Origin of the sequence: Saccharothrix sp. (assembly GCF_031180885.1) — a bacterium.
Lineage (GTDB): Bacteria > Actinomycetota > Actinomycetes > Mycobacteriales > Pseudonocardiaceae > Actinosynnema.
Genome location: NZ_JAPSLK010000009.1, coordinates 10115 through 125457, shown reverse-complemented (window position 1 = coordinate 125457; position 115343 = coordinate 10115). Strand labels below are relative to the sequence as shown.

General features: G+C 72.2%; 108 protein-coding genes and 1 pseudogene (1 of these 109 cut by a window edge). 64 read left to right on the top strand and 45 right to left on the bottom strand.

Annotated features, from left to right (window positions below; all coding sequences use genetic code 11):
* The 8 genes from RIN75_RS14670 to RIN75_RS14635 all read left to right on the top strand — a co-directional run.
* Positions 1-620, top strand: partial view of a methylmalonyl-CoA mutase family protein gene (locus RIN75_RS14670; protein WP_309112518.1) — the 3' end only. 1150 nt of this gene lie to the left of the window's left edge; 620 of the gene's 1770 nt are visible here — the last part of the coding sequence; its start codon lies off the left edge, out of view; it ends in the stop codon at positions 618-620.
* Positions 617-2788: a methylmalonyl-CoA mutase gene (gene scpA, locus RIN75_RS14665; RefSeq protein ID WP_309112450.1), complete on the top strand. Its 2172-nt coding sequence runs from the start codon at positions 617-619 to the stop codon at positions 2786-2788. The genes RIN75_RS14670 and scpA overlap by 4 nt, the downstream gene beginning before the upstream one ends.
* Complete coding sequence (gene meaB, locus RIN75_RS14660) at positions 2781-3794, top strand: methylmalonyl Co-A mutase-associated GTPase MeaB (protein WP_309112449.1); 1014 nt, start codon at positions 2781-2783, stop codon at positions 3792-3794. The genes scpA and meaB overlap by 8 nt, the downstream gene beginning before the upstream one ends.
* A gap of 31 nt (positions 3795-3825) precedes the next feature.
* Positions 3826-4110 carry a hypothetical protein gene (locus RIN75_RS14655; RefSeq protein ID WP_309112448.1) on the top strand — a complete coding sequence of 95 codons (285 nt, stop codon included), beginning with the start codon at positions 3826-3828 and terminating at the stop codon, positions 4108-4110.
* 267 nt (positions 4111-4377) lie between these two features.
* Positions 4378-5544 carry a M20 family metallopeptidase gene (locus RIN75_RS14650; protein WP_309112447.1) on the top strand — a complete coding sequence of 389 codons (1167 nt, stop codon included), beginning with the start codon at positions 4378-4380 and terminating at the stop codon, positions 5542-5544.
* Positions 5541-6809 (top strand): amidohydrolase, encoded by a 1269-nt coding sequence (locus RIN75_RS14645; RefSeq protein ID WP_309112446.1) that lies wholly within the window; start codon positions 5541-5543, stop codon positions 6807-6809. The genes RIN75_RS14650 and RIN75_RS14645 overlap by 4 nt, the downstream gene beginning before the upstream one ends.
* Before the next feature lie 254 nt (positions 6810-7063).
* The gene (locus RIN75_RS14640) at positions 7064-7735 is read left to right on the top strand and encodes a response regulator transcription factor (RefSeq protein WP_309112445.1); all 672 of its coding nucleotides are present in this window, start codon (positions 7064-7066) and stop codon (positions 7733-7735) included.
* Entirely contained in the window at positions 7735-9009 is a 1275-nt protein-coding gene (locus RIN75_RS14635) for an ATP-binding protein (RefSeq protein ID WP_309112444.1), read from the top strand. Before RIN75_RS14640 ends, RIN75_RS14635 begins: the two co-directional genes overlap by 1 nt.
* A gap of 151 nt (positions 9010-9160) precedes the next feature.
* Here the strand turns inward: RIN75_RS14635 and RIN75_RS14630 are convergent.
* The 8 genes and pseudogenes from RIN75_RS14630 to RIN75_RS14595 all read right to left on the bottom strand — a co-directional run.
* Positions 9161-9409 (bottom strand): annotated as a pseudogene (locus RIN75_RS14630) (hypothetical protein); the annotation flags it as partial.
* Positions 9406-12099 (bottom strand): TNT domain-containing protein, encoded by a 2694-nt coding sequence (locus RIN75_RS14625; protein ID WP_309112443.1) that lies wholly within the window; start codon positions 12097-12099, stop codon positions 9406-9408. The gene RIN75_RS14625 and the pseudogene RIN75_RS14630, both read right to left, overlap by 4 nt.
* Before the next feature lie 11 nt (positions 12100-12110).
* Complete coding sequence (locus RIN75_RS14620) at positions 12111-12419, bottom strand: hypothetical protein (RefSeq protein ID WP_309112442.1); 309 nt, start codon at positions 12417-12419, stop codon at positions 12111-12113.
* Entirely contained in the window at positions 12416-12871 is a 456-nt protein-coding gene (locus RIN75_RS14615; protein ID WP_309112441.1) for a YbaB/EbfC family nucleoid-associated protein, read from the bottom strand. Before RIN75_RS14615 ends, RIN75_RS14620 begins: the two co-directional genes overlap by 4 nt.
* A 96-nt stretch (positions 12872-12967) precedes the next feature.
* The gene (locus RIN75_RS14610; protein ID WP_309112440.1) at positions 12968-13516 is read right to left on the bottom strand and encodes a GNAT family N-acetyltransferase; all 549 of its coding nucleotides are present in this window, start codon (positions 13514-13516) and stop codon (positions 12968-12970) included.
* Positions 13513-14442, bottom strand: coding sequence for a hydroxymethylglutaryl-CoA lyase (locus tag RIN75_RS14605; RefSeq protein ID WP_309112439.1), 930 nt, complete (start codon positions 14440-14442; stop codon positions 13513-13515). Before RIN75_RS14605 ends, RIN75_RS14610 begins: the two co-directional genes overlap by 4 nt.
* Positions 14429-14950, bottom strand: a complete 522-nt coding sequence (locus tag RIN75_RS14600) for a PH domain-containing protein (RefSeq protein WP_309112438.1) — start codon at positions 14948-14950, stop codon at positions 14429-14431. The genes RIN75_RS14605 and RIN75_RS14600 overlap by 14 nt, the downstream gene beginning before the upstream one ends.
* Positions 14951-14981: 31 nt before the next feature.
* Entirely contained in the window at positions 14982-15767 is a 786-nt protein-coding gene (locus tag RIN75_RS14595; RefSeq protein WP_309112437.1) for a biotin--[acetyl-CoA-carboxylase] ligase, read from the bottom strand.
* A 467-nt stretch (positions 15768-16234) separates the two neighbouring features.
* Between RIN75_RS14595 and RIN75_RS14590 the strand changes: the two genes are divergently transcribed.
* Together RIN75_RS14590 and RIN75_RS14585 are read left to right on the top strand one after the other, a co-directional pair.
* Positions 16235-17866: an acyl-CoA carboxylase subunit beta gene (locus RIN75_RS14590; protein ID WP_309112436.1), complete on the top strand. Its 1632-nt coding sequence runs from the start codon at positions 16235-16237 to the stop codon at positions 17864-17866.
* A complete protein-coding gene (locus RIN75_RS14585; protein WP_375295955.1) occupies positions 17863-18120 on the top strand; it encodes an acyl-CoA carboxylase subunit epsilon in 258 nt (85 codons plus the stop codon). The genes RIN75_RS14590 and RIN75_RS14585 overlap by 4 nt, the downstream gene beginning before the upstream one ends.
* A gap of 533 nt (positions 18121-18653) precedes the next feature.
* Here RIN75_RS14585 and RIN75_RS14580 read toward each other — a convergent pair.
* Together RIN75_RS14580 and RIN75_RS14575 are read right to left on the bottom strand one after the other, a co-directional pair.
* Complete coding sequence (locus tag RIN75_RS14580) at positions 18654-19094, bottom strand: hypothetical protein (RefSeq protein ID WP_309112435.1); 441 nt, start codon at positions 19092-19094, stop codon at positions 18654-18656.
* Between the two features lie 8 nt (positions 19095-19102).
* A complete protein-coding gene (locus RIN75_RS14575; protein ID WP_375295954.1) occupies positions 19103-21256 on the bottom strand; it encodes an NACHT domain-containing protein in 2154 nt (717 codons plus the stop codon).
* 325 nt (positions 21257-21581) lie between these two features.
* Between RIN75_RS14575 and RIN75_RS14570 the strand changes: the two genes are divergently transcribed.
* Positions 21582-22187, top strand: coding sequence for a nucleoside triphosphate pyrophosphatase (locus RIN75_RS14570; protein WP_309112433.1), 606 nt, complete (start codon positions 21582-21584; stop codon positions 22185-22187).
* A gap of 174 nt (positions 22188-22361) precedes the next feature.
* Positions 22362-23681: a dicarboxylate/amino acid:cation symporter gene (locus RIN75_RS14565; protein ID WP_309112432.1), complete on the top strand. Its 1320-nt coding sequence runs from the start codon at positions 22362-22364 to the stop codon at positions 23679-23681.
* Between the two features lie 931 nt (positions 23682-24612).
* On the opposite strand, the gene RIN75_RS14560 is transcribed toward RIN75_RS14565, so the two are convergent.
* On the bottom strand, positions 24613-25218 hold the full coding sequence (locus RIN75_RS14560; protein WP_309112431.1) for a hypothetical protein: 606 nt from the start codon (positions 25216-25218) through the stop codon (positions 24613-24615).
* Positions 25219-25397: 179 nt separating this feature from the next.
* On the opposite strand from RIN75_RS14560, the gene RIN75_RS14555 reads away from it, so the two are divergent.
* From RIN75_RS14555 to RIN75_RS14515, 9 genes are all read left to right on the top strand, one after another.
* Positions 25398-27164, top strand: a complete 1767-nt coding sequence (locus RIN75_RS14555; RefSeq protein WP_309112430.1) for an acetyl/propionyl/methylcrotonyl-CoA carboxylase subunit alpha — start codon at positions 25398-25400, stop codon at positions 27162-27164.
* Positions 27165-27192: 28 nt separating this feature from the next.
* The gene (locus RIN75_RS14550; RefSeq protein WP_309112429.1) at positions 27193-27570 is read left to right on the top strand and encodes a DUF1707 domain-containing protein; all 378 of its coding nucleotides are present in this window, start codon (positions 27193-27195) and stop codon (positions 27568-27570) included.
* 53 nt (positions 27571-27623) lie between these two features.
* On the top strand, positions 27624-27869 hold the full coding sequence (locus RIN75_RS14545; protein WP_309112428.1) for a hypothetical protein: 246 nt from the start codon (positions 27624-27626) through the stop codon (positions 27867-27869).
* Between the two features lie 36 nt (positions 27870-27905).
* Complete coding sequence (locus RIN75_RS14540; RefSeq protein WP_309112427.1) at positions 27906-28436, top strand: GNAT family protein; 531 nt, start codon at positions 27906-27908, stop codon at positions 28434-28436.
* A 10-nt stretch (positions 28437-28446) separates the two neighbouring features.
* Positions 28447-28884 (top strand): GNAT family N-acetyltransferase, encoded by a 438-nt coding sequence (locus RIN75_RS14535; RefSeq protein ID WP_309112426.1) that lies wholly within the window; start codon positions 28447-28449, stop codon positions 28882-28884.
* A gap of 6 nt (positions 28885-28890) precedes the next feature.
* A complete protein-coding gene (locus RIN75_RS14530) occupies positions 28891-29475 on the top strand; it encodes a DUF3558 domain-containing protein (protein ID WP_309112425.1) in 585 nt (194 codons plus the stop codon).
* A 99-nt stretch (positions 29476-29574) separates the two neighbouring features.
* Positions 29575-29967 carry a transcriptional regulator gene (locus RIN75_RS14525; protein ID WP_309112424.1) on the top strand — a complete coding sequence of 131 codons (393 nt, stop codon included), beginning with the start codon at positions 29575-29577 and terminating at the stop codon, positions 29965-29967.
* A 26-nt stretch (positions 29968-29993) separates the two neighbouring features.
* Positions 29994-31244, top strand: coding sequence for a PPE domain-containing protein (locus RIN75_RS14520; protein ID WP_309112423.1), 1251 nt, complete (start codon positions 29994-29996; stop codon positions 31242-31244).
* Positions 31244-32041: an ESX secretion-associated protein EspG gene (locus RIN75_RS14515; RefSeq protein ID WP_309112422.1), complete on the top strand. Its 798-nt coding sequence runs from the start codon at positions 31244-31246 to the stop codon at positions 32039-32041. Before RIN75_RS14520 ends, RIN75_RS14515 begins: the two co-directional genes overlap by 1 nt.
* A 702-nt stretch (positions 32042-32743) precedes the next feature.
* On the opposite strand, the gene RIN75_RS14510 is transcribed toward RIN75_RS14515, so the two are convergent.
* On the bottom strand, positions 32744-33193 hold the full coding sequence (locus tag RIN75_RS14510) for a gamma-glutamylcyclotransferase family protein (RefSeq protein ID WP_309112421.1): 450 nt from the start codon (positions 33191-33193) through the stop codon (positions 32744-32746).
* A gap of 117 nt (positions 33194-33310) precedes the next feature.
* Here RIN75_RS14510 and RIN75_RS14505 point away from each other — a divergent pair, with 117 nt between their 5' ends.
* On the top strand, positions 33311-34714 hold the full coding sequence (locus RIN75_RS14505; RefSeq protein ID WP_309112420.1) for an NAD(P)H-quinone dehydrogenase: 1404 nt from the start codon (positions 33311-33313) through the stop codon (positions 34712-34714).
* Here RIN75_RS14505 and RIN75_RS14500 read toward each other — a convergent pair.
* Positions 34689-35534 (bottom strand): carboxylesterase family protein, encoded by an 846-nt coding sequence (locus tag RIN75_RS14500; protein WP_309112419.1) that lies wholly within the window; start codon positions 35532-35534, stop codon positions 34689-34691. The two genes, RIN75_RS14505 and RIN75_RS14500, sit on opposite strands and share 26 nt — an antisense overlap.
* Between RIN75_RS14500 and RIN75_RS14495 the strand changes: the two genes are divergently transcribed.
* On the top strand, positions 35497-36027 hold the full coding sequence (locus RIN75_RS14495) for a class F sortase (protein WP_309112418.1): 531 nt from the start codon (positions 35497-35499) through the stop codon (positions 36025-36027). The genes RIN75_RS14500 and RIN75_RS14495 overlap by 38 nt on opposite strands.
* A 10-nt stretch (positions 36028-36037) precedes the next feature.
* Positions 36038-36748 carry a hypothetical protein gene (locus tag RIN75_RS14490; RefSeq protein ID WP_309112417.1) on the top strand — a complete coding sequence of 237 codons (711 nt, stop codon included), beginning with the start codon at positions 36038-36040 and terminating at the stop codon, positions 36746-36748.
* 64 nt (positions 36749-36812) lie between these two features.
* Here the strand turns inward: RIN75_RS14490 and glpK are convergent, their stop codons facing one another.
* Both glpK and RIN75_RS14480 read right to left on the bottom strand, forming a co-directional pair.
* Positions 36813-38318, bottom strand: coding sequence for a glycerol kinase GlpK (gene glpK, locus RIN75_RS14485; RefSeq protein WP_309112416.1), 1506 nt, complete (start codon positions 38316-38318; stop codon positions 36813-36815).
* Positions 38319-38343: 25 nt separating this feature from the next.
* Entirely contained in the window at positions 38344-39084 is a 741-nt protein-coding gene (locus tag RIN75_RS14480) for an MIP/aquaporin family protein (RefSeq protein WP_309112415.1), read from the bottom strand.
* A 189-nt stretch (positions 39085-39273) separates the two neighbouring features.
* Between RIN75_RS14480 and RIN75_RS14475 the strand changes: the two genes are divergently transcribed.
* The gene (locus RIN75_RS14475) at positions 39274-41010 is read left to right on the top strand and encodes a glycerol-3-phosphate dehydrogenase/oxidase (RefSeq protein ID WP_309112414.1); all 1737 of its coding nucleotides are present in this window, start codon (positions 39274-39276) and stop codon (positions 41008-41010) included.
* A gap of 67 nt (positions 41011-41077) precedes the next feature.
* Positions 41078-41851 (top strand): histidinol-phosphatase, encoded by a 774-nt coding sequence (gene hisN, locus RIN75_RS14470; RefSeq protein ID WP_309112413.1) that lies wholly within the window; start codon positions 41078-41080, stop codon positions 41849-41851.
* Here the strand turns inward: hisN and RIN75_RS14465 are convergent.
* From RIN75_RS14465 to RIN75_RS14455, 3 genes are read right to left on the bottom strand one after another with little or no spacing between them, the layout of a single operon-like run.
* Positions 41837-42385, bottom strand: coding sequence for a GtrA family protein (locus RIN75_RS14465; protein ID WP_309112412.1), 549 nt, complete (start codon positions 42383-42385; stop codon positions 41837-41839). The two genes, hisN and RIN75_RS14465, sit on opposite strands and share 15 nt — an antisense overlap.
* A 60-nt stretch (positions 42386-42445) precedes the next feature.
* Complete coding sequence (locus RIN75_RS14460; protein WP_309112516.1) at positions 42446-42964, bottom strand: GtrA family protein; 519 nt, start codon at positions 42962-42964, stop codon at positions 42446-42448.
* Positions 42965-43000: 36 nt separating this feature from the next.
* Entirely contained in the window at positions 43001-45322 is a 2322-nt protein-coding gene (locus RIN75_RS14455) for a sigma-70 family RNA polymerase sigma factor (RefSeq protein ID WP_309112411.1), read from the bottom strand.
* Positions 45323-45577: 255 nt separating this feature from the next.
* Between RIN75_RS14455 and RIN75_RS14450 the strand changes: the two genes are divergently transcribed.
* The 7 genes from RIN75_RS14450 to RIN75_RS14420 all read left to right on the top strand — a co-directional run bounded on the left by RIN75_RS14450 (position 45578) and on the right by RIN75_RS14420 (position 52109).
* Positions 45578-46303, top strand: a complete 726-nt coding sequence (locus RIN75_RS14450; RefSeq protein WP_309112410.1) for a GGDEF domain-containing protein — start codon at positions 45578-45580, stop codon at positions 46301-46303.
* Between the two features lie 230 nt (positions 46304-46533).
* Positions 46534-46923, top strand: a complete 390-nt coding sequence (locus RIN75_RS14445; RefSeq protein ID WP_309112409.1) for a GntR family transcriptional regulator — start codon at positions 46534-46536, stop codon at positions 46921-46923.
* Positions 46920-47792, top strand: coding sequence for an ABC transporter ATP-binding protein (locus RIN75_RS14440; RefSeq protein ID WP_309112408.1), 873 nt, complete (start codon positions 46920-46922; stop codon positions 47790-47792). The genes RIN75_RS14445 and RIN75_RS14440 overlap by 4 nt, the downstream gene beginning before the upstream one ends.
* Complete coding sequence (locus RIN75_RS14435; RefSeq protein WP_309112407.1) at positions 47789-48778, top strand: hypothetical protein; 990 nt, start codon at positions 47789-47791, stop codon at positions 48776-48778. The genes RIN75_RS14440 and RIN75_RS14435 overlap by 4 nt, the downstream gene beginning before the upstream one ends.
* Positions 48779-49003: 225 nt before the next feature.
* Positions 49004-50197, top strand: a complete 1194-nt coding sequence (locus tag RIN75_RS14430) for a 5-(carboxyamino)imidazole ribonucleotide synthase (protein ID WP_309112406.1) — start codon at positions 49004-49006, stop codon at positions 50195-50197.
* A 17-nt stretch (positions 50198-50214) separates the two neighbouring features.
* A complete protein-coding gene (gene purE / locus RIN75_RS14425) occupies positions 50215-50682 on the top strand; it encodes a 5-(carboxyamino)imidazole ribonucleotide mutase (RefSeq protein WP_309112515.1) in 468 nt (155 codons plus the stop codon).
* Positions 50683-50945: 263 nt separating this feature from the next.
* Complete coding sequence (locus RIN75_RS14420) at positions 50946-52109, top strand: acyl-CoA dehydrogenase (protein WP_309112405.1); 1164 nt, start codon at positions 50946-50948, stop codon at positions 52107-52109.
* Positions 52110-52164: 55 nt separating this feature from the next.
* On the opposite strand, the gene RIN75_RS14415 is transcribed toward RIN75_RS14420, so the two are convergent.
* Positions 52165-52665, bottom strand: a complete 501-nt coding sequence (locus RIN75_RS14415; protein WP_309112404.1) for a type II toxin-antitoxin system antitoxin SocA domain-containing protein — start codon at positions 52663-52665, stop codon at positions 52165-52167.
* A gap of 240 nt (positions 52666-52905) precedes the next feature.
* On the opposite strand from RIN75_RS14415, the gene RIN75_RS14410 reads away from it, so the two are divergent.
* Entirely contained in the window at positions 52906-53448 is a 543-nt protein-coding gene (locus RIN75_RS14410; RefSeq protein WP_309112403.1) for a dihydrofolate reductase family protein, read from the top strand.
* Here RIN75_RS14410 and RIN75_RS14405 read toward each other — a convergent pair.
* A complete protein-coding gene (locus tag RIN75_RS14405; RefSeq protein WP_309112402.1) occupies positions 53430-53903 on the bottom strand; it encodes an SRPBCC family protein in 474 nt (157 codons plus the stop codon). The two genes, RIN75_RS14410 and RIN75_RS14405, sit on opposite strands and share 19 nt — an antisense overlap.
* Positions 53893-54231, bottom strand: a complete 339-nt coding sequence (locus RIN75_RS14400) for a metalloregulator ArsR/SmtB family transcription factor (RefSeq protein ID WP_309112401.1) — start codon at positions 54229-54231, stop codon at positions 53893-53895. Before RIN75_RS14400 ends, RIN75_RS14405 begins: the two co-directional genes overlap by 11 nt.
* A 145-nt stretch (positions 54232-54376) precedes the next feature.
* Here RIN75_RS14400 and RIN75_RS14395 point away from each other — a divergent pair, with 145 nt between their 5' ends.
* Positions 54377-54790 carry a DoxX family protein gene (locus RIN75_RS14395; RefSeq protein WP_309112400.1) on the top strand — a complete coding sequence of 138 codons (414 nt, stop codon included), beginning with the start codon at positions 54377-54379 and terminating at the stop codon, positions 54788-54790.
* Positions 54791-54825: 35 nt separating this feature from the next.
* Here RIN75_RS14395 and RIN75_RS14390 read toward each other — a convergent pair whose 3' ends face one another.
* From RIN75_RS14390 to RIN75_RS14380, 3 genes are all read right to left on the bottom strand, one after another.
* On the bottom strand, positions 54826-55521 hold the full coding sequence (locus RIN75_RS14390) for a TIGR03089 family protein (protein ID WP_309112399.1): 696 nt from the start codon (positions 55519-55521) through the stop codon (positions 54826-54828).
* A 44-nt stretch (positions 55522-55565) separates the two neighbouring features.
* The gene (locus tag RIN75_RS14385; RefSeq protein ID WP_309112398.1) at positions 55566-56723 is read right to left on the bottom strand and encodes an LCP family protein; all 1158 of its coding nucleotides are present in this window, start codon (positions 56721-56723) and stop codon (positions 55566-55568) included.
* Between the two features lie 90 nt (positions 56724-56813).
* On the bottom strand, positions 56814-58253 hold the full coding sequence (locus RIN75_RS14380) for an LCP family protein (protein ID WP_309112397.1): 1440 nt from the start codon (positions 58251-58253) through the stop codon (positions 56814-56816).
* A gap of 253 nt (positions 58254-58506) precedes the next feature.
* On the opposite strand from RIN75_RS14380, the gene rfbB reads away from it, so the two are divergent.
* From rfbB to RIN75_RS14365, 3 genes are all read left to right on the top strand, one after another.
* Positions 58507-59496, top strand: a complete 990-nt coding sequence (gene rfbB / locus RIN75_RS14375; protein ID WP_309112514.1) for a dTDP-glucose 4,6-dehydratase — start codon at positions 58507-58509, stop codon at positions 59494-59496.
* A gap of 5 nt (positions 59497-59501) precedes the next feature.
* Positions 59502-60392 (top strand): dTDP-4-dehydrorhamnose reductase, encoded by an 891-nt coding sequence (rfbD, locus tag RIN75_RS14370; protein ID WP_309112396.1) that lies wholly within the window; start codon positions 59502-59504, stop codon positions 60390-60392.
* 65 nt (positions 60393-60457) lie between these two features.
* The gene (locus tag RIN75_RS14365) at positions 60458-61597 is read left to right on the top strand and encodes a histidinol-phosphate transaminase (RefSeq protein WP_309112395.1); all 1140 of its coding nucleotides are present in this window, start codon (positions 60458-60460) and stop codon (positions 61595-61597) included.
* Between the two features lie 2 nt (positions 61598-61599).
* Here RIN75_RS14365 and RIN75_RS14360 read toward each other — a convergent pair whose 3' ends face one another.
* Positions 61600-62040, bottom strand: coding sequence for an Imm1 family immunity protein (locus RIN75_RS14360; protein ID WP_309112394.1), 441 nt, complete (start codon positions 62038-62040; stop codon positions 61600-61602).
* Positions 62041-62158: 118 nt separating this feature from the next.
* Between RIN75_RS14360 and RIN75_RS14355 the strand changes: the two genes are divergently transcribed.
* Positions 62159-62302 carry a hypothetical protein gene (locus RIN75_RS14355; protein WP_309112393.1) on the top strand — a complete coding sequence of 48 codons (144 nt, stop codon included), beginning with the start codon at positions 62159-62161 and terminating at the stop codon, positions 62300-62302.
* On the opposite strand, the gene RIN75_RS14350 is transcribed toward RIN75_RS14355, so the two are convergent.
* The 6 genes from RIN75_RS14350 to RIN75_RS14325 form a co-directional block, all read right to left on the bottom strand.
* On the bottom strand, positions 62299-62835 hold the full coding sequence (locus tag RIN75_RS14350) for a sugar O-acetyltransferase (protein ID WP_375295960.1): 537 nt from the start codon (positions 62833-62835) through the stop codon (positions 62299-62301). The genes RIN75_RS14355 and RIN75_RS14350 overlap by 4 nt on opposite strands.
* A gap of 31 nt (positions 62836-62866) precedes the next feature.
* Positions 62867-63958, bottom strand: a complete 1092-nt coding sequence (locus tag RIN75_RS14345; RefSeq protein ID WP_309112391.1) for a glycosyltransferase family 1 protein — start codon at positions 63956-63958, stop codon at positions 62867-62869.
* Entirely contained in the window at positions 63951-66443 is a 2493-nt protein-coding gene (locus RIN75_RS14340; RefSeq protein WP_309112390.1) for a glycosyltransferase, read from the bottom strand. The genes RIN75_RS14345 and RIN75_RS14340 overlap by 8 nt, the downstream gene beginning before the upstream one ends.
* A 47-nt stretch (positions 66444-66490) precedes the next feature.
* Entirely contained in the window at positions 66491-66886 is a 396-nt protein-coding gene (locus tag RIN75_RS14335; protein WP_309112389.1) for a CU044_2847 family protein, read from the bottom strand.
* Between the two features lie 120 nt (positions 66887-67006).
* Positions 67007-69358 carry a trypsin-like peptidase domain-containing protein gene (locus RIN75_RS14330; RefSeq protein WP_309112388.1) on the bottom strand — a complete coding sequence of 784 codons (2352 nt, stop codon included), beginning with the start codon at positions 69356-69358 and terminating at the stop codon, positions 67007-67009.
* 9 nt (positions 69359-69367) lie between these two features.
* Positions 69368-70285 carry a glycosyltransferase family 2 protein gene (locus tag RIN75_RS14325; RefSeq protein ID WP_309112387.1) on the bottom strand — a complete coding sequence of 306 codons (918 nt, stop codon included), beginning with the start codon at positions 70283-70285 and terminating at the stop codon, positions 69368-69370.
* A 20-nt stretch (positions 70286-70305) separates the two neighbouring features.
* Between RIN75_RS14325 and RIN75_RS14320 the strand changes: the two genes are divergently transcribed.
* The 3 genes from RIN75_RS14320 to RIN75_RS14310 all read left to right on the top strand — a co-directional run bounded on the left by RIN75_RS14320 (position 70306) and on the right by RIN75_RS14310 (position 73418).
* Positions 70306-71352: a glycosyltransferase family 1 protein gene (locus RIN75_RS14320; RefSeq protein ID WP_309112386.1), complete on the top strand. Its 1047-nt coding sequence runs from the start codon at positions 70306-70308 to the stop codon at positions 71350-71352.
* A gap of 67 nt (positions 71353-71419) precedes the next feature.
* Positions 71420-72544 (top strand): glycosyltransferase family 1 protein, encoded by a 1125-nt coding sequence (locus tag RIN75_RS14315; RefSeq protein WP_309112513.1) that lies wholly within the window; start codon positions 71420-71422, stop codon positions 72542-72544.
* A gap of 19 nt (positions 72545-72563) precedes the next feature.
* Positions 72564-73418: a glycosyltransferase family 2 protein gene (locus RIN75_RS14310; RefSeq protein WP_309112385.1), complete on the top strand. Its 855-nt coding sequence runs from the start codon at positions 72564-72566 to the stop codon at positions 73416-73418.
* 751 nt (positions 73419-74169) lie between these two features.
* Here RIN75_RS14310 and RIN75_RS14305 read toward each other — a convergent pair.
* Positions 74170-74715, bottom strand: coding sequence for a hypothetical protein (locus tag RIN75_RS14305; RefSeq protein ID WP_309112384.1), 546 nt, complete (start codon positions 74713-74715; stop codon positions 74170-74172).
* A gap of 159 nt (positions 74716-74874) precedes the next feature.
* On the opposite strand from RIN75_RS14305, the gene RIN75_RS14300 reads away from it, so the two are divergent.
* A complete protein-coding gene (locus RIN75_RS14300) occupies positions 74875-75954 on the top strand; it encodes an NDP-sugar synthase (protein WP_309112383.1) in 1080 nt (359 codons plus the stop codon).
* Positions 75947-76834 carry a DNA-3-methyladenine glycosylase 2 family protein gene (locus tag RIN75_RS14295; protein WP_309112382.1) on the top strand — a complete coding sequence of 296 codons (888 nt, stop codon included), beginning with the start codon at positions 75947-75949 and terminating at the stop codon, positions 76832-76834. Before RIN75_RS14300 ends, RIN75_RS14295 begins: the two co-directional genes overlap by 8 nt.
* 42 nt (positions 76835-76876) lie before the next feature.
* On the opposite strand, the gene RIN75_RS14290 is transcribed toward RIN75_RS14295, so the two are convergent.
* From RIN75_RS14290 to RIN75_RS14275, 4 genes are all read right to left on the bottom strand, one after another.
* Positions 76877-77488 (bottom strand): NUDIX hydrolase, encoded by a 612-nt coding sequence (locus RIN75_RS14290; RefSeq protein ID WP_309112381.1) that lies wholly within the window; start codon positions 77486-77488, stop codon positions 76877-76879.
* Entirely contained in the window at positions 77485-78819 is a 1335-nt protein-coding gene (locus RIN75_RS14285) for a coenzyme F420-0:L-glutamate ligase (protein ID WP_309112380.1), read from the bottom strand. Before RIN75_RS14285 ends, RIN75_RS14290 begins: the two co-directional genes overlap by 4 nt.
* Positions 78812-79777, bottom strand: coding sequence for a 2-phospho-L-lactate transferase (cofD, locus tag RIN75_RS14280; RefSeq protein WP_309112379.1), 966 nt, complete (start codon positions 79775-79777; stop codon positions 78812-78814). The genes RIN75_RS14285 and cofD overlap by 8 nt, the downstream gene beginning before the upstream one ends.
* Before the next feature lie 63 nt (positions 79778-79840).
* Positions 79841-80608 carry a site-2 protease family protein gene (locus RIN75_RS14275; RefSeq protein ID WP_309112378.1) on the bottom strand — a complete coding sequence of 256 codons (768 nt, stop codon included), beginning with the start codon at positions 80606-80608 and terminating at the stop codon, positions 79841-79843.
* A 274-nt stretch (positions 80609-80882) separates the two neighbouring features.
* Between RIN75_RS14275 and RIN75_RS14270 the strand changes: the two genes are divergently transcribed.
* Both RIN75_RS14270 and RIN75_RS14265 read left to right on the top strand, forming a co-directional pair.
* Entirely contained in the window at positions 80883-81191 is a 309-nt protein-coding gene (locus RIN75_RS14270) for a WhiB family transcriptional regulator (protein WP_309112377.1), read from the top strand.
* 65 nt (positions 81192-81256) lie between these two features.
* The gene (locus RIN75_RS14265) at positions 81257-84523 is read left to right on the top strand and encodes a glycosyltransferase (protein WP_309112376.1); all 3267 of its coding nucleotides are present in this window, start codon (positions 81257-81259) and stop codon (positions 84521-84523) included.
* A 7-nt stretch (positions 84524-84530) separates the two neighbouring features.
* On the opposite strand, the gene RIN75_RS14260 is transcribed toward RIN75_RS14265, so the two are convergent.
* On the bottom strand, positions 84531-84977 hold the full coding sequence (locus RIN75_RS14260; RefSeq protein WP_309112375.1) for a metallopeptidase family protein: 447 nt from the start codon (positions 84975-84977) through the stop codon (positions 84531-84533).
* 250 nt (positions 84978-85227) lie between these two features.
* On the opposite strand from RIN75_RS14260, the gene RIN75_RS14255 reads away from it, so the two are divergent.
* The 6 genes from RIN75_RS14255 to RIN75_RS14230 all read left to right on the top strand — a co-directional run bounded on the left by RIN75_RS14255 (position 85228) and on the right by RIN75_RS14230 (position 90502).
* Positions 85228-85587: a DUF3499 domain-containing protein gene (locus tag RIN75_RS14255; RefSeq protein WP_121225427.1), complete on the top strand. Its 360-nt coding sequence runs from the start codon at positions 85228-85230 to the stop codon at positions 85585-85587.
* Between the two features lie 79 nt (positions 85588-85666).
* A complete protein-coding gene (locus tag RIN75_RS14250; RefSeq protein ID WP_309112374.1) occupies positions 85667-87019 on the top strand; it encodes a phosphomannomutase/phosphoglucomutase in 1353 nt (450 codons plus the stop codon).
* A gap of 5 nt (positions 87020-87024) precedes the next feature.
* A complete protein-coding gene (locus RIN75_RS14245) occupies positions 87025-87222 on the top strand; it encodes a Trm112 family protein (protein WP_309112512.1) in 198 nt (65 codons plus the stop codon).
* A gap of 4 nt (positions 87223-87226) precedes the next feature.
* Entirely contained in the window at positions 87227-88303 is a 1077-nt protein-coding gene (locus RIN75_RS14240) for an SIS domain-containing protein (RefSeq protein ID WP_309112373.1), read from the top strand.
* 12 nt (positions 88304-88315) lie between these two features.
* Positions 88316-89524, top strand: coding sequence for a mannose-6-phosphate isomerase, class I (gene manA / locus RIN75_RS14235; protein WP_309112372.1), 1209 nt, complete (start codon positions 88316-88318; stop codon positions 89522-89524).
* 57 nt (positions 89525-89581) lie between these two features.
* Complete coding sequence (locus tag RIN75_RS14230) at positions 89582-90502, top strand: cation diffusion facilitator family transporter (RefSeq protein WP_309112371.1); 921 nt, start codon at positions 89582-89584, stop codon at positions 90500-90502.
* Here RIN75_RS14230 and RIN75_RS14225 read toward each other — a convergent pair.
* The 3 genes from RIN75_RS14225 to RIN75_RS14215 form a co-directional block, all read right to left on the bottom strand.
* Positions 90460-91029: a hypothetical protein gene (locus tag RIN75_RS14225; protein ID WP_309112370.1), complete on the bottom strand. Its 570-nt coding sequence runs from the start codon at positions 91027-91029 to the stop codon at positions 90460-90462. The two genes, RIN75_RS14230 and RIN75_RS14225, sit on opposite strands and share 43 nt — an antisense overlap.
* 150 nt (positions 91030-91179) lie before the next feature.
* The gene (locus RIN75_RS14220; RefSeq protein WP_309112369.1) at positions 91180-91602 is read right to left on the bottom strand and encodes a hypothetical protein; all 423 of its coding nucleotides are present in this window, start codon (positions 91600-91602) and stop codon (positions 91180-91182) included.
* 11 nt (positions 91603-91613) lie between these two features.
* A complete protein-coding gene (locus tag RIN75_RS14215) occupies positions 91614-93137 on the bottom strand; it encodes an amino acid permease (protein ID WP_309112368.1) in 1524 nt (507 codons plus the stop codon).
* Positions 93138-93217: 80 nt separating this feature from the next.
* On the opposite strand from RIN75_RS14215, the gene RIN75_RS14210 reads away from it, so the two are divergent.
* Positions 93218-94480, top strand: a complete 1263-nt coding sequence (locus RIN75_RS14210; protein ID WP_309112367.1) for a glutamate mutase L — start codon at positions 93218-93220, stop codon at positions 94478-94480.
* Positions 94481-94536: 56 nt separating this feature from the next.
* Here the strand turns inward: RIN75_RS14210 and RIN75_RS14205 are convergent, their stop codons facing one another.
* Both RIN75_RS14205 and RIN75_RS14200 read right to left on the bottom strand, forming a co-directional pair.
* Entirely contained in the window at positions 94537-95220 is a 684-nt protein-coding gene (locus RIN75_RS14205) for a Crp/Fnr family transcriptional regulator (protein WP_309112366.1), read from the bottom strand.
* A 90-nt stretch (positions 95221-95310) separates the two neighbouring features.
* Positions 95311-97707 carry a hypothetical protein gene (locus RIN75_RS14200; protein WP_309112365.1) on the bottom strand — a complete coding sequence of 799 codons (2397 nt, stop codon included), beginning with the start codon at positions 97705-97707 and terminating at the stop codon, positions 95311-95313.
* A gap of 131 nt (positions 97708-97838) precedes the next feature.
* On the opposite strand from RIN75_RS14200, the gene ahcY reads away from it, so the two are divergent.
* From ahcY to RIN75_RS14185, 3 genes are all read left to right on the top strand, one after another.
* The gene (gene ahcY, locus RIN75_RS14195; RefSeq protein ID WP_309112364.1) at positions 97839-99302 is read left to right on the top strand and encodes an adenosylhomocysteinase; all 1464 of its coding nucleotides are present in this window, start codon (positions 97839-97841) and stop codon (positions 99300-99302) included.
* A gap of 259 nt (positions 99303-99561) precedes the next feature.
* Complete coding sequence (locus RIN75_RS14190) at positions 99562-100911, top strand: DUF4041 domain-containing protein (RefSeq protein WP_309112363.1); 1350 nt, start codon at positions 99562-99564, stop codon at positions 100909-100911.
* Positions 100911-101465, top strand: coding sequence for a DUF2510 domain-containing protein (locus RIN75_RS14185; protein WP_309112362.1), 555 nt, complete (start codon positions 100911-100913; stop codon positions 101463-101465). The genes RIN75_RS14190 and RIN75_RS14185 overlap by 1 nt, the downstream gene beginning before the upstream one ends.
* On the opposite strand, the gene RIN75_RS14180 is transcribed toward RIN75_RS14185, so the two are convergent.
* Positions 101462-102400: a hypothetical protein gene (locus RIN75_RS14180; RefSeq protein WP_309112361.1), complete on the bottom strand. Its 939-nt coding sequence runs from the start codon at positions 102398-102400 to the stop codon at positions 101462-101464. The two genes, RIN75_RS14185 and RIN75_RS14180, sit on opposite strands and share 4 nt — an antisense overlap.
* A gap of 143 nt (positions 102401-102543) precedes the next feature.
* Here RIN75_RS14180 and RIN75_RS14175 point away from each other — a divergent pair, with 143 nt between their 5' ends.
* The 6 genes from RIN75_RS14175 (at position 102544) to hpf (ending at position 109432) form a co-directional block, all read left to right on the top strand.
* On the top strand, positions 102544-103185 hold the full coding sequence (locus RIN75_RS14175; protein ID WP_309112360.1) for a dTMP kinase: 642 nt from the start codon (positions 102544-102546) through the stop codon (positions 103183-103185).
* A 185-nt stretch (positions 103186-103370) separates the two neighbouring features.
* Positions 103371-104048 (top strand): MtrAB system response regulator MtrA, encoded by a 678-nt coding sequence (gene mtrA, locus RIN75_RS14170; protein WP_121009184.1) that lies wholly within the window; start codon positions 103371-103373, stop codon positions 104046-104048.
* 10 nt (positions 104049-104058) lie between these two features.
* Entirely contained in the window at positions 104059-105786 is a 1728-nt protein-coding gene (mtrB, locus tag RIN75_RS14165) for an MtrAB system histidine kinase MtrB (RefSeq protein ID WP_309112359.1), read from the top strand.
* Complete coding sequence (locus tag RIN75_RS14160; RefSeq protein WP_309112358.1) at positions 105783-107567, top strand: LpqB family beta-propeller domain-containing protein; 1785 nt, start codon at positions 105783-105785, stop codon at positions 107565-107567. Before mtrB ends, RIN75_RS14160 begins: the two co-directional genes overlap by 4 nt.
* A 232-nt stretch (positions 107568-107799) precedes the next feature.
* On the top strand, positions 107800-108309 hold the full coding sequence (locus RIN75_RS14155) for a phosphoribosyltransferase (RefSeq protein WP_309112357.1): 510 nt from the start codon (positions 107800-107802) through the stop codon (positions 108307-108309).
* 430 nt (positions 108310-108739) lie between these two features.
* Positions 108740-109432, top strand: coding sequence for a ribosome hibernation-promoting factor, HPF/YfiA family (gene hpf, locus RIN75_RS14150; protein ID WP_309112356.1), 693 nt, complete (start codon positions 108740-108742; stop codon positions 109430-109432).
* 707 nt (positions 109433-110139) lie between these two features.
* Here the strand turns inward: hpf and RIN75_RS14145 are convergent.
* On the bottom strand, positions 110140-110277 hold the full coding sequence (locus tag RIN75_RS14145) for a hypothetical protein (protein ID WP_309112355.1): 138 nt from the start codon (positions 110275-110277) through the stop codon (positions 110140-110142).
* 198 nt (positions 110278-110475) lie between these two features.
* Here RIN75_RS14145 and secA point away from each other — a divergent pair, with 198 nt between their 5' ends.
* Positions 110476-113349: a preprotein translocase subunit SecA gene (gene secA, locus RIN75_RS14140; protein WP_309112354.1), complete on the top strand. Its 2874-nt coding sequence runs from the start codon at positions 110476-110478 to the stop codon at positions 113347-113349.
* 922 nt (positions 113350-114271) lie between these two features.
* On the opposite strand, the gene RIN75_RS14135 is transcribed toward secA, so the two are convergent.
* Positions 114272-114616, bottom strand: a complete 345-nt coding sequence (locus tag RIN75_RS14135) for an Rv3235 family protein (RefSeq protein ID WP_309112353.1) — start codon at positions 114614-114616, stop codon at positions 114272-114274.
* On the opposite strand from RIN75_RS14135, the gene RIN75_RS14130 reads away from it, so the two are divergent.
* Positions 114615-115085 carry an HAD-IA family hydrolase gene (locus RIN75_RS14130; RefSeq protein ID WP_309112352.1) on the top strand — a complete coding sequence of 157 codons (471 nt, stop codon included), beginning with the start codon at positions 114615-114617 and terminating at the stop codon, positions 115083-115085. The genes RIN75_RS14135 and RIN75_RS14130 overlap by 2 nt on opposite strands.
* Positions 115086-115343 lie beyond the last annotated feature (258 nt).

Here is a 115343-nt window from a genome sequence, read left to right as displayed (position 1 = left end):
AGATCGAGGCCGCGGGCGGCCTGCCGAACGCGTTCCCGCTGGTGGCCGGCAAGATCGCCGAGACCTGGGCGAAGCGGTCCGAGAACCTGGCCGACCGCACCGACGCCATCACCGGCGTCAGCGAGTTCCCGAACCTCACCGAGCAGCCCGTCAAGCGCGAGAAAGCCCCGGAGGAGCCGTCCGGCGGCCTCCCGCGCATCCGGTACGCGCAAGCCTACGAAGCGCTGCGGGACGCCGCCGACGCCGCGCCGGAACGCCCGAAGGTCTTCCTGGCCACGCTGGGCCCGGTCGCCGCGCACACCGCGCGCGCCACGTTCGCCGCGAACCTGTTCCAGGCCGGCGGCATCGAGACCCCGGCCGCGGGCGCGACCAAGACCGTCGAGGACGTGGTCGAGGCCTTCCGGAAGTCGGGTGCCCGGATCGCCTGCCTGGCGGGCAGCGAGACCAGCTACGCCGAACTGGCCGCCCCGGTCGCCGACGCCCTGCGCGAAGCGGGTGCCGAACGGGTACTCCTGGCGGGCAAGAAGTCCGACGCCACCATCGACGAGTACGTCTACACCGGTTGTCCGGCGCTGCGGGTGCTGGAGCACACCTTCGAGTTCCTCGGAGTACAGCGATGATCCCGAACTTCGCCGACGTCGAGCTGGGCGAGCCGACCGCGGCCACCGCCGAGCAGTGGCAGGAGGCGCTGCACCAGACCACCGGCAAGGGCCCGGACGCGCTGGTGTGGGAGACGCCCGAGGGCATCGGCGTCAAGCCCGTCTACACCGCCGCCGACACCGAGGGCCTGGACTTCCTCGCCACCTACCCGGGCATCGCGCCGTTCCTGCGCGGCCCGTACCCGACGATGTACGTCAACCAGCCGTGGACCATCCGCCAGTACGCGGGCTTCTCCACGGCCGAGGAGTCCAACGCCTTCTACCGCCGCAACCTCGCGGCCGGCCAGAAGGGCCTGTCGGTCGCGTTCGACCTGGCCACCCACCGCGGCTACGACTCCGACCACCCGCGCGTGGCCGGCGACGTCGGCATGGCGGGCGTGGCGATCGACTCGATCTACGACATGCGCCAGCTCTTCGACGGCATCCCGCTGGACAAGATGTCGGTGTCCATGACGATGAACGGCGCGGTGCTGCCGGTGCTCGCGCTCTACGTCGTGGCGGCGGAGGAGCAGGGGGTGACGCCGGACCAGCTCGCGGGGACCATCCAGAACGACATCCTCAAGGAGTTCATGGTCCGCAACACCTACATCTACCCGCCGCAGCCGTCGATGCGGATCATCTCGGACATCTTCGCGTTCACCTCGCGGAACATGCCGAAGTTCAACTCCATCTCCATCTCCGGCTACCACATGCAGGAGGCCGGCGCGACGGCCGACCTGGAGCTGGCCTACACGCTCGCGGACGGTGTCGAGTACCTGCGGGCGGGCCGGGACGCGGGTCTGGACATCGACGCGTTCGCCCCGCGCCTGTCGTTCTTCTGGGCCATCGGCATGAACTTCTTCATGGAAGTGGCCAAGATGCGGGCCGCCCGCCTGCTGTGGGCGAAGCTGGTCAAGGGTTTCGACCCGAAGTCGCCGAAGTCGCTGAGCCTGCGCACGCACTGCCAGACCTCGGGCTGGTCGCTGACCGCGCAGGACGTGTTCAACAACGTGGCCCGCACGTGCGTGGAGGCGATGGCCGCCACCCAGGGCCACACCCAGTCCCTGCACACCAACGCGCTGGACGAGGCGCTGGCCCTGCCGACGGACTTCTCCGCGCGCATCGCCCGCAACACCCAGCTGCTGCTCCAGCAGGAGTCCGGCACCACCCGGGTGATCGACCCGTGGGGCGGCAGCGCGTTCGTCGAGCGCCTGACCCACGACCTCGCGCACCGCGCGTGGGCGCACATCACCGAGGTCGAGGCCGCGGGCGGCATGGCGCAGGCGATCGACGCGGGCATCCCGAAGCTGCGCATCGAGGAGGCCGCGGCCCGCACCCAGGCCCGCATCGACTCCGGCCGCCAGCCGGTGATCGGCGTGAACAAGTACCAGGTGGAGTTCGACGAGCAGATCGAGGTGCTCAAGGTCGACAACGCCGGCGTGCGCGCCCAGCAGCTGGCGAAGCTCCAGCGCCTGCGGGAAGAACGCGACCAGTCCGCTGTGGACAGTGCGCTCGACGCCCTGACCTACGCGGCTTCGGGTGACGGCAACCTGCTGGAGCTGGCCGTCGACGCGGCCCGCGCCAAGGCCACCGTCGGCGAGATCTCCGAGGCCCTGGGCAAGGTGTGGGGCCGGCACTCGGCGCAGATCCGCACGATCACCGGCGTCTACCGGGAGGAGGTCGGTTCGGTGTCCAACGTCGACGCGACCCGGCGGGTGGTCGACGAGTTCGCGGAGGCCGAAGGCCGCCGCCCGCGCATCCTGGTCGCCAAGATGGGCCAGGACGGCCACGACCGGGGCCAGAAGGTGATCGCGACCGCGTTCGCCGACCTCGGCTTCGACGTGGACGTCGGCCCGCTGTTCCAGACGCCGGACGAGGTCGCCCGCCAGGCCGTCGAGGCGGACGTCCACATCGTCGGCGTGTCCTCGCTGGCCGCCGGGCACCTCACGCTGGTGCCCGCGCTGCGCTCGGCGCTGGCCGAGCTGGGCCGCGAGGACATCATGATCGTGGTCGGCGGCGTCATCCCGCCGCAGGACTTCGACGACCTGCGCGCGGCGGGCGCGGCGGCGATCTTCCCGCCCGGCACGGTCATCGCCGACGCGGCCGGTGACCTGCTGAAGAAGCTGTCCGCGCAGCTCGGGCATGCCTAGGACGCCCGACGTCGGCGAGTACGCGAAGGGCGTGCTCGCAGGCGACCGGAGCACGCTCGCGCGGGCCATCACGCTGGTCGAGTCGACCCGCGCGGACCACCGGCGGCTCGCGCAGGAGCTGCTGGTGGAGCTGCTGCCGCACTCCGGCGGCGCGCACCGGATCGGCATCACGGGCGTGCCTGGCGTGGGCAAGTCGACGTTCATCGACGCGTTCGGGTCGATGCTGACCGAGCAGGGCCACCGGGTCGCGGTGCTGGCGGTGGACCCGTCGTCCACCCGGACCGGCGGGTCGATCCTGGGCGACAAGACCCGCATGGCGCGGCTGGCGGTGGACCCGGCGGCGTTCATCCGGCCGTCCCCGACCTCCGGGACGCTCGGCGGCGTCGCCAAGGCGACCCGCGAGACGATCGTGCTGGTCGAGGCGGCCGGGTTCGACGTGGTCCTGGTGGAGACGGTCGGCGTGGGCCAGTCCGAGGTGGCCGTGGCCAACATGACCGACTGCTCGCTGTTCCTGACCCTCGCGCGCACCGGCGACCAGCTCCAGGGCATCAAGAAGGGCGTGCTGGAGCTGGCCGACGTGATCGCGGTGAACAAGGCGGACGGGCCGTTCGAGCAGGACGCCCGCAAGGCGGCCCGGGAGCTGGCGGGCGCGCTGCGGTTGCTGCGCGCGCCGGACGCGGTGTGGAACCCGCCGGTGCTGACGTGCAGCGGGCTCACCGGGGCGGGGCTGGACACGGTCTGGCAGCAGATCGTCAAGCACCAGGCCGCGCTGCGGGACGCCGGAGAGCTGGCCGAGCGGCGCCGGCGCCAGCAGGTCGAGTGGACGTGGGCCATGGTCAACGACCAGCTGCTGACCGGTCTGCGCACGAACCCGGCGGTGAAGGCGCTGGTGCCGGAGCTGGAGCGGCAGGTGCGCGACGGGGAGCTGACGGCCACCCTGGCCGCGGAACGCATCCTTGCCGCGTTCACCGGGCGTGAGACAGGCACCGGTTTGGACGACCGCTGACCGAGGTAACCATCGGCTAGTCTTGGTGACCATGTGGCGATCTGTGCTCGCGGTGTGCCTCCTCGTGCTGGCCGGCGCCTTCACCGTGACGGGAGTGGCGAACGCCACAGACCACGTGCACGTCGCCGCCGTCCAGCCGACCGACACGGTCTCACCTGGGCCGGACATCAACGCGCCGCAGCAGCCGGACACCGGCGTGAACCCCGAGACGCGCAGGAAGTTGTGGATCGGTGGTATCGCGCTGGTCCTGTTCGCCCTCGTTTATTGGCGTAACAAGAAGCGGTGGGACAAGTGGCGGAAGGCCAAGAAGGGCTGACCGCTCGTCGTCCGGCCGCCGAACGGCGCGGGACCTGACTGCCTGGGGGTCGGGTCGCGGTCCGGTCGCAGGCTGCCGGCGTGGGGCTGTATCCCATTAGATGGGACGCGGCGGTCGTTATATGGTCTCCTGCCGTAGGAGCGCCTGCGCGGACTTGATCGGTCTGACCGAAACTCGCGCACCGCTTGGCGCAGCCGCGCGACCGGCCGGCGTTGATCAACGTCGTCGGCGCACGGCGTGTCGAACCGTGATGCAGGATGGACGCAAATGGGTACCGACTTCGAGGTGAGAACGCGCTCGGCCGTCGAGCGGTACTCGAATGCGCTGGTAGGACTGTCGCGCAGCATCCACGCCGAGCCCGAGTTGGCCTTCGCCGAGCACCGCAGCGCGGCCAAGGTGGCCGACCTGCTGGCCGCCGAGGGCTTCGAGGTCGAGCGCGGCGTGGCCGATCTGGAGACCGCGTTCACCGCCTCGTTCGGCTCCGGCGACCTCGTCCTGGGCCTGTGCGCGGAGTACGACGCGCTGCCCGAGGTCGGACATGCTTGCGGACACAACGTCATCGCCGCCGCGTCCGCCGGGGCCGCCCTCGCGCTGCGGGACGTGGCCGACGAACTGGGCCTCACCGTCCGGGTGATCGGAACGCCCGCCGAGGAGGTCGGCGGCGGCAAGGTCCTCATGCTGGAACGCGGCGTCTTCGACGACGTGTCCCTGTCGATGATGGTCCACCCCGCGCCCTACGAGGCCATCGCCGCCCGGTCGCTGGCCATCACCGACGTCGAGGTCCACTACTCGGGCAAGCCGTCGCACGCCGCCGCCGCGCCCCACCTGGGCGTGAACGCCGCCGACGCGATCACCGTCGCCCAGGTCGCCATCGGCCTGGCCCGCCAGCACCTGGAGCCCGGCCAGATGGTCAGCGGCATCGTCACGCGCGGCGGCACCGTCCCCAACGTCATCCCCGACCGCACGTCGGCCATGTTCGACCTGCGCGCGGAGGACATCGAGTCCCTGCACCGCCTGGAGCAGCGCATCAACCGCTGCTTCGAGGCGGGCGCCCTGGCCACCGGCTGCACCCACGAGGTCGTCAAGGTCTCGCCGGTCTACGCCGAACTCACCCCGGACCCCTGGCTGGCCGACGCCTACCGGCGCGCGGTCACCTCCCTCGGCCGCTCGCCGCTCAGCGCGGAGGAAGAGCGCGGCCGCAAGATCGGCAGCACCGACATGGGCAACATCACCAGGGCGCTGCCGGCCATCCACCCCACCATCGCCATCGACTGCGGAGACGCGGTGAACCACCAAATCGAGTTCGAGACCGCCTGTGCCTCGGCTTCGGCCGACCGAGCCGTGCTCGACGGAGCACTCGCCCTGGCCTGGACAACCATCGCCGCCGCGTCCGACGACGCGCAGCGTGCCCGGCTCGTGGGTGGTGCGGCATGACGGTCCTCGACTCGCGCCTGCCGTCGGGTGAGGAGGGCTCCGAGGTGCTGTTGACGGAACGCGGGGTGAGCATTGCCCCTGTGGAAGATCCGGGAGCGGGGCGCGGCCCCTCGTGGCTGGACGACTGGCTGACCGCCAACGCGTCCGAGGTGGTGGCCTGGCGCCGCCACATCCACGCCCACCCGGAACTGTCCCGCAAGGAGTTCGCCACCACCGAGCTGATCTCGGACGTCCTCCGGTCGGCCGGCCTCAAGCCCCGCGTCCTGCCCGGCGGCACCGGCCTGGTGTGCGACGTCGGCAGCGGTCCGCGGTGCGTGGCCCTGCGCGCCGACATCGACGCCCTCCCGGTCACCGAGAACACCGGCGCCCCGTACTCGTCCACAGTGGACGGAGTCGCGCACGCGTGTGGGCACGACGCCCACACGACGATTTTGTTGGGTGCCGCTTTGGCGCTGGCTTCGGCGACGGAACTCCCCGGTCGGGTGCGCTTGGTCTTCCAGCCGGCCGAGGAGGTCATGCCCGGTGGGGCGCTGGACGTGCTGGCGGCCGGTGGTCTCGATGGTGTGGAGCGCATCTTCGGCCTGCACTGCGACCCGAGGTTGCCGGTCGGCCGCATCGGCACCCGGATCGGCGCCATCACCTCCGCCAGCGACCTGCTCGAACTGCGCCTGACCTCGCCCGGCGGCCACACCTCCCGCCCGCACCTGACGGCGGACCTGGTGCACGCGCTGGGCACGGTGATCACCGGCCTGCCGACCCTCCTGTCCCGTCGTGTCGACCCTCGTTCGGGGACTGTGCTGGTCTGGGGCGCGGTGCACGCCGGCGAGGCCGCGAACGCGGTGCCGCAGGACGGGGTGCTGCGGGGGACGCTGCGGACCGGTGACCGGGACATCTGGGCCGAGCTGGAGCCGTTGATCAAGGAGTTGACCGGGGCTCTGCTGGCCCCGACGGGTGTCGGGTTCGACTTGCACCACAGGCGGGGCGTTCCCCCGGTGGTGAACGACCGCGAGTCGACCATGCTGCTCCGGGCCGGCATCGAGGCGGCACTGGGCGAGGACGCGCTGGCCGGCACCGAGCAGTCGTCGGGCGGTGAGGACTTCGGCTGGTACCTGGAGCACGTGCCGGGGTCTTTTGCTCGGCTCGGCGTGTGGAACGGCGTGGAGAAGCAGCGGGACCTGCACCAGCCCGGCTTCGACCTCGACGAGCGCGCCCTGCTCGTCGGCGTCCGCGTCATGGTCCACGCCGCCCTCGCCGCCCTGGCCTGACCGCGCTTCGCTCCCAAATGGAACGCGCTTCGCGCTCTGGAGCCGAACGCGCTTCGCGCTCTGGAGCCGAACGCGCTTCGCGCTCTCAAGATCAAAAGCCGGCTTGGAGGCCTCCGGGCCTGGACACAAGCGAAGAAGCCCGGGTGGCGCTGTGGCCTCGGCGGCCCGCTCCCGGCGCTGCGCGCCGAAAAACGTCGTGCGGGGCTGGTGGCCGGGGTGGGTTCCGGTCGGCCGGGTGCGCCTACGCTGGGTGCGTGAGCGTGGTCTTGTTGGCGGAGGACGATCCGGCTATCGCGGATCCGTTGTCGCGGGCCCTCCAGCGGGAGGGGTACCAGGTGCAGGTCGTGGGGGACGGGCCTGGGGCGTTGGAGGCGACCGCGCACGGTGGGGTCGACCTGCTCGTGCTCGACCTCGGGTTGCCGGGGATGGACGGGCTCGAGGTGTGCCGCCGGTTGCGGGCCGGGGGGCGCGGGGTGCCCGTGCTGATGCTCACCGCGCGGTCCGACGAGGTCGACTTCGTCGTCGGGCTGGACGCGGGCGCGGACGACTACGTGGCCAAGCCGTTCCGGTTGGCCGAGTTGATGGCTCGGATCCGGGCACTCCTGCGCCGCCGTGCGCCCGGGACGTTGGAGGTCAACGGGGTGCGGATGGACCTCGCGGCGCGCCGGGTCACGGTGGACGGGCAGGAGGTGCAGTTGGCGAACAAGGAGTTCGAACTGCTGCGCGTGCTGATCCAACGCGCCGGGCAGGTCGTGCACCGGGACGAGATCCTCTCCGAGGTCTGGAACGACCCGGAACTCAAGAGCAGCAAAACCCTCGACATGCACATGTCGTGGCTGCGGCGGAAGCTCGGGGACGTGCGGTCCGTCGAGCGGCGGATCGCGACCGTGCGCGGTGTCGGGTTCCGGTTCAACACCGCTGACTGATGCGCCGCCGCATACTGCGGGCCATCCTGCTCGCCGTCGCCGTCACCGGGTTCGCGCTCGGCATCCCCCTCGGCTACACCGCCCTGCGGCTGGTGGAGGACGGCGCGCGCGGTGACCTGTCGGTGCGGGCGCAGCGGATCGCCGCGACCATCGACGACCAAATCGCCACCGGCCTGCCGATCGACCTGGGGCCCGTCGAGGTGGGTGTGCCCGAGGGCGGTCACCTGGTGGTGACGTCGTCGAGCGGGCGCAAGGAGTTGGGGGCCTCGCCGGGGGCGGACCCGTTGTCGGTGGAGATCCCGATCGCCCAGCAGGGGACCGTGCGGCTGGAGATCCCGTCGGGGCCGATGCACACCTCCCAGTACCAGGTCGCGGCGCTGGTCGTGCTGCTCGTGGTGCTGTCGGTGGGCACCGGGACGGTCGTCGCCACGGTCACCGCGCGCAAGCTCGCCGCGCCCCTGCGGCACGTGGCGGTGCGGGCCGCCCGGCTGGGCGCGGGTGACTTCCGGCGCGACGACCGGCGCCACGGGGTGGAGGAGCTGGACCTGGTGGCCGAGGCGCTGGACCGGTCCGCCGGGGCGTTGGCGCTGCTGGTGCAGCGGGAGCGGGAGCTGGTCGGCGACGTGTCGCACCAGCTCCGCAGCCGGCTGACGGCGTTGCAGCTGCGGTTGGAGGGGTTGGCGGAGCACCCGGAGCCGGACACCGCGTCGGAGGCGCGGGCCGCCCTGGAGCAGGCGGAGCGGCTGGCCGAGGTGCTCAACGAGCTGCTGGCGGCGGCACGCGCGGCGCGGGCCGTGGGCGCGGAGCCGCTGGACCTGCGGGCCGCGTTGACCGAGATCGCCGAGGAGTGGCGGGAGCCGTTGCGGGGCAAGGGCCGTGCTCTGCGGGTCCGGGTGCCGGAGGGGTTGTTGGCGCGGGCGACCCCGGCCCGGTTGCGGGAGGCGATCGGGGTGTTGTTGGACAACGCCCTGCGGCACGGCGAGGGCCAGGTCGTCGTGTCCGCGCGCCGGGACGAGGGGACCGTGGTGGTCGAGGTCGCCGACGGCGGCGTGGGCGTGCCGGACGAGCTGGCCGGGCACATCTTCGAGCGCGGTGTCTCGGGCGGCGGGTCGACCGGCGTGGGCCTGGCGCTGGCGCGGGCGCTCGTGGACGCGGACGGCGGGCGGCTCGAACTGTCCACCGCCCGGCCCGCGACGTTCGCCGTCTACCTGCCGGTGCCCAAGGCCGACGACGTGGTGAGCGTGACCTGGCGGTCGGATCCCACGCCCCGGTAGCGGCCCCGTTGGCGGACCGACCTCACGACCCGGTGGCGGGTTCGCCGGCCGGTGGGTCGGTGGGGGTGCCGGAGGCGGTGGCGGCCGGGACCGGTTGGGTCTGGTCGGCTGCCTGTTCCGCGTTCTCCGGCTGCTGCGGTTGCTCGGGTTGGGGGAGGAGGCCGACCGCGCCGCGCACGACCTGCGCCCACACCAGGCGGCCGAACAGGTAGTGGCAGGCCACGTCCTCGCTGGTGAAGCGGGCCCAGTCGTAGCGGTTGCCCTGCTCGCGCCAGAAGACCTCGAAGCCCTCGTCGTCGCGGACCAGGCACCACGTGTTGTCCGCCTCGGCCCCGATCGACACGACCTCCGCGGGCACGCCCACGGCCAGCAGCCAGCCCTGGATGGACTCGGCGTTCATCGAACCTCCTCCAGGTACCCGAGGGCGACCAGTTCGGCCACCGGGTAGGTCGTCCGGTACCGCACCCCGCCGCCGGGCTGCCCGAACCACTCGGCGGACAGCGTGAACCACACCGGCAGCTCGCGGACCACCCGGTAGCGGTGGTAGCCGGCGTCCAGCGCGGCGGGCGGCAGGGACCGCTCGGCGAACGGCGTGCCCAGCTCGGACAGCACCCGGCCCTCGGGCGTGCCGAACCGGTCCAGCTCGACGCCCTCCGCCAGCACGCCGGGCTGACCCGCCTCGTACCCGCCCTCGGGGAACAGCTCGCCGGGCGGCCACGCGTACTCCGGCGGGTCGGCGCGGACGAGGAACCGCCGGTCCCAGTCGCGTTCGTGCATGCCGGCCTGGGGGTCGTGGCCGTCGAGGAGCGCCGGGTCGGGCTCGCCGGCCGGACCGTGGACGAACCTCGGCAGCGGCCGCGCGGACGCGTCGACCAGGTCGCCGTCGGGGTGCCCCTGCGGCTCGAACCGCAGGCCCGAGGCGAACTCCTGCTCCTCGGACGGGGTCGGCAACTGGCGCGCGGGGGTGCGCCGGGCGGGCGGCAGGGTGCCGCCGGGGAACATGTGCAGCAGGAACAGCGCGACCGACTCGTCGCTGGGCTCGGCGGTCTGCGCGGGCTTCTGCGGTGCGCCGGGCAGTTCCATCGACACCGCCGGACCCGTCCCCAGCACGCCGGACATCGAGCCGAACCCGCCGGCCGGGTAGCCCTGGCCGGTGCCGACGTACCCCTGGGCGGGGGCGCCGGTCGCCGCCTGGCCGGGCACCCAGCCCGGCAGGAAGCCCTGCGCCTGGCCGCCGCGCACCAGGACGTCGCGGGCCAGGGGGAGGACGGCGAGCCCGTAGGCGGCCTGTTCGGCGGCCTTCGCGGCGTCCTTGACCGGGTCCTTGGCGGCGGCAGCGTCCTTCGCCTGTCCCGACTGCCCCGACTGGTTCTGCCCGGACTGGTTCTGGCTCTGGTTGCCCTGCGGGCTCTGGTTCTGGTTCTGCGGTGTGGTCTGGCCCTGGTTGGCGCTCTGCCCCGCCTGGGCCGAACCCCCTTGAGCGGCACCGGACGCCGAACCCGAAGCGGAACCTGAAGCCGCACCGGGAGCGGAACCTGAAGCCGCACCGGCCTGGCCGGCCGTGGCCGCCGGCTGGCCGGTGACCTGGCCCGCGCGTGCCGCCTGCTGCGCCGCCGCGCCCTGCGCCTGCCCCTGGGCAGCCGCCGTGGACTGGGCCGCGGCCGCCGCACCACTCGCCGCCGCACCAGCCGCCGGCGCGGACGCACCGCCACCGCTCACGCCACCAAGGCCAGGGCCGCCAAGACCACCGCTCGGGCCGCCAAGACCGCCGCCGAGGCCACCACCGGGACCACCGACACCGGGTCCCTGGGGCGTGCCGGGTGCCTGGGCCGCGGGCTGGGCAGGTCCGTGCGGGGTGTCCGTGGGCAGCAAGGGCCGGTCCATGACCACCGCCGCCGACTGCGTCACGGTGTCCGCCGCGCGGCCGACCGTTTCCACGACCGGCTGGGCCGGGCCGTTGCCGAGCACCGGCGAGACGATCTGCTCCACCAGGCCGGGAGCCGCCTGCGGGCGTCCCGGGGCGTCGGTGCGGCCGTGCGGACCGCCGTGCCGGCCGTCGTTGCCGTGGGGACCGTCCTGGCCGGGAGGACCGCCGGGCAGCACGTCCGCCACGCCCTGCACGGTCCGGCCGACCGTGTCCGTCGCGCCCTGGGCGGTGTCGCCGACGACCTCCACCGCGCCCTGCACGACCTGGCCGGTCGTGTCGAGCACCGGGTTCACGACCCCCGCCACGGGCGCCGCGACCGTCTCGACCACCCGGCCGAGGAGCCCACCGCCCTGACCGCCCTGACCCGGCTGGCCGTGGCCACCCGGTTGACCGGCCGGAGCCTGGCTCTGGCCGCCGTCGAGGACGCCGCCCAGCAGACCACCCTGGCCGGGCTGTCCGCCGAGCAGTCCACCGCCGCCCAGCGGACCACCGCCGCCCAGCAAGCCACCGGGCTGGCCGCCGGCACCCGGTTGAGCGCCGGGCTGAGCGCCGGGAGCGCCCGTGCCGCGACCGTCGGAAGGGCCACCGGGACCGGCCGGTGCGTCACCGGAAGGGCCGTGCACGCCGGGGTTCACGTCCAGCAGCGGCCGACCACCGATCTGGACCCCGCTGTCCAGCCGCACCGCGTTGGTCAGCGTGTCCGTCAGGTGCGCCACGTTGGCCGCCGCACCCCGCACCGCCGTGTCCAGCCCCAGCAACGCGGTCGGGTGACCCGCGGCGGCGGCCTGGTTGGCGGCGTCGTTGTTCTTGGCCAGGTTGACCAGTTCCCGCACCAGTTCGACCTTGGCCGCGCCGACCTGCTGGGCCGCGTGGTCCAACCGGTCGGCGGCGGCGTTGCAGCCCCGGACGGCCTGGTCGAGCTTGCCGTCCGGGCCGGTGAACGCCGTCCAGTGGCGGCGGGCCGCGTCGCCGGCTTCGCCGGTCAGGCCGGTCAGCGCCCGGGACGCCGCGCCGTCGGACTCGCCGGCCAGCGCGGAGAGCCTGGTGCCGGCCTCCCGCCACGCGGTCGCGGAGGAGCGCAGCGCGTCCTCGTCGGCCTGCGGCCAGGTCACGCCCGCCTTGGCGGCGACCTCGGCCAGTTCGGCCGGCAGCTCGATGCCCATGCCCTGCCCCTTTAGATCGCGCCGAAGGAGGTGCTGGTGCCGTCTTCCGCCGCGCGGTAGGTGCGGGCGGTCTCGGTGAGGCGTTCGCCGATGCCCGTGAACTCGCGCCCGAGGTCGCCGAGGCGGCTCAGGGCGTCGCCGGCCGGCTGGACGTGCGAGGAGGCGAAGCTCTGCCCGATGGCGTCGGCGCCCCAGCAGGCGCCGAACGAGTCGAGCAGGCCGCCCAGGTCGCCGAAGATCGTGCCGGCCCGCTCGGCGAACGCGCCGAAGTCGCCGGCGCCGGCGGTCAGCTTGGCGAGGTCGGTCTCGAAACCGCTCATCTCGGTCCCCCGGTGTGCTCGACGTTCAGCCAGTCGCGCTGCTCGAAGTCCTCGTCGTCCTCGACGACCCGGGGCCGCTTGGGCGCGGGCGGCGCGATCTCCTCCGGGCGGAGGTCGGCGGTGCCGCGCAGGAGGGCTTCGGGGTCGGTCCCGGCGGGCAGCACCGGGGCCATCGCCCGGTAGGCCCGCTCGGCGGCCTGGGCGGCGGCGTCCTGGGTCGTCCGCACGATCACCTGGGCGAGCTGGGCGGGCCGCATCCGGTAGGCGGCGTCGGTCAGCTCCAGGTCGGTCAGCGTGCCCTGGGCGCCGACGATCGCGGTGACCGAGCCGTCCGGGCTGGTCGCGGACGCGCTCACCTTCGCGAGGTCGCGCTGCACGGACGCGAGCTGGTCCCGGCTGCGGCGGTAGTCCGCCAGCAGTTCGTCCACCTGGGCTCGGTGATCGGTCGTCACGGCCACCTCCGGTCTGCGCCGTCGCCGGGCATGGTCGTCGGTCGCGCGTTGGACGTTACGACCCCTACCGCGGTTCCCGCCCCGATCGGAGGAATTTCAGACCGCTCGGCGGGCCAGCGCCCGGTTCGCGCCTTTCCGCTCCACCAGACCGAATCCGGCGTCGGTGAACATGCTCAACGTGCCGTGGTAGAGGTCGCCGGACCCCTTCTTCGCGCCGCCGGTGTCCACCGGGTAGCCCTCGACGTGCGTCGCGCCCCGCCGGGCGGCGAACGCGACCGCTTCCTCCAGCAGGAACGTCCCCACCCCGCGCCTGCGGGCGGTGCGGTGGATGAAGAAGCACGTCACCGACCACGTGTCGGGCGGGAACTCGCCGGCCGCCGCCTTCGTCGTCGCCAGGCGCGGGTAGTAGGACCGGGGCGCGACGGCGACCCAGCCCAACGCGGCCTCGTCCTCCACCGCGAGCAACCCGAGCGGGTCGCCGAGCCGGGACTTCAGGAAGTCGCGGTTGCCGTCGCCCTTGCCGGCTCGCCACCCGGCGCTGTCGCGCAGGAAGAACGTGCACCAGCAGCCGGTCACCGCGCCGTTGGGGCCGAACAGCTCGACCAGCAGCGGCCACGTCTCCTCGGTCAGCTCGACGGCCTTCACCCGCGCAGCGCCCGCACCACTCGCGACGGGCTGGGACGACCCAGCTTCCCGGCCATCCACGCGCTCGTGTCGCACAGCTTGTCGAGGTCGACGCCGTGGGCGATGCCCAGGCCGTCGAGCATCCACACCAGGTCCTCGGTGGCCAGGTTGCCGGTCGCGGACTCCGCGTACGGGCACCCGCCCAGGCCGCCCGCCGACGAGTCCACCGTCCGCACGCCCGCCAGCAGCGCCGCGTAGGTGTTGGACAGGGCTTGGCCGTAGGTGTCGTGGAAGTGCACGGCGAGCTGGTCCACCCGGTCGAAGCCGCGGATCAGCGCGGTGACCTGGCCGGGCGTGGCCACGCCGATCGTGTCGCCCAGGGAGAGCTGGTCGCAGCCGATGTCCAGCAACCGCTTGCCCACGCCCACGACCTGCTCGCGCGGCACGGCCCCTTCCCACGGGTCGCCGAAGCACATCGACACGTACCCGCGAACCTTCAGGCCCTCGGCCCGCGCCCGCGCCACGACCGGGTCGAACATCGCGAACTGCTCGTCCAGCGACGAGTTGAGGTTCTTGCGGGCGAACGTCTCGGTCGCCGACGCGAAGATCGCGATGTGCTCGACGCCGGCCTTCAGCGCCCGGTCCAGGCCGCGCTCGTTGGGCACCAGCACGGGGTAGCTCACGCCGTCCCGCTTGTTCAGGCCGGCGAGCAGTTCCTCGGCGTCGGCCAACTGCGGCACCCACTTGGGGTGCACGAAACTGGTGGCCTCCAAGACCTTCCCGCCCGCGTCCGCGAGCCGGTCCAGGAACTCCAGCTTCACCTCCACCGGCACCACGGCGCTCTCGTTCTGGAGGCCGTCGCGGGGACCGACCTCCCAGATCGTCACGCTCTCCGGCAGCCCTTCGCCGCCGACCCGGTCCGGCAGACCGACCTCACGCGCGCCCATCGCCGACCCTCTCCCCCGGCTGGTGATCGTCGTCCGGGTTGTCGTTGATCTCGCGGTACAGCAGGGAGTGCACCTTCTCCACGCCCGGGATGTCGTCGAACTCCAGCGGCTCGTCGGACGAGGACTCCACGACCAGCGTGCCGCACCCGAGCACCCGGTCCGGCAGGGCCTGCGCGAACCGGACGCTGCTGATGCGGGTGAGCGGGATGTCCAGCCCGGTGCGCTTGAGGACGCCCTCCCGGTACATCACCCGGTCGCTGGTGACGATGAAGTGCGTGGTACGCCACCGGACCACGGGCACCAGCGTCAGCCAGACCACGAGGACCAGCGCGAGCACACCGACCACGAGCCAGGCGATCGGGCCCCAGTCGGTCAGGACGGCCAGGGTGATCGCCGCCGCGGCCACCAGGACCAGGACGAGGACCGGCAGGACCAGGGACTTCCAGTGCGGGTGCTTGTGGAGCACGACGTGCTCGCCGGGGCTGAGCAGGTCGTCCGGGTAGGCCACGGCGGTCCTTTCGCGTCAGCGCTGGTGGCCCTCACCGTACCCGGAGGTGCACCACGTCCCCGGCGGAAACCGGGTGGTCGACGCCGTCGTCGTCGCGGACCAGCAGCGTGCCGTCCACCTCCAGGTCCTGCGCGGTGCCGGAGAGCTGCCCGCCGGACAGGTCCACCCGGACCCGGCGGCCCAGCGTGGAGCACTCGCGGACGTACTCGTCGTACAGGCCGGAGGCGTGCGGGTCGCCCTGGGCGGCGCGCCAGGCCCGTTCGAGGTGGGCGAGTTCGTCCAGCAGGGTGGTGGCGACCTCGGTGCGGTCCAGGGGCCGGTCGGTGTGGTCGGCGAGACTGGTCGGCTCCAGCCCGCCCGCGCCGGGCTCGATGCCCTCGGGCAGCTTGCCCACGTTCAGCCCGATGCCCACCACGACGGAGTGGTCCGCGGTGATCTCGGCCAGCACGCCCGCGGCCTTGCGGTCGCCGATGAGCAGGTCGTTCGGCCACTTCAGGGTCGCTTGGACCCCCACCGACGCGGCCGTGCGCACCAGCGCGACCCCGGCGATCAGCGTCAGCCACGGCAACCGCTGAGGCGGAACCCCTTCGGGCCGGAACAGCGCACTCAGGTAGAGCCCACCCCCGGGCGATGTCCACGACCGCCCCCGCCGCCCCTGCCCAGCGGTCTGCTCCTCGGCGATGAGAACGGACCTGTCCTGGGTTTCGCGCCGCAGGTCGGCATTTGTGGACCCCGTCGAGGCGACCACGTCGAGCTTGGCGTAGTGCGTGCCGACGAGCCGTTCGCGGAGGACATCGGCGTCTAGTGGCGTGCTCACGTCATGCAGCCTAGGAGCGACTGTGTTGGATCGCATCGCCTGCGGCGATGCGGCGGGTCGCCCGGAAGTCGGCCGTCCGGCGCTGATCCCGCGGCAACCGAAAAGCGTGGTTGCCGCGGGATGAGCCCCGGACGACCGACGGCGACCCGCCCCGCGCGCTGTCGGAGCGGTGTGGAGGCGGGGCGGGCCGCTCGTGTTCAAGCCTGCAACCTCCAGCGCGGTAGAGGTCAAGCCCAACCCGCCACACGCTGACGCCGAAGGCGAAGCCGGCGCTCTTCCCCGCGAGGCCGCCGTCGGCTCGTCGCGTCGCCTTTTCCGACGATCACGCTTTTCGATCGGCGGGAAACGCGGCGCGACGAGCCGACTTTCGGGCGGCCGAGCCGCGCGACGGAGTCGCGCCAATGCACACAGTGAGCTGGGCTACTCACCGGTACCTCACGTCCGTGGTCTGGTTAAGCTGCCCGTTCATGAGCAGTGCGACCGCCCCCATCGGCGAGGAGCCGGACGTCCACACCACGGCCGGCAAGCTGGCCGACCTGTACCGCCGCAACGACGAGGCCGTGCACGCAGGGTCCGCGCGGGCGGTGGAGAAGCAGCACGCCAAGGGCAAGAAGACCGCGCGCGAACGCATCGAGCTGCTGCTCGACCCGGGCTCGTTCGTCGAGCTGGACGAGCTGGCGCGGCACCGCTCGACCAACTTCGGCCAGGAGCGCAACCGCCCGTACGGCGACGGCGTCGTGACCGGCTACGGCACCGTCGACGGCCGCCCGGTGTGCGTGTTCAGCCAGGACGTGACCGTCTTCGGCGGCTCGCTCGGCGAGGTCTACGGCGAGAAGATCGTCAAGGTGATGGACCTGGCCATCAAGACCGGTCGCCCGATCGTGGGAATCAACGAGGGCGGTGGCGCGCGCATCCAGGAGGGCGTCGTCTCGCTCGGCCTCTACGGCGAGATCTTCCGCCGCAACGTGGCCGCGTCCGGCGTCGTCCCGCAGATCTCGCTGATCATGGGCGCGAACGCGGGCGGGCACGTGTACTCGCCGGCGCTGACCGACTTCGTGGTGATGGTCGACCAGACCTCGCACATGTTCATCACCGGCCCGGACGTGATCAAGACCGTCACCGGCGAGGACGTGGGCTTCGAGGAGCTGGGCGGCGGGCGCACCCACAACACCAAGTCCGGCAACGCGCACTACCTCGGCTCGGACGAGGAGGACGCCATCTCCTACGTCAAGGAGCTGCTGTCCTTCCTGCCCGCGAACAACATGTCCGAGCCGCCGGTGTTCGAGGCGCCCGACGACGTGGTCCACGGGTCGGTCGAGGACTCGATCACCGACGAGGACCGCGAGCTGGACACGCTGATCCCGGACTCGGCGAACCAGCCCTACGACATGCACGAGGTCATCACCCGGGTGCTCGACGAGGGCGAGTTCCTGGAGGTCCAGCCGCTGTTCGCGCCGAACATCCTGGTCGGCTTCGGCCGGGTGGACGGCCACTCGGTCGGCGTGGTGGCCAACCAGCCGACCCAGTACGCGGGCTGCCTGGACATCGACGCCTCGGAGAAGGCGGCGCGGTTCGTGCGGACCTGCGACGCGTTCAACATCCCGGTGCTCACCTTCGTGGACGTGCCCGGCTTCCTGCCCGGCACCGACCAGGAGTGGAACGGCATCATCCGGCGCGGCGCGAAGCTGATCTACGCCTACGCGGAGGCCACCGTCCCGCTGGTCACCGTGATCACCCGCAAGGCGTACGGCGGCGCGTACGACGTGATGGGCTCCAAGCACCTGGGCGCGGACATCAACCTGGCGTGGCCGACGGCGCAGATCGCGGTCATGGGCGCGCAGGGCGCGGCGAACATCGTGCACCGCAAGACGCTCGCCACCGCCGCGGCCGAGGGCCAGGACGTCGAGGCGCTGCGGGCGCAGTTGCAGCAGGAGTACGAAGACACCCTCTGCAACCCCTACGTGGCCGCGGAACGTGGTTACATCGACAGCGTGATCCCACCGTCGTACACGCGCTCCTACGTGGCCCGTGCGTTGTCGATGCTGCGGGACAAGCGCGAAACCCTGCCGCCCAAGAAGCACGGGAACATCCCGCTGTGATCGAGCCGGAGGTCGCTGTGGAGTCCGAGGCCGCTGTCGAGTCCCAGGTCGCCGTGCCCCACCTGCGGGTGGTGCGCGGCACCCCGACGGACGAGGAACTCGCGGCCCTGGCGGCCGTGGTCGCCACCCTGGGCAGCGGCCCGGTCGAGGAACCGACCACACGCCGCTCGGCGTGGTCCGACCCAACCCGCATGGTCCGCCGCCCGCTACCGCACGGCCCGGGCGCCTGGCGCACCTCCGCCCTCCCCAGCTGACCCGAGCGCCGCAGGCGCTGCTTTCGCGCCGCAGGCGCGCCGATGGGCTATGAGCCACAGGAAGGGCCTCGGTTCGTCCCCGTACGGCCTGGGCGCAGCCCAACCGCGCTTCGCTCCTCTTCGCAACCACGCTTCACCGGTTGCGAAGAGGAGCGAAGGGTGGTTGCCTCCGGCAGGCCGTACGGGGGACGAACCGACGCCCTTCCACCCCCGGGGGCCTGCCGCGCGGCGAGCGCCGCTTTTGCGCTTTCAGCTTTTGATCTTGAGAGCGCGCCGGCGCGTTCATCTTGAGAGCGCGAAGCGCGTTGCCCGCGCCGGACCTCAAGACCGGTGAGATCAGCAACCTGCGAGCAGCGCGGTCAGCCGGGGAACCGCGCGGTCAGCCGGGGAACCGCGAACTCGACGAACGGCCGCACCGCCCTCCACGTGGCCGAGGCTGGAGCAACGAGTGCACCACCAGGGTCGAGCCCTCTTCGACGCCGAGGTGTCGCCAAGCCGCCACGAGTTCGTCCGAACGCATGACACCCATCGTGTCAGCAGTCCACCCGCCGACTGGTGACCTGCACGCGGTCGCCCAACACCATCACTTCCCGACAGCGCACGCCGTCGTGCACCCGGTAGCGGACGCGCATCCACACCGCCCCGTTCGGCGGGTGCAGGTGGGATTCGAGGACCTCGACGCCGTCGGCCGCGACCGCCAACGGCACCCGCGCGGGATCGCGCTCGGCCCGCGCGACGCCGGTCACCGACTCCATGACCCGCAGGTCGTCCCGGTCATCCCGGCTCAGGAACGGCCAGAACGGCACCCCGTACCCGACCGGGTCGGTCGACACCACCCCCGCCGCCACCGCGACCACCAGGGCCGCGGGCACGACCAGCCACCACCGCCGACCGCGAGCCCGGTCGATCCGGCGGACCACCAGAGCCCAGCGCTGCACGTCTTCGAGGTTGCCCAACCCCGGCCGCCCTCGCATCGGTAGTTCTACGCAGCGCCGGCCGGACGCGACCAGCGCGCCGGCCACCCGTGACCACCACGCGGCCGCCGGACCCGTCCGCCGCGCCGCCGCCCGACCCGTCCGCCACGCCGGGCCACCCGACCGTCCGCCACGCCGGCCGGCCCGTCCACCTGCGCTAAGCGGCCACCTCCACGGCCACCCGACCGGCCAGCCCGGTCAACTCCACGGCTGATTCCGGCTGCCGGATCACCAGCCGCTCCAACGCCGGCAACTCCGCCAGCTCCGCCAGTTCCGCCGGGTGCGGTATCCCGTAGCACTCGACCACCCGCAGACCCGGCCACCGCGACACGCCCAGCAGCGACCGCCCCGGCGGCCGGTTGTCCACGGCCGGCACGCGCAGCGGCAGGTCCGCCGGGATCGCGGCCAGCCCCGTCTCCAACGCCGAGTGCCGCACGCGCAGCGTGTGCAGGCGAGCCCCCTTCAAAGTGCGCAAATCCGCAGGCGTGAAGTGCAAGGACAGCTCCTCCACACCAGTACGAGCCAACGGCGACAGGTCCCGCACACCCGGGCACTGCGTGAGGTGCAGCGACCGAAGAGAACCGTGTCCCGCCAACGGTTCCAGCGACTTGAGCACCTCGTTCTGCATCAGCTCCAACCGGCAGGTAGTCGCGGAACGTGCGGTGCACGAACTGGACGTCCCCGTGCAGGGACTCGCGCAGCAGCCCGGTGCGTTCCAGGAACCGTTGCAGCACTTGGGAAGGCTCGGCGTCGTGCGGGCGCAGGCCGCGCATCGCGCTGCCGATCCACTGGTGCGCCTCGGACTTCGCGACCAACTGCCGGCTGTTGCGCACCAGCGAGTACGCGAACCGTTGCAGCACAACCAGTTGCTCCTCCTTCGAGAAGCCGAACCGGTCCCGGTCCACGTGGACGCCGCGTTGTTCGTGCCAGCGGACCAGCAGCAGGTCGAGGGCGGCGTCGTAGAGGGACTTGCGGTCGCGGGGCAGGTGCATGCCGCCGTCCTGGTGCAGCGCGCACAACAGTCCGCACAACAGCGGGCTGGACGCGAGCTTGCGCAGGTCCGCCCGGGTGGCCAGGGTTTCGGCCAGGCTGTGCTCGCACTCGTCGAGCCACGCGGTGAAGTCGGGCTGCTCGGCGCGGGCGGCGTCGTGCCAGGCGGTGAGGAAGTCGCGGACGCCCTCGGCGGACATCGGCAGCAGGTCGTAGGTGGTGAACCTGGCTCCACCCAGCCAGTTCTCGTCCACCGCGGACGGGCGCGTGGACACCACGTAGCGGGCGTCGGGGTAGGCGGCGACGAGGTCTTCCAGCCACTGCGCGGCTTCCGCGCGGCGCTCCGACCCGAGTTCGTCGATGCCGTCCACCAGCAGCAACGCCCGCCCGTCGCGGAACCGCCCGACCACCCACCGGTCGGGTTTCTCCTCGGCCAGCACGGGGGCGGTGGTGTCGAGGATCCGTTCCGGCGTGGGCAGCGGGCCGTCCGCGAACTGCCGCAACGGCACGAAGAACGGCACAAGCCCGTCCCGCGCGGCGGTCAGCGCGAGCCACCGCAGGAACGTCGTCTTGCCCGCACCCGCCGACCCGCGCAGCAGGACCCGGCGGGCGTCCTCGAACGCTGTTGCCGCACTGACCCCCGCGCCGGTCAACGCGTCATCGTCCTGCCCGGTCCGCCGCGCGACCGCGAGGCTCACGTAGGACCGGTCGAACGAGTGCCGCCCCGGCCCGCGCCCGCGCGCCACCCCGAACAGCTCGAACGAACTGGTGGTCCGGATGACGTAGTCGGCGTACCGCAGCTCGAAGTCGTCGGCCCGCTGCGCGTCGCGCTCCAGCAACTCGGTGACCCCGTCGCTGACCCCGACCTGGAGGTCCCGCATGATCCGGTCCACCGACCGCGCCAACTCGGCCAGCCCCGCACAACACCCGGCCAGCAGCAGTTCGTAGGCGGCCCGCCCACCCGCGCTCAACTCTTGATCCGCGGCCGGCACCCTCTTCGCCAGCCTCTCGGCGTTGACCAGATCGGCGGGATCCTTGGCCAGCCGCTCCCACGGCACCGCGTTCAGCACGTCCCGAACCGCCTCGACCGCCCGCTGCCACTCCTGGTCGGAGACCCCGGGCAGTTCGGTGCGCCGCAACCCGACCAGCTCCTCGGCCACCCGCCGAACCACCCGGTCCGGCTTTGGCCAACGCCTTGATCCGCCGCCGGTCGTCCACCCGGTGCGCGAGCCCGCCCACACCGTGCTGGAGCAACCCGTCGAACGCGGTCCCGAGCACCGCGCCCAAGGCACCCGAGATCGGGTCGAGCACCATTCGCGCCTCCCCACGCCACTGGTGACAAGCCCAGCGTGAGCCGATCACCGCCCCGTGACGGCCCCCGCGTCACCGCTGGCGCACAGGGCCGCTCCCCACAGCGCTGACCGGCCCACCCCCTGTGTCCAACCGGCCGCTTGGTTCTTGTTCGGTCGCCGGTCGCTCGGGCGTTAGGGTGCCGCCGTGCGCTTCGTCCTAGCCTCCGCGTCTCCCGCCCGCCTGAACGTCCTCCGCAACGCCGGCATCGAGCCCGTCGTCCGCGTGTCCGGCGTCGACGAGGACGCCGTCGCCGCCGCGCTCACCGACCCCACCCCCGGCGAACTCGTCACCGCCCTCGCCCGCGCCAAGGCCGAGGTGATCGCGGCGGACGAGGAGGACGCCCTGGTCGTCGGCTGCGACTCGATGCTGCTCACCGCCGACGGCGAGGTCCAGGGCAAGCCCGGCACCGTCGAGAACGCCCGCGCCCGCTGGCGGAAGATGGCCGGCACCACCGGCACCCTGCTCACCGGTCACGCGATCCTCAAGGTCGAGAACGGCGAGATCACCGACAGCGTCGCCGACCACGAAGCCACCCAAGTCCGCTTCGGCACCCCCACCGAGGACGAACTCGAGGCCTACCTGGCGACCGGCGAACCGCTCCAGGTCGCGGGCGCGTTCACCCTCGACGGGCTCGGCGGCTGGTTCGTCGACGGCATCGACGGCGACCCGTCCAGCGTCATCGGCATCAGCCTGCCCCTGACCAGGCGGTTGCTGCGCCGGTTGGACGTCGTGGTGTCCGACATCTGGTAGCCGTTGTCACATTTCCGGTGATCCGGGAAGCTCCACCCAGGGACATCGCGTTGGGGGAGCCGATGAACGCATTTTTGACGCGCCGTCGCCACATCGACTTCGGCCGCAGGCAGAACACGGGCTGTCACGCGCAGTAGCCGCCCGCCGAGCCCTGCGCACCCGAAAGAAGTCGACATGTCGTTCATCCGCACTTACACCAAGCCGAAGGTCTTCGGCGTCACCGTCCTCGCGGCCCTCGTCCTGGGTGCGCTGGCGGGCTGGGTGGCCAAGTCCACCGGCCAGACGTGGCTGACCACCACCCTGGAGAAGCTCGGCGACGTCTTCACGAGCCTCCTCCAACTCACCGTCATCCCGCTCGTGTTCACCGCGATCGTCGTGGGCATCACGAGCCTGCGCCGCCTGGGTGGCCAGCGGGCCGCGCGCCTGGGTGGCAAGACGCTGCTCTGGTTCGCGATCACGTCCCTGATCGCGGTCCTGATCGGCCTCGCGATCGCGCTGGTCTTCAAGCCCGGCACCGGCGTCCAGGTCGAACCGACGGAGGCCGCGCTCAAGCGGCTGGCGAGCCGCGAGGGCGGGTCGTGGTCGACGTTGCTGGACACGCTGGTGCCGTCGAACCTGTTCTCCGCGTTCACGGAGGGCGAGGTGCTCCAGGTCGTGTTCATCGCGATCCTGGTCGGGTTCGCCGCGTACGCGCTGGGTGAGAAGGCGGCGCCGTTCGTCAACCTGACGAGGTCGGCGTTCGACCTGATCCAGAAGATCGTCGGCTGGATCGTGCTGCTGGCGCCGATCGGCGTGTTCGGCCTGATCGGCACCGCCTTCGCGACCTACGGCAACAACTTCGTCCGCCCCCTGTTCAGCCTGATCACGACTGTTTACGGCGGCACCCTGCTGGTCCTGTTCGTGGTCTACCCGGTCCTGCTCCGCTTCGTCGGCCGCGTGAGCCCGGTGACGTTCTTCTCGAAGGCCTGGACCGCGATCCAGTTCGCTTTCGTCTCCCGCTCCTCCGGCGCGACCCTCCCGTTGAGCCGCCAGACCGCCGCGAACCTGGGCGTGGACAACGACTACGCCTCCTTCGCCGTGCCGCTGGGCACGACCACGAAGATGGACGGTTGCGCGGCGGTGTACCCGGCGATCGCGACGGTGTTCATCGCGAACCTGTTCGGGATCGAGCTGGGGGTGTGGCAGTACGTGGCGATCGTGGCCGTGGCGGTGTTCGGCGCTCTGGCGACGGCCGGCACAACGGGTTGGTTCACGATGCTGACCCTGACCCTGGGCGCGGTGAACCTGCCGCCGGAGGTCATCGCCACCGGCGTCGCGGTCGTCTACGCGATCGACCCGATCCTCGACATGATCCGCACGGCGACGAACGTGGCCGGCCAGATCACCGTCCCGGTCCTGGTCGCCCGCTCCGAGAACCTCCTCGACGACGAGGTCCTCAACGCCCCCAGCACCCCTCCGCTGTTGAGCGGGCCGCGGGAGGCTGTGCCGGCATAACGCCTGGAAAAGGGGTATGGTGGGGTCGGTTTGATCTTGGTGGACAAGATCACTCGATCGGGCGACATGCAGGATCTGCGACCAACCAGCGACTCGCGCGTCCCGTGAACGAGGAGCGCGGGACAACGGCAGGCAACGCAGACCCAAGGCACGCCCACACCCGACCCCGCCCACCCCGACCCCGAACCGCGCCGGCCCAGGCGCCGGATCGGGGTCGGGTCGTGTCGGGCGCCGGGTCGGGCGACGCCGGGTCGGGTGAGGCCGGGCCGGCTTGGGTGAGGCCGGCCGGGTCGGGCCGGGCTGGGTCGGGCTGGGTCGGGCCGGGCTGGGTCGGGCCGGGCTGGGCTGGGTCGGGCTGGGCTGGGTCGGGTCGGGCTGGGCTGGGTCGGGCTGGGCTGGGTCGGGCTGGGCTGGGTCGGGCTGGGCTGGGTCGGGCTGGGCTGGGTCGGGCTGGGCTGGGTCGGGTCGGGTGAGGCCGGGCCGGGTCGCGTTGAGCGGGGCCGGGTCGGGTCGGTCGGGTGGAGCTGGGTTCGGTCGGGCGACGCCGAGCCGGGCGGTGCCGGGTCGGGCGACGCCGGGTCGAGTCGGGTGGAGCCGGGCGAGGTTGCGGCAGGCGGGGTCCAGCCAGGCCGCGCTGGGCGGGTGGGGCGGCCGGGCTGGACCGCCGAGCCGGGCGGGTGGGTGCCGCCGAGCCGAGCGGGCTGTGGGAACCGAGCGGGCGGCGTGAGCTGGGCGGGCGGCGTGAGCTGGGCGGGCGGCGTGAGCTGGGCGGGCGGCGTGAACCGAGCGGGCGGCGTGAGCTGGGCGGGCGGCGTGAGCTGGGCGGGCGGCGTGAACCGAGCGGGCGGTACGAGCTGGGCGGGCGGTGCGAGCTGAGCACGTGGCGTCAGGTCGGCGGCGGGGCAGCGCGTCGGGGCAGCGCGTCGGGTGGTTACTCGCCGCAGGGGCGGAGTTGGGTCGGGGTGGGTTGGACTGTGGGCCAGCCGGGGAGTTGGGTCTGGTCGGCGACCACCTGGGTGCAGCCCAGTTCCGGCTTCGGACCCACCAGGGAGAAGACCTGGGCGAAGCGGCGGGTGCAGTCGACGCCGGGGGCGCAGGCGCGTTGGACCGCCACCACGTCCGCCACCCCGTCGGCGTCCACGTCGTGCAACCCCAGGTAGCCGCCGCCCGCCACGTACGGGACCTGCGCCCGTGACCACGCCCCCGACCTCCGGACCAGCACCTCGCCCAGGACCTCCGCCGGCCCCGGCCCCCGGACCAGGCACACCGCGACCTCCGCGTCCACGCACTCCAGCGAGCCGTCCGTGATCGTGGCGCCCTGCTCGGCGATGGTCAGTTCGAAGATGTTGCGGCCGGACGCGCCGTTGGTGCTGATCCGGCCCGAGCCCTGGCCGACGAGCACCGCCACCGTGTCGCGGCCCACATCCGTCGTCACCGCCACCTGGCACGCGGTGGTGCCGCAGCGCAACTCGTCCTGCGTCGGCGAAACCCCCCGTTCGGCGGTGTCGTCCGGCCGCAACGACCAGGCGAAGACCATCCCGGCCGCCGTGACGGCGACAGCAAAGCAAGCTGTGAGCAGCGCTGGGAGGTTCGGCCGTGACACGATCGCCAATTGTCCCACCCCGACGTGAGCTGTCTCTCCATCCCGTATTACTGGCCAGTCACTAAACTCCCGAGCCATCACTCCACATCAGCGTTGCCAGGAGGTAGGACGTCGTGTCGCTGCGCAAGGTCCTCGTCGCCAACCGCGGTGAGATCGCCGTCCGGGTGATCCGCGCCTGCAAGGACGCCGGTCTGGCCAGCGTCGCCGTCTACGCGGATCCCGACCGCGACGCACCGTTCGTCCGGCTCGCCGACGAGGCGTTCGCCCTGGGCGGCAGCACGCCCGGCGACAGCTACCTCTCGGTCGACAAGCTGCTGGACGTCGCCAAGCGCTCCGGCGCGGACTCGGTGCACCCCGGTTACGGGTTCCTGTCCGAGAACGCCGACTTCGCGCAGGCCGTCCTCGACGCGGGTCTGATCTGGATCGGACCCACCCCGCACGCCATCCGCGCCCTGGGCGACAAGGTCACCGCCCGGCACATCGCGATGCGCGCCGGCGCGCCGCTGGTGCCCGGCACCAAGGACCCGGTGTCCGGCCCGGACGAGGTCGTCGAGTTCGCGAAGGAGCACGGGCTCCCGGTCGCGATCAAGGCGGCGTTCGGCGGCGGCGGGCGCGGGCTCAAGGTCGCGCGGACGTTGGAGGAGATCCCCGAGCTGTTCGACAGCGCCGTGCGCGAGGCGGTCACCGCGTTCGGGCGCGGCGAGTGCTTCGTCGAGCGCTACCTGGACAAGCCGCGGCACGTCGAGGCCCAGGTGCTGGCCGACCAGCACGGCAACGTCATCGTCGTCGGCACCCGCGACTGCTCGTTGCAGCGCCGCCACCAGAAGCTGGTCGAGGAGGCGCCCGCGCCGTTCCTGACCGACGAGCAGCGCGCCCGCATCCACACGTCGGCGCGCGCCATCTGCAAGGAGGCCGGCTACCACGGCGCGGGCACCGTCGAGTACCTCGTCGCGCTGGACGGCACGATCTCGTTCCTCGAGGTCAACACCCGGCTCCAGGTCGAGCACCCGGTGTCGGAGGAGACCGCGGGCATCGACCTGGTGCGCGAGCAGTTCCGGATCGCCGCCGGCGAGAAGTTGCGGTTCACCGAGGACCCGACGCCGCGCGGCCACTCCATCGAGTTCCGCATCAACGGCGAGGACGCGGGCCGCAACTTCCTGCCCGCGCCGGGCGCGGTGACGACGTTCGTCGCGCCGTCCGGCCCCGGCGTGCGGGTGGACGCGGGTGTGGAGAGCGGCACGGTCATCGGCGGCCAGTTCGACTCCCTGCTGGCGAAGCTGATCGTCACCGGCGAGGACCGGACGCAGGCGCTGGAGCGTGCGCGGCGGGCGCTGGACGAGATGGTCGTCGAGGGCATGGCGACCGTGCTGCCGTTCCACCGGCTGATCGTGCGCGACCCGGCGTACGTGGGCAGCGAGGACGGGTTCACCGTCCACACGCGGTGGATCGAGACCGAGTTCGACAACACCATCCCGCCGTTCACCGACGGCGCGGAGGTCGAGGAGGACGAGCCGCGCCAGACCCTCGTGGTCGAGGTCGGCGGTCGGCGGCTGGAGGTGTCGCTGCCCGGCGGGCTCGCCGCGGCCGCGCCGGCGGTCAAGGGCGGCGGGGCGAAGGCCAAGCCGCGCAAGCGCGCCGGTGGCAAGGGCGGTGCGGCGGCGTCCGGTGACGCGGTGGCGGCGCCGATGCAGGGCACCATCGTCAAGGTCGCGGTCGAGGACGGGCAGCAGGTCGAGGCGGGTGACCTGATCGTGGTGCTGGAGGCCATGAAGATGGAGAACCCGGTGACCGCGCACAAAGCCGGCGTGGTGGCGGGGCTCGCGGCGGAGCCGGGTGCGACCGTGACACAGGGCACCGTCATCTGCGAGATCAAGGAATAAGCCGAGATCAAGGAATAAGCTCTGGGGTGTGGGCGAGCGGGACATCCGGATCGGTGACGCCGAGCGGCAGCAGGCGATGGAGCTGCTCGGCGAGCACCTGTCCGAGGGCAGGCTGGACGTCGACGAGTACGGCGACCGGACCGCCCGGGTGACCGCGGCCAAGACCCGGGGCGACGTGCTGGCGTTGTTCGGCGACCTGCCCGAGCCGCACCCCCGGTTCGCGCAGGTCGCCCCGCTGCCGTCGGCGGCGCCGGTGCGGCCTGCTGTCGACCGGCGGTGGTTGCAGGTCGCGGTGCCGGCGGTCGGGTTGCTGTGCGTGGCGTTGTTCTTCGTGGTGAAGAACCCGTTGGTGTTCTTGCTCGTGCCGGCCGTGGCGCTGATCGTCGGCCGGATGGGCAACCGTTGAGGCTGCCGGACCTGGACGGCTTGGTGCGGCACCGCTGGAACGGGGACTGGTAGTTGACCGACTATCTACTGGTCGTGCTGCACGACCGGGACGAGGCGGAAACGCTGGCGAGCGCGCTGTCGGCGGCCGGCTGGACGCCGTGCACGGTGCACAAGGACCTCTTGGCGGGCGAGGACGACGTCGAAGACGCCGACTGGGTGATCGAGCTGTCGACGGCTCCGGACGGCACCCCGGCGAACGCGCACCGGGCAACCCTGGAGTCCTTGGCCGAACACCACGACGCCTTCATCACCGACTGACTCCCGCTCCTCCAGGACCCCGGCTACCGTCGGACCATGGAGCCGGTCGACCTCAAAGCGGACGGGTTCGTGTTGGACCAGTTCACCGCCGCCGACGCGCCCGCCCTCCTCGCCGCCCTCGACGACGACGCCATCGGCCAGTGGCTCTCCGGCTACCGCCTCCCCGACGAGCGCGCCGCCCTCGCCTTCATCGGGTACCGGGCCTGGCAGTGGGCGGCCGACCAGCGGTGTTCGTGGGTGGTGCGGGACGAGGACGGCAGGATCGCCGGGGAGGTGTGCCTGCGGGACCTCGACCACCACGATCGGAGTGCGCTCGCCGTCTGCTGGACCGCGAGCACCCAGCGGGGGCGAGGGGTGGCGGTCTCGGCGCTCAAAGCCGCGCTCCAGTTCGGGTTCGAGGTGGTCGGGCTGCACCGGGTCGGCTACCGGCACTCGGTGGCCAACCACGCCTCCCGCCGGGTCGCGGAGAAGTGCGGCTTCACGCTCGAAGGCACCCTGCGCGGGGCGGAGCTGGTGCACGGGGTCCACCACGACCTCCTCCAGTGGTCCCGGCTGGCCACGGATTAGTCTCGCCGCCATGGAGCCGGTCGAGATCAACGCTGGTGAGCACTACCTGCGGCAGTTGCGGGTGGACGACCGGATCGACGACCGGCACGCCCTCGCCGACCGGTTCGCCACCCTCGACGACGCCGGCGAGCACATCGCGCGCCGGGCGAACGAGTGGGAAACCGACGCCGGCTGCTCGTGGGCGGTGTGTGAACAGTTGTCGAACATCGCGGTGGCCGAGGTGGGCGTCTCCGCCAAGGGAGAACTGTTCTGCTGGGTCTCTCCGCAACATCGCGGAAAGGGCATCGCCACCGCGAGCCTCGAAGCGGTCGCCGGGTTCGCGTTCGGATTTCTCGACCTCGAAACCCTCACCCTCGCCCCCTGCGACAAAGCGGGGGAACGGGTCGCGCAAAAATGCGGTTTCACACCAGACCACGGTTCACACGGCGTGTGGACACGGCTACGGTAGGTGCGCATGAGGGCTGCTCGCATGATCACCGCGCTGGTCGCGCTGGTCACCACCGCGTGCACGCCCCTGCCCCAGAAGAAGGCCGACGGGCGCGTCGACGAACCGCTCCCGGCCACCACGACCACGGTCCCGCAACTGCCACCGCGACCTCGGGACCTGCCGCTGGACCAGGTGGACCCCTGCGCCGTCCTCAGCGAGGAGCAACGCCTCCAGCTCAGCATCGACCACGCGCCCAGCCCCTACGTGGAGACCAGCTTCGGCAACGCGAAGGCGTGCACCATGCGCAGCGGCATCAGCGGGAACGTGGTGCGGTTCGCGCTGGTCACGGTCGAGGGGCTCGGCGTCTGGCTGTCGGAGAACGCGCAAGTGGACGCCCGACCCACCACCGTCGGGGGATTTCCCGGGCTGACCGTCCGCACCCCCGGCCTGGACGAGGTGTGCAACGTCGAGGTGGACGTCGCGCAAGGTCAGTTCCTCGACGTCATGTTCCGCGACGGCGGTAACAAAACGAAGGTGTCCCAAGACATTCTCTGCCAAGGAGCACAACGGGTGGCAGAAGCCGCTGTCGCCGGTTTGCTGCAACGCGGCTGACCCACGCGGGGGAAGTGCGCTCCGCCCACTCCCCGCTGTCGGACCGTGTGGCTAGAGTGACCATGCTGACGCGCGATTCGGAAGACGGGGAGGTCGTCCATGCCGTCGGAAGACCACGGCCACGGAAACGGCCACGGCGCGGACACGGGCACGCCACCACCGGCCCTGTCGCACACGCTCAGCGTCGAGCCCGGCGCGATCCCCAGCCTGCGCAACGCGTTCGCGGGCGCGCTGACGAAGCTCGACAAGCAGATCGAGCTGGCCATCACCGAGGTCCGGGTCCGCCCCTGGGCCGGCGACCCGGTCAGCCAGGACGCGGCGGAGAAGTTCAACGAGCGCTCGCTGGAGTCCGGCGACTCGGCGCTCACCGCGTTGCAGAACTACCAGCAGCAGCTCAAGGGCGCGATGGACGCCCTGACTCTGGTGGAACGGCAGTACCAGACGATCGAAGACGACAACACCGGGTTGATGGGGCAGCAGGGCGGCTGCTGAGCCCGCCGCAGGCGAGGGGAATCTTCATGCCCGAGGGCCACCGCTGGAGCGGGTACAGCCACGAAGAGCTCTACCAGAAGATCAACGCCGGGCCCGGCCCGAAGGCCTCGCACGCCTCGATGGAGCGCTGGGAGGGCGTCTCGGCCGCGTTAGCCGAGATCAACTCCGAGCTGCACGCGGGCGTCCTGGGCTCCGGCGCGAAGTGGGAGGGTTCGGCGGCCGACCAGGCGCGCAACGGGATGAACCCGTTGGCGGCGTGGGCGGACGAGGCGCGCGGCGGGGCGGAGGTCATGCGCCTGTCCGCGGAGCTGCAGGCCGACTACATCGCCAAGGCCCGCGCGGACATGCCGCCGCCGGTGAAGGTGACCGCCGAGGACCCGGGCGTCGTGGTGAGCGCCCTGACCCACCTCGTCGGCCAGCAGACCGACCACGAGATCCAGGAGAAGGTGCGCAACGCCGCCGAGCAGCGCGCCCGCGAGGTGATGACCACCTACGCGTCCTCCACCACCTCGAACGTGACCACCCTGGGCCAGTTCAACCGGCCGCCGCAGCTGGTGATCACCGCCTCCGACGTGGTCCGCAACGACGCGCCCGGCGTGGCCCCGGGTCACGGGTTCCACAGCGGGGTGCGCGGCGGCGGTCGCGGTTACGGCGGGCGTGGCGGCCGTGGCTGGAACCGCGGTGGCGGCGCGCCGCAGGCCCGCCCGGCGGCGCCCCAGCCGACCGGCGCGAGCACGACGGTCTCCGGCACCACCCAGGCCAGTTCGACCACGCGCCCGGCCAACACCCCGCTCGGCGCCTCGGCCCAGCCCGGCACGACCACGTTCGGCCCGGGCGGCGTGATCGGGGCCGGCGGCTCGGACAACCGGCGGCAGGACCGCCGCGAGCACACCGACACCACCACCGAGCAGCACACCCAGTCCACGACCGAGCAGGTCACCGGCAACCGGCCGAGCGGCACCACGGTGGTCAGCTCCGCGGAGTTCGGCGCGCTCGCCACCACGGCCAACGCCCAGCACGTCGCGGCGGGCTCCGGCACGGCCAGCGGCGTCCTCGGCGCGGCGCAGCAGGGCGGCGGGGACACGGTGCACAAGCGGGCCACCCCGGTGCCGGTGCAGCAGGCGTTCGACCCGTTCGGCGGTCTCGGCGCGGGCCGGGCGGACGACGAAGAGGATGCCGAGCACGACGGCGCGGACTACCTTCGGGAAACTGACGACATCTACGGCCTCGGCGGGCACATCTCGCCGCCGGTGATCGGGGAGAGCACGACCCGCTGATGACGACGTTCGGTCTGGACCTGGGCATGCACGACGTGCGCGAGCCCGTCACCATCTCGGCGCTGGAGTTCGACGTGCTCTGGGAGCACCTGCGGCTGGAAACCATGCCGCTGGTGCTCAAGGTGCCCTCACCGGGCAAGACGCACGCGGAGCGGGCCGACCTGGAGCGGCGGGCGTGGGCGGGTCTGGAGAGCCGCGGCCTGGGCCGTCCGGTGTCGCTGGACCCCATGCTGGAGGACCTGCTGCACCTGCTGAACCGGCCGCAGCGCGAGGTCGACGGCCGGTTGTGGCTGGGCCGCAGCGTGCGGGTGCTGGCGGCGGCCAAGGGCCAGTCCGCGGTGCTCGCCGTGCTCGACGGCGAGCGGCTCACCCTGCGCCCGGCCTCCGCCGAGGGCCTGCCCCGCGAGGCGCTGTCCGTGCTGCCGCCCGCCCCGCCCGGTCCGGGCCACTCGGTGACGCTGCCCAGCGCGGACCTCGACGCCGCCGCGGCGGCCGCCGGCACCCCGGACAAGCTGGAGGCGGCGCTGCGCGAGCGGGGCGTCCGGCAGGACGACGCGAAGGTGCTCGCGGACATGTTCAAGGACGCCGGCAACCGCGGCCAGTTCGGCGGGGCGGTGCGGGACAAGTGGGGCAAGCGGGTGCGGCCGGAGCACGTCGTGGCGTTCTTCGACAACCCCAACGGCCGCTACGTGCAGCTCCGCCGGGCCACCGCGGGCCAGGAGCCGTGGAGCACGATCTCGCCGACCGACCCGCGCCGCCTGGTCCAGCACGTCACGGACCTGCTCCCACCGCCCTGATCGGGTGAACCCGGTACGAGGACCGGCCAGTCGGCCCTCGGTTCCGGCATGACCCATGGCGCCCACCTGCGCACCGACCTGGTCCCGTTCGGCCGGAAGGTGCTGGTCGAACGACACCGCGTGCTCGACCCCCGGACCCGCTGCGCGGCCGTCCTGCTGCACGCCGGCCCGGCGGCCGTGCTGTCCGGGGAAACCGCCCTGTTCCTCCACGGCGTCACGGCCGCGCGCACCGGAACCGTGCACGTCCACGTGCCGGACGGCGTCCGGGTGGAGCCGCTGGCCGGGATGACCGTCCACCACGGACCACCCGGTGACAGCTCGGAGGTCGACGGCCTGCGCTGCCGTCCGATCGGCCAGGCCCTGGCCGAAGTGCTCCGCCACGCACCCCGCCACACCGCCCTGACCTGCGCCGATGAGGTGCTGAGCCGTCAGCCCGAGTTGCGGTCGGTGCTCAAAGGGAACCTGGTCGACCTCGCGCCCGGCGTCGGCTCACCGGCCGCGTGCGCGCTGCTGCTGGCCCTGGTCGACGCGGGCCTGCCCGCACCGCACGTCGAAGCACGGGATCAAGCGGTGCACCTCACCTGGCCCACCCACAAAATCGCGGTGGTCTACGGCGGCGCGACGACCCCGGCGCACGGCTGGATCGTCGTCCCTGCGGACGACGCGGACGTCCGGAACCCGCTTCGGCTCATCTCACGGCTGTCACGGCCCGATGCCCTGGCACGGGCGGGTGCGCAGGTCGGCCACGTAGTCGTCCGGCGCGCCGGCGGCCTCGGCCGCGTCCGCCACCACGCCGATGTAGCGGGCCGACGGCAGGCCGCCCTCGTAGGCGTCCAGGACGTACAGCCACGCGGTGACCGAGCCTTCGAGGGTCTGCACCCGCAGGCGGATCTTCTTGTACAGGCCGAGCGCGCCCTCCCACCGGTCCAGCCGGGACTCGTCGCGGGGGCTCACGTCGTAGAGCACGCAGAAGACCTGGGACTCCGGGTCCTCCACGATGGTGGCCAGCGCGCCTTCCCAGCCGAGGTCCTCCCCACCGAAGGAAAGGCGCCAGCCGACGAGCCATCCGGTCCCCGCCATCGGCGAGTACGGGGCTCGCTCCATCATCTGGTTCGGATCCATGTTGGACCCGTACGCGGCATAGAGCGGCACGACGACAGCCTAGCGACCTATCGATCACCCGGAAGCACCAGAAGACCGGACGACACGCTCCGGCACCCGACCGCGTACGGTAAACGCGCCGGAGGAGAACCTGAGGAAGGACGTGTCGTGACCCGCATCGTCATCATGGGCGGTGGGCCCGCAGGTTACGAGGCGGCGCTGGTCGCGGCGCAGCACGGGGCCGACGTCACCATCGTGGAGCGCGAGGGCCTGGGCGGCGCGTGCGTGCTGTACGACTGCGTGCCGTCCAAGACGTTCATCGCCTCGGCCGGTGGCCGCAGCGCCTTCCGCAACGCCGGTGAGCTGGGCATCCGCACGTCGGACACGACCGCCGCGGTCGACCTGCCGGTGGTGCACGGGCGGGTCAAGGGCCTCGCGCTGGCCCAGTCGTCCGACGTCCGGGCGCGGTTGCAGCGCGAGGGCGTGCGGATCGTCAACGGCACCGCCAAGTTCTGCGACAACGCGCCCGGCCTGGCCCAGCACGAGGTGGTCGCCGAGCTGAAGGACGGCGGCACCGAGGTCCTGCCCGCCGACGTGGTGTTGATCGCCACCGGCGCGACCCCGCGCGTGCTGCCCGGCGCCGAGCCGGACGGCAAGCGCGTCCTGACCTGGCGGCAGATCTACGACCTGCCCGAACTGCCCGAGCACCTGGCGGTCGTCGGCTCCGGTGTGACCGGCGTTGAGTTCGCCTCCGCCTACACCGAGCTGGGCGTCAAGGTGACCATGGTCTCCAGCCGGGATCGCGTGCTGCCGCACGAGGACGCGGACGCGGCCGTCGTGCTGGAGGACGTGTTCGCCGAGCGCGGCACGGCCGTGGTCAAGCACGCCCGCGCGGACCGGGTCGAGAATGTCGGCGACCAGGTCCTGATTCACCTGGAAGACGGTCGCACGATCGAGGCCAGTCACGCTCTGATGACCGTCGGCTCGGTGCCGAACACGACGGACATCGGCCTGGACAAGATCGGCATCGAACTGGGCCGCGGCGGCTACATCCCGGTCGACCGCGTGTCCCGCACGAACGTCCCCGGCGTGTACGCGGCGGGCGACTGCACCGGTGTGCTGCTGCTCGCGTCGGTGGCCGCGATGCAGGGCCGGATCGCGATGTGGCACGCGCTGGGCGAGGGCGTGAGCCCGATCAAGCTCAAGACGGTCGCGGCGAACGTCTTCACCAACCCGGAGATCGCGTCGGTCGGCATCAGCCAGCAGGCGATCGACTCGGGCGAGGTCCCGGCCCGGACGATCATGCTGCCGCTGGCCACCAACCCGCGCGCCAAGATGGAGGGCCTGCGGCGCGGTTTCGTGAAGCTGTTCTGCCGCCCGGCGACCGGCGTGGTGATCGGCGGCGTGGTCGTGGCGCCGAACGCGAGCGAGCTGATCCTGCCCATCGCGCTGGCCGTGCAGAACCAGCTGACGGTGGAAGACCTGGCGACGACCTTCTCGGTGTACCCGTCCCTGACGGGCTCGATCACCGAGGCCGGCCGCCAGCTCATGCGCCACGACGACCTGGACTGACGACCGGCGGGCGGCGGAGCCTCGGCGCCGCCGCCCCGTCCGAGATCCGGTACTCGTCCCGCGTGATCCCGTGCAGCACCGGCACCCGGGCCACCCACCCCGCGACCGCCGGGTCCACCGGCAGCACGGCCGTGCCGTGGGTCGGCGCGAACCACTCCGGGGTCCCGAGCAGTTCCGCCGGCGTCTTGCCCCGCAGGCACGCCACGTCCGCGCACCCCAACGCCTCCGCGTACCGCACACCCTGCCGCTCGGCGACCGCGCGCGACCGCGGGAACCCCGGCGGCTCGGCCTCGGGCGTGCCGTCGGTGGCCGGCCAGTCGACCATGGTGCACGGCTCGCTCTGCACGACCGCCCGGTGGAACAGCCCCTGCGACGCGGGCGCGACCAGGTGGGCGCACACGCTCCGGGCACCGGACGACTCGCCCGCGATGGTCACGTTGCCCGGGTCGCCGCCGAACGCGGCCGCGTTGCGCCGCACCCACCGCAGCGCCGCCTGCTGGTCGGCCAGGCCGTAGTTGCCCGACCCCGCCAGCTCGGGGTGCGCCAGGAACCCGAAGGCCCCCAGCCGGTAGTTGACCGTCACCACGACGACGTCCCCGAGCGCGGCCATCCGCCCGGCGCCGTAGTCCGAACCGGCCCCGAACTGGAACGCGCCACCGTGCAGCCACACCACCACCGGCTTGCCGCGACCGGGACGCCGGGGCGTGGTGACGTTCAGGTACAGGCAGTCCTCGTGCTCACTGCCCGGCTGCTCGACCACCACGGAGCCGCCGCCACCACCCGTGACCACCCCGGCGCCGATCACCACCACGTCGGCCACGACGAACCCGTCGGCCACGACGAACCCGCCGGCCGCGCCGGGAGGACGGGTCGAGCCGACCGAGGTCGTCATCCCGAAGATCGGCGCGCGCTCCACGCTCGTCCCGCTGGGCCTCAACCCCGACGAGACGATCGAGGTGCCGCCGGTCGAGCAGCCGATGCGGGCCGGGTGGTACACCCACGCGCGGGCACCGGGCGAGCCCGGCCCCGCGATCATCCTGGGCCACGTCGACGGCAACTCCCAGCCGGGCATCTTCCACCGGCTCAAGGAGTTGGCGCCCGGCGACACGGTCGACGTGGCCCGCGCCGACGGCACCAGCGCCCGGTTCGCGGTCGTGCGCGTCGACCAGGTCCCCAAGGAGCGCTTCCCGACGGACGCGGTCTACGGGGACACCCCGGACCCGGTGCTGCGCCTGATCACGTGCGGGGGCGTGTTCGACCGGTCCGCGCGCAGCTACCAGGACAACGTGATCGTCTACGCCGAAATGATCTGAGGGGGATCGCATGAGACCTGTGACGGCCTTGCCGGCCGCGCTCCTCTTGACGACCATCACCACCGCACCCGCCGCCGGCCAGGGCTTTCCCGGCGCCTCGTTCACCCTGTCGCCGCTGGAGGTCCAGCCCGGCGGCGTGATCACCGCGACCGCCCCGGCCCCCGCGTGCGGCGGCAGGGGGTTCGGCCCGGTGACCTCACCCGGCTTCGTCGCCCCGATCGAGTGGGGCAAGTTCCCCGGCGGCCCGACCGCCCAGGGCCAGGTGAGCGGCAACACGCACGTCATCAAGACCCCCGGCACCTACACGGCGACCGTGAAGTGCAACAGCAGCCCGGACTTCGCCGAGGTCACCTTCACCATCCTCCAACCGCCGCCGCTGCGCGCGTTCAGCCTCTTCCCGCTGGAGGTCGAGCCCGGCGGGGAGATCAACGGCAAGATGCCGGTCACCAACGACTGCGCCGGCCGGACCATCACCTCGTCCGGCTTCGTCGCGCCGCTGGAACTCCAGACCGAGGCCGGCAACTTCCCCGAACTGGCCGGCAAGACCACGGTCGTGTCGACGCCCGGCACCTACCAGGCCGTGATGACCTGCCGCGACGAGCCGTACGCGATCACCTTCAAGGTGCTCGGCACCCCGCCGGCGGACCCGCCGCAGCAGCCCCAGCAGCCGATCAAGAAGCCCAAGGGCGCACCGGAGACCGGTGGGGGCGGGACAGCATAGGACTGTTGGACGCTCGCGCAGTTTTGGAGGGGGAAACCACGCGAGCGTCCAACAAGGACAACTGCTACTCCACCCAGTCGAAGGTCCGGGTCACCGCCTTCTTCCAGAAGTGGTACTGGCGCTCGCGGGTCTCCTCGTCCAGCGCCGGGTCCCACTGCTTGTCCTGCGCCCAGTTCTGGCGGATGTCGTCCTCGGACTCCCAGAACCCGACCGCGAGCCCGGCCGCGTAGGCCGCGCCCAGCGCCGTGGTCTCCGCGACCACCGGCCGGATCACCGGCACGCCCAGGATGTCGGCCTGGAACTGCATGAGCAGCTCGTTGACCACCATGCCGCCGTCGACCTTCAGCGACGTCAGGGCCACGCCGGAGTCGGCGTTCATCGCGTCGATCACCTCGCGGGTCTGGAACGCGGTCGCCTCCAGCACCGCCCGCGCCAGGTGGCCCTTGTTCACGAACCGGGTCAGGCCGACGATCGCGCCGCGCGCGTCGGACCGCCAGTACGGGGCGAACAGGCCGGAGAACGCCGGCACGAAGTACGCGCCGCCGTTGTCCTCCACGGTCTTGGCGTGCTCCTCGATCTCGGCGGCGGTGCCGATCATGCCGAGGTTGTCGCGCAGCCACTGCACCAGCGACCCGGTCACCGCGATGGAGCCCTCCAGCGCGTAGACCGGGGCGGCGTCGCCGATCTTGTAGCAGACCGTGGTGAGCAGGCCGTTCTCGCTCATCACCTTGTCGGTGCCGGTGTTGAGCAGCACGAAGTTGCCGGTGCCGTAGGTGTTCTTGGCCTCGCCGGGGGACAGGCACGCCTGCCCGAACGTCGCCGCCTGCTGGTCGCCGAGGATGCCGGAGATCGGCACGCCGGCCAGCGCGCCGCGCTCCCGGACCTGGCCGTAGGTCTCCGACGACGACCGGATCTCCGGCAGCATGGACAGCGGGATGCCCATGTCGGCGGCGATGCCCTCGTCCCAGCTCAGCGTGTCCAGGTCCATGAGCAGGGTGCGGGAGGCGTTGGTGGGGTCGGTGACGTGCACGCCGCCGTCCACCCCGCCGGTCATGTTCCACAGCACCCAGGTGTCCATGTTGCCGAACAGCAGGTCGCCGGCCTCGGCCTTCGCCCGCGCACCCTCGACGTTGTCCAGGATCCAGCGGACCTTCGGGCCGGAGAAGTAGGTCGCCAGCGGCAGGCCGGTCTTGGGGCGGTAGCGCTCCTGACCGCCGCCCAGGGCGGCCAGGTCCTGGCAGATCTTGTCGGTGCGGGTGTCCTGCCAGACGATCGCGTTGTAGACCGGCTTGCCGGTGGTGCGGTCCCACACGACCGCCGTCTCGCGCTGGTTGGTGATGCCGACGGCGGCGATGTCGCCCGCGGTCAGGTCGGCCTTGGCCAGCGCGCCGGCGGCCACCTGCCGGGTGTTGGTCCACACCTCCTCGGGGTTGTGCTCGACCCACCCGGCCTTGGGGAAGATCTGCTCGTGCTCCTTCTGGTCGACCGAGACGACCCGTCCGGAGTGGTCGAAGACCATGCACCGGGTCGACGTCGTGCCCTGGTCGATCGCTGCCACGTACTTCGTCATGCGTCAGGGTCCTTTCGGGGCGGGGTCAGACCGGCAGGGCCAGGTACAGCAGCGCCGCGAGGGCGCCGCCGACCAGCGGACCGACGACGGGGATCCAGGAGTAGCCCCACTCGGCGCTGCCCTTGTCGCGGATGGGCAGGACCGCGTAGGCGATGCGGGGACCGAGGTCGCGGGCGGGGTTGATGGCGTACCCGGTCGGGCCGCCGAGCGAGTTGCCGATGCCGACGACGAGGAACGCCACCGCCGCGTAGCCCAGCGCGGAGTTGCCGAACTGCGGGATGCCGCCTTCCGCCGCCTTGGCGCCGGGGCTCAGCAGGATCCAGATGACCAGCACGAACGTGCCGATGATCTCGGTGACCAGGTTCCACGGCACGCTCGGCACGGTCGGGCCGGTGCAGAAGATGCCGCGCGTGTTGGGCAGGTCGTCGTGCGTGTCGAACTGCGCCTTGTACGCCGCCCAGGCGAGCACGGCGCCGAGGAACGCGCCGACCATCTGCCCGGCGAAGTAGACGGGCACCTGCGCCCACTCGACTTTGTCCGAGATGGCGAGTCCGAGGGTGACCGCCGGGTTGATGTGCGCACCGCTGGGCGCGGCCACGCTGGCGCCCGCGAAGACCGCGAAACCCCAGCCGAAGTTGATCAGGAGCCAGCCACCGCCGTTGCCCAGGGTGTTCTTGAGGACAACGTTGGCGACGACACCCGCGCCGAGCAGGATCAGGATCGCGGTGCCGAGGGTCTCCCAGACGAAGATCGAGCCATTGCTCATCCGCCGACCTCCTTGCGTTGGCAGGGGACAGCGCTCGTGCCCGGGGTCCGGCGGCGCTGCCCACCCACGATGTGCGTTGACGCTAGTTCGCTTGCTGATCAGTTGTCTACGGTGGCGTACCGGCGGGTAACGTGGTCAAGTCAAGTCCTTGGTCCGGACCAGCCGTCAGTATCAGGGAGGCGTTGCACAGTGGCCACGCGCGAGACGCCCGCCGGAACCGACAACCCTGGTCGACTCGGTCCGCAGGAGCGGGAAACGGCCTGGCAGCGGCTCGGGTCGGAGACGTTCGACCTGGTGGTCGTCGGCGGTGGCGTGGTTGGCGTGGGTGCCGCCCTGGACGCCGCGACCCGGGGCCTGCGGGTGGCGCTGGTGGAGGCGCGGGACCTGGCGTCGGGCACGTCGAGCCGGTCCTCGAAGCTGTTCCACGGCGGCCTGCGCTACCTCGAGCAGCTGGAGTTCGGCCTGGTCCGCGAGGCGTTGCGGGAACGCGAACTGATGCTCACCCGCATCGCGCCGCACCTGGTCAAACCCGTGAGCTTCCTGTACCCGCTGTCGAAGCGGGTGTGGGAGCGCCCGTACACCGCCGCCGGGCTGTTCCTGTACGACACGATGGGCGGGGCGCGGTCCGTGCCGGGGCAGAAGCACCTCACCCGGGCGGGTGCGCTGCGGATGGTGCCCGCGTTGAAGCGCGACGCGCTGATCGGCGGCATCCGGTACTACGACGCGCAGGCCGACGACGCCCGCCACACCATGATGGTCGGCCGCACCGCCGCGCACTACGGGGCGGTCGTGCGGTCGTCCACGCAGGTCGTGGGGTTCTTGCAGGAGGCGGACCGGGTGTCCGGCGTGCGGGTGCGCGACGTCGAGGACGGTCGGGAGACCGAGGTCAGGGCGCACGCGGTGATCAACGCGACCGGGGTGTGGACCGACGAGTTGCAGCGGCTGTCCGGGTCGCGCGGGCGGTTCCGGGTGCGGGCGTCCAAGGGCGTGCACATCGTGGTGCCGCGCGACCGGATCGTGTCCGAGTCGGGGCTCATCCTGCGCACGGAGAAGTCCGTGCTGTTCGTGATCCCGTGGCGGAATCACTGGATCGTGGGAACGACGGACACCGACTGGAACCTGGACCTGGCGCACCCGGCGGCCACCAAGAACGACATCGACTACATCCTCGACCACGTGAACGCCGTGCTGGCCACGCCGTTGACGCACGACGACATCGAGGGCGTGTACGCGGGTCTGCGGCCGTTGCTGGCGGGGGAGAGCGAGTCGACCTCGAAGCTGTCCCGCGAGCACGCGGTGGCCCGGGTCGCGCCCGGTCTGGTGGCGATCGCGGGCGGCAAGTACACGACGTACCGGGTGATGGGCGCGGACGCGGTGGACGCGGCGTCGGTCGACCTGCCGGGGCGGATCCAGCCGTCGATCACGGACAAGGTGCCGCTGATCGGTGCCGACGGTTACCACGCTCTGGTGAACCAGGCGGACCAGCTGGCGACCCGGTACGGGCTGCACCCCTACCGGGTGCGCCACCTGCTGGACCGGTACGGCTCGCTGGTGCACGAGGTGTTGGGCGCGTCGGACGCGGAGTTGCTTCGGCCGGTGCCCCACGCGCCGGACTACTTGCAGGTGGAGGTCGTGTACGCGGCTTCGCACGAGGGTGCGCTGCACCTGGAGGACGTGCTGACGCGGCGGACCCGGATCTCGATCGAGTACCCGCACCGGGGTGTGGACTGCGCCGAGCAGGTGGCCCGGCTGATGGCCCGCGTCCACGGGTGGGACGAGGCGCAGGTGGCCCGCGAGGTCGAGATCTACACGGCCCGGGTGGAGGCGGAACGGGCGTCGCAGACGAAGCCGGACGACCAGGCGGCGGACGCGGTCCGCTCGGCGGCTCCGGAGGCCCGGCCGAAGATCACCGAACCCGTGAGCTGACCGCGCCTGTCCCGCGTCGGGGGTGGGGCTTGGGTGTCCCGGTCGGTGGGCGTGGCACGATCGGCGCGTGTCCACCGATCTCGCGCTTGCCCTGCGTCTCGCCGATGCCGCCGACGCGATCACGACTGCCCGGTTCCGCGCGCGGGACCTCGTGGTGGAGCGGAAGCCCGATCGGACTCCGGTGACCGACGCCGACGTCGCCGTCGAGGACGCGATCCGGGAGTTGCTGGCCGGCACCGGTGACGAGGTGGCCGGCGAAGAGCGGGGCGGGGACGTCGGGGCCGGGCGCACGTGGGTCGTGGACCCGATCGACGGCACGAAGAACTTCCTGCGCGGGGTGCCGGTGTGGGCGACGCTCATCGCGCTCGTCGTGGACGGGACGCCCGAGGTCGGGGTGGTCAGTGCGCCGGCGTTGGGGCGGCGGTGGTGGGCTGCCGCCGGGCAGGGCGCGTTCACGCGGGACGCGGGCGGGGAGCGGAAGATCGCCGTGTCGGGGGTGCGTGACCTGTCCGACGCGTACCTGTCCACCACGCACCTCGGGTCGTGGGTGGAGCACCACTCGCGGGAGGCCTACCTGCGGCTGGTGGACGCCTGCTGGGAGAACCGGGCGTTCGGCGACTTCTGGCAGCACTGCCTGGTCGCCGAGGGGGCCATCGACATCGCGGCCGAGGCGATCGTGAACCCGTGGGACGTCGCGCCGTTCCAGGTGCTGGTGCGGGAGGCCGGCGGGCGGTTCAGCGACCTGAGCGGGGTGGACCGGTTCGACGGCGGGAACGTGCTGTCGACGAACGGTCACCTGCACGACGCCGCCCTGGCCGTGCTGGGGTCAGGAGTGGCCTAGGGCTTCCTCGTCCTCGGGGGAGTCGTAGGAGCGCTTGATCCGCGGCCGGAAGTCGGCCTCGGGGAAGACCCACTTCTTGTAGCCGTACCAGCGGAACGCCATGGCGATGGCGGTGCCGATGATCTGGGCGCTGGTGAAGTCGGCGATCTCCTCGACCAGTCGGCTGACGTTGGGCTCCTGGAGGTGCAGCAGGTAGCGGGACACCCACAGGGGCACCGAGTTGATGCCGATCGCCAGGCCGTTGACCAGGAAGAACAGCGCGGCCTCGTGGTGGCGCTCCCGGCCGCCGCGGGTGCGGAAGGACCACTCCCGGTTCAGCACGTAGGACACGATCGTGGCCACCAGGGTGGCGATGATCTTCGCGGTCACCGGTTTCTCGGTGAGCACGGTGGACTTCAGGCCCAGGAAGATCGCCGTGTCGATGATGAAGCACGTGCCACCGACCAGGGCGAACTTCAGCAGCTCTCGGTGCCGCAGCGCGATCTTGCGCAGCGGCGCGGGCAGGCGGCGGACGACGCTCTCGACAACGGACACTCAAGGCAGTGTACGGAGAACGGGTGAAAGCGCTGTTCACGCCACTGCGTGGGGTGTGGGTCAGGCCACTTCGCGCTCGTCGTCGGCGACCACGCGCAGCGGGCGGACCTCGGGGCGCGCGCCGGCCTCCGGGAAGACGACCCTGCGCATCGCCCAGAACTTGAAGGCGGTCGCGGCGAGCATCCCGATCACCGAGCCGCTGAGGAAGTCGGCCACCTGGCTGTGCAGGTCGAGCACGTGCCGCGACAGGTACAGGGGCGCCAGGTTCACCGCGATGCCCAGGCCGCTGACGATGAAGAACAGCGCGGCCTCGTGGTGCCGCTCACGGCCGCCCCGGGTGTGGAAGGACCACTCGCGGCTGAGCACGTAGGACGAGATCACCGCCACCAGCACGGCGATCGCCTTGGCCGTGACCACCTTGTCCTGCAGGACGGTCAGCTTCAGGGCGTACCAGATGCCGTTGTCGATGACGAAGGTCGTGCCGCCGACGACGGCGAACCTGATCAGTTCGCGGTGCTTGTTGATCAGGAAGCGGACCGGTTCCGGGAGACGGCTGAAGGCCCTGCGCACGAGTGGCAGCACCGGGGCAGCCTACCCACGGCCGTCCCGAACCGATCACGAAGGGGTGCGGCAGAGATCCGGGAGCAGGTCGCGCAGCCCCGGGGACAGCCACGGCTGGCCGGGCGGGTCGGTGCGGCCGGGCGGGTCCTCGCGGTCCGGCGGCGGCGGTGTCGACGGGTCGGTGGACCTCGGCGTGCCCGGCTCCGTGGTGGGCGGCTCCGTGGGCAGCGGGAGGGTTGGCGGCGGGAGGGTTGGCGGCGGGAGGGTTGGCGGCGGGAGGGTTGGCGGCGGGAGGGTTGGCGGCGACGGCAGCGTGGGCTGGTCGGTCGGCTCGGTGGGCTCGGTGGTGGTCACCGCGGGTTTGGTCGGTTTGGTCGGCTTGAGGGCGACGACCAGGGGCTCCGGGTCGACCACGGGCGGTTCGGGGACCTGGCCCTCGCCGTCGCCGGGGTGCAGGTTGACCGGGACCACGACGCTCTTGGTGGCCGTGCCCAGGGTGGCGGTCACGGTGACGTTCCCGCCCCGGTACGGCAGCCCGAACGCCCACACCGACAGGCGGAACGACTCCCCGCGCTCGAGCGGCCGCTCGCAGGTGATCAGGTGGTCGCCCTGCTGGCAGTCCGGGCGCATGGCCACGACGTGCACGTTCTCGTCCGACTCGACGACCAGCCGCAGCGTGCCGGCCTTGCCGCCGGTGTTGGCGGCCCGGATGTCGATGCGCGGGTCCCAGTACCCGTGGTGCCACTTGTGCACGGCCAGGTCGACCTCGTCGTCGGCGGGCTGGACGGCCACGTCGACCCGGACGTCCACGGACACCGCGGCGCCCGCGCTGATCGTGCCGGTGATCACGGCCGTGCCGCCCTCGTAGTCGTGGTCGACCTTGAGGCGGAAGACGAAGGTCGCCGACCCGCCGGGCGCGATGCCCCGTTCGGTGGCGCACGTGATCTCGCCGCGGCCCGCCGGGCAGCCCACGGTCTGCTCGGGGGCGCCGTCCAGCCGGACCAGGCGCTGCCCGGTGAACGACTGGCCGGGGCCGACCGCCTGCACGCCCGGCGGCAGCCGGAGCGCGGCGCCGACGGGCTCGGACGCGGTCTCGCCGGTGTTGCGGACCGTGATCGGCAGCGCGACCGGTGGCTCGTTGGGCCGCAGGGTGAACCCGCTGGGCACGGTCGGCACGAGCGTCGGCGGCGTCGGCTGGGGCTGCGGCTCGGGTTCGGGCTGCGGTTGCGGTTGGGGTTGCGGCTGGGGCTGCGGTTGCGGTGCGGGCGTCGGCTGGTCGGGGCTCGGGGTGGGCGACGGCGTCTCCGACGGCGTCTCCGACGGGGGTTCGGCCGCCGGTGGTGGCGGGGGCAGCTGCGGCGGCTGGGTCGGCTGGCTGGAGGCCGGTGGCGGCGGCACGACCTGGGCGGCCGGCACCTGCTGCTCGCCGCCCGACGCGAGCCCGATCGCCACCGCGACGGCGAGCGCCGCCACCGACGCCGCGGTGCCGAAGATCTGGCGGGGCGCGGACGTGGCGGCGCTCGCCGCGCCACCCGCGCCGGCGCCCACCGCGACCACGGTCGCGGCCTTGGCGGTGGTGGCCGTGGCGGCCAGGTAGCCCGCCGCGCCGACGCCCAGCACCAGCGGTGCGACGAACGCGCGCAGCGCCCCGTTGACGTCGGCCAGTTCGGCGGCCAGCGAGCGGCAGTCGGCGCACTCGTCCAGGTGCGCCTCGACCTGCGTGGTCTCGCGCTTGGACAGGCCGCCGCGGGTCCACGCGCCGAGCCGGTCGACGGTGGCGCGGCAGCGCTCGGCGGTGGTCTCGGCGAGGTGCACCTGGAGGTAGGCCTGGCGCAGGCCCTCGCGGGCCCGGTAGGCCAGCGCGGACACGCCGTTGGCGGTCAGGCCCAGGATGGGCGCCACGTCGGCGGGCGACTGGCCCTCGATCTCGGTGTGCCACAGCACGGTCTGCCAGCGCTCGGGCAGCCGGGCGAACGCCTTCGCGGCCAGCGAGCGCTCCAGCCCGGCGACCGCGGTGTCCCGGAACGGCACGGCGGTCTGCTCGGGTGCGACCTCGGACACGTCCTCGGCGAGGTCGACCTTCTTGTCCCGCCGGGTCTTGTCGTAGGCGGTGTGCCGCAGGGCGGTGAGCAGGTAGGCGCGGAACGCCGAGTCCGGCCCGCGGCCCGCCTGCAGCGTCTCCAGCACCTTGGCGAAGGCGTCGGACACCAGGTCGTCGGCCTCGGCGGACGAGCGGGTGAGCTGGCGGGCCAGGTTGTAGGCCGCGCTCACGTGGCGCTCGTAGAGCTGCCCGTAGGCGTCGATCGCCCCGCCGCGCACGGAGTCGATCAGCTCCGCGTCGCTCGGTCCCTGGACGTCAGCAGGAACGGTCGCCACGTGTTTTCCCTCCTCGCGCGCCCAGTGTGACCTACCGCATCGAGAGCAGTCACGTCGAACCCCCCAACTGGGACCCGTACCGCCGTCATGGATGAGGTGTGGCGACGTCACGTATCCGAATCCCCAGGTCGAGGAGGCATCCGGGTGGGTGTGCGGGAAGCAGCCAAAGGTGGCGCCGGTCGACGGTCCGACGCGCGGCGCTCCGGCTCCGGCGACGAGGCGCGAGCCCTGAGATCCAGGTGGCGCACGGCGACGATGGCGGCGGGGTGGGCGTACCCGGCCGACTGGCCGCTGGCCGAGGTGGACGAGGTGTGCGGGGTGCTGATGGGCGCGGCCGACCCGAGCGCCGCGCTGTACCGGCTGGGCAGCGCCCGGGCGGAGGCGGGCGCGGGCCTCGCGGAGACCCTGCTGGACCTGGCCGCGCTGCACGCGGTCCTGGCCGAACCGCCCGGGTCCACCGGCATCGTGTCCCCGAACGTCGACGCCATCCCGGCCCGGATGCTTCGAGCGACCGCGCTGGGTTGGGGCGACGTGATGTCGCGGCAGGCGTCCAACTGCGCGGCGGACAACCCGCTGACCGGGCTGGCGACCGCCGCGTACCTGCGGACCAGGTTGCGCGAGGTGTACGCGGAGAACCGGGCGTCCGGGCGCGACGACTACGTCCTGGTGCTGGTGCGGCTGGACCTGAGCCGGACTACGGGCTGGTCGCGGGTGGTGGCGATGACGCTGCTGGCCGACGCGCTGCGCGAGGTGTTCGACTCGGGCGAGACGATCGCGTCCATCGGGCCGTCGGTGGCGGCGGTGCTGCTCAAGCGGGACGAGCGCCTGCACCGGGCGGTGCTGAACCTGCGCGTGCTGACTGCGGACCGCTTGGCGGTGGATCCGCACGTGGCGCCCAGTGGCCCGGCGAAGGTGTGGCTCGAACCCCTGCCCACGACCTACGAAGGCGCGTCGGAACTGCTCACCGCGCTGGGTCGCTGACAACTCGGCCGCTGACCGCTCGGGGCCGCCGGCTCCGCACAGACCCGGGCGCTGCTGAGACCCCTGTCCAGCGCCCGCCCTGAAAACTCCCCTCCCCCTGCCAGGCCCGTGCCGCCCGCCCCCCGGCGGCACGGGCCTGGCGCTTTTGTCGACCGGGCCGGCGTTGACAGGGTCGGGCGTGTTCTGGTCTTCTAGTGTCTTAGTTGAGTAGAACACTTGGGAGGCGGCGGGTGGAGTTCCGCATCGACCGGGCCAGTGGCCTCCCCGCTTACCTGCAGCTCGTGCGGCAGGTGCGGGAGGCGCTGCGGTTGGGGTGGCTCGTGCCGGGGGACCGGCTGCCGACCGTCCGCGACGTCGTCGCGAGCAGCGGGGTCAACGCGAACACCGTGCTCAAGGCGTACCGGGAGCTGGAGCTGTCCGGCCTGGTGGAGGCGCGCCAGGGCTCGGGAACGTTCGTCAAGGCAGCGCTCGGCTCGGGCGACCCGGAGGTGATGGCCGCGCTCAGAACGCGGTTCGCCGAGTGGGTGCGGGCGGCGCGGGAGGCCGGCTTGGACACCGAGGACATCGACGCGCTGGTGCGCTCGGTCCTCACCGAGGGGGAAGGAGAGGCGGTCGCATGACGACCGTGGTCGAGTCTGTCGACACCACCGCGCTCGCGGTGCGCACCCAGGGGCTGGGCAAGCGGTACCGGACCAAGTGGGCGCTGCGGGACTGCGCGTTCGAGCTGCCCGCCGGCCGGGTCGCGGCGCTGGTCGGCGCGAACGGCGCGGGCAAGACGACGCTGATGAGCGTGCTGGCCGGGCTGCTCAAGCCGGACGAGGGGACGGCGGTGACGTCCGGCCGGGTGGCGTTCGTGTCCCAGGACAAGCCGGTCTACCGGCACTTCTCCGCCGCGGACATGCTGCGGATGGGCGCGCGCCTGAACACCGTCTGGGACCAGACCCGCGCCGAGCGGTGGCTGGAGCGGTTCGAGATCCCGCTGGGCAAGGCGTGCGGGAAGCTGTCCGGCGGTCAGCAGGCGCAGGTGGCGTTCGCGTTGGCCATCGGCTCGCGGCCGACCGTGCTGATGCTCGACGAGCCGCTGGCCAACCTCGACCCGCTGGCCCGCCGCGAGGTCACCGCGGAGCTGCTGACGGAGGTCGAGGAGACCGGCATGACCGTCCTGCTGTCCACGCACGTCGTGGCCGAGCTGGGCGGGGTCGCCGACTACCTGCTGCTGCTCGCCCACGGCCGCCTGCTCGCGGGCGGTGACCTGGACGAACTGCTCGCGCGGCACGTCCTCTACACCGGGCCGAAGTCGGACGTGCCGCCCGCGCTGGGCACGGTCGTCGAGGCGCGCCACCGCGGCAACCAGTCGACGTTCCTGCTCGAACTGCCCGAGGACCAGCCGCGGCCGGTGGTCGCGGGGCAGTGGACCGAGCGCCCGGTGACGTTGGAGGACTACGTGCTCGCGCAGCTCGCGGCCACCCGGAAGGGGATCGGCGCATGACCGTGACGGCGGTTCCCGTGCAGCGGCGGGACAAGGTCGGCTGGGGCGACCTGGTGTGGCTCACCTGGCGGCAGCACCGCTGGTCCATCGGCGGGCTCGCGGTCCTCCTCGGCGTGGGTGCGGTGGTGTGCCTGGTGGTGGCCGCGGTGGTGCGCAACACCGGTCGGGTCGACATGCTCGGCGTCATCGGGGTCTACGGCCTGAGCCAGCTCGCCGCGATGGCGCCGATGGGGATCGGTGCGGTCATCGGGGTGTTCTGGGCGGCTCCGCTGGTGTCGCGCGAGTACGAGCAGAAGACGTCGGTCGTGGTGTGGAGCCAGGACCTGTCGCCGGCCCGCTGGACGCTGGGCAAGATCGTGCTGCTCGGGGTGCCCGCGGTGGGGCTGGCGGCCGGGTTCGGCTCGTCGGCGCTCGTGCTGGCACGGGCGGTGAACAGCACGTTCCCGCCGGAGTGGCAGCCGTACCAGCCCTTCCAGCAATTCGTGTTCGAGGCGTCGCCGCTGGTGCAGATCGGGTACGCGGCGTTCGGCTTCGGTCTCGGGCTGGCGCTGAGCGCCCTCACCCGGCGGACGATCGTCGCGATGGCGTTGACGCTGGGCGGCTTCATCGTGGCCCGCATGGTGGTGGCGATCGGGTGGCGGCCGTACTACCAGACCCCGGTGCGCGAGGTGTGGCCGTACGGCGAGGACAGCGAGCGCCCGTACGGTCAGCTCGCGCAGGACCACGGGCTGCACGTGGACGGCGGCTACCTCGACGCGGCGGGCCGCGAGGTCGACTTCCCCATGGTCTGCGCACGCACCTCCACCGACGGGAACAGCTTCCAGAAGTGCATGGCGGACCACGGGGTCGTCAGCCACTTCACGGACTACCAGCCGGTCGAGCGGGCGGGGACGTTCCAGGTGATCGAGTTCTTCGTGTTCGCCGTGCCGGCGGTGGCGCTGCTGGTGTTCGCCTACCACTGGGTGAAGCGCTCGCACCGGATCTAGTGCTCGCGCCTGATGTCAGGTGCGCTTCGAAGGGCGGTCCCGCACACATCGGGGGTGTGCGGGACTGTCCTGTTCGTGCGCGAGACCGCGTCGGTTTGTCGCGCCCCGGTTCCCCCGATCAGCTCTTCCGGTCGGAGGGAACCGGGGCGCGACGGACCGACTACCAGGCGGTCTCGCCGCCGCGACGTCAGTCGCGGCAATCCAGCACAGTAGGATCCCTCTACCGTGGACTCCCGAACTCGTCTTCCCGTTGTCGGCATGATCGGCGGCGGGCAGCTCGCGCGCATGACCCACCAGGCGGCCATCCCCTTGGGGCAGTCGTTGCGGGTCCTCGCCGAGTCTGACTCCGATCCCGCGGCGCTGGTCGCGCGGGACGTCGAGCTGGGGAAGCACACCGACCTCGACGCGTTGCGGGCGTTCGCCAAGTCGTGCGACGTGCTCACGTTCGACCACGAGCACGTGCCGCAGGAGCACCTGCGGGCGCTGGTCGCGGACGGCGTGCGCGTCCACCCCGGTCCCGACGCGCTCCAGCACGCCCAGGACAAGCTGGTCATGCGCGAGCGGCTGGGTGCGCTGGGGTTGCCGGTGCCGCCGTTCCGCGAGGTGACCGACGCCGCGGACGTGCTGAAGTTCGGCGCCGAGCACGGGTGGCCGTGCGTGCTGAAGGCGCAGCGCGGCGGGTACGACGGGCGGGGCGTGTGGATGTTGAACACGCCGCAGAGCGCGCAGCGGGTGGTCCCCGAGCTGCTGGCTGCCGGGACGCCGCTGATGGTCGAGCAGTGCGTGCCGATGCGGCGGGAGCTGTCGGCGCTGGTCGCCCGGTCGCCGTTCGGGCAGGGCGCGGCGTGGCCGCTGGTGGAGACGGTGCAGCGGGAAGGCATCTGCGTCGAGGTCCTGGCGCCCGCGCCGGACACCGGTGCGCTGGGCGAGCAGGCCCAGGAGCTGGCGCTGCGGATCGCGGCCGAGCTGGGCGTGGTCGGGCTGCTCGCGGTGGAGCTGTTCGAGACCGCCGACGGCCTGGTGATCAACGAACTGGCCATGCGCCCGCACAACTCCGGCCACTGGACCATCGAGGGCGCGCGGACGTCCCAGTTCGAGCAGCACCTCCGGGCGGTGCTCGACTACCCGCTGGGCGCCACCGACCTGGTCGCGCCGGCCGTCGTGATGGCCAACGTGCTCGGCGCCGCGGACGCCCCGGAGATGGGCCCGGACGAGCGGCTGCACCACCTGTTCGCCCGCTACCCGGACGCGCACGTCCACCTGTACGGCAAGGCCGAGCGGCCGGGCCGCAAGATCGGGCACGTGACGCTGCTCGGGGAGCGGATGGACCAGGTGCGCGAGCGGGCGCGGCTCGCGGCGCACTGGCTGTCCCACGGGGTTTGGCTGGACGGTTACGACATCCACGGAGGACAGCGGTGACGTCGGTCGGTGTGATCATGGGCAGCGACTCGGACTGGCCGGTGATGAAGGCGGCGGCCGAGGCGCTGGCGGAGTTCGACGTGGCCCACGAGGTCAGCGTGGTCTCCGCGCACCGCACGCCCCAGCGCATGATCGACTACGCGCGTTCTGCCGCGTCCCGGGGGTTGAAGGTGATCATCGCCGGTGCGGGTGGGGCGGCGCACCTGCCGGGGATGGTGGCGTCGGCGACGGTGTTGCCGGTGATCGGCGTGCCGGTGCCGTTGAAGTACTTGGACGGCATGGACTCGCTGCTGTCGATCGTCCAGATGCCGGCGGGGGTGCCGGTGGCGACGGTGTCGGTGGGCGGGGCGCGCAACGCCGGGTTGCTGGCGGTGCGGATGCTCGCGGCGTCGGACGCGGGGTTGCAGGCGCGGATGGCGGAGTTCCAGGAGTCGCTCGAACGGTTGGTCCTGGAGAAGGACGAGGCCCTGCGCGCTTCTCTTTGAGCGCTTCAGGCGGCGCTTCGCTGTTCGAGCGGACGTGCTGGCGCACTGCGCGGTGAAAGAGCCCCGCTGCGCGACGAGGCCCGGGCGGCGGGTGGTGTGCGTGCCCGACGGGCGTTGCGCGCCGGTTGCGACACCCTCCCGGCCCCTGGTGGCCGAGTCCTGTTTCCGCACGTCCGGGCGCTTGTAGTACAGCGCACACGGGATATTCCAGTGAACGCGCGCTAACATCTCCGGTAGGTCCTGCTACTCGGAGGTAACTTGACGTGGACGCGAGCTTCGGTACCTACCAGCTGGCCGAGGAGCACGAAGCGCTGCGCGAAGCGGTCCGAGCACTCGCCGACAAGGAGATCGCGCCGTACGCGGCCGACGTCGACGAGCAGGAGCGGTTCCCCGTCGAGGCCCTGAACGCGCTGGTCAAGTCCGGGTTCGCGGCGGTCCACGTGCCCGAGGCCTACGACGGGCAGGGGGCCGACTCGGTGGCGACGTGCATCGTCATCGAGGAGGTCGCGCGGGTGTGCGCGTCGTCGTCGCTGATCCCGGCGGTGAACAAGCTGGGCACGATGCCGATCCTGCTGTCGGCCTCCGAGTCGCTCAAGCAGCAGGTGCTGCCGTCGATCGCGGCGGGCGAGGCGATGGCGTCCTATGCGCTGTCCGAGCGCGAGGCGGGCTCCGACACGGCGTCCATGCGCACGCGCGCCCGGCTCGACGGTGACCACTGGGTGCTCAACGGCACCAAGTGCTGGATCACCAACGCGGGCGAGTCCACCTGGTACACGGTGATGGCCGTGACCGACCCCGACGCCCCGAAGAAGTCGCAGGGCATCTCGGCGTTCGTGGTGCACAAGGACGACCCGGGTTTCGTGGTCGGCTCGAAGGAGCGCAAGCTCGGCATCAAGGGCTCGCCGACCCGCGAGATCCACTTCGAGAACTGCACCATCCCCGCCGACCGCATCATCGGCGAGCCTGGCACCGGCCTGAAGACCGCCCTGAAGACCCTCGACCACACCCGTCCCACCATCGGCGCACAGGCGGTCGGCATCGCGCAGGGCGCGTTGGAGCAGGCCATCGCGTACGTCAAGGACCGCAAGCAGTTCGGCAAGTCGATCTCGGAGTTCCAGGGCGTCCAGTTCATGCTGGCCGACATGGCCATGAAGATCGAAGCGGCCCGCCACATGGTCTACGTGGCGGCGGCGAAGGCCGAGCGCGGTGAGCCGAACATCGGCTTCATCACGGCGGCGGCCAAGTGCTTCGCGTCGGACGTGGCGATGGAGGTGACCACCGACGCCGTCCAGCTCTTCGGCGGCGCCGGCTACACCCGCGACTTCCCGGTCGAGCGCATGATGCGCGACGCGAAGATCACCCAGATCTACGAGGGCACCAACCAGATCCAGCGGGTCGTGATGTCCCGCGCTCTGCTCAACGGCTGAGTGCACCGGTGCGGTCTGGTGGTTTCGCCTTGCGCGGGACCCCGGACCGGAACCGTCACTTCCCGATCAGGAATGTGCGTACAGCTCGTTGAACTCCCGCTCGATCCACAGGATGTGCAGGACCGCTCCGGTCCGAACGCCGGCCATCGGCTTGCGCCCGTCGTAGCACAGCACGATGAACTGGTCCGCATCGGCGAACTGCGGTGGGATGCCGGGGTCGCCACGCGGCGAACCCGCCGTAGGTGTTCCACACCTTCATCAAGAACTGCGCGGTCGTCTCGTCGACGTCGGCCCACGAGAAGGAGTCGCTCTCCGGAAGCCGGATCGGTTCGCTCCCGAAGTCCTTGAACGCCCGGTAGACCTCGGGCACGACCGGGCCGTGCGACCACGCTTGCAGGTCTTCCCGGAACAGCGGTGCACCAGCCCATGCCAGGTGGTGTCCCTGGGCGTAGTAGAGCAGCTTCTGGAGCTTGAGGTTGGTGAGGTGGGCCTGCTCGACCTCCTCGGCCCACGCCGAGAACCACTTCGCGATCGTGAGCGCCGAGTACTCCGCCATCCGTCCACCTCCCCCCAGTCCGATGTGACCATCGTTCCACCCGGCACCGACAACCCGTGGGCTGTTTCCGCTGGTCTGGAAGGGTTCACCCGAAGAGGGGAAAGGCCGTCCCGGACGACTGAACATGCGGTCGCCGGCACCGCCTTGAACACAGTGCGGTGCCGGCGAACAGGAATCCGGCCGCAGTCGAGAGGGCGCGGCACGTCGCTCGACAGAGGACTCGGGCGTAGCCTGCGCCGCATGGCGAAGGTGATCCTCGCGGCAGGGGTGTCGGTGGACGGGTTCTTCGAAGGGCCTGACCGGGAGATCGACTGGCACCGGGTGGACGAGGAACTGCACCTCCACTTCAACGACTGGCTGTCGCGGGTGGACGGGTTCATCCACGGCCGGATCACCTACGACCTCATGGCCGCCTACTGGCCCACCGCCGACCGCGAACCCTCCGCCACGCCCGCCGAGGTGGAGTTCGCGGGCATCTGGCGGGACAAGCCGAAGATCGTCTACTCGCGGACCCTCGGTGAGGCCGGGTGGGGGTCGACGATCCGCCGGGAGGTCGTGCCCGAGCAGGTCAAGGCGTTGGAAGGGACCTTCACGGTCGGTGGGGCCGAACTGGCCGACGCCTTCGTCGGGCACGGGCTGATCGATGAATACCGGATCTACGTGCACCCGGTGGCGATCGGCGACGGGCGGCCGTTGTTCCGGCGGGCGGTGGATCTGGAACTGCTCGACACGCGGACCTTCGGCAACGGAGTCGTGCTGCTCCGCTACGCCCCGGCCAAGTAGGTCTCCAGGCGGTCGTAGCTGGTGTCCGCGCCGCTGGTCATGCCGGTGTCCATCGCGCGGTCGCGGGCTTCGCGGTCGGGGAACTTCATGGTGTGCACGACCACCGTCCGCGAGCCGGAAGCGGTGAACGTGGTGGTGTTGACGGTCGCCGGCCAGTCGTCGCCCCACGACTCGGTCTGCACCAACTTCGAGAACGGCGTCACCTCGACGTAAGTACCGGTCATCGCCATCTCCGTGCCGTCGGCCCGCCGCCACACCATGTGCCACCGGCCGCCGGGGCGCAGGTCGACCTCGCACACCGGCATGGTCCAGCCCTCGGGGCCGAGCATCCAGTGGACGATGTGCTCCGGGTCGGTGAACGCCTCGAACACCAGCTTCTGCGGCGCGTCGAACGTCCGGGTCACCGCCACCTCCACGTCGGAGGGCGTGGTCCAGGCGCTGGTCTCAGTGGTCATCGGACTGCTCCTTCATCCGCTCCAGGTAGGCGTCCAGGCGGCGATAGCTGTCGTCCCAGAACCGGCGGAACCCGTCGGTCCACTCGCTGACCTCCCGCAAGGGCGTCGCGTCCAGGGTGCACGGCCGCCACTGGGCGTCGCGACCCCGCACCACGAGCCCCGCCCGTTCGAGCACCTTGAGGTGCTTGGACACGGCGGGACCGCTCATCGCGAACGGGGCCGAGAGTTCCTTGACGGTGGCCGCGCCCTCGGCGAGGCGGGCGAGGATGGCCCGCCTGGTCGGGTCGGCCAGGGCCGCGAAGGTGAGGCTCAGCGGATCGTCTGCCATGGAGTGCCTAACTTCTTGGTTATCTAACCGATTGGTTTTCTACGCGCCTGTCGAGACGCTGTCAACCCGGTCCGCGGGGCGGGAAATGGTTGAAATTTCATATAGCGTCGGGCGCGACCAAGGTCCGACCAGGAAGGAACACAAGATGGTTCGCGTGAGCGACGTGGCGGCTCTGCTCGGCCGGATCGGCGTCGGCGTGGTGTTCGTCGCGCACGGCTGGCAGAAGTTCACCGAGTGGGGGCCCGCCGGCACCGCGCAGGCGTTCGAGGGCATGGGCGTGCCGCTGCCCGCGGTGTCCGCCTGGTTCGCCGCGCTGGTCGAACTCGTCGGCGGGGCGCTGCTCATCGCGGGCGCGGCCCTGCCCGTCGCCGGGGTCCTGCTGTTCGTGGACATGATGGGCGCGCTGCTCATCGTCCACCTGCCCAACGGGCTGCTCGGCCAGGGCGGCTTCGAACTCGTGCTCGCCCTGGGGGTCGCGGCACTGGCGCTCGGGTTCAACGGTGGCGCGCTCACCCTCGACCGGGTTCTGCGCCGGAAGACGGCGACCGCGGACGCATAGCCGACGGTGGCGGCTGGCCGGCGAGGGCGGGCGCGCTAGCCGACCAGGTCGAGAGTCGTGTGCTCGCCGGCGCGGCGGGCGGGGAGGGCGTCCGGGTTGGCGTTGCTGACCTGGACGAGCGAACCGCCGCCCGCCAGCACGGCCAGGAGGCCGTTCAGCAGTCCGTCCGGGTGCGTCCACTCCACAGTGGACAGGACGCGCGAAGATGCCGTGATGCCAAGGGTTTCGGCCCGCTGCTTGGCCTCGGCCACCACCTCGTCCACAGTGGACTGACCCAGCGCGTGCGTGGTGCCCGGCACGGGAGCCCACGGCATGAACTCGTCGCCGAACACCCGGACCTCGTCCACGTAGTCCACCGGCGCGCCGCACCCCATGCCCATCGGGTGCAAGGACACCGTCGCGACCACGTCCGCACCGGGCGCCTCGCCACCGGGCGCGACGAACGCGACCTTCGCGCCCGCCGGGTCGTCGGTCACCGCCGCGCCGCACCACCACGCGCCCAGCAGCACGCCCGCGGTCTGCCAGTGCGCGGGCAGGAGCACCGCCACCGGGTCGCCCGGCTCGACGTCGTGCTCGTCGCGCAGCCAGTTCGCCGTCTTGGCCGCCCAGTTCGCGATGGTCGCGCGGGACAGCTCCACCCGGGTGCCCGCCGCGTCGTCGTAGTGCGTGATCAGCGGACGGCCGGGACCGGCGGCGAGCAACGGCGTGAACAGGACTTCCGTGACGGTCATGTGGTCAACCCTGCCACTCCCGGCGCCGCGGCGCGTGAGAGGGGTCAGTCGATGCAGGGCGGTCCCTGGGCGGCGGCCCGCCGGGCGCCGTCGAAGGAGAACGCCGGACGGCCGCCGAACTTCTGGCCCGACGTCGTGGTGGGCGGGGTCGGGGTCTTCTCGCCCAGCACCTCCGCCACGAACGCCTTCACCTGCGCCGGGTCCACGGTCACCACGCTCTGCCCGCGCTCGTTCACCGCGCCCACCCCGGTCACCGGGATGGTCGTGAACTCCACGTTGCCGCCCGCCAGGCCCTGCGCGTGCCCGGCCAGCGTCGCCAGGTCGAACTTCTCGTCCACCACGACCGACTTGCGCATGGCGTCCAGCAGGCCGTTGAGCTTCGCCGGGTCGGCGAGCGTGCCCGCGGACATCAGCCGGGACACCGCCGCGGACAGGAACACCTGCTGCCGCGTGATGCGCCCGAGGTCGCCGTTCGGGATGTTCTTGCGCTGCCGCACGAACGCCAGGGCGTCGCCGCCGGAGATGCTCTGCACGCCCGCCGGGAAGTCCGCGCCCGAGTCCGGGTCCCGGGTGGCGTGCTTCAGGCACACCTCGACGCCGCCGATGACCTGGGTCAGCAGGTAGAACCCGTACAGGTTCACCTCGGCGTAGTGGTCCACCCGCACCCCGGTCAGGTCCTGCACGACCTGCACCAGCGCCCGCCGCCCGGCCTGGTCGCCGCGCTTGGACCGCTCCTCCAGGTCCGCCACGCCCTCCGCGGCCAGCCGCTCCATGGTGAAGAACTTGGTCACCCCGTACGCGGAGTTGATCTTCTCCGGGCCGTGGTCGGGGATCGTCACGTAGGTGTCGCGCGGGATCGACACCGCGCGGGCCTTGCCGCCGTTGCGCGGCACCCGCACCACGATGATCGTGTCGGTGTTGACCGTGTCGGTCGCCTCGGTGCGCAGCTCGCGCAGCACGTTGGCGGGCAGCAGCCGGCCCTGCGCGTCGGTGCGGCTGTCGCTGCCCACCAGGAGGATGTCCAGCGCGCCGTCCTCGACCGGTGGCGCGTTGGGGATGTCCTCCAACGCGGTCAGCACGTCGGTGGTGTTCACGCTCTCCTGCACGCGCTTCAGCGTCGCCCAGCTGTACCCGGACACGGCGAGCACGGCCGCGGACAGCAACGCGACCAGAGTGCGCCCGATGATCCCCGCGGCCTTCACTGGCGACCCTCCCTCTGCACGCGCGCCGGTGGCGATCAGGCTAGTCGGCTTGCGCCGGTCGGACGTCGGTTTCCCGCCGGAGCGGGCAGTTCAGTTGACGCAGACCACACCGTCGGCGGTGATCGGGGGAGTCGTCGAGGGGACCGTGGTGACGCCGCCCGCCGACGCCTGCTCCGGCTCGTCCGACGGCGGCGCGACGGAGTAGTCGGCGCCGACGTGGACGTGCACCTGTCCCCTGGCCACGGAGTCGTCCTCGACCGCCGTCGCGTTACCGCCCAGGGCGGAGATCACCCGGTCGGCAGCGGCCTTCTCACCCGGCGCGTACCGCACCTCGGTGGTGGCGAGGTAGCTGCCGGTCTCCGCGTCGCCGCGGAGGAAACCCTTCTGCACCAACATGCCCAGCACGGTGATGGCCCGGCCCTGGGTGCCCGAGGAGTTGAACACGTGCACCGTGATGCTCGACGGCGGCGGCCCGGACGGCGTGGTCGTCGGCGCCGACGAGGACGACGAGACCGGGTCGGTCGCCAACGACTTGATGAACTGCCGCACCTGCGCGGGGTTCACCGGCAGCACGTTGCCGTCGGACCACGTGTCGGTCGGGTCGCCCACCGGGATTGTGCGGAACTGGATGTTGCCCGACACCAGGCCCTGCATCTGCTCGGCGAACTCGGTGATGTTCCAGCCCTCGTTGAGCACCACCGACTTCTTGATCGCCGACACCAGCCCGTCGAGCTTGGCGAAGTCGGTCAGCGTGCCGGTGGACAGCACCTTGCGGGCCAGCGCGCCGATGAACACCTGCTGGCGCACGATCCGGTCCAGGTCGCCGCCGGGCAGCCCGCCGCGCTGGCGCACGAACGACAGCGCCGCCGCGCCCTCCACGGTCTGCCGGCCGGCCGGGAAGTCCGCGCCCGACGCCCAGTCCCGGGTGGGCTGGTTCAGGCACACCTCGACGCCGCCGATGGCCTTGGTGACCTCGTAGAACGACGCCAGGTTGACCTCGGCGTACCGGTCCACGGTGACCGCGCCGCCGGTCAGGCCTTCGATGGTCTTGATCAGCGTGCGGCGGCCCGCCTGGGTGGACTCCCGCTCGATGCGCGCCTCGTCGGTCACGCCCTCGTTGCGCAACCTCTGCGCGGTGTCGTTGCGCTGCCGCGCCATCGCCGAGTTGAGCTTGTGCTTGCCGAACCCGTCCGCGATGTCCACGTAGGCGTCGCGCGGGAACGAGATGGCCACCGCCCGCGTGCCGTCCTGCGGGATGTGCACCAGGATCATCGTGTCGGTGTTGAGCGTGCCGTCCGCGACGCCGCCGTTCAACAGCGCGAGCACCTCCGGGGAGAGGGGCTTGCCCTGGGCGTCGGTGCGGCTGTCCACGCCCACGAGGAGGATGTCGATGGCGCCGTCCAGCGGCTTGCGCGCCACGCCCTGCTCGTCGACCTGGGTCTGGATGACGTCGGTGGTGGTGATGCCCTCGTCGATGTCCCGGAGGTAGTTCCAGCCGTACCACGTGACGAGCAGCACAGCCGCCGACACGACGGCGATGAGGGAACGCCCCGTGACCACAAGCACACGCAGCGCGATCGACCTGCTGGTCGATGTGGGCGGACTCGTGTCCACTGGCGCTGCCTCCCCCGGTGTGCGCGGCTGCACCCCAGGCTAATGGGGAAGTGCCGCGGCGGTCCTGTAGTTCTTCATATACGGGAGACGCTGTAACAACCGGGTGGGTTGCACGGGTTTAACACCGTGACAGACTGCGATGGACGACCGCTACGAAGGGCAATTGACCATGCGCGTGCTGGTGACGGGTGGGGCCGGGTTCATCGGCTCGCACTACGTGCGGGAACTGGTGGGCGGCGCCTACCCGGCCTACGGCGACGCCGAAGTCGTGGTGCTGGACAAGCTCACCTACGCGGGCAACGAGGCCAACCTCGCGCCGGTCGCGGACAGCCCGCGGTTGACGTTCGTGCGCGGTGACATCTGCGACCGCGAGCTGGTGGCCGACCTGATGGGCCGGACGGACGTCGTCGTGCACTTCGCGGCCGAGTCCCATGTGGACCGGTCGATCTCCGGGTCCGCCGATTTCGTGCTCACGAACGTGCTCGGGACGCAGACGCTGCTCCAAGCGGCGCACGACGCGGGCGTGGCGAAGTTCGTCCACGTGTCCACCGACGAGGTGTACGGCTCCATCGAGGAGGGGTCGTGGACCGAGGACCACGTGCTTGAGCCCAACTCGCCGTACTCGGCGTCGAAGGCGTCCTCCGACCTGCTGGCGCGGGCGTTCCACCGCACGCACGGGCTGCCCGTGTGCATCACGCGGTGTTCGAACAACTACGGGCCGTACCAGTTCCCGGAGAAGGTCATCCCGTTGTTCGTCACGAACCTGATGGACGGCAAGAAGGTGCCCCTGTACGGCGACGGGCTCAACGTGCGCGACTGGCTGCACGTCGACGACCACTGCCGGGGGATCCAGTTGGTGCTCGAAGGCGGGCGCGGCGGCGAGATCTACAACATCGGCGGTGGGACCGAGCTGACCAACCGCGAGCTGACCGAGCGCCTGCTGGAGGCGACCGGGCGGGACTGGTCGTACGTGGAGCCGGTGACCGACCGGAAGGGGCACGACCGGCGGTACTCGGTCGACATCACGAAGATTTCGACGGAGCTGGGTTACGCGCCGCAGGTCGACTTCGCGGCTGGGTTGGCGGCCACCCTCGAGTGGTACCGGGACAACCGGGCCTGGTGGGAGCCGCTCAAGCAGCGCGCGGCACTGGCGGGCTGAGCGGCGTGCTGGCGTTGTTGGTGCCCGGAGGGCGCGGGCAGCTCGGGCGGGATTTGGTTGCGGCTGCGCCTGCGGACGGGTTGGTGCACGGGCCGTCGTCCGGTGAGTTGGACGTGACCGATCGGGAGTGCGTGGCCGATGCGGTGGCGTCTTTTGCTTCGTCGGCGCGGGATGGCGGGTTGAAGCCCGTTGTGGTGAATGCGGCTGCCTATACGGCGGTTGATGCGGCGGAGACCGATGAGGAGCGGGCTTCGCTGGTGAACGCGGTGGGGCCGGAGTTCTTGGCTCTGGCTTGTGCTGCGGAGAACGTGCCGTTGGTGCATGTCTCGACTGATTATGTGTTCGCGGGGGATGGTTCACGGCCCTACGAGCCTGGGGATGAGACTGGGCCGCGTTCTGCTTACGGGCGCACGAAGTTGGATGGGGAGCGGCGGGTTCTCCAGGCGTGGCAACGGTCTTGGGTCGTGCGGACGGCTTGGGTGTACGGGGCCGGCGGTCCGAACTTCGTGAAGACGATCGCGCGGTTGGAGTCGGAGCGGGCGGAACTGTCCGTTGTGGACGATCAGTGGGGGTCGCCCACGTGGTCGGCTGATTTGGCGGTCGGGTTGGTGCAGTTGGCTTCGCTGGTGGTGGGCGAAGGGCCTGCTTCTCGGGTGCTGCACGCGACTGGTGGTGGCGAGACCACGTGGTTCGGGTTCGCGCGGGCGATCTTCGAGGAGTTGGGGGCTGATCCGGCTCGGGTGAAGCCTTGTGGGACAGCGGACTTCCCGCGACCGGCGCCACGTCCGGCGTACTCGGTGCTGTCCGGGAAGGAGTGGGAGGCGGCCGGGTTGACGCCGTTGCGGCCTTGGCGGGAGGCGTTGCGGGAGGCGTTCGCGGTCGGTGCGGTGCCCTGAACCGGCTTGGTTGAGAGTACGTAGACCCCGGTGACGGTCCGACGTATCCGGGGAGTGGTGGTCGAGTGCGGCACAGCATGGACACGGACGTGTTCCGACACGCCGCGCACAGCCCGTCGTACTTCGAGCTGTCCCGGCGGCTCGGGTCCGGGCTGGTCGACTTCTGCATCCCGTGCAACCCGTACTTCCCGACCCCGGAGATGTTCGCCGAACTGGGGCGGAACCTGGAGTCGGTGCTGAAGTTCTACCCCAGCGACACCGGTGCCATCGCGGCGCAGTTGGGGTCGGTGCTGGGGATGAACCCGGCGACCATCGCGCTGGCGAACGGGTCCACCGAGCTGATCACGTGGATCGACCGGCTGTGGGTCGAGGAGTCCGTGGCCGTGCCGGTGCCGACGTTCGGGCGGTGGACCGACCAGCCGCTGGAGACCGGCAAGCGGGTGGACATGTTCCTGCTGCCCGAGGCGGACGGGTTCGAGCTGGACCTCGACGAGTACGTGAAGTTCATCCGGAACCGGGGGTCGCGGGTCGCGGTGCTGTGCAACCCGAACAACCCCGACGGTGGGTACCTGCCCCGGCGGGAGGTGGTGCGGTTCCTGGACGAGCTGGCGAACTTGGACTTGGTGGTGGTGGACGAGTCTTTTGTTGATTTCGTGGAGGTCGAGCGGAACCCGTCGGTGGCGCTGGAGGCGACGATCCGGCCGAACGTGGTGGTGCTGAAGTCGTTGGGGAAGAACTTCGGGCTGCACGGGGTGCGGTTCGGGTACATGGTGGCGAACCCCGGGTTGGTCCGGGTGATGGCTGCCGCCTTGCCGAAGTGGAACCTGAACTCGTTGGCGGAGGCCGTGATCTTCATGTTCCGCGATTATGCGGAGGAGTACCGGGAGAGCTTGGTGAAGCTGTCCATGGACCGGTACCGGATGGGGAGCGAGCTGGCCCGGGTGCCGGACCTGGAGGTGTTCCCGTCGCAGGCCAACTTCCTGCTGGTGAAGTTGACGGGGGAGGTGGGTGGGGCGGAGATGAGGGACCACCTGTTGGGCAAGCACCAGGTCTTTGTGCGGGAGTGTTCCAACAAGCTGGGGTTGTCGGGGCGGTTCTTGAGGTTGGTCGTCCGGCCGCAGGAGGACGTGGAGCGGTTGGTGACGGGGATGCGGGCGGTCACCGAGGGCCGCTGGGAAGCCGACCGCCCGACGCTGGTCTCCTGACGTCAGACGTCTCGCCAGCGGACGCAGGTGGGGCGTTGGGCGGTGGTCAGGAATTCGCCGAGGGCCATGGCCAGGGTTTCCACCGGGACGCCGGCTCCCGCCGGGTAGTCGACGTACTCCGAGCGGTACTCGGGGGAGTCCTGCTCGCCGTCCAGGGTCGAGTAGTCGTGGTCCGGGTCGGCGTAGGTCAGGTAGCCGTAGCCCTGGTGGACCGCCGCCGCCACGTCGTGGTCCGGGATCTGGGTCTGGCCCGGTTCGCCCAGGAGGCCTTCGGTGTCGTCCATGAGGGGACGGTCCTGGTGTTCGATCACCGCGGGGCCCGCGCCGGGCTCGGCCAGGCGGCTCAGGAGGGTGTCCACGTCCTCGGGCGTCTGCACGGTGAGCTGGTCGGCGGCTTCCGTGTCGTCCGGGTCGTTGATCGGCCACACTGCGGTGAAACTCATGCCGGCATCATCGCAGTGAACGCGGGGAGTGACCACCTGAGGTGGGTGTTGCGCCGTTGGAGTGGACCGGCCTTGTCGCACTGGTTTTGCGCGCGAGCCGTGCGGGAGCCTGTGCGGCATGTCCGAACACGGGCGACTCCCCGAAGCGACCCCGCCGCGCCTCGACGACCGCCAGCGGTTCCTCCGCCGCGTCTGCGCGGTGACGGGGTCGCGCCAGATCTCCTGGGCCGTGCTGGCCGGGAAGCCCGCGCCCCGGCGCTAGATCGCGCGCACCACCCGGCACGGGTTGCCGGCGGCGAACACCCCGGGCGGAACGTCCCTGGTCACCACGCTGCCCGCGCCGATGACGGCGTTGTCGCCGATGGTCACGCCGGGGCACACGATGACGCCGCCGCCGAGCCACGCGTTGTCACCGATGGTGATGGGCGCGGCGGTCTCCCAGCGCTGCCTGCGCAGTTCGTGGTCCTCCACGGGGTGCAGAGCGGTGAGGAGTTGGGCGCGGGGGCCGATCGACACGTCGTCGCCGATGGTGATGGGGGCGCAGTCCATCAGGATGGCGTCGTAGTTCAGGAAGCTGTTGCGGCCCAAGCGGATCAGGTAGCCATAGTCGCACTGGAACCTGGGCATGACCCACGAGCCTTCGCCGATGTGGCCGAGGAGTTCCTTGAGGATTTCGGCGCGGCGCTCGTCTTCGCCTGAGCGGGTCGCGTTGAAGTCGTCGAGGAGTGCTTGGCAGTGGCGGCGTTCGGCGACCAGGACCGGGTCGTTGTCCCGGTACAGGTCGCCGCGCAGCATGCGTTCCTTGTGATCGGTCACCCGTTCGACGCTACCGGCGTGCGGCGGCGGCGAGCCGGTACGCCTCCAAGGTCCTTTCCGCGGTGTTGCGCCAGGTGTAGCCCGAGGCGTGGGCACGGCGGGCGGCCTGGTCGGTGGCGTTGGGTTCGGTTTCCACGGCGGTGGTCAGGGCGTGCGCCAGAGCCTCCGAGTCGCCGACCGGCACGTGGGTGGCGTGGCCGCCGGCGGTTTCGCGCAGGGCCGGGACGTCGGTGCAGACGACGGGGACGTTGCACGCCAACGCTTCCAGCACGGGGAGGCCGAAACCCTCATCGCGGGAGGGGAGGACGAGGGTGGCCGCGCCGGCGACCACGCTGCGGAGGTCCACGTCGTTGAGGTAGCCGGTGCGGAGCACTCGACCGTCCACACGGGACTCACCGGGGCCGGCCAGGACCAGCGGCGGCAGGGACGGGGTTGCGGCGTGGGCGTCGAGGAGGGTGGACAGGCCCTTGCGAGGGCCGCCTGCGCCTACGAACAGCAGGTATTCGCTGGGCAGACCCAGGCGGGAGCGGAGGCCGTCGGACGGGGGCCGGGCGGCGAACCACGCCGGGTCTACGCCGAGGGGCGTTACGACGATCTTGTCCGGGTCTACGCCGAAGCGGTCCGTCACGACGTTCGCCACGGCCTGGGTCGGGGTGCACACGATGTCCGCGCGCAGCGCGGATTTTTGCACCAGTTCGGGGAGCCTGCGGTCGGACGGCGGTAGTTCGCCGGGGGCGTCGAGGAAGGCCAGGTCGTGGATCGTGGTCACGCCGCCGGCGCGGATCGCCGGGGGGAGCACGAAGTTCGTGGCGTGCATGACGTCCGAAGGGCCGGCCAGGAACTCGACCGGCGGGAACGGGCCGCGCAGCCAGAACTGGCGCAGGAGGCGGGCCGAGACCGGGAGGCCGCGGGCCACCACGTCGTGCGGCAGCACGGTGCGCAGCGCGCGCCACCCGCGCAGGGTGAACGCCACCGCGCGCACGTCCACCGCGTCGGGCATGGACGCCAGTTCCTCCGCCAGCGCGGCGGTGTAACGGCCGATCCCGGTGCGGTGGCCGAGCAGCGGGGTGCCGTCGATGAGCACCTTGAGCGGCTTAGCCATGACCGCGCAACTTCTTCAGCACGCGGCCGGTCGCCCGCTTGGCCACCTCGCGCGGACCACCCTGGCTCAGGTAGTCCCGCACCAGTTTCACGTCCCGTTGGAGTTTTTCCTTGCGCCCCAACGGTGGGTTGCGCACCATCGGCGCGACGCCGGGCAGCCGGTCGGCGGCCGGGCGCGGGTGGCGGCAGAACTCCACGAGCGGCTCCAGGACCGCCTCCCAGGTGAAGCGTTCCCGCACGACGGCGATGCGTTCCGCGCAGGCCGCCGCGAAGTCCTTGTCGTAGAGGACCTTTTCGAGCGCGGCGGCGAGGGCGTCCGCGTCTTCGGACGGCACCACCACGCCCAAGCCCTCACGGGACACGAGGTCGGCGAACGCGTCACCGTCCGTCGTCACGATCGGCAGGCCCGCCCACAGGTAGTCCAACACCCGCGTGCGGAACGCGAACGTCGTCTCCACGTGCTCGTAATGCGTGGTGACGCCCGCGTTCGCGTCCAGCAGCCAGTTCTGCCGGTCGTGGTAGGGCACCCAGGTCTCGTTGAAGAACACGTGCGAGCCGGTGAGGCCGAGCTGGTCGGCGAGCAACCGGGTGTGGTCGGCGATGTCCATGTCCGGCACCTCGGGGTTGGGGTGCTTCATCCCCAGGAACACCAGGCGCGCGTCGGGGTGCTTGTCCCGCAACCGGTCCATGGCCCGGATGAGGGTCAGCGGGTCGAACCACGAGTACACGCCGCCCGCCCACAGCACGACCTTGTCCTCCGGGGCGATGCCCAGCGCGTCGCGCAGGCCGGGGCCGGTCCGCTGCGGAGGCTTGCCGGACAGGCCGAACGGGGCGACGGCCAGCAGCGAGCGGGTGGTGCGGTCGTTGTCGTAGAGGGCCGGGGTGAGTCGGCCCATGGAGGCCAGGTGGCCCAGCCAGAAGTGCCGCTGGCGCTCGGAGGCGCACAGGAAGAAGTCGCCGCGCCGCAACTGATTGTCCAGCACGCGCTGCACGCCTTCGAGGTCCTTCTCGCGCTGCTCGTCGGTGGCGTCGCGGCCCTGTTCCAGCAGTTCCAGGTGCATCGGGTCGTAGATGTCGCACACCACGACCTTGTTCGACTGCGGCCGGCGCAGCTGCGGCAGGAACTCCAGCGCGTGTCCTTGCAGCACCACGACGTCCGCCCACACCAGGTGCGGGTCGATGTCGCGCGGCTGCACGCCGTGTACCGCGAAGCGCGCTTCGGGGGGCATGCACAGGGGGTTGAACGTCACCAGGCGCACGTCGTGTTCGGCGGACAGCACGTCCGCCATGTGCCACGCCCGGATCGCGGGACCCGCCATGCGCTCGGAGATCGCGTCGCCGGTCACGATCAGCACCCGGCGCGGACGCCCGTACAGCTCGTCCAGCCCGAACGCCTCGACCAGCACGTCGTGCGCCGCGAGGTACCGCTCCAGCGGATACGCGGGCTCCAGGGCCTTGCGCATCAGCGTGACCAGGTCCGCGTCGCTCACCGAGCGCGCCGCCTGCTCGACCTTGCGCGACTCCGCCAGCGAGGGCAGCAGCTCCACGAACTGGTCGATCGCCAGGAACCCGGCCAGCGCCTGGCGCGGCACGGGCACCGGCTCGGCGTCCGCCGCCGGGTCCGCCGGCCGCCGGGTGATCTCCAACTGGGTCGGGTCGAGCTCGCCGCGCGCGGTGGCCCGGCGCACGCACAGCGCCAGCGCGGCGGGCAGCGCCTTGGCCAGCGTCTCGTCGGAGGCGTTCTTGTAGAGGGCGGCGAGGGCATTGCGCTCCAACAGGAACAGCTCGCGGCTGGTGTCCACTGTGGACATCGAGGCGTGGTGCTTGTGGTAGGTCAGCGACTGGGGCTCGAACCGCACCCGCCAGCCGCGCAGGTTCAGCCGCCAGCCGAGGTCGACGTCCTCGTAGAACATGAAGAACCGCTCGTCGAACCCGCCCAGCTCGTGGAACAGCGGCGCGCGCACCAGCAGCGCCGACCCGGTCCCGAACAGGACGTCCTTGGGGGCGTCGTGCGACCCGTCGTCGGGCTCGCCGGCGTGCCGCTTGTAGCCCATCCCGAACCAGGTGAGCCCGCCGTCGACGAAGTCGATCGCCCCGCCGTCCCAGTCCAGCACCTTGCTCGCCACCGCGCCCACGGTCGGCTCGTCCCGCAGCACCCGCACCGCCGCGCGCACCCAGTCCGGGTGCGGGCGGGCGTCGTTGTTCAGGAACGCGAGCACCGACCCGGTCGCGTGCCGGGCGCCCAGGTTGCAGCCGCCGGCGAAGCCCAGGTTGGCCGGCGCCTCGACCACCTCGGCCGCGGGCACGGCGGCGCGGATGCGCTCCGCGCTGCCGTCCCCCGACGCGTTGTCCACGCACACGACCTGCAACTTCTCCGCCGGATAGGACAGGTCGGCGTACAGGGCGCGCAGGCAGGTGATGGTGTCCTCGGCGCCGCGGTAGTTCACCACGACCACCGACACGTCAGGCAGGCTCGCTCGCTCCACGCGCTAAGCCTGCCTCATGCCGGTCCGAGGCGTTCGACGAAGGTGCCCTATCCGGCCGAACCGGTGTCCTCCGCGGGGTCGTCGTGATCGTCGTCGTCCTCGGCAGGCGGGGTCGGCAGGGTCGCCCGCTGCCACTCGGCGGTGATCTTGACGTGCGCCTCGACCCCGGACTTGGCGATCACCACCCCGGCCTCCGCGGTGACCTTCAACCCGACCTCGACCATCACCTTGTCCGGCCGGAAGTCGGGCATGTTCCCGATCTTCTGCGCCATGGCGCGGGCGAGCCGGCGGGCGTTGTCGACCCCGGCCTCCAACGTCTGGTCGACCACCCCCAACGCCTCGTCGAGCTTCCGCCCGGCCCGGACGGGCCCGTCGTACTCCTCCTCCACCTCGAACGGCACGAACGACCCGTCGTCGGTCCTGATGGCGATGTACTCGGCCACACCTCTCCTCTCCCTCAACACACCGGTCCCCGGAACGCGGTCGCGGGCGCCGTCTCGTCCTCCAGACCCCACCCGTTGCGCATTGCCACACCGCACAGCGTCGCCATCCATTCCTCCGGATCACCCGACTCCAAGTGCACACCGGTCGGGACGACGTACCCGCCCTGCGCCGCTCCGGGCAGCACGCTCAGCCGCTCGGTGTCCGCGCCGAGGAGGGCGGGCAGTGCCCAGGTCACATCGCGCTCCCACAAGTGCACCGCGATCGGGCCGAACGACGCCTCCGGGGGCACCGTCACCTGGAGGTCCGGTTCCACCTGATCGGGGTCGGCGCGGAAACGGGCGTCGACGTGCCGCCACGGCTCGGCCATCCGCGCTGAACATGGCGGACGCGCACGTCACGCCCCAGTCCTCCGCGACCGTCGCGCCGCTGACCGCGCCGACCGCGACCACCCGCGTGCCGTCGCACCGCGTCACGGTGGGCTCGGCCTGCCCCGGTCGGTCCGCGAGCTTCCCTGGACCCAGCTCACGGGTGCCGAACTCGGACACCGCGAGGAGACCGGTCCCGCTCTCGACCACCGCCTCTCCGGTGGGTAGCACGCCGACCAGGGACAAGCCGCCCGGGGAGAACCCCGTGCCCTTCAGCCGCCCGGGCAGTGGCACGGCGGTGGTCCGGCCATCGGGGGCGCGTACCCGCACTTCACTGGCCTCGCCGCGGGCGTAGGCGATCCACCGGCCGCTGCCATCAGAGACTGCGGTGTCGGCGAAGTCGTCGTTCAGGGTGGTCGACCGGGTTTGCTCGTCGTCGGCGATGCGGATCGCGGCGACCAGGGACAACACCAACAGCGCGACCACGGCGGCGGCCAGCGTGCGGACGGTGGTGCGGCGGGTGCGGGCTTTGGTGGCGGCGGTGAGGAAGTGGCGTTGGGTCGGGGTCAAAGGGTGGGTGCGGGCGATTGTGCGGGCCTTGCGGAGGGGTTTGCCGCGAGGTAGGAGGGCGCGGTCGCGGGTGCTTGCCCAGTGGTGGGCGGTGCGGTCCAAGGTGTCTTGCCCGGTGCGGAAGTCGCGGGACTCCTCGACCCGGTCGTGGAGGCGTTGCCAGTGGTCAACCAGGGCGTGGTGGGCCAGCTCCACTGTGGACGGTCCTGCGGTGACCAGGCGGGTGCGGGCCAGGGGACCGGCGATCTCGCCCAAGTCCTCGATGGGAACGGCTCGGCGGACGTGGCCGCCGCCGGGTAGCGGGCTCACCAGTTGCGTCAGGGCGTGGCGGATCTCGGTCGGGTCGAAGCGTTGCCACACCTGCTCGGCGTACGTGGACACGGCGCCGGCCAGACCCTCTTGGAGGACGGGCATGCCGACCGGGCGGAGTGGTCCCTCGATGACCTTGCGCAGGTCGGGGGTGCCGACAGTGGTGGTGCGGTCGGGGAGGGTGGAGAAGCGCGGGTCGGTGGCCACGCGGAGCAGGGGTTCGGTGGTCGTGGTGACGACCACGTCCACGCGTGGGGCGCGGTGGCGGACCAGGGAGAGTAGGGCGTGGAGGAAGTCGGGGGCGTCGGGGTGGCGGGCCACGGCCTCGTCGAACTGGTCCACCGCGATCGTCAGGCGGCGCAGGTCGCGGTGGACCAGGACCCGGTTCACGGCGTCCTCGACGCGTTCCGGGGTGACTTCGACGTCCAGGACCGCGGAGAGAGCCGCCCGGGGAGTGCTGGTCATGGCCGGGCGGACGATGATCGAATCACCGTCCAGCAAGGGCAGCAGGCCGGCCATGACCAGGGACGACTTGCCGGAGCCCGAAGCACCGGCGACCACCAGCACACCGGTGCCGTCGAGCAGGTCCCGGAGTTCACGGGCGCGGGCGGCCCGGCCGAAGAAGTGCTCGGCGTCCTCGGGACCGAACGGCTCCAAGCCCCGGAAAGGTGAGCCTGAGGCGGCCGAAGCGGCCAAGTCGGGCCATGTCTCGTGGAGCGCGGTCCCGGACAGGGCGTAGCCGATCCGGCGGTCGGCCCGCTCCTCGACCTCCACCACCATGCCGACCACGGCGCCCAACTCGTCGTCGAGCAGCGGACCACCGCTGAACCCCCGGGACAGCGGCACCCCGTACGACCGGTCGTCCTCGACGTGGATGCGCCCGCCCGCGATCGGACCCCGGACCACCCCGTGCGACCACACGCCGTCGGGCCGGTGCGCGGTCACGCCGAACGCCCGCACCCGGTGGTCCCGCAACCCCTCGTGCGCCACCACCCGCAGCGCCCGCGGACCCGCCGGCACATCCGCGACCCGTAGCACGGCGACGTCCGCCAAGTCCGAGCGGAACACCTCGGAGACCGCGGACCCAGCGCCCAGGAACGGGAAGTCCACCTCGTCGCCCACGACATGTGCGCAGGTCAGGACCAGGTCCTCGCCCACCGGGAAGCCCATGCCCACCGCACCGCCGTCCCGGAACACCCGGACCACGGCGCGCTCGGCAGGCTCCACGAACCCCTCCTACCTGCCCGCCCACTCGCGCCACACGGCGCGGCGGGACGCGGTCGCCCGGCGGCCGACGGCCACCCGCTGGGCGAGCGTCGCCGGTAACCGGAAGAGGATCTCCGCGAGCACCTGGATACGCAGCGGCACGCGGAAGTTCGGGGGTCGCGGACCCCGGCGGAACGCCAGCACCGCCGTCAACGCCGTGAAGTGCGCCAACTGGCCCAGGGCGACCGGAAAAGGCGCACAGCGCAGCAGCATGAGCAGCCGGTTGCGCTCGTTCCAGCGGTGGAACAGGCGGGAGCCCGGCCGGGTGCTCGCGCCGTGCCGGTGGCGGACCCGCGCCGGGCCGACCGACACCACCCGGTGCCCCGCCAGGCGCAGCCGCCACGCCGTGTCGGTGTCCTCGTAGTAGCAGAAGAACCCCGCCGGGACGCCGCCCACGGCCCGCAGCGCGTCCGTCCGGAGCAGGGCCGCCCCGCCGCAGAACCCGAACACCTCGCGCCCGGCGAGCACCAGGTCCGCGCCGTGCCCGTCGGCGGTCAGGGCCACCCCCACCGACTGCGTCGACCCGTCCGCGAGCAGCATGGACGACGTGGCCGCGGCGGCGTCCGGGGTGTCGTCGAGCGCCTGCTCCAGGGCGGCCAGCCACCCGTCGTCGGGGACCGCGTCGTCGTTGAGCCAGGCCGTGTACTCGGTGTCGATCAGCGGCAGCACGGCCGCCAGACCGCCCGCGTAGCCCCGGTTGCGGGGCAGGCGGACCACTTCGGGCGCGCTCGGGTGCCGGGCGAGCAGTTCGGCGGTGCCGTCGTCGGACGCGTTGTCCAGCACGAGTGTCCTCTGCGGACGCTGCCGGGCGAGCGCGTCGAGGCACGCGGTGATGTGCTCGCGACCGCGCCACGTCACCACGACCACCGTTGTACCGGGGGTGGACACGGCGTGAGACGGTACGCGACGTGCCCAACCTGGTTGTGCTGACCGAGCAGTTGCTGGCCCCGGTGCCCGGCGGGACCGGCCGGTACACCCGCGAGCTGGCCGCCGCGCTGGCCCGGACCGCCCCGCCCGGCTGGGAGGTCACCGGCGCGGTGAGCAGGCAGGCCGACACCGCGGCGGCCCGGGTCCCCGGCGTGCTCGGGCCGAAGGTGCTGCCGCTGCCGCGCCGCGCCCTGATCGCCGCGTGGGAGCACGGCATCCCGTACTGGCCCGGCGGGGACGCCGTGCACGCGCCCACCCCGCTGGCCCCGCCGCGCGGCCGGGTCGTGGTCACCGTGCACGACACCGTCCCGTGGACCCACCCCGAGACGCTGACCCGGCGCGGCGTCGCCTGGCACCGCAAGGTCATCGCCCGCGCGGTGTCCCGGGCGCAGGCGATCGTCGTGCCGACTCAAGCCGTCGCCGACGAACTGCGCCGGTACGCGCCGGGCAGCGCGCCCGTGCACGTCGTCCACAACGGGGTCAGCGACCTCGCCGCGGAGGAACCGGTGGACGTGCCCGACCGGTACGTCCTCGCCATCGGCACCATCGAGCCGCGCAAGGGCTTCGACACCCTGGTCGAGGCCACCGCCGAGCTGGGCGTGCCGCTGGTGGTCGTCGGACCGCAGGGGTGGGGCGGGGTGGACCTGCGCGCGCCCCACGTGCGGTTGCTGGGCCGCCTCCCGGACGCCGGGCTGGCCTACGTCCTGCGCCGGGCCGCCGTGCTCGCCGCACCCAGCCTGGCCGAGGGGTTCGGGCTGCCCGTCGCGGAGGCGATGGCGGCGGGCGTGCCGGTGGTCCACTCCGACGCACCGGCGCTGGTCGAGGTGGGCGGGGGAGCCGGGCTGGTGGTGCCCCGGGGCGACCGGGCCGCGTTGGCCGAGGCGCTGCGGACGGTGCTGACCGACGAAGGTGTAGCGCACCGCATAGTTGCCGCCGGGAAGGTCCGCGCAGAGGCCTTCACCTGGGACAACACCGCCCGCCGAGTGTGGTCGGCGCACCTGTCGCCCGGTCGGACGCGTCCCGTTTGAGCCAATCCACCTTAACCCGGCCGTCGCCACACGTACTCTTCACCGCGTGCCGTCCGTCGAACCCAGCGTGCTGATCGACGCCACCGCCGTGCCCACGGACCGCGGTGGTGTCGGCAGGTACGTGGATTCGCTGGTCGCGGCCCTGGACGCGGACGGCGCGAAGATCACCGTGGTGTGCCAGCCGCGGGACGCCGAGCTGTACGGCAGGCTCGCCCCGAACTCCCGCGTGGTCGCCGCCGCGGACGCCGTCGCCACCCGGACCGCGCGCCTGACCTGGGAGCAGACCTCGTTGCCGCGCCTGGCTTCCCGCCTCGGCGTGGGGGTCGTGCACTCGCCCCACTACACCGTGCCGCTGGCCAACCGGGCCGCCTCCGTGGTCACCCTGCACGACGCGACCTTCTTCACCGACCCGGTCCTGCACTCGTCGGTCAAGGCCCGCTTCTTCCGCGCGTGGACCCGGGCGTCGCTGCGCCGGGCCGCGCTGTGCGTGGTGCCCAGCCGGGCCACCGCCGACGAGCTGACCCGGGTCGCGGGCGCGGACCGGCGGCTGCTGCACATCGCCCAGCACGGCGTGGACACCGAGCGGTTCCACCCGCCGACGCCCGAGGAGGTCGCGGCCGTCCGCCGGACGCTGTCCCTCGGCGACGCGCCCTATGTGGCGTTCCTGGGGGCGTTGGAACCGCGCAAGAACGTGCCGGCGCTGATCCGGGGCTTCGCGCAGGCGTGCCGGGGCCGGGTGTCGCCGCCGACGCTGGTGCTCGCGGGCCAGCCCGGGTGGGACAGCCAGGTCGAACGCGCCCTGGACGCGGTGCCGCACCGGATCCGGGTCATCCGGGCCGGGTACCTGCCGTTCTCGCAGCTGGCGGGGTTCCTGGGCGGAGCGGACGTGGTGGCGTACCCGTCGTTGGGCGAGGGGTTCGGGCTGCCCGTGCTGGAGGCCATGGCCTGCGGCGCGGCCGTGCTCACGACCCGCCGGCTGAGCCTGCCCGAGGTGGGCGGCGACGCGGTCGCGTACTGCGGGGTCGGCGCGGGCGACATCGCGGCGGCGCTGTCGGAACTGCTCGACGACCCGGCCCGGCGGGCGGCCCTGTCGTCGGCGGCCCTGGTGCGGGCCAAGGACTTCACGTGGTCGACGTCCGCCGCGCGGCACCGCCTGGCCTACGAGAGGGCCTTCCGGACCCACCACCGCTGACGCCACTAGGGTGGCCGGCGTGACGCGCTACGGAGACGGACTGGCGGTCGTGACCGTCACCTACTCGCCCGGGGAGACCCTGGACACGTTCCTGTCCACCCTGGCGGACGCCACGACCCGCCCGGTGACGGTCGTGCTCGCCGACAACGGTTCCACCGACGGCGTGCCCGAACGCGCGGCGGCGTCGGACTCGGTGACCTTCCTGCCCACCGGCGGCAACCTCGGCTACGGCGGCGCGGCCAACCGGGGCGTCGCCTCCCTGTCCGACGAGTACGGCTGGGTGGTCGTGGCCAACCCGGACGTGTCGTGGGACCCGGGTTCGCTGGACGTGCTCCTGGAGGCCGCCAAGCGGTGGCCGCGCGGCGGGGCGTTCGGGCCGTTGATCCGCGAACCGAGCGGCGAGGTGTACCCGTCGGCGCGGCAACTGCCGTCGCTGGGTCGGGGGCTGGGGCACGCGGTGTTCGGCAAGATCTGGCCGGGCAACCCGTGGACGCGCGAGTACCGGCAGGAGAGCGCGGCGGTGCGGGAACGTCCGGCGGGCTGGTTGTCCGGGTCCTGCTTGCTGCTGCGGCGGGAGGCGTGGGACTCGGTGGACGGGTTCGACCCCCGGTACTTCATGTACTTCGAGGACGTGGACCTGGGCGAGCGGCTGGGCCGGGCCGGGTGGCTGAACGTGTACGTGCCGGACGCGTCCGTGACGCACATCGGCGGGCACTCGACTTCCCGCATGTCCAACCGGATGTTGGCCGCGCACCACAGCAGCGCCTACCGGTACCTGTCCGACCGGCACCAGGGACCGTTGTGGGCTCCCCTGCGGTTCGCGGTGCGGACGGGGTTGGGCCTGCGCCTGAAGCTGGTGACCCGCAAGTCCTAGCAAGTCGTCGGTCCCCCGCTGCCCAAGCGGTCAGTCCGCGTTGCGGTGCGGGCAGTCCACCGGTGGGGACACACCTCAACTCGGGCTTCTTGCTTGTGTCATCCCCGTATGGCCCGCCCGAAGGGCTACCACAGATTTCCCGGGTGCAGCCGAAAAGTTTTGCGAGGCACGAGCAAAAGTTTTTAGCGGCACCCGGGAAATCTGTGGTTGGCTTTGCCGGGTCATGCGGGGATGACACAAGCAAGAAGCCCTCGCAGTTGTAGTTGTGTCATCCTTGGCGGCTCGCCCGCCGGCGAGGCTCTTTTAATCTTTGAAGTCGCGCTTACGCGCTCAAATCCACGCTGCGCGGGGCTCAACGCAACGCGCTCCGCGCTGCTGGAGGAGGAACGCGCTTCGCGCTCTTGAACAGCGCTGACGCGCTCCCAAGCTTGAACGCGCCGGCGCGCTCTCAAGATCAAAAGCGGCCTGGAGAACCACCGATGGGGGAGGAAGGGCGTCGGTTCCCCCACCGCATGGCCCGGCAAAGCCAACCACAGATTCACCGGGTGCCGCTAAAAACTTTTGCTCGTGCCTCGCAAAACTTTTTGGCTGCACCCGGGAAATCTGTGGTAGCCCTTCGGGCTCCCTTCGGGCAGGCCATACGGTGGGGGAACCGAGGCCCCGCCGTGGCTGGGAGCAGCCCGCCGCGCGGAGCGCGGCCTAAAAGCAGCCGCTGCGCGGCCGACTCACCGTTGAGGCGTGAATTGGCCGTTCAGCCGTTGAGGCGCTGGGACAGGCCCTGCGGGGGCTGTTCCGGGCCGCCGGAGAGGCGTTGGGACAGCGACGGGCGGGAAGTCGACACCTGCTGGACCGTGGGGACCGGGCCGGGGGCGACGCGGAGTTCCGGCTCGGGCGCGGGGGGCTGTGCGGCGGGTTGCGGTGCCTGCTGCGGGGCCTGCTGTGGTGCCTGTTGGGCGGGCATACCGGGCTGTGCGGCCATCGGCTGCGTGGGCTGCGGGTGGGCGGGCATCGGCTGTGTGCCAAGAGGTTGGGCGGCCAGAGGTTGGGTTTGCGGCCCGTGCGGCTGGGTGGTGATCGGCTGGGTTTGCGGGGCCCGGCCGGCGGCGGCCTGGGCGGAGAGGATCATGGTGGATTCCGGGTCGACCATGCGCGGGTCGGCGGCGTTGACCATGGATCTCGGGATCTGCTGGGTGGCCGACGAGTCCATCGGGCTCGTCATGTTGTCCGGGGTGACGACGTGGATGCCACGTGCGCGAGCACGGGCGAGCGCCGCGTCGGCCCGAGCGCGGGGGTCCATCCGGATCTCTCCTGCGTTTCCCTTGGGCCGGCTCGCGGGGGAGCCGGCGGTGCCGATCGGTGACGCTCCGCGACACAGGACCTGCGCCCGTGTCGTCAAGGTGCTCGTGCCAGAGTATTCGCATCCACGAGCGGAAGTAAGCGGAGGAGGCAAAACGGCATGTCGGAGCTGCAAGGCGCCGAGGCGGTGGTTCTGGTCGGGGGCAAGGGGACCCGCCTGCGGCCACTGACGCTCTCGGCCCCCAAGCCGATGTTGCCCACGGCGGGGGTGCCGTTCCTCACGCACCTGCTGTCCCGCATCCGGGAGGTCGGGATCACGCATGTGGTCCTCGGCACGTCGTACAAGGCGGAGGTCTTCGAGGAGCACTTCGGGGACGGCTCGACGCTCGGGCTGGAGCTGGAGTACGTCGTCGAGGACGTGCCGCTGGACACCGCCGGCGCCATCCGCAACGTCGCGCACCTGCTGCGCGAGCCGGACGTGATGGTCTTCAACGGCGACATCCTCTCCGGCGTGGACCTGCGCGGCGTGCTGGAGACCCACCGGTCCAACGACGCGGACGTCACGCTGCACCTGGTGAAGGTCGAGGACCCGCGCCGGTTCGGGTGCGTGCCGACCGACGCCGAGGGCCGGGTGACCGCGTTCCTGGAGAAGACCGAGAACCCGCCGACGGACCAGATCAACGCCGGCTGCTACGTCTTCAAGCGCCCGGTGATCGAGGCCATCCCGGCCGGGCGGCCGGTGTCGGTGGAGCGGGAGACGTTCCCCGGGCTGCTGGAGTCCGGCGCGCGGCTGCAGGGCCACGTCGACACCTCCTACTGGCTGGACCTGGGCACGCCCGCCGCGTTCGTGCAGGGGTCGGCGGACCTGGTGCGCGGGGTCGCGCCCTCCGCCGCGCTGCCGGCCGCGCCGGGGGACGCGATCGTGCTGGCGGACGCGAAGGTCGACGACGGCGCCCGGGTGACCGGCGGGTCGACCATCGGCACGGGCTGCACGGTGGCGTCCGGCGCGGTGGTCGTCGGGTCGGTGCTGTTCGACGGCGCGGTGGTCGGCGAGGGCGCGGTGGTCGAGCGCAGCGTGATCGGGGCCAACGCCCTGGTGCAGGCCGGCGCGGTGATCAAGGACGCGGTGATCGGCGACGGCGCGGTGATCGGCGCCCGGTGCGAGCTGATCGGCGGCGCGCGGGTGTGGCCGGGCGTGGTGCTGCCCGAGGCAGGGGTGCGGTTCTCGACCGATGCGTAGGACGTGGCGGCCGGACTTCCCGCTGGACGTGGGCGCCGTCCTCGGCCCCCTCCGGCGGGGACCCGGTGACGTCGCGTTCCGCGCGGTCGGCGGGGTCTGGCTGACCGCGAACACTCCGGTCGGGCCGGGCACGCTGCACATCACGCGCTCGGACGCGGTCGAGGCGCAAGCGTTTGGCGAAGGCGCGGAGTGGCTGCTGGACGGCCTGCCCGCGCTGCTGGGCGCGCAGGACGACGACGCCGCGTTCGAGAGCCACCACCCGCTGATCGCCGAGACCCGACGCCGGTTCCCGGGCGTGCGCCTGGGGTCCACCGGGCGGGTGTGGGACTGCCTGCTGCCGGCGGTGCTGGAGCAGAAGGTGACCGCGATCGAGGCGCACCGGTCCTACGCGCAGTTGTGCCGCCGCTTCGGCACCCCCGCGCCGGGACCGGCGACCGGGATGTTCGTGCCGCCCACGCCCCGGGCGGTGCTGTCGATCAACGACTGGGAGTGGCACAAGGCGGGCGTGGACGGCGCGCGCCGCCGTGCCCTGATCGCCGCCGCGCAGGTCGCGCACCGGCTGGAGAACGCGGCCGAGTTGCGCGGCGAGGCCGGCCGGGCGCTGCTGTGCAAGGTGCCCGGTATCGGGGTGTGGACGGCGGCCGAGGTGGCGCAGCGGGTGTGGGGCGACGCGGACGCGGTGAGCTTCGGCGACTTCCACCTCGCCGGTCTGGTGGGTTGGGCCCTGCTGGGCCGCCCGCTGGACGACGACGGGATGGCCGAGGTGCTCGCGCCCTACTCGCCCCAGCGCCACCGGGCGGTCCGGTACGTGGAACTTTCGGGCGCCCGCAAGCCCCGCTTCGCGCCCCGCTTCTCGCCGCGCGACTACCGCGCGATCTGAGCGCGAGGCCGCGTCGGCTTGTCGCGTCGCGTTCCCCGACGATCACGCTTGTCGATCGGCGGGGAACGCGGCGCGACGAGCCGACTTCCCGGCGGCCTCGCCCGCGACGCCGGAGGCGGCGCCCCGCGACACAGCAGCAGCAACCATCGGATGCAGGTCGTCGACGTTCGACGGCATCGCGTCCAGCGGCCACCACTGGAGGTCGACGGACTCTTCGCTGCGAACCGGAGCGGCGTCGATCGGCGCGCGCACCAGGAACCGCACGTCGAAGTGCCTGGTGGGAACACCCAGCGAGCACGTGATCGGGTGCACGTCCAAGTGGATCGGCGTCGGGTCGATGGTCAGGCCCTCGATGCCGCTCTCCTCCGTGGCCTCCCGCAGCGCCGCCCCGGCCAGCGTCTCGTCGGACGGCTCGCAGTGCCCGCCCAACTGCAACCACCGGCCCACCCGCGGGTGCAGCGTCAACAGCGTGCGCTCACCGGCCGCGTCGACCACCAGCGCGGACGCGGTGATGTGCCCCGGCTCGCACGACCGCTCGCACCCGTCCGGGCGGGCCGCCAGGAAGCCCAGGTACGCCTGGCGCAGGGCCTCCTGCTCCCGCTGAACGGGCCGCCACGCCGTCAACACGTCCACCGCGTCCGCGTGCAGGCTCACAGCTCCACGAACCCTTCCTCGACACCGCGCGGCGGGCGCGGGGTCAACGGCTCGACCGGGTGGCCCACCGCCACCGCGCCCAGCGGCTCCCACGTGTCCGGCAGGTCCAGCACGTCCCGGACCACCTCGGGGCAGAAGATCGTCGACGACACCCAGCACGAGCCCAGGCCCTCGGCCGCCAGCGCCACCAGCAGGCCCTGCACGGCCGCGCCTCCCGCGATGGTGAACATGGTGTGCTCCGCCGCCGTCCGCGCCGGGTCCGGGTAGCTGTGCGCGCCCTCGGCCACCAGGAACGGCAGCACGATCTCCGGCGCGTCGCGCAGGAAGTCGCCGCGCGCCACCCGCTTGGCGATGCGCTCCTCGGACCACCCGTCGGCCCGCAGGTCGGCCTGCCAGCGCGCCAGCATGGCGTCCAGCAGGGCCACCCGACGAGCCCGCAGGTGCACGAACCGCACCGGGCGCGTGTGGTGCGGCGCGGGAGCGGTCAGGGCCGCGCCCACCGCCCTGCGCAGCACGGACGCGTCCACCGGGTCGGCCGTGAACGACCGCACGGACCGGCGCACCAGCACCGCCTCGGCCCGCCCCTGCGCCACCGCCTCGTCGACGCCCAGCCGGAACATGTCGTCCTCGATCGGCCGCACCAGGTCCCGCGCGGACGACCCGTCGTCCACCGGCGCCAGGCCCCGGACCACGGCCACCGGCACCGCGCCGAGCTTGCCCTTCACCAGGTCCGCCGCGGCGGCGACTTCGTCGGCCAGCGCCACCTCGGTCACCACCAGCTCGTTGCCCTGGGCGTCCACCGACCCCGCGTACCGGTGCAGCACCGCCAGCCCGGACGCGCCGATCGCCGAGTCGGTCTGCCCGACCCGCCACGCCCGGCCCATGGTGTCGGTCACCACGACCGCCACCTCGACGCCCAACCCCTTGTTCAGCGCCGCCCGCAGCGCCGACGCCGACCCGTCCGGGTCCACCGGCAGCAACGCGATCTCGTCGCCGGCCACGTTCGACGCGTCGACCCCGGAGGCCGCCTGCACCACGCCGAGCTTGTTCTCGGTGATCAGCGTCCGCCCGCGGCGGGCGAGCACGCGCACCGCCTCCGCCTCGACGTACGACCGGCGCACCGCGTCCCGCTGCTCGGGGTCGGTCGGCACGGACACCAGCCGACCCTCCACTTTGGACAGCACCTTGCTGGTCACCACGACCACGTCCCCGGACTCCAGCCAGGGCGCGGCGGACGCGATGGCGCCCGCCAGGTCGTCGCCGGGGCGGAACTCCGGCAACCCGGGCACCGGCAGGATCGTCACGGCCCCGGCGGAAGCGTGGTCAGCCAACGGACACACCGGCCAGTTCCAGCGCCGCGCGGGCCATCGCCGCGGTGGCGTCCACATCGGACATCAGCAGCGGCACCGCGCGCACCGCCACACCGGGCACGTCGCACCGGTCGCCGGTGTGCACCAGCCACCCGTCCAGCACGCCGCCCTCGGTGGTCTTGCGCGACCCGTAGAGCCGGCCCACCGCCTCCGCCGACGTCTCCACGCCGATCGCGGTCAGGCACGCGTCCGCCATCCCGCGCAGCGGCTTGCCGCCGATGATCGGGGACAGGCCCACCACGCCGGCCTCGGTCTTGCGCAGCGCGTCCCGGATGCCCGGCACGGCCAGGATCGTCCCGACGCTCACCACCGGGTTGGACGGCGCCAGCAGCACCGCGTCCGCCTCCAGGATCGCGTCCACCACGCCGGGCGCGGCGGTCGCGGTCTCCGCGCCGACCGACGCGAACGACTGCGCCGGCAGCGACGCCCGGTGCCGCACCCACCACTCCTGGAAGTGGATCGCCCGGGTCTCGTCGCCCTCCGACACGACCACGTGGGTCTCGACCCGGTCGTCGGACATCGGCAGCAGCCGCACACCCGGCTGCCAGCGGTGGCACAGCGCCTCCACCACGGCCGACAGGGGGTAACCCGCGCGGAGCATCCGGGTGCGCACCAGGTGCGTGGCGATGTCCCGGTCGCCGAGGCCGAACCACGTCGGCTCCGCGCCGTACTTCGCCAGCTCCTCCTTGACCGTCCAGGACTCGTCCGCGCGACCCCAGCCGCGCTCGACGTCGATCCCACCCCCCAGGGTGTACATGCAGGTGTCCAGGTCGGGGGTGATCCGCAACCCGTGCATCCACACGTCGTCACCGGTGTTCACCACCGCGGTGACCTCGTGCTCAGGGGCACCCAACAACGACTTGAGGCCGACGAGGAACCGAGCCCCGCCCACCCCTCCCACCAGTACGACGACCTTCACGGGACGCCATCCTCCCACCGGGGCCACAACGGCCCGCACTCAGCGCTGAACTACCGGGGCGAGTCAGCGCCAGAACATGAACGCGCCCTGACCGAGCCCGGCCCACAGCGGCTCGCCGCCGACCAGCCCGAACACCGTGTAGGACAGGTCGAAGAAGATCGCCGCGATCGCCGGGAACGCCAGCAGCACCGCGAACAGCACCAGCGGCGCCCACGGCCGGGCCTTCGCCCCGAACTGCTGCGCCTGGTAGGACATCCACGGCTCGATCACGCCCCACCCGTCCAGGCCCGGCACCGGCAGGATGTTCAGCACGAACGCCAAGATCTGCAGCAGCGCCAGGTACGACAGCGCGGCGGAGAGCCCGGGTGGCGGCTGGAACAGCAGCACCGCCAGGCTCAGCAACGCGCCCAGCACCAGGTTGCTCACCGGTCCCGCCAGCGACACCAGCGACTCGACCCGCTTGTTGCGCAGGGCGTGGTGGTTGATCCACACCGCGCCGCCGGGCAGCGGGATGCCGCCGAACGCCAGCAGCACCAGCGGCAGCACCAGCGACATGATCGGATCGGTGTAGTGCCGGATGTCCAGCGTCAGGTAACCGCGCGATTTCACCGCGTAGTCGCCGCCGCGGTAGGCGACGACCGCGTGCCCGAACTCGTGCAGGCACAGGGAAACCGCCCAGCCGCCGAGCACGAACAGCACGGTGCCGGCGATCACCAGGGGGTCGTCGATCGGGGATTCGGGGTTGCCGAACAAGGTCAGCACGGCGCCTGCCACCGTGATCGCGAGCAGGCCGAGGAACAGTGGACTGGGTCGCACCGCTGATCGCTTCACCCCACCAGTGTGGCCTTCCCCCACCGGTGGTCGACAAGGCAGGCTGGGTTCGGCCGATCGGGGCGTCCTGGTCGCTCCGCGTGCCGCGCGAATCACCGTCTGTGCTGCGAGTCAAGGTTATTCCCGCCGATCGATCGAATATCCCCCTTCCTGTGGACTCGGCTTGACCGGGTGTTGTGACACAGGTGTAATCACATCGGTGTCATTCGTCGTTGTGGGGACGGCGAGTGGTGTCCGCCAACCGGGGAGAGCGGAAGGCGAGGAGGCGGACGGTATGCGGGAATTCGACGGGGGTCGTGACGTGGACGGGGACGCGCCGGCGCGGGAGTCGGTGGTGTTCACGGAACTCTTCGACGCGACCGACGAGCAGGACTGGCAGGAGCGCGCCCTGTGCGCGCAGACCGACCCGGAGGCGTTCTTCCCGGAGAAGGGCGGCTCGACGCGCGAGGCCAAGCGGATCTGCCTGGGCTGCGAGGTGCGCTCCGAGTGCCTGGAGTACGCGCTGCAGCACGACGAGCGCTTCGGGATCTGGGGCGGGTTGTCCGAGCGGGAGCGGAGGAAGCTCAAAAAGCGCGCCGTGTGATCGTCCGCGCGGTGCCCTGGCCTACCGTGTCGTCCCACGGGTAGTCGGACGGACGGGAGCGGCACTTGACGAGCGGCGCCACTCCACGGCTGCGCACCGCGCCCGTGCTCGCCGTGCTGGTGTGCCACGACGGCGACCAGTGGCTGGGCACGGCCTTGTCCGCGCTGCGCCGGCAGCGCCCCCGGCCGCGGCACGTGATCGCCGTCGACACCGGGTCCCTCGACCGCACGCCGAAGATCCTCGCCGAGGCCGCGGTTGGTCCCGATCGGGTGATAGACGGGATCTTGACCCTGCCCCGCGGCACCGGGTTCGCCGAGGCGGTGCACGCGGCCGTCGACCACGCGGTGGAGCGGTGGGGCGACCCGGGCGCCTGGCTGTGGCTGCTGCACGACGACTGCGCGCCCGACCCGGACTGCCTGTCCCTGCTGCTGACCGCGGCCGAGGTGTCGCCGTCCGCGGCGGTGCTGGGCCCGTTGAGCCTGGACTGGGCCGACCCGCGGCTGGTGGTCGAGGCGGGGCTGTCCACCGACTCGTCCGGGCACCGGCAGACCGGCATCGGCGGCGTGGAGTTCGCCGGGTCGTTCCAGCAGAGCACGGAGGCGCTGGCGGTGCCGTCCGCGGGCTCGCTGATCCGGCGCACGGCGTGGGAGTCGCTGGGCGGCTACGACCGGGAGCTGCCGCTGCTGCGCGACGACATCGACTTCGGCTGGCGCGCCAACCGCGCCGGGCACCTCGTGCTGTCGGTCCCGGTCGCGCGGATGCGGCACGTGCGGGCGGTCTCGCGGGGGATGCGCAAGCTCGACGCGGCCGTGGCCCGGCCGGGGCCGTTGCTGCGCGGCGTCGACCGGGCGCACGGCCTGCGGACGTTCCTGGTCAACTGCGGTGGCTTGGCGTTCCTGTGGGGCGTGCCGAGGCTCGCGGTGCTGGGGTTGCTGCGCGCGCTGGGTTTCCTTGTGGTGCGGCGGTTTTCCGATGCGCGCGGGGAGTTGGGCGCGGTCGGGTACGTCCTGGGTGGACGCGCCGGGTTGCGCGCGGCCCGTGCGGCACGACCCGACAAGGGCGTGGTGCGCGGGCTGTTCACGACGCGGATCACGAGGCTGCGCAACGCGGTTCGGGGTGCGTCGGCGTACCTGATCCGGCGGCGGGTCGAGGCCGACGCGGCGCTGGGGCGGTTGCCGGAGGACGATGTCCGGCCGGTCGCGTGGTCGCCACCGTCCGAAGTGGAGCGTCGGGTGGTCGGCCCGTCCGCGCTGCCCGCGGGTGTGCTGTCGCGGCGGCGGCCGGTGCGGGTGACCGGCGGGTTGCGCCGGCCGGCGACGACGGTGCCGGTGGAGGCGCCGGTGCGGGGCTCGTTGCGCCCGTCGCCGCGCCCGCGGCCGTCGCCGGTGCCGCGCGGCGGGTCCGTGGTGTTCGTCGAGGTCGACCGGGCGCGGATGCTGTGGTCGCTCGTGCTGGGTCCGCCGCTGGTGCTGGTGCTCGGCCTGGTCGTCTTCGGCGTCTTGGCGAACGCGTCGCGGATCGGGTTGGACCTGTCCGGTGGGCGGCTGCTGCCGGTGCCGTCGCTGGCCGAGGTGTGGTCGGAGTACCTGGCGGCGTGGCACCCGGTGGCGGGCGGCACGTCGGCTCCCGCGCCGGCGGCCCTGGCGGTGCTGGGGACGTTGGGCGTGCTGGTCGGCGGTCCGGCGGTCGCGGTGGCGCTGCTGTTGATCGGCAACGCGCCGCTCGCCGGGCTGTCGGCCTACGTGGCGACGCGCCGGCTGCCCGTGCGGCGGCCGGTGCGGGCGGTGGTGGCGGCGGCGTACGCGCTGGCCCCGGCGGCGACGTCGGCGGTGAGCCAGGGACGGCTGGACGTCGTCGTGGTCCACGTGCTGCTGCCGGCGGTGTTCGCCGGGGTGCTGGCGGTGCTGCGGGGCGGCTCGGGGACGTCGTGGCTGCCGGTGGCGTCGGGGACCGCGCTGGGGCTGGCCGTGGTCGGTGCTTTTTCGCCTCTTGTGCACGCCTTGGTGGCGGTGGGGGCGCTCGTCGGGTTCGTCGCGCTGCCGGGGCGGGTCGGCGACGGGCGGCGGCGGGTGGCCGGGCTGTTCATCGTGGTGCTGCTGCCGATGGCGTTGCTGATGCCGTGGCCGGCGGTGGTCCTGCGGGACCCGTCGATCGTGCTGCACGGGGTGGGCGCGTTCATGCCGTCCGAGCCGGTCGCGGTGTGGGATCTGCTGGCGTTGCGGCCGGGTGGGCCGGGGGCGCTGCCGTTCGTCGGTGGGCTGGTGGTGCTGTTCGCGCTGGTCGCCATGGTGTCGCGGTTCTCGCGGGCGATGGTGCCCGGGCTGGTGGTGGTCGTCGGGGCCGGGCTGTCGGTGATCGTGCTGCGGACGGTCGAGGTGTCGCCGATCGGGGGCGGGTCGGCGGAGCGGGGCTGGACCGGTGCGCCGCTGGTGGTCGCGTCGTGGGGGTTGCTGTGGGTGGTGCTGGCGGCCTGTCGGCGCGATGCCCGGCCGTTGGCCTTCGAACGGGTCTTCGCGCTGGCCGGGGTGGTCGCGGTGGCGGCGCTGGCGTGCTGCGGGTTCCTCGGGATGCGGACCGGTCCGTTGACCGCGTCGGCGGCCCGGCTGCCGTCGACCGTGGCGCAGGAACTGCCCCGGACCGGTCGGTCGGTGCTGGTGCTCGGGACGCCCACGCGGCAGGTGGCCGGGCGGATGCCCGCGTTCGGCGACGACGACATCGTGCCGGTGCCCGGGGCGGCGTCCCGGCTGGACCGGTGGCACCGGGACCTGGTCGGCGGGGAGCCGCGGGCGGCTCGGGCGGCGTTGGCCCACGCGGCGGCGTCGGGCGTGGCGTTCGTGGTGACGGAGGACCGGGCGTCGGGGCAACGGCTGCGGGACGCGGTGGGTGACCTGGTCGCGGTCGCGCCGCCGATGTCCGACGGGCGGCCGGTGTACCGGGTCCAGTTGGCGGCGGGGAACGCCGTGCTGCTGTCCCCGGAGCTGGCTCGGCGCGCCCGGACGGGTGGGACGCCGCCGGACTCGCTGGGCGTGCCGGGGATCGCTCCCGTCGAGTCGGCTCCGCCGGAGGTGGGGGTGCGGGTGTCGGAGGGGCCGGAGGGGCGGTTGCTGGTGGTCGCGGCGGACGAGGAGCCGGGGTGGTCGGCGACCGTGGACGGGCGGCCGGTGGCTGTGGTGCGGGCCTGGGGCCACCTGGTGGGGGTGCCGGTGCCGGCGACCGCGTCCGAGGTGCGGGTCGAGGCGTCCAGCACCCTGCGGGAACTGTTGTTGCTGGTACAGGCCGCCGCAGCCTTGTTCACCGCCCTGACCGCGATCCCGTCCCGCCGCCGGGCGTGACCCCCGGCTACTCGCCGTCGATCACGTCCGGGTCGAGGCCCAGGTAGTTCGCGACCTGCTCGACCAGCACGTCGTGGACCAGGTCGGCCAGGTCCGCGCCGTCCTTGGCGCGGGCCTCCAACGGCCGCCGGTAGAGGACGATGCGGGCGCGGCGGTCCGTGCCGGCCGGGAGGAGGCGGGCCAGGGGGACGTTGCCGTCCTCGACCACGTCGCCGTCGTCCGACGAGGCCTGGACGTCCGGGACGTCGTCCACCGCCACGTCCAGCTGGGTCAGCTCCGTGCGCCAGCGGGCCTCGATGGGCTCCAGGGCCTCCAGGACCAAGGCGTCGAAGCGTTCCGCACGGCTGCGGGCCGCGGGCAGCGTGGCCGGGTACAGCGGGCCGCGCAGGCCCCGTCCGTGGCGGTCGCGCCTGCGCCGCCTCGACGGGCCTTGACGTCGGGATCCCCTGGCCATCACCACGGCGTACAGGTTAGTTCCCCCGACCGAGGGGGCCGCCCTCGACCTGAGGTCGCGTCGGTCTGTCGTCCGGTCTCCAGCCCGGTCATGCCCTTTGACCGGGGTGGAGGCCGGGTGATGGGCCGACTTTCGGGCGACCTCAGCGCGACGCCGAAGGCGGCGCCATCCAACACCGACTTGGCCAAGTCCACCGACGCGCTGAGGGCAATCCAACACACCTGCGCCCGGACGCGATATCGTCCCCGCCGTGCGGAGCGTGAGACGGTGCTCGCGAACCGGGTGCGCGAACCCGGCAGTCGCCACGCTCACGTACGCCTACGCGGACTCCACGGCGGTCGTCGGACCCCTAGCCACCTACTCCGAGCCGCACAGCTACGACCTCTGCGAAGAACACGCCCTGCGCCTCACCGCGCCGCGCGGCTGGGAGGTCGTCCGGCACCAGGGGCAGTTCGTGGCACCCGAACCCACCGTGGACGACCTGACGGCGCTCGCCGAGGCCGTGCGCGAAGCGGGCCGGGCGGATCGGCCGGTGGAGGCCCCGGAGGTGCCCGCGGGCACGATCCGGCGAGGTCACCTGCGGGTTCTGCCCGATCCTAACGAAGACTGAACGGACCCGACACAGCTCTGACGTCAGCGCCGGTAGGCTTCGGCACGCCCACGTCAAGAGCCGAACCGGGAGTGTGGCTGTGCGCGATCTGTCCGGCATCGTCAAGGCCTACGACATCCGCGGTGTCGTAGGCGAACAGCTGGACGCGGACGTCGTCCGCGAGTTCGGCGCGGCCTTCGCGCGGCTGGTCGGCGGACCGGCCGTGGTCATCGGCCACGACATGCGCGAGTCCTCGCCGGGGCTGGCCGCCGCCTTCGCCGAGGGCGTCACCGCCCAGGGCGTCGACGTCATCAGCATCGGCCTGGCCAGCACGGACATGCTGTACTTCGCCTCCGGCAAGCTCGACCTGCCCGGCGCGATGTTCACCGCCAGCCACAACCCGGCCCAGTACAACGGCATCAAGCTGTGCCGCGCGGGCGCCGCGCCGGTCGGCCAGGACTCCGGGCTCGCGCAGATCCGCGCCGACGTGGAGCAGGGCGTCGCGGACGCCGAGGGCGTGACCCCGGGCACCCTGTCCGAGCGGGACATGCTCACCGAGTACGCCGCCTACCTGCACGAACTGGTCGACCTCTCCGGCTCCCGGCCGTTGAAGATCGTCGTGGACGCGGGCAACGGCATGGGCGGCCACACCGTCCCCAAGGTCTTCGAGGGCCTGCCCATCGAGGTCGTCCCGATGTACTTCGAGCTGGACGGCAGCTTCCCCAACCACGAGGCCAACCCACTGGACCCGAAGAACATCGTGGACCTCCAGGCCCGGGTGAAGGAGGAGGGCGCGGACGCGGGTGTCGCGTTCGACGGCGACGCCGACCGCTGCTTCGTGGTGGACGAGCGCGGCGAGCCGGTGTCCCCGAGCGCCATCACCGCCCTGGTCGCGGTGCGCGAGCTGGCCAAGGACCCGGGCGGCACGATCATCCACAACCTGATCACCTCGCACGCGGTCCCCGAGATCGTGCGCGAGCACGGCGGCACGCCCGTCCGCACCCGCGTCGGCCACTCCTTCATCAAGGAGGAGATGGCCCGCACCGGCGCGATCTTCGGCGGCGAGCACTCCGCCCACTACTACTTCCGCGACTTCTGGCGCGCCGACACCGGCATGCTGGCCGCCCTGCACGTGCTGGCCGCGCTCGGCGAGCAGGACGGCCCGCTGTCCGCGCTGACCGCCGACTACGAGCGCTACGCGGCCTCCGGCGAGATCAACTCGACGGTGGCCGACCAGGCGGGCAGGCTGGCAGCCATCAAGGCGGAGTTCGGCGCGCGTGAGGGCGTCACGCTGGACGAGCTGGACGGTCTCACGGTCGGCCTGCCCGACGGCTCGTGGTTCAACCTGCGGGCCTCCAACACCGAGCCGCTGCTGCGGCTCAACGTCGAAGCCGCCGACGCGGCCTCCGTCGCCGCGCTGCGCGACGAGGTCCTGGCGATCGTGAGGGGATGACAGCCGTGGCCGTCCAACTCGACCCCCAGCTGCTGGAGATCCTGGCCTGTCCGGGCCCGGACCACGCGCCGCTCAAGCCGGGCACCGCCGACGACCCGCAGGCCGACTTCCTGACCTGCACGTCGTGCGGCCGGTCCTTCCCGGTCCGGGACGGCATCCCGGTGCTGCTGCTCGACGAGGCTGTCGAGCCGTCGGCGGGGTGATCGGGTGCTCGACGACAGCCTCCTCGACGACCAGGCCCGGCTCGCCGACGTCGACACGAGCGGTCTGCTCCGCGCCGCCGCGCGGGCGGGCGCGCAGGTCCGGGCCACCGCCGAGGCGGCGGAGGAGCTGGGTGTGCGGCGGGTGTTCGCCGAACGCCCGCGCGCCCTGGTGCTGGTGACCCGGCCGGGTGTCGCGGCCGCCGTGGCGAAGCTGGTGACCGCGCTGCTCGGGCCCGCGTGCCCGGTGCCGGTCGTGGTCGCCGAGGACGTCCCGACCTGGGTGGGCGCGCTGGACGTGGTCCTCGCGCACACCGAGGACCCCGGTGACGTGGTGCTGGCCGAGGCCGTCGACCGGGCGGGGAGGCGGGGCGCGCGGGTGCTGCTGACCGCCGAGCCGGACGGCCCGGTGGCCGCGTCGGCGGCGGGTCACGCGCTGCTCATCCCGCCCCGCGTGCCGGTGCCGCAGGGCTTCGGGTTCGCGCGGGCGTTCGCCGCGTGGGTGGTGGCGCTCAACGCGCTCAAGCTGCTCGACGTCGACATCGAATTGGTGGCCGACGAGTTGGACCGGGAGGCCGAACGCGACCACCCGATGCACGAGTCGTTCGTCAACCCGGCCAAGACGCTCGCGCTGCGCGTCGCCGACCGCACCCCGCTGCTGTGGGGGCTGGACGAGCCGGCGACGGCCGTCGCGGCGCACGGGGCGGGCGTGCTGGCCTGCTACGCGGGCCTGGTGAGCGACGTGGCGGGCTACCCGCAGGCGCTGACCAGGTCGGTGCTGCACCGCCGGGCCGTGCACGGCACCTCCGGCGCGGACATCTTCGCCGACCCGGAGGACGAGTCCGACGGCCTGGTGCGGGTGCTGCTGCTGGCCGTGCGCCAGGGCCGGGCGGCCGAGGTCGCGCGGCGCTCCGCGCAGGACACCTTGCCGGGAGCCGACGTGCTCGAACCGGCCGAGGAAGTGACCGGCGGCGACGCGGTGTGCTCCGCGCTGCTCGCCCTGCGGTTCGAACTGGCCGCGCTGTACCTGGGGCTCGCGGCGGGGACGCTGGGTGGCCCGGGGCTGTACGCGCCGGCCGTGTGAGGGGATTTCGCTGTGGAACTGCTGCACAACGCGGTGCGGGCGTACGCGTGGGGTTCGCGTACCGCCATCGCCGAGCTGCTCGGGAGGGAGGTGCCCGCGCCGCACCCGGAGGCCGAGCTGTGGATGGGAGCCCACCCCGGCGACCCGTCCCGGGTGCTGCGGCCCGACGGCGAGCGCTCGCTGCTCGACCTGCTCGCCGAGGAGCCGGACGCCCAACTCGGGCCGCGCTGTGCCGAGCGGTGGGGCAGCCGGCTGCCGTTCCTGCTCAAGGTGCTGGCCGCCGACGAACCGCTGAGCCTGCAGGCGCACCCGTCGGCCGAGCAGGCCGCGCTGGGGTTCGCGCTGGAGGAGAAGAGCGGCGTGCCGATCGAGTCGTCGGTGCGCAACTACAAGGACCCGTCGGCCAAGCCGGAGCTGATCTGCGCGCTGACCGAGTTCCACGCGCTGGCCGGGTTCCGGGCGCCGGAGCGGACGGTGGCGCTGCTGCGGTCGCTGGAGGCGCCCGACCTGACCCCGTACACCGAGCTGCTGGCCGCGCAGCCGGACGAGGACGGCCTGCGCGCCCTGTTCACCACGCTCATCACCCTGCCGCAGCCGGCGCTGGACGCCCTGCTGCCGCAGGTGCTGGACGCGTGCGTGCTGCACGTGAAGGAGCGCGGCGAGTTCGACCTGGAGTGCCGCACCATCCTGGAGCTGGGCGAGGCGTACCCCGGTGACGCGGGCGTGCTGGCCGCGATGCTGCTCAACCGGCTGGTGCTCAAGCCCGGCGAGGCGATCCACCTGCCAGCCGGCAACCTGCACGCCTACCTGCACGGCACCGGCGTGGAGATCCTGGCCAACTCGGACAACGTGCTGCGCTGCGGCCTGACGCCCAAGCACGTGGACGTGCCCGAGCTGATGCGGGTGCTGGACTTCACGTGCGGCGACATGGCGGTGCTGGCGGGCGAGGAGACCCAGCCCGGCGTGTGGACGTACCGGACGCCCAGCCCCGAGTTCGAGCTGTCCCGCCTGGAGCTGGCCGCCGGCGGCGAGACCCGGGTCAACCACCACGGTCCGCAGATCCTGCTGGTGACGCAGGGACGCGCGAAGCTGGACTGCGGCGGCCAGGTCCTGGAGGTCTCGCGCGGCCAGTCGGTGTGGGTGCCCGCGGCGGACCCCGCGGTGGTCGTCACGGCCGACGCGCCCACCCGGCTTTTCCGGGCAACCGCAGGCAGCGACTAAGGTCTCGGCACTAGGGTCGACAGCGGCAAACCGGACGTTTTGGGTGAGGGAGCAACCGTGTCAGCAGGAGGCGGTACCAGGGCGATCATCGCCGCGTTGGTGGCCAACGCCGGGATCGCGTTGGCCAAGTTCGTCGGCTTCCTGATCACCGGGTCGTCGTCGATGCTCGCCGAGGCGGTGCACTCGGTGGCCGACACGTCGAACCAGGGCCTGTTGCTGCTGGGGCAGAAGACGTCCCAGCGCAAGGCCACGCTGAACCACCCGTTCGGCTTCGGTCGGGACCGGTACTTCTACTCGTTCGTCGTGGCGCTGCTGCTGTTCAGCCTCGGCTCGGTGTTCGCGCTGTACGAGGGCATCCACAAGCTGGAGGCCCACGAGCCGCTGTCGTCGCCGTGGGTCGCGGTGGGCATCCTGGTGGTCGCGATCGGCCTGGAGACCTACAGCTTCCGCACGGCGATCGTGGAGTCGAAGCTCATCAAGGGCGACGCGACGTGGTGGCAGTTCATCCGCCAGTCGAAGGTCCCCGAGCTGCCCGTGGTGCTCCTGGAGGACTTGGGCGCGCTGGTCGGCCTGGTGCTGGCGCTGTTCGGCGTGGGGCTGTCGATGATCACCGGCGACCCGGTGTGGGACGCCGTGGGCACCATCTGCATCGGCGTGCTGCTGGGCGTGATCGCGATCATCCTGATCGTGGAGATGAAGTCGCTGCTCATCGGCGAGGGTGCGGCTCCGGCGGAGCTGGACGTGATCGTGGACGAGCTGGCGGCGGGCAAGGTCCAGCGCGTCATCCACATCCGGACGCAGTACATCGGGCCGGACGAGCTGCTGGTGGCGGCGAAGATCGCGCTGAACCCGGGCTTGACGGTGGCGGAGGTGGCGGAGGCCATCGACTCGGCGGAGCAGCGGGTGCGGAACAAGGTCCCGGCGGCCCGGTTGATCTACTTGGAGCCGGACCTGGACCGGTCGCTGGCGACTTCGTAGAGGTCCGTGCGGCCGAGGACGACGAGCTGCTTTGCGGCGTACTCGTCGCCTCGGCGGGTCCGGTCTTCGAGTTCGGCGAACTGGCCGCGTTCCGCGAGGAGCGCGGCCAGTTCCCTTTGGGCGGGTATGAGCCCGACGTCGGCCATCGCCCGCAGCCTGGCGAGGTTGCCCGCGCGAGCCAGTCGCGTGGCCACCCACCTCTCCGGCCAGTACTCGGACGACCGGCACAGCGCGAGCGCCTCGGCTCCGCGACCGGCGTCGACGAGCAGGTCGGCGAGCAGCATGTACAGGTTGAACTCCTCCCAGGCCGCTTCCCGCCCCAGGCCGTCGAGGTGGTGGCGCAGCAGGTCGATCGCCTCCGCCCGCCGGTCGACGTCGACCAGGGCCGTTGCCAGCCGTTCGACACCGGCTCCCGACTGGGACGCGAGGGTGCGTGCGCGGTCCTCCTGGCCGGCGGCGAGCAGGAGTGCCAGGAGTCGTCGCGAGGGAACGACGTCCGGCACGCGAAGCTTGTCGACTTCAGCCACACCCGCCGCCACCCGGCCCGCAGCGAGTTCCTGCTCGGCGAGCCTCACACGGCTTGGAGCGAGCCGGTCGCGGCGAGCCGGCGGAGCATCAAGATGTTGCCCGCTTCGGCCAGGCGTTCCGCGAGCCCGTCAGGTGGTCCTGGGTCTCGTTCAGCCACAACACCACACCGGCCCGACCCCGGCCCTCACCACCGCCAACAGGTCCTCGGCAGTGCGCGGGTACACCACCGGCCAATCGGGGAAGTGCCGCAGCACCGCCTCGTACAACGCCCGGGTCTTGCCGGTGGACGACTCACCCGTCAGCACCACCATCACCGGCCGACGAGCAGCCAACAGCGCATCAAGCTCATCGTCGTGCGCACGCCGCACATAAGGCGGCAAATCAGGCAAACGGCCCGCGCCCACCGTGATCGCCGGGTGGACATCCAGGTCGAATGGATGCCACTCCGCGATCCCACGCGCGGTGGGCGCGGGCCGTCCAAGAACACCGAAGTGAACGCCCCCGGTGATCGAGCCGGCCTGGACGACGGTGGTCGCCTCGCCGGACAGCTCGTTGTGCACCGGATCGGTCACGTCGATCGACGCTACGGCACCTCGTCCGGCTTCACCACGGGCACGTTGGTGACCCCGTGCCCCTTGCCCAGCAACGAGTGCCGCCGGCTGTAGACGAAGTACACGAGAACGCCCAGCGCCATCCACGCCAGGAACCGGACCCACGTCAACGCGGTCAGGTTCAGCATCAGCCACACGCACGCGGCGATCGACAGGATAGGCACCAACGGCACCAGCGGCACCCGGAAGCCCCGCGGCAGGTCCGGGCGGGTCTTGCGCAGCACCAGGACACCCGCCGACACCAGCACGAACGCGAACAGCGTGCCGACGTTGACCATCTCCTCCAGCTTGCCCGCCGGGAAGAAGCCCGCCGCGATCGCGACCAGCACGCCGATGAGGACCGTGATCCGGTACGGCGTGCCGTGCGTGCCGGTGCGCGCCAGGCCGCGCGGCAACAGGCCGTCGCGGGACATCGCGAACAGCACTCGCGACTGGCCCAGCATCAGCACCATCACGACCGTCGTCAGACCGGCCAGCGCGCCGACCGAGATGACCGTCGCCGCCCAGTCCACGCCGTTCTCCGCGAACGCCGTGGCCAGGGTCGCGCGGGACCCGTCCGGCTGGGTCTTCAGCCGGTCGTAGGGCAGCATGCCGGTGATCACCAGCGACACCGCCACGTACAGCACGGTCACGATCGCCAGCGACCCGAGGATGCCCCGCGGCACCGCCTTCTGCGGGTTCTTCGTCTCCTCGGCGGTGGTGGCGACCACGTCGAAGCCGATGAACGCGAAGAACACCAGCGACGCCGCCGCGAGCAGCCCCAGCACGCCGTACGTGCTGCCCTCGAAGCCGGTGAGCAGCGAGAACAGCGACTGCTCCAACCCGGTCGCGGTGGACCCGCCGGTCTGCGCGGGCGGGATGTACGGGCTGTAGTTCGCGGCCTTGACGTAGCCGATGCCCAGCACGATCACCAGCAGCACCACGGCGACCTTCACCGCGGTGATCACGGCGCTGACCCGCGAGGACAGCTTGGTGCCCACGACCAGCAGCACGATCAGCGTGGTGACCAGCAGCAGCGAGCCCCAGTCGACCTCGAACCCGGCGACGACTGCGGTCGTCTTCAGGTCCAGGCCCAGCTGCCCCAGCACCGTCTGGAGGTACAGCGACCACCCCTTGGCCACCGCCGCCGCGCCGACCGCGAACTCCAGCACCAGGTCCCAGCCGATGATCCACGCCATGAACTCGCCGAACGTGGCGTACGAGAACGTGTACGCGCTGCCCGCCACCGGCACGGTCGACGCGAACTCCGCGTAGCACAGCGCGGCCAGCGCGCAGGCCACCGCGGCGAGCACGAACGCCAGCGACACCGACGGCCCGGCGAGGTTGCCCGCCGTGGAGGCGGTCAGCGTGAAGATGCCCGCGCCGATGACGACGGCGACGCCGAACACCGTGAGGTCCCACGCGGTGAGGTCTTTGCGGAGCCTGGTGTCCGGCTCGTCGGTGTCGGCGATCGACTGTTCGATCGACTTGGTGCGCCAAAGCCCGTTCCCCGGCACGGTGCTTCTCCTCCTCGTCGAGGGTTGTCCTGACGGCGGACCAGCCTGGATGCCGGCCGTCACCGGGTAGCTTTCCCCACATGACCGTGCTCTGCCTGGACGTGGGCTCGACGTGGACCAAGGGCGCCCTGGTGTCGGCGACCGGCGACCTGCTCGGGACCGCGCAGCGGCCGACGTCGCCGCCGGAGGTGCTGGACGGGGTCGCCGCGGTGTCGGCCGAGTTGGGCGGTGCGGACGAGGTGCTGGCCTGCTCGTCGGCGGGCGGTGGGCTGCGGCTCGCGGTGGTGGGGCAGGAGCGGCTGGTCAGCGCCGAGGCGGGGTACCGGGTGGCGCTGTCCGCGGGTGCCCGCGTGGTGCACGTCTCGGCGGGGCTGCTGGACGGTGCCGGCCTGCGGGCGCTGCGCGCGGCGAAGCCGGACCTGGTGCTGCTGGTCGGCGGCACGGACGGCGGCGACACGTCGGTGCTGCTGCACAACGCGGACCGCATCGGCCGCAACCGCCTGGCCTGCCCGATCGTGCTGGCGGGCAACGTCGAGGCGCGCTCGCGAGCCCTGGACCTCCTGGCCGGCCGCACGGTGGTGGCGGCGGACAACGTCCTGCCGGACGTGGGCGAGTTGGCCCCCGGCCCGGCCAGGTCGGCGATCCGCGAGGTCTTCCTGCGGCACGTGATCGGCGGCAAGGGCCTGTCCCGGGGACCGCGCTTCCGCCGCTTGGTGCGGGCTGTGACGCCGGACGCGGTCCTGAAGGGCGTGTCTCGGCTGGCCACACAGGACAGTGAGGGCGCCGTGCTGGTGGTGGATGTGGGCGGCGCCACAACCGACGTCTACTCGGCAGTGTCCACTGTGGACACCAAGGAGCGCACCGTGGCGCTTCCGCCGGACCGCCGCACCGTCGAGGGCGACCTGGGGATGCGCTGGTCCGCGCCCGGTGTCGTGACCGAGGCGGTGACCGAGAAGCTGATCGACAAGGCCGAAGCCGCCGTCCTGGCGACGGAAGCCGACCGCCGGGCCGCGGACGTCCGCTACCTGGCCGAGGACCCCGCCGTCGACCTCCGCCTGGCCGCCCTGGCCGCGGTCCTGGCCGTCCGCCGGCACCTGCGCCTGGTCGACGGCCAACTGGGCCCGCAGGGCGCGGGCCGCCTGGTGCTGTCCGGCGGCGTGTTCCGCCACGCGCCCGATCTGTCCGAAGTGGACCGGACGCTGCGCGAGGACCCCGTGCTGCGCCCGATCCTCAAGTCGGCCGCCATCTCGGTGGACCGCTCCTACGTCCTGGCCCCGGCGGGCCTGCTCGCCGACACCGGCCGCACCGAGGCCGCCGACCGCCTGCTCACGAACCTGGGGTGAGCCTCCCCACTGGGGTGGACGTCACAACGTGCGCGTCACATCCCGCTGGGTGCGCGTCACATCCCGCCGAACCGGCGCAACCGGTCGAGGTCCGGGATCAGCACGTCCCGCCGGACGTGGCTCACCACGACACCCGCCTTCCGCAGGTCGCTGAACGCCTTCTCGGCCGTCCGGGGCTTCATCCCGGCGATGGAGGCCAGTTCGACCTTGGTCAGCGGGATGCCGAGCACCCAGCCCCCGGCCTGCTCGGTGCCGTGGGTGCCGACCAGTTCGGCGAGCACGCGCGCGACGCGTTCCGCCGCCGGCCGGGCGAGGAAGTCGCGGCGGCGGTCGTTGACCCAGCGCAGGCGCTCGTTGAGCATCGTGATCAGCTCCACGAACATGTCCGTGCGCCGGTGCAGGAACGCCATCAGCTCCTTCGACGTGATCAGCCGGGCCACGACGTCGCCGCAGGTCACGACGGTCGCCGAGCGCGGTCTGCCGTCCATCGCGGCCATCTCGCCGACCAGGTCGCCGCGCCCGCGCACGCCCAGCAGGCCGGTCTCCCCGGACTCGTCGGTGACCTGGACCTTCACCACCCCGTCGAGCAGGAGCAGGGCGTGGTTGTCCGTCGCGCCCTGCTCGATGACGCGCCGGTCCGCCGGGTAGCGCACCAGCGCGCCGATGCCCAGCAGCTCCTGCCGGGTGGCCGGCCGCAGCCGGTCCATGAGGGTGCGGACGGGCCAGTCCTGTTCAGCCATCTCCACCCCCGCTGAGAGGTTCCACATGGGAGAAGAGGGCCGACGGCACGGCCCGGTACTGCTCCATCCGGGCGGTGCCGAACCCCGTCCTCACCCGCCCGGGACGACATCGGGTGACGACGTCGGTCCGGGCGCGTTGCGCGCCACCGGCAGGACCAGGCCGGGTGCCGCGGTCGGCGCGGCCAGGTCCTCCAGGCCGGCCGCGACCGCCACCGCCCGGTCCCACTCCGGGTCGGACGTGTAGTCGGCGTGCCGGTTCACGCCCGGCGCCCACCGCCGCCCCGGGAACGGGCCGCGCTGCGGGTCCGGCAGCCAGTGGTCGCCGCCGAGCACCAACGCCCCGGTCGGGCCGCGCTGCGCGGGCGGGAGGGCGCCGGTCGTCCCGTCCGGCAGGAAGCCCACGCCCAGCAACATGCCGTCGAACACCTGCCGGCCCCACGTCGTCACCGCCCCGCCCAACGGATCGGTGCCCCGGCACAGCGCCCGCCACCGCCCGTTCAAGCCACCCGACAACGCGGCCAGCGAGCTGTGCGGCACGACCGCCGGGAAAGCGCGCTGGTACGCCCACTGCAACTGCGACCCCGTGGTCACCAGGCCCAGCCGCGCCACCTGGTCCTCGGGCAGCTCCTCCACCAGCCGGGCCGCCGCCACCGCCGCCAGCAGCGAGCCCTGCGAGTGCCCGGCCAGCACCACCCGCGTGCCGGGGTCGGCCAGGTGCTCCCGCACCCGCGACACCAGTTCCGGCACCACCTTCAACGCGTAGCAGGGCGGCACGACCGGATGCGCCTCGCGCGGCCAGAACGCCGCCAGGTCGGCCAGCACCCCGAGTTGCCGCGCGGTGTCCGGTCGCCGGGCCGCCAACCACACCGCCCGCAGCAACGACAGCGCCAGCACGGCCAGCACCACGACCCCCGCCGCCGCGAACGGCCGCGCCCACCCCGGCGGGTCGACCTCGCGCAGCCGCAGCACCGCCGCCGGCACCGCGCCCGCCACCAGCACCCCGGCCGCGATCAGCACCACGTGGTGGCTGTGCCGCTGCTGCCACCGCGCCCACCACCAGGCCCGCGCCGCCCGCACGACGTCCCGCGCCCGACCGGAGTGCAGCAGCGCCGCCTCCCGCGCCCACTCCTCGCCCCGGCGCAGCGCGCTCCACCGCACCATCCCCGTGGTCAACGCCATCACCAGCACCGCGGCCAGCCCCGCCACCCCGGCCAAGCCCCACAGCAGCGCGATGTAGTCGTACCCGCGCGGCAGCACGCCGTGCCCGAGCAGCCGCCGCAGCGTCAGCGCCAGACCCGCCCCGAACCCGCCGCCCAGCAGCGCCGCGACCGCCACCACGGGCGCGGCCATCCACCCGCCCGCCCACGGCCGCTGGTCGCGCGGCAGGTCCCGCCAGGCCCGCCGGGCCAGCAACGCCGCCGGCACCAGCAGCAGACCCAGGCCCACGCACACCAGCGCGACCAGCGCCGCCACCACCTGAACGGCCAGGTCCGCGCCCGGCAACCGGTCCGGCAGCCGCGTCAACAACCCCACCGCCACCGCGAACACCGCCCACGCGCACCCCAGCAGCACCCGCCGCGGCCGACGTCCGAGCACAGCCCGCAGCCACCGGCCACCCCGGTGCGGCGCGCCGCCGGTCGGGTCGTCCAGCAGCATCCCGGCCAGCGCGGCGAACCCGACCAGCGCCACGCCCAGCCCCCAGCACACCCACAGCGCCACACCGTGCCGCCCGGGCGCGACCAGCGGCCCCAGCGGCCCGCCCAACCCGACCACCACGGCCGTCCCCAGCGCCGCCACGAGGTGCAGCACCCGCAGCGCGGGCACGTCCGGGTCCGTCGCCACGTGCGCACCGGGCAGGCTCGACCCCACTGGGCCGGACGCCGGCACGTGCTTGCGCTCGATCCGCCAGTCCACACTGGACACCCGGTGCAGCACGAGCACCACCAGCGCGATCGGCGCCATCCCGACCACCGACCGCAGCCACGGCAGGTCGACGAACGGCCCCCACAGGCACGTCGACCCGGGCGCGAGGCACTGCGCGGCCACCAGGTCCAGGCTGATCACCGCCACCTGCGCCACCAGCAGCACGGTCAGCAGCAGCGCCGCGAGCCGCAAGAGCGCCCGCAGCGCGACCCCGAGCAGGTGCGCGGACACCGACCCGGCGGGCACCGGCGGCAGCATCCAGTGCGCCACGTTCGCCAGCGAGAACGGGAACAGCAACGCCCACGTCGCCTTCGCCCACCCGCCGGAGGTCATCCCGCCCCACACGTACCCCTCGACCACCCGCGGCACCGGCCGCCCGCCCGCCTGGAGCACCGGCCCCGGCGCCGGTCTGCGCAGCCGGTCGGCCGGGCGCACGATCCGCCCCAGCCCGTCACCGGCGACGTCCACCGCGGCCACCGCGTCCACCAGGGACTGCGGGGTGGTGCCCTGGACGCCGTGCACGCGCAGTTCGACCACCCGGGTGTCGGGGCCGGGAATCAGCACGAAACCTCCCGCGAGCCGTCCTCGCCAGCCCCGCCATAGTGGTGCATCGCCGGTCCGGTCGCAGCCGACCCGGAGCCCCGGCGTGGCGGGCGGTAGGGTCGGCAGCCGACCCCGAGATGGAGGAACCCGTCATGACCGCCGAGAGGCTCCAGACCCGCAACGGCATCGATTTCGCCGTGGCCGACCTCTCCCAGGCTGAGTTCGGCCGCAAGGAGATCCGCCTGGCCGAGCACGAGATGCCCGGTTTGATGGCGCTGCGGCGCGAGTACTCCGAGGTGTACCCGCTGAAGGGGGCGCGGATCTCCGGCTCGCTGCACATGACCGTGCAGACCGCCGTGCTCATCGAGACGCTGGTGTCCCTCGGCGCCGAGGTCCGCTGGGCCTCGTGCAACATCTTCTCCACCCAGGACCACGCCGCCGCGGCGGTCGTGGTGGGCCCGCACGGCACCGTCGAGGAGCCCAAGGGCGTGCCGGTGTTCGCCTGGAAGGGCGAGACGCTGGAGGAGTACTGGTGGACCGCCGAGCAGATGCTGACCTGGCCCGACGGCGGCGGCCCGAACATGATCCTCGACGACGGCGGTGACGCCACCCTGCTGGTCCACAAGGGCGTCCAGTACGAGAAGGCGGGCGTCGTGCCGGCGGCCTCGGAGGACGACCCGGAGGAGTGGCAGATCGTCCTGGAGACGCTGCGCAAGTCGCTGGCGGCGGACTCCGGCAAGTGGACCAAGATCGCCGAGGGCATCCGCGGCGTGACCGAGGAGACCACGACGGGCGTCATGCGCCTGTACCAGCTGGCGGCGGCCGGCGAACTGCTGTTCCCGGCGATCAACGTCAACGACGCGGTCACCAAGTCGAAGTTCGACAACCGCTACGGCATCCGCCACTCCCTGATCGACGGCATCAACCGCGGCACCGACGTGCTGATGGGCGGCAAGGTGGCCGTGATCTGCGGTTACGGCGACGTCGGCAAGGGTGCGGCGGAGTCCCTGCGCGGCCAGGGCGCCCGGATCATCGTCACCGAGATCGACCCGATCTGCGCGCTTCAGGCCGCGATGGACGGCTACGACGTGCAGGTGCTCGAGGATGTTCTGGACAAGGCCGACATCGTGATCACCACGACCGGCAACAAGGACGTCGTGCGCATCGAGCACATGGAGCGCATGAAGCACCAGGCGATCGTCGGCAACATCGGCCACTTCGACAACGAGATCGACATGGCCGGCCTCCAGCGGTACCCCGGGATCCAGCGGATCAACATCAAGCCGCAGGTCGACGAGTGGGTGTTCCCGGACGGGCACAGCATCCTGGTCCTGTCCGAGGGCCGCCTGCTCAACCTGGGCAACGCGACCGGCCACCCGAGCTTCGTGATGTCCAACTCGTTCTCCAACCAGGTGATCGCGCAGGTCGAGCTGTTCACCAAGCACCAGGAGTACGACAAGGAGGTCTACCGCCTCCCGAAGAAGCTCGACGAGAAGGTCGCCCGCATCCACCTGGAGGCGCTCGGCGGCAAGCTCACCAAGCTGACGAAGGACCAGGCGGAGTACATCGACGTCGACGTCGAGGGCCCCTACAAGCCCGAGCACTACCGCTACTGAGTCGAATGGCGCGACTGGCGTCGCGCGGCTCGGCCGCCCGGGAGGTCGGCTCATCGCGCCGCGTTTCCCGCCGATCGAAGAGCGTGATCGTCGGGAAAGGCGGCGCGAGAAGCCGACGGCGGCCTCGCAAGGTATGCCCACGGCCCGGAGCCTCGGCTCCGGGCCGTTCCGCGTTCACGCCCCATGATCCGTAACGCCGAAATCATTTCCCGCGATGCACGAATGCCATCGCAGACAGTGACATCGAGGGGGCGCGAGCGTGGCGTTGTTCGGAAACAGGGAGAACCCGGAGGCAGCGGCGCTGTACGACCAGTTGATGGGCGCGCAAGCCACGATCAACGAACTGCGCGGCTGGGTGCACCAACTCCGCGGTGCGGGCGCTCAGGCCGCGGAAGCCGAGCTGCGTGATCTTCGAGCGGCCGTCGACCAGCAGAAAGCCACCTTCGACGCGTTAGGTGCATCGCGGCGACAACTGTCCGCCGAGCTGGCGGCCCTGCAATCGCAGCTGGTCGAGACCCGCGAGCTGGCCCTTCTCCAAGAAGTCGGCGTCTACGAGTACGCGCACCCCTTGGACGACGTCCTCGCTTACAAGGAGGCGTTGGCGACGCTGAAGCAGCGCATCAAGGACGCCGCCAAGGGCGACGCTGTCACCAGTCAGGTGAACTGGGCGGTCAACGGCTCGGTCAAGGAAGGCCAGAAGCTCGGCCGGGACATGGCCAAGCTGATGCTCCGCGCCTACAACGCCGAGGCCGACAACGCGGTCCGCTCGGTCAAGCCGCACACCCGCGAGTCGGTCAAGGAGAAGCTCTCCAAGACCCGCGAGACCGTCGGCAAGCTGGGCGCGCTCATGGGCATCTCCATCTCTCTCGACTACCACCGCCTCCGCCTGGTCGAGATCGACCTCACCGCCGACCACCTCGTCAAAGCCGAGTACGAGCGCGAAGAGGCGAAGGCCCACCGCGAGAGGCTGCGCGAGGAGGCCAAGGTCGCCAAGGAGATCGAGCGGGAGCGGGCGAAGCTGGCCAAGGAACGGGCGCACTTCGCCGCCGTGGTCGCGCGGCTGGAGGCCAACGGCGACCTCGAAGCCCTCGCCAAGGCCCGCGAGCAACTGGCCGAGGTCGACCAGGCGATCGCGGGCGTGGACGAGCGGGCCGCCAACCAGCGCGCCGGGTACGTCTACGTAATCTCCAACATCGGCGCGTTCGGCCCGGCCATGGTCAAGATCGGCATGACCCGCCGCCTCGACCCGATGGACCGCGTCCGCGAACTCGGCGACGCCTCGGTGCCGTTCCGGTTCGACACGCACGCCCTGTTCTTCTCCACCGACGCGGTGGCGCTGGAAACCGCCCTCCACCAGCGGTTGGCGCACAAGCGGGTGAACCTGGTCAACAACCGGCGCGAGTTCTTCTACGCCACGCCCGCCGAGGTGCGGGAACTGCTGCTCGACCTGGGTGACGACCACGTCCTGGAGTTCACCGAGACCGCCGAGGCGGTGGAGTGGCGCGCGTCCGACCCGAGGCGGCGCGGCGCGACCCCCGTACCGGTGGCGGTCGGCGCGCACACCGACGCCGGCGGCGACGGCGACCTGTCCGACGACGGGGGCGAGTGATGACCCGTCCCGCCGCCTGGCTCCCCGACCCTCTCGACGACGCCCTGGTCCGCTACTGGGACGGCCACCGCTGGACCTTCCACACCGCCGTCCGCCAGATCGCGCAAACCGTGGCAGCGGCACCACCGCCGCAGCCCTCACCACCCCCGGCGCTCCGCCCGGACGTGGCCTCCGCCGTCGAGCGCACACGTGGAGCGCTGATGGGCTCGATGAAAGAGATCAACCTCCTCCCGGGCTACCTGTACCCGGAGGAACGCGTACTGGCCCTGACCTCGGCCCAGGGCGAAGGCTTCGGAGTGCTCGCCTGCACGGACCGCCGCCTGCTGTTCCTGTTCGTGGGCGTCCTGCGAAAGCAGTTCATCCAGGTCGACTGGAACCAGACAAAGGGCATCACCTACGACCGAACCTCGAAGGCCTTCGCCGTCTACACGACCAAACCCACAAGACGAGCCATACCGGCGTTCTCGGTACGGGTCGCCCGGGTCGAGGACGCCCAAGCAGTGGCCCAAGCAGCGCAAATGGCCTCATCCGCACCCCGACTGGACGTCTACTAGGCGCTCCACTCCACGCCGATGCCCGCGGTCCCCGGCCCGATGTCCGTGAAATACGCGCTCACCACCCCGCCGATCCCGCACACCAAGTCCTCCACGTCCACCGGCACGGTGTTCGGCTCGGCCCGGAACTGCTTGGTGCACCGGGCCGGCAGTGCTCGGCGGCTGAAGGCGAGTTGGAGCAGGTAGCTGCGGCACGGGGTGCGGAAGGTGCGGACGTGGCCGGGGGTCGGGCCGCCGGTGTCGTCGACCACGGTGAAGCAGAAGACGTGCTCCTCGCCCTCGTCCAGCCGGCGGTCGAACAGCAGCTCGAAGACCAGGGTCCTGGGTTGCCGGCGGAGTCTGCCCTGCCGGCACCCCTCGGCCGGTCTGACCAGGGCGTTCTCCACCGCCGAGCCTTCGTCGCCCCGGTGCACGGCCAGGAACCGGTCCGGCCCCGACCGCAGCGCCCGCACCACCAGCCGCGTGGTCACGGTGCGGCGTTCGCGTTGGGGGCCGACCAGGACGGTGTCGTGGGCGGACAGCACCTCCAGGTCCCGGTTGTCCGGCACGGCCTCGAAGTCCGTCGGGGCGACCCAGGTGGGCTCCGCATATCCCCGCGTCGGGCGCGGCTGGGGACGAGTGCCGACCAGGGCGACCAGCGAATCGGCGGGCAACCGCAGCACAGTCTCCAGGGCGCGGACGGTCTCCAACGCCCGCGGCACCTCCGGGTGACGCAAGCCCCGCTGCCAGTAACTCAGCGTCGACTGCCCGACCTGCACGCCGTGCTGCCCGAGGTGCGCCCGCAACCGGGCCAGGGAAAGCCCGCGGTGCGCGATGGCGTCGTGCAGCGCGCGGTGGAACGGGCCGTAACGCAGCGTCTCGGCCAGGGCGCGCGGCAACCCGGGTGGGTGGTCGACCGACTCGGCCGACGTGGCGTGGCCGGAATCCGCGGTCACCGCGGCACCACCCTCTTCCGCACAGGCCCCAGGTTGGGAACACCGTAGTCACTCGTTCTGGTGAGAGAAAGATCGCCCAGTCACCCGACTGGGCGATCTGATGCCCCCGATCGATGAGGAAGGCCGCCCCTTAGGGTGGCGGCGTGGGAAAACTCGTCGTGATCGAGGGCCTGGACGGGGCCGGCAAGCGCACGCTCGCCAAGGCGCTCACCGACGGCCTCGCCGCCCGCGGCGCGAAGGTCGTCACCGGCGCCTTCCCGAGGTACGACGAGGACGTGCACGCCGACCTCGTCCGGGACGCCCTGCACGGCCGGCTCGGCGACATCACCGACTCCGTCCACGGCATGTCCGTCCTCTACGCCCTAGACCGCCGCGACGCCGCCGCCAAGATCCGCGCCGACCTGGCCCAGTACGACGTCGTCCTCCTCGACCGCTACATCGCGTCGAACGCCGCTTATGGGGCGGCACGACTGCGCGAGCACGCCGACGGCGAGTTCGTCGCCTGGGTCAAGGCGCTGGAGGTGGACCGCTTCGGGACCCCGATGCCGGACCTCCAACTCCTGCTCCGCGTCCCGGTGGCCGTCGCCGCCGACCGCGCTGCCCACCGCGAGGCCACTGAACAGCGCGAACGCGACCTCTACGAGTCCGACGACGACCTCCAGGCCCGGTGCGCCGCCGTGTACGACGAACTGGCCGCCGCGCACTGGCTGTCACCGTGGGAGGTCGTCGACGGGGCGGCGAACACCGACGTCCAACCGCTGCTCGACCGCTATTTCACCCATTAGTATTACGAAGTAACAAAACGTGACCGCCGCACCGATGAGTCGCTGACGAACCCCTTCGGCGAGGGCGAGGTCGGCACGTGGAACGGCGACCGAGAGCGACCACGGAGTGGACCCGTGCGACGACCAGCGGCGATGAGCCCTGGGTGGTGCGGAGCGCTCCAACCATTAGTGGGACGATGTTGGGTATGAAGGCACGCGTGCTCGTGGTGGACGACGACCCCGCTCTGGCGGAGATGCTGACCATCGTGCTGCGGGGCGAGGGTTTCGATACCGCGGTGGTGGCCGACGGCGCCCGCGCGCTGCCCGCCCTGCGCGAGTTGAAACCGGACCTGGTCCTGCTCGACCTCATGCTGCCCGGCATGAACGGCATCGACGTGTGCAAGGCGATCCGCTCCGAGTCGGGCGTCCCGATCGTCATGCTCACCGCCAAGAGCGACACCGTGGACGTCGTGCTGGGCCTGGAGTCCGGCGCGGACGACTACGTGGTCAAGCCGTTCAAGCCGAAGGAGCTGGTCGCGCGCATCCGCGCCCGCCTGCGCCGCACCGAGGCCGAGCCCGCCGAGGTGCTCCAGATCGGCGACCTGACCATCGACGTGCCGGGCCACGAGGTGCTGCGCGAGGGCCGGCCGATCCAGCTCACCCCGCTGGAGTTCGACCTGCTGGTGGCGCTGGCGCGCAAGCCGCGCCAGGTGTTCACCCGCGAGGTCCTGCTGGAGCAGGTGTGGGGCTACCGGCACGCGGCCGACACCCGCCTGGTGAACGTCCACGTGCAGCGGCTGCGGTCCAAGGTGGAGCGCGACCCGGAGCACCCCGAGGTGGTCCTGACCGTCCGCGGCGTCGGCTACAAGGCCGGTCCTCCGTGACAGGTGCGAGATGACCCTGCTCGACTCCGCCCGGCGCGAGCTGCGGCGCGGCATCGAGAGCGCCCGCCGTCACGGCGTCGCCTTCGGCGAGCTGTGGCGGCGGTCGTTGCAGTTGCGCGTGGTGGTGAGCACCCTCGCGCTGTCCTCGGCCGTGGTGTTCGTGCTGGGCATGGTGCTCCAGGTGCAGATCACCGGCCAGCTGCTGGAGACCAAGACCGAGGCGGCGATCCGCCAGGCCGACGCCAGCGCCGCCGCGGTGCAGCCGGACCTGTCCGGCCTCAACCCGGGCCCGGACAGCGTGCGCGCCCGGTTCACCGCCGCCCTGAACAAGATCAACGCGGCGGGCGCGGGCCTGGACTCGTCGTCCTCCGGCGCGGGCGCGTTCGAACCGGTGCTCTACGACCCCGTCGAGGTCGGCCCGGACGGGCTGCCCACGGCCGTCGGCCCCTGGGGGGACGTGCCGAAAGGCCTGGTCAAGATGCTCGACCAGGGCAGCGCGGGCTACCAGATCACCACCGTGGAACGGCCCACCGGACCGACCACGCTGCTCATCGTGGGCAAGCCGGTCAGCACGTCGTCCCGCGCCATGCACCTCTACCTGCTGTTCCCGCTGACCGGTGAGCAGGCCACCGCGGACGTCGTCCAGTCCACGCTCGTGGTCGGCGGTGTGGTGCTGCTGTTGCTGCTCGCGGTGATCGCGAACCTGGTGACCCGGCAGGTCGTGCGGCCGGTGCGGCAGGCCGCCGAGATCGCGGAGCGGTTCGCGGACGGCAGCCTCGACGAGCGGATGCCGGTGGTCGGCGAGGACGACGTGGCGCGGCTGGCCGAGTCGTACAACGAGATGGCGGCCAGCATCCAGCGGCAGATCCACCAGCTGGAGGAGTTCGGCCAGCTCCAGCGGCGGTTCACCTCGGACGTCTCGCACGAGCTGCGCACCCCGCTGACCACGGTCCGGATGGCCGCCGACGTGCTGCACGCGTCCCGCGAGCAGTTCCCCAGCGGCCTGGCCCGGTCGACTGAGCTGCTGGTCGACGAGCTGGACCGGTTCGAGTCGCTGCTCGGCGACTTGCTCGAAATCTCCCGCTTGGACGCCGGCGTCGAGGAGTTGGCCGCCGAACTGGTGGACATCCGCGTGCTGGCGCGGCGTGCCCACGACTCCGTGCGCGCCATCGCGAACAGCAGCGGCACCACGATCGTGATGGACCTGCCCGACCACGAGGTGACCGCCGAACTGGACTCCCGGCGCGTCGAGCGCATCCTGCGCAACCTGCTGGCCAACGCGATCGACCACGGCGAAGGCCTGCCCGTCGAGCTGACCCTGCGCGGTGACGGCGACGCGGTGGCGGTGACCGTGCGCGACCACGGCGTCGGCCTGCGGCCCGGCGAGGCGGAGCTGGTGTTCAACCGGTTCTGGCGGGCCGACCCGTCGCGCAACCGGCGCACCGGCGGCACCGGCCTCGGCTTGTCGATCTCGCTGGAGGACGCCCGCCTGCACGGCGGCTGGCTGGAGGCGTGGGGCGAGCGCGGGTACGGCGCGGTGTTCCGGCTGACCCTGCCGTGCCGCCACGGCCACGAGCTGACGTCGAGCCCGCTGCCCCTGGAACCGCCCGACCTGCCGCCCGTGGTGGCCGAGCCGGAACCGGACGAGGAGGCCACCGGCGAGGTCGAGCTGACCGAGGAGGAGATCACGTGGCAGCCCGCCGAGCCGGTGACGGGCGAACGCGAGGAGGTCCGGTGACCTCCCCACGCCCGACGACGCCCGGTCGCACGGCGGCCCGGCGGTTGTTCGCCCTGGTTGCGGCTCTGCTCGCGCTGTCGGGCTGCGCCGCGATCCCGACCCAGACCTCCCCGGTGCCGATCAACCCGTCCGCCGGCAACAACACCGAGGCCGCCGCCCCGAAGCCCGCCAAGGGCATCGACCCGCTCACCCTGGTCCGCGAGTTCGTCAACGCCTCCGCCAACCCCGACGGCGACTACGCCGCCGCCCGCGCCTACCTCACCGAGGACGCCAAGAAGACCTGGGACATCAAGGTCGCCCCGACGATCATCGAGTCGACCTTCAACACCGTTCCCACCGGCGCGGACCTGCCCTCGGACCCCAAGCGCCGCACGGTCCTGCTGCAGGGCAAGAACATCGGCTCGCTGGAGGTCGACAACTCGTTCGTGCAGCGCGTCGGCGACCTGACCGCCTCGGTCGGCCTGGAGACCGACGAGGACGGCGAGTGGCGCATCTCCGACCCGCCGGACGGCATCTACGTGCCCCAGTCCGGGTTCAACTCGAACTACCGGCGGGTGACCCTGTACTTCTACAACCCCGACTTCACCGTCCTGGTGCCCGACCCGCGGTACGTGGTGGTCACGCCGTCCACCTCGATCCCGCGCCGGGTGACGGAACTGCTGCTCAAGGGTCCCGCGGTGGGCATGCGCGGCGCGCTGGTGACGGCGATCCCGAACGGGGCGTCCCAGCGCACCAACACGCAGGAAGCCGACGACGGGGCGTTGCAGGTGGACCTGACCAAGGTCGGCGACCTCACCGTGCAGGTGCGCAAGCAGATCGTCGCGCAGGTGGTGAAGTCGCTGGTCGGGGTGTCGAGCAGCCGGATTCGCGTGCTGGTCGAAGGTGCCCGGATCTCGGCCGACCAGGCGGAGTGGCGGCTCGCGGACGTCCAGCCGTGGACCGGGGAGGAGCTGGTCACGCCGGACGCGGACCTGTCCGGCCTGGTGGTCAGCGGCGGCCAGGTGCGCAAGCTCGCGGGCGGCGAGCCGATCAAGGGGCCGTCCGGGTCGGGCGAGTACCAGGTGGTCAGCGCGGCGCAGTCGTTGGACGGCACGCAGTTGGCCGTGGTGAGCCGGGTGGACGAGAAGAACGTCCGCTTGCGCGTCGGGAACCTCGAAGAGCCGTTGGCCGCGGTCGACCTGCCCGCGGCGACGCTGACGCGTCCCACGTGGCTGCTGGGGAGTCGGGAGGACGAGCCCAGCAAGGAGGTGTGGACGGTCGCGGACGGCTCGAACGTGGTCCAGGTGCTGAAGACCGACGCCGGGTGGCGGGCCAACGCGGTGAACGCCTCCGAGCTGTCGTCGACGTTCGGGCCGATCACCGAGCTGCGGCTGTCCCGGGACGGCACCCGGGTCGCGGCGGTCGCGGGCGGGCGGTTGGTGGTCGCGGCCGTGGTGCGCGGCCAGGACTCGTCGGTGTCGCTGCGGCTCGCGCGCAACCTCCAGCCGACCGTGCTGGGCACGGCGGTGCTGACCGTGGACTGGCTGGCGCAGGACGTGCTGGTGGCGGGGACGTCGCTGGCCTCGTTGCCGATCGCCAAGGTCAACGTCGACGGCCTGAAGGTGGAGCGCTACAACGCCTCGAACCTGACCGTCCCGGTCCGCTCGGTGACCGCCGCGCCGGGCCGCAACGTGGTGGCCGTGGACGAGAGCGGCCTGTGGAGCGCCGGCGACGTGGGCGACGTGTGGCGGGCGTCCGCGGTCAAGGTCGAATCAGGCGCAAAGGCTTTCTACCCGGGCTGACGGCCTGAGATCGCACCTCCGGCCACCGGCACCCGGGGGTTTCGCAACTCCTCCCTCACCGCCGCGCACGAAATTGTCGGTGGTCGCCGGCACGCTCGATCACATGCTGATCAACCTGCTGTTTCCGCCCCGTTGCGCCGCGTGCCGAGCCGAGGGTGCGCTGTGCTGTCCCCGGTGCCTCGGCGCGTTCGGCCCACCCCGATCCGTCCGCGCATCCGGTAAAGGCCCGCCGGTGTTCACGCTCGCCGATTACGCGGGCGCCGGACGTGAACTCCTGCTCGCGTTCAAGGAACGCGGGCGGCGGGAGCTGGCGGCCGTGTTCGGCGCGCTCGTGGCGGCGGCGTTGCCGAGGCTTCCCGGTGTGCGTCCCGACGAGTTCGGGAAATGGTGGCTGGTGCCCGCTCCGTCACGGCGGGCGGCGTCCCGACGGCGCGGTGGTTCCCACCTGATGAGAATCGCCCGGGCGTCCGGTGCGTCGGTGGCCCCGATCCTGGGTTTCTCAGCGGGCGTGCGCGACTCCGTCGGGCTCGACGCGGCGGCCCGACGAGCCAACCTGAGCGGTCGCGTGCGAGTGCTCCCGACAGGCCTGCCACCTCCGGGAACAGCGGTCGTGCTGCTGGACGACGTGGTCACGACGGGTGCGACGGCGGCGGAGTGCGGTTCGGTGTTGCGGGCGGCCGGGTATCGCGTAACCGCCGTCCTGACGCTGACCGCGGCCCGCTCAACCCACCCACACGGGTGATTCGAGGCGGGAACCCCTCGGCGCGCTCGCCCGTTGGCCGGGTATGAGGCGCGCACGGAGGCCGTTCGGCGCAGTGACCGAGGCGGCGGCCGCCCGCGCGTTCCTGGGCCGAACGGGTGAGCCGCCGTCCCGGCGTCGGTTCGGCGCGTCCGCCTGGCGCACCGCCGGTGCCCGTTTTCCGTCGCTCTGCGTCACGAACGAAAAATCATGGAGTTCCCCCGCCTCGGGGGCTGTCGCATCGGCGAATACCGGGCTAACGTGCACCGCTATCAGCGTTCCCGGCACGCGGGGAGGAGGCGAACAGCCCATGACCCTGGCGCCGGTGGAGCGCTGAGGACAACCCTCAGCGACAACGCGCGAAGGCGATCGCGCGACCGGTGCCGCAGCGATCCAATGCCATTGCTCGCAGCTAACGCGAGGGAGGTCGTGTATGGACATCGTCGTTAAGGGCCGCAACGTCGAGGTGCCCGATCACTACAGGGTGCACGTCGCCGAGAAGCTGGCCCGGCTTGAGCGATACGACCGCAAGGTCATCCGCTTTGACGTGGAACTCTTCCACGAGCCGAACCGCAGGCAGTCGAAGAACTGCCAGCGGGTGGAGATCACGGGCAAAGGACGTGGCCCGGTAATCCGATCCGAAGCGTGTGCGGGCGACTTCTACGCCGCCCTGGACTCCGCGGTCACCAAGCTCGAGAACCGCCTGCGCCGGTCGCACGACCGACGGCGGGTGCACCACGGGCGACGGGGCCCGACTTCGGTCGCCGAGGCGACCAGCGGACTGGGGGCGCCGCTTCCCCCCGTCCAGACCGACCACGAGGGACAAGCACAGGGCATGTGGCTCGGGCACACCGCGTTGCTCGAGGCCGAGGAGTCCGAACCGACCTACGGGGGCATGGCGGAAGTGCCCTCGCAGCAGCGGTGGGACGACGTCGAGGAGAAGCTGCCCGGCCAGATCGTGCGCGAGAAGGAACACGCGGCCAAGCCGATGACGGTGGACCAGGCCCTCTACGAGATGGAACTGGTCGGCCACGACTTCTACCTGTTCTCCGACGCCGACTGCGGGCGCCCCAGCGTCGTCTACCGACGGAAGGGATTCGACTACGGCGTGATCCGGCTGGCCTGAGGGAGCCGGCCCAACCCAACCTCAACGACCCCCGGCGTTTCTCTGCACGCCGGGGTTCGTGCCGTCCAGGCCCGGAAACCAGTGGTCACCCCATCGTGTGACATACAGAATCCGCGACCAACCGCCCCCTCACGCGTCCCGTAAACAAGGAGCGCGGCAAACGGCCCCCACCCAACCCTCCGTCGGCCCGCCCGGCCCGGCCCGGACCAGCACCCCCTCCGCCCAGCAACCCAACCCACCCTCCCACCACCCACTCGCCACCCCCGGCCGCTGCCCGCCCCGCTCGCCCCGGCCGCTGCCCGCCCCGCTCGCCCCGGCCGCTGCCCGCCCCGCTCGCCCCGGCCGCCGCCCGCCCCGCTCGCCCCGGCCGCCGCCTGCCCCGCTCGCGCCGCCCCGGCCGCTGCTGGCCGCCTTCCGCCAGCACTCCCGCCGCCTGCCGTCGCCCCGCCCCCGGCTGGCCGCCTGCCGCCGCCCGCCGGCCCGCCGCCGGCCCCGTCGCCGCTCGCTGCCGATCGCCCGCCGCAGCCCATCCCCCGCCGCCCGCGCCACCGCCCGCGCCGCTGCCTGTCAGGCGCGCGCCCACCCCGCCGTCCGCGTGCCGCCCGCCCGCCCGCTGCCCGCCCGCCCGCTGCCCGCCCGCCCGCCCGCTGCCCGCCCGCCCCGCTCCCCGCCGAACCCGTCGCCGTCCCGCGATCCGTCGCCGCCAATCAGCAGCCCGCCCCCTGCCCCAGCGCGCCCACCAACCCCGCGCCCGAGACCTCCATCACGTCGACCCACCCCACCCACCAGCCGCCCAGCACGCCCGACACGCCCGACCGCGCGACCCGGCGAACCCGCCCACGCACGGCCCACGACCCGCCTCCCCGACCGGGTGATCGGCCGGTTACCCGTAGTTCCGCACCCCTTCCTACCTGTGTCTGTGCACACACCTTCACGGCTTGCCTACGATGGCGGGTGGTGTGGGCTCGTCATCCCCCGTGGCGAGCCGCTGGAAGGCGCCCATCCCAGGGCGCGACGCGATGAGGTAATGAGGTCGACCCGAGATGGTGCTGTCCCGACTGCTCCGCGCCGGCGAAGGCAAGATGCTCAAGCGCCTGCGCAACATCGCAGCGCACATCAACAACCTCGAAGACGACGTCGTCGACCTCACCGACGCCGAGCTGCGCGCCAAAACCGAGGAGTTCAAGAAGCGCTACGCCGAGGGCGAGTCGCTGGACGAGCTGCTCCCCGAGGCGTTCGCCGTGGTCCGCGAAGGTGCCAAGCGGACCCTGGGTCAGCGGCACTTCGACGTGCAGCTGATGGGTGGCGCGGCGCTGCACCTCGGGCAGATCGCCGAGATGCGCACCGGTGAGGGCAAGACCCTGACCTCGGTGCTGCCCGCCTACCTCAACGCGATCGCCGGCGAGGGCGTCCACGTCGTCACCACCAACGACTACCTGGCCAAGCGCGACGCCGACTGGATGGGCCGCATCCACCGCTTCCTCGGCCTGACCGTCGGCGCGATCCTCTCCGAGATGACCCCGGAGCAGCGCCGGGCCGCCTACCACGCCGACATCACCTACGGCACGAACAACGAGTTCGGCTTCGACTACCTCCGCGACAACATGGCGTGGAGCCAGGACGAGATGGTCCAGCGCGGCCACTTCTTCGCGATCGTGGACGAGGTCGACTCGATCCTCATCGACGAGGCCCGCACGCCGCTGATCATCTCCGGCCCGGCCGACCAGTCGTCCCGCTGGTACCTCGAGTTCGCGCGCCTGGCGACCAAGATGCGCAAGGACACCCACTACGAGGTGGACGAGCGCAAGCGCACCATCGGCGTCACCGAGGCCGGCGTGCAGTACGTCGAGGACCAGCTCGGCATCGAGAACCTCTACGACTCCACCAACACGCCGCTGGTCGGGTACTTCCAGAACGCGATCAAGGCCAAGGAGCTGTTCACCCGCGACAAGGACTACATCGTCCGCAACGGCGAGGTCCTGATCGTCGACGAGTTCACCGGCCGCGTGCTGGCGGGCCGCCGCTACAACGAGGGCATGCACCAGGCCATCGAGGCCAAGGAAGGCGTGGAGATCAAGGCGGAGAACCAGACGCTCGCCACGATCACCCTCCAGAACTACTTCCGCCTGTACCAGAAGCTCGGCGGCATGACCGGTACCGCCGAGACCGAGGCGGCCGAGTTCCACCAGACCTACAAGCTGGGCGTGGTGCCGATCCCCACGAACCGGCCGATGCAGCGCAAGGACCAGCCCGACCTGGTCTACAAGACCGAGGAGGCGAAGTTCGAGGCGGTCGCCGAGGACATCGCCGAGCGGCACGAGAAGGGCCAGCCGGTGCTGGTCGGCACCACCAGCGTCGAGCGGTCGGAGTACCTGTCGAAGCTGCTGGTCCGGATGGGCGTCCCGCACGAGGTCCTCAACGCCAAGCACCACGACCGCGAGGCGCTGATCATCGCCAAGGCCGGCCGCAAGGGCGCCGTGACCGTGGCGACGAACATGGCCGGCCGCGGTACGGACATCGTGCTGGGCGGCAACCCGGACATCCTCGCCGACCACGAGCTGCGCGAGCGCGGCTTGGACCCGGTGGAGAACCCGGAGGAGTACGAGGCCGCCTGGTCCAAGCTGATCGAGGAGATCACCGCCGAGGTCAAGGCCGAGGCGGAAGAGGTGCGCGCGGCCGGCGGCCTGTACGTGCTGGGCACCGAGCGGCACGAGTCGCGGCGCATCGACAACCAGCTGCGCGGTCGGTCCGGCCGCCAGGGCGACCCGGGTGAGTCACGGTTCTACCTGTCGCTGAAGGACGAGCTGATGCGCCGCTTCAACGCGGCGATGGTCGAGACCGTGATGACCCGCCTGCGGGTGCCGGACGACGTGCCGATCGAGCACAAGATGGTGACCCGCGCGATCCGGTCCGCGCAGACCCAGGTCGAGCAGCAGAACTTCGAGATCCGCAAGAACGTCCTCAAGTACGACGAGGTCATGAACGAGCAGCGCAAGGTGATCTACGCCGAGCGCCACCGCGTCCTGGCCGGCGAGGACCTGCGCGAGCAGGTCGAGCACATGATCACCGGCGTGGTCGGCGACTACGTCGACGGCGCCACCGCCGAGGGCTACGCGGAGGACTGGGACTTCGACCGCCTGTGGACGGCGCTCAAGACCCTGTACCCGATCACGTTGGACTACAAGGAACTCCTCGAGTCCGACGAGGACATCACCAAGGAGTCCTTGAAGGAACTGCTCCAGAAGGACGCGCTGGAGGCCTACGACCGGCGCGAGGCCGACATCGACGGCCGCGTCGGCCCGGGCGCGATGCGCGAACTGGAGCGGCGGGTCCTCCTCTCGGTGCTGGACCGCAAGTGGCGCGAGCACCTGTACGAGATGGACTACCTGAAGGAAGGCATCGGCCTGCGCGCGATGGCGCAGCGCGACCCGCTGATCGAGTACCAGCGGGAGGGCTTCGACATGTTCAACACCATGCTCGACGCCCTGCGCGAGGAGACCGTCGGCTTCCTGTTCAACCTCCAGGTCGAAGCGGCCGAGCCGGAGCCCGCGCCGGAACCCCCGGTCCAGGTCTCCATCGCCGCCGGCGCCGGTCCCCTGACCGGCAGCCGCGCGCGCGCCCGTGCGGCCGCCGCGGCCGCCGCCGAACAGCAGCAGACCCCGGCCGAGGCCCCCGCGGGTCCGGCCCTGGCCCAGCTGTCCAGCGGCAACGCGATCCCGCCGGCCTTGCGCGGCAAGGGCTTGGACCAGCGCGGCGCCCAGCAGGGCCTGACCTACTCGGGTCCGTCGGAGAGCGGCGACGAGCAGACGACCGGCGGCAGCCAGCAACGAGCCGGCGGCCCGAACCAGGGCGCCAGCCGCAAGGAACGCCGCGCCGCCGCCCGAGCCGCCGAAAAGGCCAACCGCAAGCGCCACTGACCAGCTCGATCCCCGGTGCCCCCGGCCCTCCCTGCCGGGGGCACCGCCATGCCCGGCCCGATTCACCCGATCAAGCGACATACAGGATCCGCGACCAAACCCGCCCTCGCGCGTCCCGTAAACAAGGAGCGCGGTCGACGGCCCCCGTGAGGCAAGGCCCTCGCCGGGTCTGGGGTGGTGGCGAGAGGGCGAGGTTGGGTGGGCGGTTCGGGGCTGGTGCGTTCGTACAAGGCTCGACTGGACCGGGCGGCCTGGGGAGAGGTGGGCCGGGGGCGCTGTGGCCGGCCAGGGGGCGTTTGGGGCCAGTGTGCGGGAGGGTGCCGGCCCATGCGCGGGCGGCGTGGGCGGCCGGCGTGTGCGGGAGGCCGGCGCGTGTGCGGGAGGCCGGCGCGTGTGCGGGAGGCCGGCGCGTGTGCGGGAGGCCGGCGTGGGCGGCCGGCGCGTACGCGGGAGGGCCAGCGCGTGCGGCGGGCGCGCGTGCGTGGGCGGCGGGCGCGCGTGGCGTGCGGCGGGTGCGTGTGCGCGTGCGGCGGGCGCGCGTGGCGTGCGGCGGGCGCGGGGGCCGGCGCGGGCGGCCGGTGCGTGTGCGGAGGCTGGCGCGTGCGTGGGGGCTGGCGGGTGCGTGGGGGCTGGCGCGGGCGGCTGGCGCGTGTGAGGGCGGCGGGCCGGCGCGTGGCGTGCGGCGTGTGTGGGGGCTGTCGCGTGGGTGGGGGCGCATGGGCCGGGGGCGCGTGGGCGGGCTTGAGGGAGCCGATGTGTCGGGCTGTGGAAGCCGCCGTGTCGGGCCGGCCGGTGCCGCTGTGTCGCGGGGGCCTGGCTAGCGCCGTGCCGGGCGTGCGGGAGTCGCCGGGTTGGGCTGGCTGGGAGCCCAGGGTGGGCTCCCAGCCAGCGGGGTTGGTGGGTCAGGTGCTACGGATCAGGGTCAAGGGAGCAGGTGGAAGGCGGTGCAGCGCCAGCGGTTGTTCGACCATTCCATTCGGGCTGCCAGGGCGCGTACCCGGCCCGTTCGGGTGCTGACGACCGCCGACAGCTCGGTCACCTCCGGGGAAATCCGGCACACGCGCATGCGGTTGAGGCGCGCGCCCTGGCCCAGGGCTCGGCCGACCTCTGCGGCAGCCGGCGGGGTCAGGTGGTCGGCTAGTTGGCGCAGTGGGCGGCGGCCGTCGACCGCTTCCACGACGGCAGTCAGGAGGTGGTGGACGGACGCGGCCCGGGTGTCGGGGGTCGGTGGGGTGGTGGCGCGCACGGTTCGGTTGGGGGATGACATGCTCGAACCGAGGTGGAGATCGGCTCTGGCGTACCAAGATCACCTGAAGGAGGTCGTCGTGCGCGGGTTGGTGCTGGACTTCGGTGGGGTGCTCACCGATCTCGGTGACGACTTCGCCAACCCCGAACCGCCCCTCCTCACCGCCGCCCGCACGGCCAAGCGGCACGGGGTCCGCACCGCGATCCTGTCCAATGCGGACGGCGTGTGGGCGCCGCCGATCGCGTGGCAGGACGTGTTCGACGTCGTCGTCACCTCCGGTGAGGTCGGTTTCGCCAAGCCCGATCGCCGGATCTACCTCGTCGTCGCCGAACGCCTGGGCCTGGAGCCGTCGCACTGCGTGTTCGTCGACGACCTCGCGGTGAACGTGCGTGGTGCGGCGGCGGTCGGAATGGTGGGCGTGCACCACCGGTCCGTAAATGCCACCGTCGAGGAACTTGAAGTGCTGCTCGACCTCCAGCTCCAGGATTGACGCATCCGAAAAGCCGCGTGGATCCTCCGGGACGCGTGCGCGGGCCGACGGCCACGCGGGACCGCTCTGCTTCACCGACGACTGCGCGGTGGACGAGTTCGCGGAGCTGGCCGGCGAGGCCGCGGACGGCGCCCGGGTCGTCCGGCTGACCGGCGGCGCACAGTCCTTTGTAGACAGTGCCTTCGACGCCCTCACCGAACCCGCCGAAACACAACCCGCCGAAACACAACCCGCCGAAACACAACCCGCCGAAACACA

Coding starts and splice junctions, on each gene's coding strand:
- scpA (WP_309112450.1), top strand. CDS start 617: ATGATCCCGAACTTCGCCGACGTCGAGCTGGGCGAGCCGACCGCGGCC.
- meaB (WP_309112449.1), top strand. CDS start 2,781: ATGCCTAGGACGCCCGACGTCGGCGAGTACGCGAAGGGCGTGCTCGCA.
- RIN75_RS14655 (WP_309112448.1), top strand. CDS start 3,826: ATGTGGCGATCTGTGCTCGCGGTGTGCCTCCTCGTGCTGGCCGGCGCC.
- RIN75_RS14650 (WP_309112447.1), top strand. CDS start 4,378: ATGGGTACCGACTTCGAGGTGAGAACGCGCTCGGCCGTCGAGCGGTAC.
- RIN75_RS14645 (WP_309112446.1), top strand. CDS start 5,541: ATGACGGTCCTCGACTCGCGCCTGCCGTCGGGTGAGGAGGGCTCCGAG.
- RIN75_RS14635 (WP_309112444.1), top strand. CDS start 7,735: ATGCGCCGCCGCATACTGCGGGCCATCCTGCTCGCCGTCGCCGTCACC.
- RIN75_RS14625 (WP_309112443.1), bottom strand. CDS start 12,099: ATGGGCATCGAGCTGCCGGCCGAACTGGCCGAGGTCGCCGCCAAGGCG.
- RIN75_RS14620 (WP_309112442.1), bottom strand. CDS start 12,419: ATGAGCGGTTTCGAGACCGACCTCGCCAAGCTGACCGCCGGCGCCGGC.
- RIN75_RS14605 (WP_309112439.1), bottom strand. CDS start 14,442: ATGGGCGCGCGTGAGGTCGGTCTGCCGGACCGGGTCGGCGGCGAAGGG.
- RIN75_RS14590 (WP_309112436.1), top strand. CDS start 16,235: ATGAGCAGTGCGACCGCCCCCATCGGCGAGGAGCCGGACGTCCACACC.
- RIN75_RS14580 (WP_309112435.1), bottom strand. CDS start 19,094: ATGCGAGGGCGGCCGGGGTTGGGCAACCTCGAAGACGTGCAGCGCTGG.
- RIN75_RS14565 (WP_309112432.1), top strand. CDS start 22,362: ATGTCGTTCATCCGCACTTACACCAAGCCGAAGGTCTTCGGCGTCACC.
- RIN75_RS14560 (WP_309112431.1), bottom strand. CDS start 25,218: ATGGTCTTCGCCTGGTCGTTGCGGCCGGACGACACCGCCGAACGGGGG.
- RIN75_RS14540 (WP_309112427.1), top strand. CDS start 27,906: ATGGAGCCGGTCGACCTCAAAGCGGACGGGTTCGTGTTGGACCAGTTC.
- RIN75_RS14535 (WP_309112426.1), top strand. CDS start 28,447: ATGGAGCCGGTCGAGATCAACGCTGGTGAGCACTACCTGCGGCAGTTG.
- RIN75_RS14530 (WP_309112425.1), top strand. CDS start 28,891: ATGAGGGCTGCTCGCATGATCACCGCGCTGGTCGCGCTGGTCACCACC.
- RIN75_RS14525 (WP_309112424.1), top strand. CDS start 29,575: ATGCCGTCGGAAGACCACGGCCACGGAAACGGCCACGGCGCGGACACG.
- RIN75_RS14520 (WP_309112423.1), top strand. CDS start 29,994: ATGCCCGAGGGCCACCGCTGGAGCGGGTACAGCCACGAAGAGCTCTAC.
- RIN75_RS14515 (WP_309112422.1), top strand. CDS start 31,244: ATGACGACGTTCGGTCTGGACCTGGGCATGCACGACGTGCGCGAGCCC.
- RIN75_RS14490 (WP_309112417.1), top strand. CDS start 36,038: ATGAGACCTGTGACGGCCTTGCCGGCCGCGCTCCTCTTGACGACCATC.
- glpK (WP_309112416.1), bottom strand. CDS start 38,318: ATGACGAAGTACGTGGCAGCGATCGACCAGGGCACGACGTCGACCCGG.
- RIN75_RS14480 (WP_309112415.1), bottom strand. CDS start 39,084: ATGAGCAATGGCTCGATCTTCGTCTGGGAGACCCTCGGCACCGCGATC.
- RIN75_RS14450 (WP_309112410.1), top strand. CDS start 45,578: ATGGCGGCGGGGTGGGCGTACCCGGCCGACTGGCCGCTGGCCGAGGTG.
- RIN75_RS14440 (WP_309112408.1), top strand. CDS start 46,920: ATGACGACCGTGGTCGAGTCTGTCGACACCACCGCGCTCGCGGTGCGC.
- RIN75_RS14435 (WP_309112407.1), top strand. CDS start 47,789: ATGACCGTGACGGCGGTTCCCGTGCAGCGGCGGGACAAGGTCGGCTGG.
- purE (WP_309112515.1), top strand. CDS start 50,215: ATGGGCAGCGACTCGGACTGGCCGGTGATGAAGGCGGCGGCCGAGGCG.
- RIN75_RS14415 (WP_309112404.1), bottom strand. CDS start 52,665: ATGGCGGAGTACTCGGCGCTCACGATCGCGAAGTGGTTCTCGGCGTGG.
- RIN75_RS14410 (WP_309112403.1), top strand. CDS start 52,906: ATGGCGAAGGTGATCCTCGCGGCAGGGGTGTCGGTGGACGGGTTCTTC.
- RIN75_RS14405 (WP_309112402.1), bottom strand. CDS start 53,903: ATGACCACTGAGACCAGCGCCTGGACCACGCCCTCCGACGTGGAGGTG.
- RIN75_RS14400 (WP_309112401.1), bottom strand. CDS start 54,231: ATGGCAGACGATCCGCTGAGCCTCACCTTCGCGGCCCTGGCCGACCCG.
- RIN75_RS14395 (WP_309112400.1), top strand. CDS start 54,377: ATGGTTCGCGTGAGCGACGTGGCGGCTCTGCTCGGCCGGATCGGCGTC.
- RIN75_RS14390 (WP_309112399.1), bottom strand. CDS start 55,521: ATGACCGTCACGGAAGTCCTGTTCACGCCGTTGCTCGCCGCCGGTCCC.
- rfbB (WP_309112514.1), top strand. CDS start 58,507: ATGCGCGTGCTGGTGACGGGTGGGGCCGGGTTCATCGGCTCGCACTAC.
- RIN75_RS14360 (WP_309112394.1), bottom strand. CDS start 62,040: ATGAGTTTCACCGCAGTGTGGCCGATCAACGACCCGGACGACACGGAA.
- RIN75_RS14355 (WP_309112393.1), top strand. CDS start 62,159: ATGTCCGAACACGGGCGACTCCCCGAAGCGACCCCGCCGCGCCTCGAC.
- RIN75_RS14350 (WP_375295960.1), bottom strand. CDS start 62,835: ATGCTGCGCGGCGACCTGTACCGGGACAACGACCCGGTCCTGGTCGCC.
- RIN75_RS14345 (WP_309112391.1), bottom strand. CDS start 63,958: ATGGCTAAGCCGCTCAAGGTGCTCATCGACGGCACCCCGCTGCTCGGC.
- RIN75_RS14305 (WP_309112384.1), bottom strand. CDS start 74,715: ATGGACCCCCGCGCTCGGGCCGACGCGGCGCTCGCCCGTGCTCGCGCA.
- RIN75_RS14300 (WP_309112383.1), top strand. CDS start 74,875: ATGTCGGAGCTGCAAGGCGCCGAGGCGGTGGTTCTGGTCGGGGGCAAG.
- RIN75_RS14295 (WP_309112382.1), top strand. CDS start 75,947: ATGCGTAGGACGTGGCGGCCGGACTTCCCGCTGGACGTGGGCGCCGTC.
- RIN75_RS14270 (WP_309112377.1), top strand. CDS start 80,883: ATGCGGGAATTCGACGGGGGTCGTGACGTGGACGGGGACGCGCCGGCG.
- RIN75_RS14260 (WP_309112375.1), bottom strand. CDS start 84,977: ATGGCCAGGGGATCCCGACGTCAAGGCCCGTCGAGGCGGCGCAGGCGC.
- RIN75_RS14210 (WP_309112367.1), top strand. CDS start 93,218: ATGACCGTGCTCTGCCTGGACGTGGGCTCGACGTGGACCAAGGGCGCC.
- RIN75_RS14205 (WP_309112366.1), bottom strand. CDS start 95,220: ATGGCTGAACAGGACTGGCCCGTCCGCACCCTCATGGACCGGCTGCGG.
- ahcY (WP_309112364.1), top strand. CDS start 97,839: ATGACCGCCGAGAGGCTCCAGACCCGCAACGGCATCGATTTCGCCGTG.
- RIN75_RS14185 (WP_309112362.1), top strand. CDS start 100,911: ATGACCCGTCCCGCCGCCTGGCTCCCCGACCCTCTCGACGACGCCCTG.
- mtrA (WP_121009184.1), top strand. CDS start 103,371: ATGAAGGCACGCGTGCTCGTGGTGGACGACGACCCCGCTCTGGCGGAG.
- mtrB (WP_309112359.1), top strand. CDS start 104,059: ATGACCCTGCTCGACTCCGCCCGGCGCGAGCTGCGGCGCGGCATCGAG.
- hpf (WP_309112356.1), top strand. CDS start 108,740: ATGGACATCGTCGTTAAGGGCCGCAACGTCGAGGTGCCCGATCACTAC.
- secA (WP_309112354.1), top strand. CDS start 110,476: ATGGTGCTGTCCCGACTGCTCCGCGCCGGCGAAGGCAAGATGCTCAAG.
- RIN75_RS14130 (WP_309112352.1), top strand. CDS start 114,615: ATGCTCGAACCGAGGTGGAGATCGGCTCTGGCGTACCAAGATCACCTG.
- RIN75_RS14135 (WP_309112353.1), bottom strand. CDS start 114,616: ATGTCATCCCCCAACCGAACCGTGCGCGCCACCACCCCACCGACCCCC.